The 80,908-nt window shown below is 56.1% G+C and carries 69 protein-coding genes, 4 tRNA genes and 3 pseudogenes (1 of these 76 only partly in view); 32 read left to right on the top strand and 44 right to left on the bottom strand.

Going from position 1 to position 80,908, the window contains the following annotated elements; all coding sequences use genetic code 11:
• Positions 1-105 precede the first annotated feature (105 nt).
• A tRNA-Asn gene (locus ACOTXC_RS06430) sits at positions 106-181 on the bottom strand.
• Between the two features lie 161 nt (positions 182-342).
• Between ACOTXC_RS06430 and emmdR the strand changes: the two are divergent.
• Positions 343-1,826 (top strand): annotated as a pseudogene (gene emmdR, locus ACOTXC_RS06425) (multidrug efflux MATE transporter EmmdR).
• A 103-nt stretch (positions 1,827-1,929) separates the two neighbouring features.
• Positions 1,930-2,005: transfer RNA gene (locus ACOTXC_RS06420), tRNA-Asn, on the top strand.
• Positions 2,006-2,148: 143 nt separating this feature from the next.
• Here the strand turns inward: ACOTXC_RS06420 and ACOTXC_RS06415 are convergent.
• From ACOTXC_RS06415 to shiA, 3 genes are all read right to left on the bottom strand, one after another.
• Positions 2,149-3,921, bottom strand: coding sequence for an aminopeptidase P family protein (locus ACOTXC_RS06415; protein ID WP_023300519.1), 1,773 nt, complete (start codon positions 3,919-3,921; stop codon positions 2,149-2,151).
• Positions 3,922-3,936: 15 nt separating this feature from the next.
• Positions 3,937-5,391 (bottom strand): AMP nucleosidase, encoded by a 1,455-nt coding sequence (locus ACOTXC_RS06410; RefSeq protein WP_421767505.1) that lies wholly within the window; start codon positions 5,389-5,391, stop codon positions 3,937-3,939.
• Between the two features lie 76 nt (positions 5,392-5,467).
• On the bottom strand, positions 5,468-6,784 hold the full coding sequence (gene shiA / locus ACOTXC_RS06405) for a shikimate transporter (RefSeq protein WP_022648594.1): 1,317 nt from the start codon (positions 6,782-6,784) through the stop codon (positions 5,468-5,470).
• 256 nt (positions 6,785-7,040) lie between these two features.
• Between shiA and pagP the strand changes: the two genes are divergently transcribed.
• A complete protein-coding gene (gene pagP, locus ACOTXC_RS06400; RefSeq protein ID WP_421767504.1) occupies positions 7,041-7,616 on the top strand; it encodes a lipid IV(A) palmitoyltransferase PagP in 576 nt (191 codons plus the stop codon).
• Here the strand turns inward: pagP and ACOTXC_RS06395 are convergent.
• The 3 genes and pseudogenes from ACOTXC_RS06395 to ACOTXC_RS06385 form a co-directional block, all read right to left on the bottom strand.
• Entirely contained in the window at positions 7,613-8,536 is a 924-nt protein-coding gene (locus tag ACOTXC_RS06395; protein WP_160863192.1) for an acyltransferase, read from the bottom strand. The two genes, pagP and ACOTXC_RS06395, sit on opposite strands and share 4 nt — an antisense overlap.
• Positions 8,537-8,574: 38 nt before the next feature.
• A complete protein-coding gene (locus tag ACOTXC_RS06390) occupies positions 8,575-11,637 on the bottom strand; it encodes an efflux RND transporter permease subunit (protein ID WP_032676173.1) in 3,063 nt (1,020 codons plus the stop codon).
• Positions 11,637-12,722: pseudogene (locus ACOTXC_RS06385) on the bottom strand (efflux RND transporter periplasmic adaptor subunit). Before ACOTXC_RS06385 ends, ACOTXC_RS06390 begins: the two are co-directional and overlap by 1 nt.
• A gap of 472 nt (positions 12,723-13,194) precedes the next feature.
• On the opposite strand from ACOTXC_RS06385, the gene ACOTXC_RS06380 reads away from it, so the two are divergent.
• The 3 genes from ACOTXC_RS06380 (at position 13,195) to ldtA (ending at position 17,362) form a co-directional block, all read left to right on the top strand.
• The gene (locus tag ACOTXC_RS06380; RefSeq protein ID WP_421767503.1) at positions 13,195-13,626 is read left to right on the top strand and encodes a universal stress protein; all 432 of its coding nucleotides are present in this window, start codon (positions 13,195-13,197) and stop codon (positions 13,624-13,626) included.
• A gap of 47 nt (positions 13,627-13,673) precedes the next feature.
• A complete protein-coding gene (locus ACOTXC_RS06375; protein ID WP_421767502.1) occupies positions 13,674-16,367 on the top strand; it encodes a cation-transporting P-type ATPase in 2,694 nt (897 codons plus the stop codon).
• Between the two features lie 62 nt (positions 16,368-16,429).
• Positions 16,430-17,362: a L,D-transpeptidase gene (gene ldtA / locus ACOTXC_RS06370; RefSeq protein WP_421767501.1), complete on the top strand. Its 933-nt coding sequence runs from the start codon at positions 16,430-16,432 to the stop codon at positions 17,360-17,362.
• 83 nt (positions 17,363-17,445) lie between these two features.
• On the opposite strand, the gene ACOTXC_RS06365 is transcribed toward ldtA, so the two are convergent.
• Positions 17,446-17,521: transfer RNA gene (locus ACOTXC_RS06365), tRNA-Asn, on the bottom strand.
• 320 nt (positions 17,522-17,841) lie between these two features.
• Here ACOTXC_RS06365 and nac point away from each other — a divergent pair.
• From nac to ACOTXC_RS06345, 4 genes are all read left to right on the top strand, one after another.
• Complete coding sequence (nac, locus tag ACOTXC_RS06360; protein ID WP_022648585.1) at positions 17,842-18,759, top strand: nitrogen assimilation transcriptional regulator NAC; 918 nt, start codon at positions 17,842-17,844, stop codon at positions 18,757-18,759.
• A gap of 96 nt (positions 18,760-18,855) precedes the next feature.
• The gene (cbl, locus tag ACOTXC_RS06355) at positions 18,856-19,806 is read left to right on the top strand and encodes an HTH-type transcriptional regulator Cbl (protein WP_421767500.1); all 951 of its coding nucleotides are present in this window, start codon (positions 18,856-18,858) and stop codon (positions 19,804-19,806) included.
• Positions 19,807-19,991: 185 nt separating this feature from the next.
• The gene (locus ACOTXC_RS06350) at positions 19,992-20,345 is read left to right on the top strand and encodes a type II toxin-antitoxin system RelE/ParE family toxin (RefSeq protein WP_421767499.1); all 354 of its coding nucleotides are present in this window, start codon (positions 19,992-19,994) and stop codon (positions 20,343-20,345) included.
• Positions 20,346-20,349: 4 nt separating this feature from the next.
• A complete protein-coding gene (locus ACOTXC_RS06345) occupies positions 20,350-20,652 on the top strand; it encodes a helix-turn-helix domain-containing protein (RefSeq protein ID WP_017383313.1) in 303 nt (100 codons plus the stop codon).
• Positions 20,653-20,697: 45 nt separating this feature from the next.
• On the opposite strand, the gene ACOTXC_RS06340 is transcribed toward ACOTXC_RS06345, so the two are convergent.
• The 6 genes from ACOTXC_RS06340 to ACOTXC_RS06315 all read right to left on the bottom strand — a co-directional run bounded on the left by ACOTXC_RS06340 (position 20,698) and on the right by ACOTXC_RS06315 (position 28,907).
• A tRNA-Asn gene (locus tag ACOTXC_RS06340) sits at positions 20,698-20,773 on the bottom strand.
• Positions 20,774-20,940: 167 nt separating this feature from the next.
• Positions 20,941-23,130 (bottom strand): TonB-dependent siderophore receptor, encoded by a 2,190-nt coding sequence (locus ACOTXC_RS06335; protein ID WP_038416341.1) that lies wholly within the window; start codon positions 23,128-23,130, stop codon positions 20,941-20,943.
• A gap of 26 nt (positions 23,131-23,156) precedes the next feature.
• The gene (locus ACOTXC_RS06330) at positions 23,157-24,482 is read right to left on the bottom strand and encodes a lysine N(6)-hydroxylase/L-ornithine N(5)-oxygenase family protein (protein WP_023306541.1); all 1,326 of its coding nucleotides are present in this window, start codon (positions 24,480-24,482) and stop codon (positions 23,157-23,159) included.
• Positions 24,479-26,221: an aerobactin synthase IucC gene (gene iucC / locus ACOTXC_RS06325; protein ID WP_421767498.1), complete on the bottom strand. Its 1,743-nt coding sequence runs from the start codon at positions 26,219-26,221 to the stop codon at positions 24,479-24,481. Before iucC ends, ACOTXC_RS06330 begins: the two co-directional genes overlap by 4 nt.
• Entirely contained in the window at positions 26,218-27,165 is a 948-nt protein-coding gene (locus ACOTXC_RS06320; protein WP_171932829.1) for a GNAT family N-acetyltransferase, read from the bottom strand. The genes iucC and ACOTXC_RS06320 overlap by 4 nt, the downstream gene beginning before the upstream one ends.
• Positions 27,165-28,907, bottom strand: a complete 1,743-nt coding sequence (locus ACOTXC_RS06315; RefSeq protein WP_421767497.1) for an IucA/IucC family protein — start codon at positions 28,905-28,907, stop codon at positions 27,165-27,167. The genes ACOTXC_RS06320 and ACOTXC_RS06315 overlap by 1 nt, the downstream gene beginning before the upstream one ends.
• Positions 28,908-29,045: 138 nt before the next feature.
• Here ACOTXC_RS06315 and ACOTXC_RS06310 point away from each other — a divergent pair, with 138 nt between their 5' ends.
• Positions 29,046-30,254 (top strand): MFS transporter, encoded by a 1,209-nt coding sequence (locus ACOTXC_RS06310; RefSeq protein WP_022648579.1) that lies wholly within the window; start codon positions 29,046-29,048, stop codon positions 30,252-30,254.
• Here ACOTXC_RS06310 and mtfA read toward each other — a convergent pair.
• On the bottom strand, positions 30,251-31,048 hold the full coding sequence (mtfA, locus tag ACOTXC_RS06305; RefSeq protein WP_022648578.1) for a DgsA anti-repressor MtfA: 798 nt from the start codon (positions 31,046-31,048) through the stop codon (positions 30,251-30,253). The two genes, ACOTXC_RS06310 and mtfA, sit on opposite strands and share 4 nt — an antisense overlap.
• A 266-nt stretch (positions 31,049-31,314) precedes the next feature.
• Here mtfA and ACOTXC_RS06300 point away from each other — a divergent pair, with 266 nt between their 5' ends.
• Positions 31,315-32,217 (top strand): LysR family transcriptional regulator, encoded by a 903-nt coding sequence (locus ACOTXC_RS06300; protein ID WP_045308605.1) that lies wholly within the window; start codon positions 31,315-31,317, stop codon positions 32,215-32,217.
• Here the strand turns inward: ACOTXC_RS06300 and ACOTXC_RS06295 are convergent.
• The 3 genes from ACOTXC_RS06295 to ACOTXC_RS06285 all read right to left on the bottom strand — a co-directional run bounded on the left by ACOTXC_RS06295 (position 32,189) and on the right by ACOTXC_RS06285 (position 35,841).
• Positions 32,189-32,977 carry a substrate-binding domain-containing protein gene (locus ACOTXC_RS06295; protein WP_155025896.1) on the bottom strand — a complete coding sequence of 263 codons (789 nt, stop codon included), beginning with the start codon at positions 32,975-32,977 and terminating at the stop codon, positions 32,189-32,191. The genes ACOTXC_RS06300 and ACOTXC_RS06295 overlap by 29 nt on opposite strands.
• Before the next feature lie 6 nt (positions 32,978-32,983).
• A complete protein-coding gene (locus tag ACOTXC_RS06290) occupies positions 32,984-34,285 on the bottom strand; it encodes an MFS transporter (protein WP_421767496.1) in 1,302 nt (433 codons plus the stop codon).
• A 260-nt stretch (positions 34,286-34,545) separates the two neighbouring features.
• Positions 34,546-35,841 (bottom strand): serine hydrolase domain-containing protein, encoded by a 1,296-nt coding sequence (locus ACOTXC_RS06285; protein WP_421767495.1) that lies wholly within the window; start codon positions 35,839-35,841, stop codon positions 34,546-34,548.
• 95 nt (positions 35,842-35,936) lie between these two features.
• Between ACOTXC_RS06285 and ACOTXC_RS06280 the strand changes: the two genes are divergently transcribed.
• On the top strand, positions 35,937-36,842 hold the full coding sequence (locus ACOTXC_RS06280) for a LysR family transcriptional regulator (protein ID WP_193543696.1): 906 nt from the start codon (positions 35,937-35,939) through the stop codon (positions 36,840-36,842).
• On the opposite strand, the gene fumA is transcribed toward ACOTXC_RS06280, so the two are convergent.
• Complete coding sequence (gene fumA, locus ACOTXC_RS06275; protein ID WP_022648572.1) at positions 36,831-38,480, bottom strand: class I fumarate hydratase FumA; 1,650 nt, start codon at positions 38,478-38,480, stop codon at positions 36,831-36,833. The two genes, ACOTXC_RS06280 and fumA, sit on opposite strands and share 12 nt — an antisense overlap.
• Before the next feature lie 52 nt (positions 38,481-38,532).
• Complete coding sequence (locus tag ACOTXC_RS06270; protein ID WP_022648571.1) at positions 38,533-40,041, bottom strand: anion permease; 1,509 nt, start codon at positions 40,039-40,041, stop codon at positions 38,533-38,535.
• Positions 40,042-40,649: 608 nt separating this feature from the next.
• On the opposite strand from ACOTXC_RS06270, the gene ACOTXC_RS06265 reads away from it, so the two are divergent.
• Positions 40,650-43,430, top strand: coding sequence for a flavocytochrome c (locus tag ACOTXC_RS06265; RefSeq protein WP_421767494.1), 2,781 nt, complete (start codon positions 40,650-40,652; stop codon positions 43,428-43,430).
• Positions 43,431-43,488: 58 nt separating this feature from the next.
• Entirely contained in the window at positions 43,489-44,451 is a 963-nt protein-coding gene (locus ACOTXC_RS06260; RefSeq protein ID WP_421767493.1) for an FAD:protein FMN transferase, read from the top strand.
• On the opposite strand, the gene dcuR is transcribed toward ACOTXC_RS06260, so the two are convergent.
• Positions 44,432-45,151: a two-component system response regulator DcuR gene (gene dcuR, locus ACOTXC_RS06255; RefSeq protein WP_023300497.1), complete on the bottom strand. Its 720-nt coding sequence runs from the start codon at positions 45,149-45,151 to the stop codon at positions 44,432-44,434. The genes ACOTXC_RS06260 and dcuR overlap by 20 nt on opposite strands.
• Entirely contained in the window at positions 45,148-46,764 is a 1,617-nt protein-coding gene (locus ACOTXC_RS06250; RefSeq protein ID WP_045308599.1) for a sensor histidine kinase, read from the bottom strand. Before ACOTXC_RS06250 ends, dcuR begins: the two co-directional genes overlap by 4 nt.
• A gap of 153 nt (positions 46,765-46,917) precedes the next feature.
• Between ACOTXC_RS06250 and ACOTXC_RS06245 the strand changes: the two genes are divergently transcribed.
• Positions 46,918-47,781 carry an N-acetylmuramic acid 6-phosphate etherase gene (locus ACOTXC_RS06245; RefSeq protein ID WP_023300495.1) on the top strand — a complete coding sequence of 288 codons (864 nt, stop codon included), beginning with the start codon at positions 46,918-46,920 and terminating at the stop codon, positions 47,779-47,781.
• 55 nt (positions 47,782-47,836) lie between these two features.
• On the opposite strand, the gene ompC is transcribed toward ACOTXC_RS06245, so the two are convergent.
• On the bottom strand, positions 47,837-49,003 hold the full coding sequence (gene ompC / locus ACOTXC_RS06240) for a porin OmpC (RefSeq protein ID WP_421767492.1): 1,167 nt from the start codon (positions 49,001-49,003) through the stop codon (positions 47,837-47,839).
• A gap of 284 nt (positions 49,004-49,287) precedes the next feature.
• On the opposite strand from ompC, the gene ACOTXC_RS06235 reads away from it, so the two are divergent.
• Genes ACOTXC_RS06235 through ACOTXC_RS06225 form a run of 3 tightly spaced genes read left to right on the top strand, consistent with a single transcriptional unit; the run spans position 49,288 to position 51,938 of the window.
• Positions 49,288-49,989 (top strand): phosphohydrolase, encoded by a 702-nt coding sequence (locus tag ACOTXC_RS06235; protein ID WP_421767514.1) that lies wholly within the window; start codon positions 49,288-49,290, stop codon positions 49,987-49,989.
• Positions 49,990-50,032: 43 nt separating this feature from the next.
• Complete coding sequence (locus ACOTXC_RS06230; protein WP_113787992.1) at positions 50,033-51,466, top strand: DNA cytosine methyltransferase; 1,434 nt, start codon at positions 50,033-50,035, stop codon at positions 51,464-51,466.
• Complete coding sequence (locus tag ACOTXC_RS06225) at positions 51,447-51,938, top strand: very short patch repair endonuclease (protein WP_022648562.1); 492 nt, start codon at positions 51,447-51,449, stop codon at positions 51,936-51,938. Before ACOTXC_RS06230 ends, ACOTXC_RS06225 begins: the two co-directional genes overlap by 20 nt.
• Here ACOTXC_RS06225 and yedA read toward each other — a convergent pair.
• Entirely contained in the window at positions 51,910-52,824 is a 915-nt protein-coding gene (gene yedA / locus ACOTXC_RS06220) for a drug/metabolite exporter YedA (RefSeq protein WP_058646935.1), read from the bottom strand. The genes ACOTXC_RS06225 and yedA overlap by 29 nt on opposite strands.
• A 175-nt stretch (positions 52,825-52,999) precedes the next feature.
• Between yedA and ACOTXC_RS06215 the strand changes: the two genes are divergently transcribed.
• From ACOTXC_RS06215 to dgcQ, 3 genes are all read left to right on the top strand, one after another.
• Positions 53,000-53,914 (top strand): DUF808 family protein, encoded by a 915-nt coding sequence (locus ACOTXC_RS06215; RefSeq protein WP_421767513.1) that lies wholly within the window; start codon positions 53,000-53,002, stop codon positions 53,912-53,914.
• A 77-nt stretch (positions 53,915-53,991) separates the two neighbouring features.
• Positions 53,992-54,174, top strand: coding sequence for a YodC family protein (locus ACOTXC_RS06210; RefSeq protein WP_022648559.1), 183 nt, complete (start codon positions 53,992-53,994; stop codon positions 54,172-54,174).
• Between the two features lie 84 nt (positions 54,175-54,258).
• Positions 54,259-55,959 (top strand): cellulose biosynthesis regulator diguanylate cyclase DgcQ, encoded by a 1,701-nt coding sequence (dgcQ, locus tag ACOTXC_RS06205; protein ID WP_421767491.1) that lies wholly within the window; start codon positions 54,259-54,261, stop codon positions 55,957-55,959.
• On the opposite strand, the gene ACOTXC_RS06200 is transcribed toward dgcQ, so the two are convergent.
• The gene (locus ACOTXC_RS06200) at positions 55,944-56,744 is read right to left on the bottom strand and encodes a mannosyl-3-phosphoglycerate phosphatase-related protein (RefSeq protein ID WP_154849167.1); all 801 of its coding nucleotides are present in this window, start codon (positions 56,742-56,744) and stop codon (positions 55,944-55,946) included. The two genes, dgcQ and ACOTXC_RS06200, sit on opposite strands and share 16 nt — an antisense overlap.
• 296 nt (positions 56,745-57,040) lie before the next feature.
• Positions 57,041-57,268: a YodD family peroxide/acid resistance protein gene (yodD, locus tag ACOTXC_RS06195; protein WP_017383339.1), complete on the bottom strand. Its 228-nt coding sequence runs from the start codon at positions 57,266-57,268 to the stop codon at positions 57,041-57,043.
• 128 nt (positions 57,269-57,396) lie between these two features.
• Between yodD and dsrB the strand changes: the two genes are divergently transcribed.
• A complete protein-coding gene (gene dsrB / locus ACOTXC_RS06190; RefSeq protein ID WP_003859583.1) occupies positions 57,397-57,585 on the top strand; it encodes a protein DsrB in 189 nt (62 codons plus the stop codon).
• Positions 57,586-57,683: 98 nt separating this feature from the next.
• On the opposite strand, the gene rcsA is transcribed toward dsrB, so the two are convergent.
• The 14 genes and pseudogenes from rcsA to fliF form a co-directional block, all read right to left on the bottom strand.
• The gene (gene rcsA / locus ACOTXC_RS06185) at positions 57,684-58,307 is read right to left on the bottom strand and encodes a transcriptional regulator RcsA (RefSeq protein WP_022648556.1); all 624 of its coding nucleotides are present in this window, start codon (positions 58,305-58,307) and stop codon (positions 57,684-57,686) included.
• Between the two features lie 290 nt (positions 58,308-58,597).
• Positions 58,598-59,390, bottom strand: a pseudogene (gene fliR, locus ACOTXC_RS06180) (flagellar biosynthetic protein FliR); the annotation flags it as partial.
• Between the two features lie 6 nt (positions 59,391-59,396).
• Positions 59,397-59,666 carry a flagellar biosynthesis protein FliQ gene (gene fliQ / locus ACOTXC_RS06175; protein ID WP_003859587.1) on the bottom strand — a complete coding sequence of 90 codons (270 nt, stop codon included), beginning with the start codon at positions 59,664-59,666 and terminating at the stop codon, positions 59,397-59,399.
• 10 nt (positions 59,667-59,676) lie between these two features.
• Complete coding sequence (gene fliP, locus ACOTXC_RS06170) at positions 59,677-60,414, bottom strand: flagellar type III secretion system pore protein FliP (RefSeq protein ID WP_022648554.1); 738 nt, start codon at positions 60,412-60,414, stop codon at positions 59,677-59,679.
• The gene (gene fliO, locus ACOTXC_RS06165) at positions 60,414-60,788 is read right to left on the bottom strand and encodes a flagellar biosynthetic protein FliO (RefSeq protein WP_058646934.1); all 375 of its coding nucleotides are present in this window, start codon (positions 60,786-60,788) and stop codon (positions 60,414-60,416) included. Before fliO ends, fliP begins: the two co-directional genes overlap by 1 nt.
• Positions 60,789-60,790: 2 nt before the next feature.
• Positions 60,791-61,204, bottom strand: coding sequence for a flagellar motor switch protein FliN (fliN, locus tag ACOTXC_RS06160; protein WP_003859592.1), 414 nt, complete (start codon positions 61,202-61,204; stop codon positions 60,791-60,793).
• The gene (gene fliM, locus ACOTXC_RS06155; protein ID WP_006811158.1) at positions 61,201-62,205 is read right to left on the bottom strand and encodes a flagellar motor switch protein FliM; all 1,005 of its coding nucleotides are present in this window, start codon (positions 62,203-62,205) and stop codon (positions 61,201-61,203) included. Before fliM ends, fliN begins: the two co-directional genes overlap by 4 nt.
• A gap of 4 nt (positions 62,206-62,209) precedes the next feature.
• Positions 62,210-62,680 (bottom strand): flagellar basal body-associated protein FliL, encoded by a 471-nt coding sequence (gene fliL / locus ACOTXC_RS06150; protein WP_003859598.1) that lies wholly within the window; start codon positions 62,678-62,680, stop codon positions 62,210-62,212.
• Between the two features lie 106 nt (positions 62,681-62,786).
• The gene (gene fliK, locus ACOTXC_RS06145; protein ID WP_421767490.1) at positions 62,787-64,001 is read right to left on the bottom strand and encodes a flagellar hook length control protein FliK; all 1,215 of its coding nucleotides are present in this window, start codon (positions 63,999-64,001) and stop codon (positions 62,787-62,789) included.
• A complete protein-coding gene (gene fliJ, locus ACOTXC_RS06140) occupies positions 63,998-64,441 on the bottom strand; it encodes a flagellar export protein FliJ (RefSeq protein WP_006811155.1) in 444 nt (147 codons plus the stop codon). The genes fliK and fliJ overlap by 4 nt, the downstream gene beginning before the upstream one ends.
• Positions 64,442-64,462: 21 nt before the next feature.
• On the bottom strand, positions 64,463-65,833 hold the full coding sequence (gene fliI / locus ACOTXC_RS06135) for a flagellar protein export ATPase FliI (RefSeq protein WP_032624018.1): 1,371 nt from the start codon (positions 65,831-65,833) through the stop codon (positions 64,463-64,465).
• A complete protein-coding gene (gene fliH, locus ACOTXC_RS06130) occupies positions 65,833-66,540 on the bottom strand; it encodes a flagellar assembly protein FliH (RefSeq protein ID WP_022648550.1) in 708 nt (235 codons plus the stop codon). Before fliH ends, fliI begins: the two co-directional genes overlap by 1 nt.
• Positions 66,533-67,531 (bottom strand): flagellar motor switch protein FliG, encoded by a 999-nt coding sequence (fliG, locus tag ACOTXC_RS06125; protein ID WP_003859608.1) that lies wholly within the window; start codon positions 67,529-67,531, stop codon positions 66,533-66,535. Before fliG ends, fliH begins: the two co-directional genes overlap by 8 nt.
• The gene (gene fliF / locus ACOTXC_RS06120) at positions 67,524-69,206 is read right to left on the bottom strand and encodes a flagellar basal-body MS-ring/collar protein FliF (RefSeq protein WP_421767489.1); all 1,683 of its coding nucleotides are present in this window, start codon (positions 69,204-69,206) and stop codon (positions 67,524-67,526) included. The genes fliG and fliF overlap by 8 nt, the downstream gene beginning before the upstream one ends.
• A gap of 228 nt (positions 69,207-69,434) precedes the next feature.
• Here fliF and fliE point away from each other — a divergent pair, with 228 nt between their 5' ends.
• Positions 69,435-69,749 (top strand): flagellar hook-basal body complex protein FliE, encoded by a 315-nt coding sequence (gene fliE / locus ACOTXC_RS06115; protein ID WP_023300486.1) that lies wholly within the window; start codon positions 69,435-69,437, stop codon positions 69,747-69,749.
• Positions 69,750-69,824: 75 nt separating this feature from the next.
• Positions 69,825-70,238: a lipoprotein YedD gene (gene yedD / locus ACOTXC_RS06110; protein WP_022648547.1), complete on the top strand. Its 414-nt coding sequence runs from the start codon at positions 69,825-69,827 to the stop codon at positions 70,236-70,238.
• Positions 70,239-70,744: 506 nt separating this feature from the next.
• Here the strand turns inward: yedD and amyA are convergent.
• From amyA to fliD, 4 genes are all read right to left on the bottom strand, one after another.
• Complete coding sequence (gene amyA, locus ACOTXC_RS06105) at positions 70,745-72,232, bottom strand: alpha-amylase (protein ID WP_421767488.1); 1,488 nt, start codon at positions 72,230-72,232, stop codon at positions 70,745-70,747.
• A gap of 98 nt (positions 72,233-72,330) precedes the next feature.
• Positions 72,331-72,702 carry a flagella biosynthesis regulatory protein FliT gene (fliT, locus tag ACOTXC_RS06100; RefSeq protein WP_006811148.1) on the bottom strand — a complete coding sequence of 124 codons (372 nt, stop codon included), beginning with the start codon at positions 72,700-72,702 and terminating at the stop codon, positions 72,331-72,333.
• Positions 72,702-73,112: a flagellar export chaperone FliS gene (gene fliS / locus ACOTXC_RS06095; RefSeq protein WP_003859616.1), complete on the bottom strand. Its 411-nt coding sequence runs from the start codon at positions 73,110-73,112 to the stop codon at positions 72,702-72,704. Before fliS ends, fliT begins: the two co-directional genes overlap by 1 nt.
• A gap of 30 nt (positions 73,113-73,142) precedes the next feature.
• Positions 73,143-74,555: a flagellar filament capping protein FliD gene (gene fliD, locus ACOTXC_RS06090; protein ID WP_063853253.1), complete on the bottom strand. Its 1,413-nt coding sequence runs from the start codon at positions 74,553-74,555 to the stop codon at positions 73,143-73,145.
• Between the two features lie 268 nt (positions 74,556-74,823).
• On the opposite strand from fliD, the gene ACOTXC_RS06085 reads away from it, so the two are divergent.
• The 7 genes from ACOTXC_RS06085 to tcyN form a co-directional block, all read left to right on the top strand.
• The gene (locus tag ACOTXC_RS06085; protein WP_045346616.1) at positions 74,824-76,533 is read left to right on the top strand and encodes a FliC/FljB family flagellin; all 1,710 of its coding nucleotides are present in this window, start codon (positions 74,824-74,826) and stop codon (positions 76,531-76,533) included.
• Positions 76,534-76,696: 163 nt separating this feature from the next.
• On the top strand, positions 76,697-77,416 hold the full coding sequence (locus ACOTXC_RS06080; RefSeq protein ID WP_003859623.1) for an RNA polymerase sigma factor FliA: 720 nt from the start codon (positions 76,697-76,699) through the stop codon (positions 77,414-77,416).
• Positions 77,417-77,470: 54 nt separating this feature from the next.
• Complete coding sequence (gene fliZ, locus ACOTXC_RS06075) at positions 77,471-78,022, top strand: flagella biosynthesis regulatory protein FliZ (protein WP_015570235.1); 552 nt, start codon at positions 77,471-77,473, stop codon at positions 78,020-78,022.
• Positions 78,023-78,108: 86 nt separating this feature from the next.
• Positions 78,109-78,909, top strand: a complete 801-nt coding sequence (gene tcyJ, locus ACOTXC_RS06070; protein ID WP_421767487.1) for a cystine ABC transporter substrate-binding protein — start codon at positions 78,109-78,111, stop codon at positions 78,907-78,909.
• Between the two features lie 103 nt (positions 78,910-79,012).
• Positions 79,013-79,999 (top strand): D-cysteine desulfhydrase, encoded by a 987-nt coding sequence (dcyD, locus tag ACOTXC_RS06065; protein WP_180242554.1) that lies wholly within the window; start codon positions 79,013-79,015, stop codon positions 79,997-79,999.
• Between the two features lie 21 nt (positions 80,000-80,020).
• Entirely contained in the window at positions 80,021-80,689 is a 669-nt protein-coding gene (tcyL, locus tag ACOTXC_RS06060; RefSeq protein ID WP_022648540.1) for a cystine ABC transporter permease, read from the top strand.
• On the top strand, positions 80,686-80,908 hold the start of the coding sequence (gene tcyN / locus ACOTXC_RS06055) for an L-cystine ABC transporter ATP-binding protein TcyN (RefSeq protein ID WP_023306513.1). Its footprint extends 530 nt past the window's final position; 223 of the gene's 753 nt are visible here — the first part of the coding sequence; its start codon is at positions 80,686-80,688; its stop codon lies beyond the right edge, outside the window. Before tcyL ends, tcyN begins: the two co-directional genes overlap by 4 nt.

Below are 80,908 nucleotides of genomic sequence, written 5' to 3'. Positions count from 1 at the left end.
TTACCGGGCCTACAGGACCCTAGGTCGGGTAAGCGCAGCGCCACCCGACAATTTTACTGAACGCAGAAAAGCAAAAAGCCTGCTTAAAAGCAGGCTTTTTTAATTTGGCTCCTCTGACTGGACTCGAACCAGTGACATACGGATTAACAGTCCGCCGTTCTACCGACTGAACTACAGAGGAATCGTTGTGGAGGCTTATCTTAGCGGCGAAAAAACTTTTGTCAAACCTGATCTCAGGCAAAAGTGATTGTTTGATGATTCTGTCGTCATTTTGTTGTAAATCCAAACATAATTTTATGGAAAATACTTTGCAGGATACGCATTTCTGCCCCATCATTTGAAATGGAGTTTCAACTTTCTCGTTAAGGCCCATTTTGAACGTCACCGCACCCCTGCGCCAGGCGATTATGCGCACGCCCTGGTATGCAAAACGTAAGAGTTATCGAGTTCTGTTCTGGCGTGAAATCACCCCCCTTGCTGTGCCTATTTTCCTGGAGAATACCTGCGTCCTGTTGATGGGGGTGTTAAGCACCTTCCTGGTGAGCTGGCTCGGTAAAGAAGCCATGGCCGGGGTAGGGCTGGCGGACAGTTTCAACATGGTTGTGATGTCCTTCTTTGCCGCTATCGATCTCGGTACAACGGTAGTGGTGGCGTTTAGTCTTGGGAAACTTGATCCAAAACGCGCCCGGGAGGCGGCCAGACAGTCGCTGATGATCATGACCCTCTTTTCGATCATCCTTGCGGCGGTTATCCATTATTACGGCAAAGAAATTATCGACATCGTCGCGGGTGAAGCGACAGGTGAAGTGAAGGATCTGGCGCTCACCTATCTGGAAATGACGGTGCTGAGCTATCCGGCGGCTGCCATCGCGCTGATTGGTAGCGGTGCGCTTCGTGGCGCAGGGAATACCAAAATTCCGCTGTTAATAAACGGCGGCATGAACATCCTGAACATCATTATCAGCAGCGTTTTGATTTACGGTGTCTTTTCCTGGGAGGGGCTGGGCTTTGTCGGCGCGGGATTAGGGCTGACCATTTCCCGCTATATTGGTGCGGCGGCGATAATCGGCGTGCTGATGGCGGGAATTACGCCATCGCTGCGCCTGACGCTTAAAAGCTATTTCCGTCCGCTTAACTTCGCCATTATCTGGGAAGTGATGGGGATCGGGATTCCGGCCAGCATCGAATCCGTGTTGTTTAATGGTGGGAAACTGCTGACGCAGATGTTTGTTGCCGGGATGGGAACAGACGTCATCGCCGGCAACTTTATTGCCTTCTCCATCGCCTCGCTCATTAACCTGCCCGGAAACGCACTGGGATCGGCGTCGACGATCATCACCGGCAGACGCCTCGGAAAGGGGCAGATAGGGCAGGCGGAACGGCAGCTTCGGCATGTCTTCTGGCTTTCAACCATTGGACTGACGGCGATTGCGTGGGGAACTGCACCTTTTGCCGGGCTGATGGCCTCGTTCTATACGCATGAAAATGACGTGAAAGAGGTCGTGAAGGTGCTGATTTGGCTCAACGCGGGGTTTATGCCAATTTGGGCCGCGTCCTGGGTACTTCCTGCCGGGCTGAAAGGGGCGCGCGATGCCCGGTTTGCGATGTGGGTCTCCATGCTCGGCATGTGGGGCTGCCGCGTCGTGGCGGGCTACACGCTGGGGGTAATGTTAGGTATGGGCGTTGTCGGCGTCTGGCTGGGGATGTTCCTTGACTGGGCCGTGCGCGGGGCGCTGTTCTACTGGCGCATGGTGAGCGGACGCTGGCTGTGGAAATATCCGCGAAAAAAACCGGAGCAGGAGGTTTCGGAAACGGCAAGTGCCTGACAAATGTGCGAAGTGGAGAATAAATCGGCAAACGATTGAAAATCTGCATTCACCCTTTGACATCCTCAGGGCGCATCGATAATATGCGCCCCGTTCACACGATTCCTCTGTAGTTCAGTCGGTAGAACGGCGGACTGTTAATCCGTATGTCACTGGTTCGAGTCCAGTCAGAGGAGCCAAATTAAAAAAGCCTGCTTTTAAAGCAGGCTTTTTGCTTTGCTGCGTTCAGTAAAATTGTCGGGTGGCGCTCCGCTTACCCGACCTACAAAAACATCGAATCGTAGGCCGGGTAAGGCGAAGCCACCACCCGGCAAAAGCCGCACTACCGGTTCACACGTATTGGCGCCGTTGCCTCCACCAGCCACGGCCGCGCATCGCTGTCCACCCGGGGTGAAAGCGCCTCTCGTACCTGCTGGTGGTACTCATCCAGCCACTGTTTTTCTGACTCGCTCAACAGATGCAGCTCCACCTGGCTTAAATCGATTGGGATCAGCGTCAGCGAGGCAAACTTACAAAATCCCGGACGGCTTTCGACAATCTCCACCTGGTTTTCAATGCGAATACCGTGGCTATCGCCCAGGTAGTAACCCGGCTCAATGGTCATAATATTGCCCGCCACCAGCGGCCACGGGTTGACCTTTTGCGCAAAACGGTGCGGGTTCTCGTGGATCAGAAGCTGATGCCCTACGCCATGCCCGGTGCCGTGGTCGTAATCCAGTCCCAACTCCCACAGCGGACGGCGCGCAAAGGCATCCAGCTGGTGCCCCTGAGTGCCGGACGGGAACTGAAGGGTAATCAGCGACAGGAAGCCTTTAAGCACTGCGGTGTAGTGCAAACGCTGCTGTGGATCGACCTTTCCCCAGGCCAGGGTACGCGTCGCGTCCGTGGTGCCGTTTCGGTACTGCCCCCCGGAATCATTCAGGTAAAAGTGGTCGTGGCCGATGGGCTTGTTGCTGGCCTCGCTTGAGTGGTAATGGCACATCGCCGCGTTACTCGCGGAAGCGGAAATAGTGGCGAAACTCGGCTCGACAAAGCCAGGCTGTTGCAGGCGGAACGCAAGCTGTTTCGCCTGCACGTCAAGCTCGGTCAGCGGCATTCCCGACGCGGCCCGCTGAGGAACTTCCCGGCTCAGCCAGGCCAGGAAATTCACCCATGCCGCACCGTCCTGGTGATGGCATTCACGATAGCCCGCCAGCTCCACCGGGTTTTTCGTAGCTTTCATCAGGGTGATCGGGTCGGTCTGCCAGATAATTTCCCCCTGAGGTTCAACCGCAAAGCGTAACGCCACCGGTGCGGAATCGGGATCGATCATGACCCGCTTACCCTGCGCAAGCTGCCTACAGCGCGGGATAAAGGCCTCCTGAGGCGCAATCGTGAAGGCGTTCCGCACGGCATCCGGCAGCGCATTCAGCTTGCTATCATCCACAAACCATTCCACCGCACCCTCGCGGTTCAGCAGGGCAAACGACAGAGGCACCGGGCAAAAGGGGATATCTGAGCCCCGCACGTTCAGCAGCCAGGCGATATTGTCCGGCAGGGTAACGGCCAGATAATCCGCGCGGTGCTCTGCCAGCACGGCGGCGGCGCGCTGGCGTTTGGCGGCGCTGCTTTCGCCGCTGATGTCTACAGGCATCTCGCGGATAAGCCCTGCGGGGGCGGCAGGGCGGTCAACCCAGAGGGTATCGAACGGAGAGCGCGCGAGCGGTACCAGTTCGCACGGCGTGGCCGAGAGCCGCGTAAACTCTGCATTGGTCATCAGCAGCGTATCAAAGCCGATGCGCGTGCCGGCCGCAACGTTTTTCGCCAGCCACTCGGCCAGCGGCTCGTTGTGCAGATGGTGGATCTCCACCTCGTGGAGATTGACCTGTACGCGGGCCTGAACCTGATAGCGTCCGTCAACAAAAAGCAGCGCTCTGTCTTTCAGTACCAGCGCCAGCCCCGCCGAGCCGTCAAAGCCCGTCAGCCAGGCCAGCTTTGCATCATACGGTGCGCAAGATTCGCTCTGCCAGGCATCGGCGCGCGGCACAATCATCCCGTCGAGCTGATTGTCCTGTAGCCACTGGCGCAGGGCCGTAAGCGGTGATGTGGTGTGCATATTGTGTCCTTAGTATCACCTAAACGGTGGCTCATTGAAGGTGCGCAGCTTACGGGAATGCAGTTTGTCGCCCTCTGCACGCAGTAAATCGATGGTGCGAATACCAATCTGAAGGTGCTCTGAGATCGCCCCTTCGTAGAAACGGTTCGCCTGACCCGGCAGTTTGATCTCGCCGTGCAGCGGTTTATCGGACACGCACAGCAGCGTGCCGTACGGGACGCGGAAGCGGTAGCCCTGCGCAGCAATGGTGGCGCTTTCCATATCGATCGCGACCGCACGGCTGAGATTGAAACGCAGGGCGGAGGCGGAATAGCGAAGCTCCCAGTTACGATCGTCGGTGGTGACGACCGTACCGGTACGCAGGCGCTGCTTCACCTCTTCACCCGGCATGCCGCTCACCTCTTTGGTGGCGTCGTACAGGGCGCGCTGTACTTCAGCGATACTCGGGATAGGAATGTCCGGCGGCAGAACCGCGTCAAGAACATGGTCGTCACGCAGATAAGCGTGGGCGAGGACATAATCACCAATCAGCTGGCTTTCACGCAGGCCGCCGCAGTGGCCGATCATCAGCCAGACGTCCGGGCGCAGAACCGCCAGATGGTCGCAGATGGTTTTCGCATTCGACGGGCCAACGCCGATGTTAATCAACGTAATGCCCTGACCGTCGGTGGTAACCAGGTGCCAGGCGGGCATCTGGTGCTTTTTCCACGCCAGGTCGGAGATGGCCTCTTCCGGTGCTTCGGTTTCGGCGGTGATCCAGATCCCGCCCGCGCAGGAGAGAGCGATGTAAGGGCTGTCCGGGTCAAGGATCTGGCTACAGCCCCAGCGGACAAATTCGTCTACATAGCGGGTGTAGTTGGTAAACAGTACGAACGGCTGGAAATGTTCGGCTGGGGTGCCGGTGTAGTGGCGCAGGCGTGCCAGCGAAAAATCGACACGGCGGGCATCAAAGTGCGACAGCGGTGAAAACTCTGCCGGGTGATAGATCCCGTCCGCCGTCTCATCGCCAATCTGCGACAGCTCAGTGGTCGGGAAATGGCGGGTCAGTCCCGCGCTCATGGAGCGATCCAGCGTCAGCGCTGAGCCGTCTATCACGTACGGGTAGGGGATCTCGTGCAGGGACGGTTCAACGCTGATATGCGCGCCGTAATCCTGATACAGCAGGGTAAGCTGCTCTTCCAGGTAGGGGCGGAACAGCGCAGGACGCGTGATGGTCGTGCTGTAACAGCCGGAGTGGGTGAAACGCGCATAGGCGCGGGTTTTCGGATTGCTGCTGGCGCTGCCGTCCCAGGTGACAGAGAGCGATGGATAAACAAAAAGGCCCTGGGTTCTGGCCTTTTCATCGGGAAACTTCCCTGTTTCGATATAGTCACTGATGGCGCTGCGCAGTGCATTGACGGACTGTTCATACAGCGCGTCGAGTTTTTCCAGCGCCTGAGCCGGGGTCAGGCTGGAGCCCTTATTATTCATGTCTGTCTCCTTGTTCCACAGGTGTGCGGCTATACCCGATAGTATGTCACACGCCTGTGAAACAAAAGTGAGGAGATCAGCTGTGCGCGGTTTCCTTCATCAACAGGGCGGTGGCAGCAGAAAGCAGGCAACCTGCCAGCAGATAAATCGCCACGCTATGCCAGTTCCCGCCGGAGAACGTCACCAGCGCGGCGGCGATAAACGGCGTAAACCCGCCGCCGACCACGCTCGCCACCTGATATCCCACGCCCGCGCCGCTGTAGCGGTAGCTTGCGCCAAACAGCTCGGTAAACATCGGCTGCTGCACGCAGACCACCATATCGTGAGCGATGTTCGCGAGCATGATCGCGAAGAAGACAATCCAGAAGACCGACTGGGCCTCCAGCGCCATAAAGAACGGCCAGGCGCTGAGTGTGCCGATAAGCGCCCCGGTGATATACACCCGTCGACGGCCAAAGCGATCCGCCAGCCAGGCGAAGCAGGGGATGGTCAGGCAGCTGATCCCGCCCACCACCAGGCCAATGTTCAGGAACAATTCCCGCGGCAGGCCGAGGTTTTGCGTGGAGTAGTTGAGGGCGAAGGCGGTGACGATATACATCGTCAGCAGTTCGCACAGGCGCAGGGCGATAATTTTCAGAAAAGCGCCAGGGTGCTGCACCAGCGCTTCCATCACCGGCAGCCGTTTTTTCGCGACCGGTTTTTCGCGTTGCTGCTGCTCAAACTCAGCCGACTCTTCCATGCCGTTACGGATCCACAGGGCCACCACGACCAGCACAATGCTGAAGATAAACGGAATACGCCAGCCCCAGCTCAGGAACTGCTCGTCTGTCGTGAGCTGGCTTATGAGCGACACCAGGCCCGTGGAGAGCAGCAGACCCACGCCATAGCCTACCTGCACGCCGCTGCTGTAGAACGCTTTCTTGTTCTTCGGCGCGCTTTCCACGGACAGCAGTGCCGCGCCGCCCCATTCGCCGCCGACGGCAAAGCCCTGAATGGCGCGCAGCGTCACCAGCAACACCGGGGCCCACCAGCCAATCGATGCAAAGGAGGGCAAAATACCGATCAGCGCGGTGGCAATGCCCATCATCCAGACGGTGAGCATCAGCATGCGCTTACGGCCAAGGCGATCGCCGAAGTGGCCGAAAATTATCCCGCCCAGCGGACGAAACAGAAAACCGACGCCGAAGGTGGCAAACGCAGCAAGCGTGCCCATGGCGGGGCTGATCTGAGGAAAGAATTCACGGTTAAATACCAGCGCAGCGGTAATACCGTAGAGCAGAAAGTCATACCAGTCGACGACGGCGCCTGCGAAGCTACCTAAAGCGGCGCGGCGGGCGCGGTTAAGCGAAGGTGTCTCCTCGTTGCGGCGAGCGGAGATGAGGGTGGAGTCCATAGTTGTCCTGTCTGTACTGATTTTTAATTATTGGTATAAGAAAAGGTCACTCACGTTGCAGCCGTCATATTGACGGAACGTATGAGACTACCGCGACAGACGGCCTGAGAAAACGTTTTTATCTTTCCTGAAAGCGCAGAATCAATAAATTTCATCTTATCGGGTTCCAATATAAATCAGCCTGTTTGGCTCCGGTTAGGGCTGAATGGTTTACAGTAATAATGATCGCTGTGTGACGTAAGCTGAGGGAATAACGATGCAACGCCTCTTTCCTGCACTCTGGGTAGTCCTGTTTTTGGTGGCTTCGCCGCTGCATGCGGAGCCAAAAGTCTACGGCGAACAGCGCATCCACCGCTGGTGGGATGCGGTAACAGACGATATTTCCCAGACCTGGGAGCAGCCAGATCGTTACGATCTCTACCTGCCGTTTCTGAGCTGGCATGCCCGCTTTATGTATGACAAAGAGAAAACGGATAACTACAACGAAATGCCGTGGGGCGGCGGACTGGGCGTTTCTCGCTACAACGACGAGGGCAACTGGAGCGCACTCTTTGCCATGATGTTTAAAGATTCACATAACGAGTGGCAGCCCGCGATGGGCTACGGCTGGGAAAAGGGCTGGTATCTGGATAACGCAAAAGATTTCCGTCTGGGTCTGGGAGCCGCCGCGGGGATCACCGCGCGCGACGACTTTGCTAACTATGTCCCGCTGCCGTTTATCTTCCCGCTTTTCTCTGCCAGATATAAGCGCGTCACCGTCCAGTTCACCTATATCCCCGGAACCTACAACAACGGCAACGTGCTGTTTGCCTGGCTGCGCCTGGGCTTTTAGAGGGTGATCACTTTTTTGGCCACTGCGTTGGACAGGATCAGCAGCGAAAACAGGACCGACGTAACAAAGGTGAGCACAATCAGAGCAAGTTTGGTGCTCAGGGACGTTACCGGAATGAGCGCCGTCAACAGGTGAAACACCGAGTAGTGCATGATATAGACCCCGGTCATCGTTTTGCTAATGGCGGCCAGCACGGACTCTTTAAACTCCGCATTGCGGCGAAAACGTACGCCGTTGGCCGCAATCACCAGGGCAATAATCAGGATGTAGATTTGCGATCCGGTGAGGATAAAGGCGTTTCTGTCCGCTTTAAATAGCGCAAAAAAGAAATGCCGTTCGTAAAACCACGTGAAGAGATAGATAAACGGTATGGCAATCACCGCTGCCCTGACCACATTTTTGCGGCCGATCCACGCCGCAATCTGCGGATCGCAAAAGAGCTGCCCCGTCAGATAAAACAGCAGCCACGTCCACAGGCGATACTGCGGCGACAATGAAAGCACGTGGACATCAGGATAGAGGGCTGACAGCAAATCGTACCCGTATGAGAAAAGCAGCAGGGTGACAATCACCCCGCAAAACAGCGTTCGCCGCTGGCTGAGCCACTCCACCGCCGGATGAAAAGTGTAAATCACGACAAATGCGAACACGAACCAGGGCTGGATCAGATATCCGCGCTGATAGGGCTCCCACAGGTAGTAAATGGTTACCCAGAACAGAAAGACGATCACCAGGCTTTTGATCTTATCCAGCTGCCAGCGCGTGCCGTGTCGGGATTGCCCATCCAGATACCCTGCAACCACAAAAAACAACGGCGTGGCGATGGTCGAAATGAAGGTTAAAAAACCGAGGATCCAGTGATAGTCATAATCGTAATGGTCCCAGGTGTTGTAGATGGTGAAGAAGGTGACCGCCGTCATACAGCCCAGCGTCTTGATGATGTTCAGCCCTGTCGCATTCATTGTTGTTCAGCTTCGTCCTTACGATGAAAACACGCGTAAATTACGGGGAGTACCAGCAGCGTCAGGATTGTAGCAAACCCAAGCCCAAACATAATCACAACGGCCATGCTCTGGAAGAACACATCCAGCAGCAGGGGGGCGAGGCCAAGCACGGTCGTAAAGGCGGTGAGCAGGATGGGACGCAGGCGCGACGTGGCGGCGTAAACGATCGCACTGTGCTGATCCTGCTGCGCTTTCTGCTGCTCTATCTCTTCCACCAGCACAATGCCGTTGCGGATCAGCATCCCGCTCAGGCTCAGCAGGCCAATCAGTGCCATAAAGCCAAAGGGGATCCCGGTAAGTAAAAAACCGGGCGTAACGCCGATCAACGCCAGCGGCACGGTCAGCCAGATAGCGACGGCGTTTTTTACCGAACTGAACATCAGCACCGTGATCACAAACATCACCAGATACCCGAGCGGCAGCGTGGTAAATAGCCCCTGCTGCGCTTCGCTGGAGTTCTCCGCGTCCCCGCCCCATTCAATGCTGTAGCCGTGAGGCAGAGGCAGGGCATCTATTTGCGGCTTCACGCGGGCGAGAATATCGCCGGACGTTTGCTGGCTTAGCGGGTCAGGGTCGGTCTGCACGGTCAGCACGCGCGAGCGGTCGCGACGCAGGATCAGCGGATCTTCCCACTCCAGCGCGAAGCCGCTGACGACGTTGCTCAGCGGAATATACTGCTGCCGGGTCTGGCTCCAGACCAGGACGTTATTCAGGTGATTGGCGTCCAGCCGCTCACTTTCCGGCGGGCGCACCACCACGGGTAACAAGTCGCTTCCTTCTCTGTACAGTCCCGCCCGGCTGCCGGAGAAATTCATCTCCAGGGCGTTATCGACGTCTTGCTTATCCACGCCAAGCTCACGTCCCAGCGCGGTGACGTACTGCGGGCGGATCACTTTGCTGCGGTTTTGCCAGTCGTTCCTGACGCTGTCCGTCGCCGGATCGCGCGTAAGAATACTGTCTACATGGCTGGCGATCAGACGCAGCCTGTCCGGATCGGGGCCCTTAATACGTATTTCAATGGCGCTGTCACCGGAGGGGCCAAACATCACCCGTTTCGTGCTGGCATTAACCTGCGGGTAGTTCCGTGCGATGTACTCATCAACGTGGCGGGTCAGGGCGGGGATGTTACGCTGGTCGTCCATTCTCACCATGATTTGTGCATAGTTGCTGTACTGCCGCTGTCCGCTGTAGGTCAAAATAAATCGCATACTTCCCTGACCAATCGTCGAGACCGTAGTTTCCACACCAGGCTGGCCGTTAATGGTTTTCTCGATATCGCCAGTCATCTTCTCGGTCCAGTTAATGTCGGTCCCGTAAGGGAGCCAGAGATCGACAAAGAAAATTGGCGTACTGGATGAGGGGAAGAAGTTCTGCCGCACCGAGCCAAAGCCCCAGATGGCGGCAGCCAGCAGTGCGGCCATCACCATCAGCGTTGGCGCTTTACGCCGTAACAGTGCATTGAGCAAACCCCGGTAGATCCGATAGATGCGTTTGTCGTAGGGATCCGTTTCGTCGGCGTCTGGCGGTGCAGCGTCATGTTTAAACAGCCACCATTTAATCAGCACCGGCGTAATGGTGAGGGCTGAGAACCAGCTCAGCATCAGCGAAATCAACAGCACCTGAAACAGCGACTTACAGTATTCGCCGGTGGAATCCTGTGACAGCCCGACGGGCGCAAAAGCCAGGATGGCGATGACCGTCGCACCCAGCAGCGGCAGCGCAGAGCGGCGAATTATAGCGTTAATGGCGTTAAGCAGGGGCGAGCCCTGCTGCCGGGCTATCAGTACCCCTTCGACAACCACGATGGCGTTATCGACCAGCATACTGAGGGCGATGATCAGCGCCCCCAGTGAAATACGCTGTAGTTCTATGCCCCAGAGATACATGATCAGCAGCGTGCCCAGCACGTTGAGCGCGAGGGAAAAGGCGATAATGAGCCCGCTGCGTAAGCCCATAAAGATCAGCAACACACCGACGACAATCGCCAGCGCCATCAGGAAATTAATGATAAATCCGTTGACGGAATGCCCGACCTCCGCCGCCTGATCGTAAAACAGGTCGATATGGATACCTGCCGGTTTCTCGGCTGACATCTGCTCAAGCTTCGCCTCCAGGGCATGTCCCACGTCGATCACGTTAACGCCGGGGATAAAGGAGACGCCCATGGTGACGGCTTTTCTGCCGTTGGCATGGTAGATGCTGGCAGGGGACGCATCCAGCCCACGTGACAGGGTGGCAATATCCCGTAAGCGGGTAGCCGCCCCAACGCCGGGCGGGGTCACTATGAGATCGGCTAGCTCGTCAATACTTTCGAATTCTCCGGTAGGATGCAGACGAATTGACTCAGTACCGGAGGGGATCTCTCCCGCGCTGGAAACCACGTTCAGCCTGCTGAGCTGGGCAGAAAGCTGGTTAAGCGTAATCCCGCGCGCGGCCATTTTGCTCAGAGAAATGTCCACGTTAATCTGCTGGGTGAGGGCTCCGCCGATGGCCACTTTGCCCACGCCCGGCACGAGGACCAACTCCCGGCGCAGCTGCTCGGCATACCGCACCAATTCCGGATTGCTGAATTCATCGCCGGAAATGGCAAAGAAAAAGCCGAACACATCGCCAAAATCGTCATTCACAAACGGGGTCACTACCCCCGGTGGAAACTGTCGGGCGGCATCTCCCACCCGGCGACGCAGTTCATCCCAGATTTGCGGCAGCGCATTTGAGTGGTAGCGCGAGGCTATATTGACCGTGATCTGCGACAGGCCGCTGGAGGAGATGGAGCTGACGTTATCCAGGTAAGGTAACTGCTGAAGCGCGTTTTCCAGCGGCAGGGTGACCTCTTCCTCAACCTGCTGCGCCGACGCGCCCGGATAATGAGTGATTACCACCGCCGTTTTGATGGTAAACGCCGGATCTTCCAGTCTGCCGATGTTCAACAGGGCAATAATGCCACCTACGCCCAGCAGCAGAATAGTCAGCCAGACGCGAACCGGGTTGCTGATAAACTGACGAGAGATATCCATTACAGTCCCCGTTCACGCGTCCAGATACGTACCGGCTGGTTGGGATGTAACTCCCCAACGCCTGCGGCCACCACGCGTTCACCGGCCTTAAGCCCACCGACGATGACGACCCCCTCAGCGCTGACTTGCCCGACGCTGACCTTACGATCTTCCAGGTGCAACGTATCGCCTTCGCCCGTCACCACCCAGACGTGTGGCTCATTGCGCGGGCGGTTATCCGGGTTAAAGACCGCTTCAACCGGCACCACCAGCGCCTCACTGCCCACGCCCGCCGGTAGGTTGGTTAAATTGATGGTGACCGTTCCGCTGACGCCGCCCACGACGGGAAAATCATCCGGGCGGGGCATGGTTAAAATCACCTGCCAGGTCAATGTGTTGCTGTCGCTACTGCCTGAGTGCTCTTTGTACACAGCGGTAAACTCGCGACCGGGCAGGGCGTTGATCCTCACTACCGGTTTGTACTGCGCATTGCGGATATCGAAGGTGTTAAACAGGTTCTCTGGAAGGCTGAACACCACGTCCAGCAGGTCGGTACGGGTCAGGGTGACGACGGGCTGGCCGGCTGAGACGACCTGATGATTTCGCACATGTACGCTGGCCGCTGTCCCGCTAAAGGGGGCGACGAGCGTCATCTGGCTTCATTCCTCGCGAGCAATCTGTAGCGCGGCGTTTGCAGAATCGCGGTTTGCGCGCTGGACATCCATCTCGGCCTTCGACACGGCCTGGCGTCCTGCCAGGGTCTGGAAGCGGTCGAATTGCCGCTGAGCCAGGGTCGCCGCCGTTTGTCTGTCGTTCAGACGCTGCCGGGCTTCGCGATCGTTAAGACTGGCGAGCCGTTGCCCCTGTTTGACAACGGCACCCTGGCGAATGTCCAGAGTCTCAATCTGCCCGGCACGTTTGAACGCGAGATCGGTGGCGTCGCCGGATTCGATACGCGCGGGAAATACGCGCTGCTGCGCGTTGCCGGCCTTGACCACCTCTGTGACTTTTACCATTTTTGGCAGGGGTGCGGCGCGGTCGGGTTTGGGGTCGCACGCCGTCAGCAGCAATAAAACAGCAGGCAGAAGAGAGAGGTAGCGCTTCACAGTATTCCCCTGATAATAATTGTTTTATTTATTTCGTCATCAATGCTGGGGTGGCGCTATTCCGCCAGGGCCGAGACGACCACATAGGTAAATAAACCGATTGCTGTGCTGGCGATAATGGCAAGCGCAATAAACAAACCAAGGCGAATCAGGCTCAAACCGTACATGCATTCCTCCATGAGGTTGAAGGTGGCGCGGGATAATGAGAATGAACATGTTGCATGTCTGACTATGAGCATAGTCGGTGAATAAATAAATGTTAAATAACCATTATTAGTGGCGTGACATACTCAGGCGAAACAAGCGATACGATAGCGTATCCCCTTTGAATAACATCCTGATATTCCTGTGCTACGTTTAATAGCATCCATTCCTTTTTTCCGTAAAAGGCATTCACGCCTGTACCCATGGGTTTGATGCGATCTCTCCTGATTCACTCACTGTTGTGTTGGTTATAAAAAGGATGCTTGATATGTATAAAACGATTCTGGTGCCGGTGGATGTATACGAAACAGCGTTGTCTGATAAAGCGCTACAGCATGCCCAATTCCTGGCGCAAAGCGCATCGGGTAATGTCCATCTGCTGTACGTTATGCCAAAGTTCGCGGCGGAATTGACCCGCGGTTTTATTGCAGACGCGAGAAAGATGGATGAATATATGATTAATAATGCTAAAGAAAAACTGGCCGCGCTGGTAAAAAAAATCAGCCTGCCGGAAGCAAATGTCCATCTACATGTTCGGAGCGGGAATATACGTGATGAGGTAATCAAACTGGCGGATGAACTTAACGTCGGCGCGATTATTGTGGGGTCGCGCAATCCAAATATTCAAACCCATTTATTAGGGTCAGAGGCGGCGAGTATCGTTCGTTATGCACATGTTCCTGTTTTCGTTATTCGTTAATGACATGAAAGCAAGGTGATTTCTGAAAAGAACCCGAGGAAGGAACGATGATAACAGAAAAGCCTCACCATCCGTATTATCAACAGACCGTTGATGAAACCCTGACAAATATCCAATCCAGCCTGGACGGACTTACCAGTGCAGAAGCCACCGCCAGACTGGAAAAATACGGTGAAAATGCCTTACCGCAAAAACCGGGTAAACCTGGCTGGCTGCGCTTTCTGGCCCATTTCAACGATGTCCTTATTTACGTCCTTCTGGCGGCGGCGCTGCTGAAGCTGATAATGGGACACTGGGTGGATATGTTTGTCATTCTTGGGGTGGCCATCATCAACGCCCTGATTGGACATATTCAGGAGAGTAATGCGGAGAAATCGCTGCAAAGCATTCGTAATATGCTCTCCAGCGAGGCTGTGGTCATCCGGCAGGGCAACCATGAAACTATCCCGACGACAGCGCTAGTGCCGGGAGATATCGTGGTGATACGCGCCGGGGATCGCATTCCTGCCGACCTTCGCGTAATAGAGGCGCACAACCTGCGGGTGGAAGAAGCTATTCTTACCGGCGAATCCACGGTAGTGGAGAAAAGCAGCGATGCGCTCCACGGGGAGTTGCCGTTAGGCGACCGTTACAACCTGCTTTATTCTGGCACCACCGTCAGCTCCGGCGGGGGAAAAGGGCTGGTGGTGGCGACCGGTGGGGAGACCGAACTCGGCCATATCAACCAGATGATGTCGGACATTGAAAAACACCGTACCCCGTTGATGGTGCAAATGGACAAGCTCGGCAAGACCTTTTTTATCACCATTCTGGTGATGATGCTGGCGCTGTTCGTTTTCAGTCTTATCTTCCGCGATATGCCCGTTTCAGAGCTGGTGCTGTCGCTGATTAGCCTTGCGGTGGCGGCGGTGCCGGAAGGTTTACCGGCCATTATCTCTATCATCCTCTCGCTGGGCGTGCAGGCGATGGCGCGTCGCAAGGCGATTATTCGCAAGCTGCCTACCGTGGAAACGCTGGGGGCGATGACGGTGATCTGCTCGGATAAAACCGGCACCCTGACCATGAATGAGATGACGGTAAAAGCGGTGATTACCGCGGACACCACCTACCGCGTGGAGGGAGACAGCTACGAGCCGGTGGGCAATATTCACCCTGTTGACGATCCAACACCGGTAACCGTGACCCAGGGGTCTGTGCTGGAGCGCTATCTGCGCACCGTCGATCTCTGTAATGACAGCCAGCTGATCAAAGATGAGCAGGGGCTGTGGAAAATCACCGGCGGGCCTACCGAAGGCGCGCTGAAGGTGCTGGCGGCAAAAATCCCGCTTCCGCCAATTGACGCCGAATTGCGCAGTAAAATCCCATTCGATTCGCAATATAAATACATGTCCACCCTGTATCGCCTGGGCGACGAAGAGGTGATGTTAATCACCGGTGCGCCGGACGTCCTTTTCCGTCTTTGCCAGCACCAGCAGACTCAAAACGGGCTGGAGCCGTTGAACCTGCACTATTGGGAAGAGAAGATTGAAGAGTATGCGCGCGAAGGATTGCGCATGGTGGCTGCGGCCTGGAAACCGGCCGCCAGCGGGCAGCGCGAGCTGACGCATGCGGATCTGCAAGAGGGGGTCATACTGCTCGGCATTGCGGGCATGATGGATCCCCCGCGCCCGGAAGCCATTTCGGCCATTGCCGACTGCTTGCAGGCGGGCATTCGCGTGAAAATGATTACCGGGGATCATCCACAAACGGCGATGAGCATTGGTCAGATGCTGGGTATTGGCAACGCGGCGAGCGCCATTACCGGGCGCGAACTGGAGGCGATGGACGACCACCAGCTGAGCGAGGCGGCGCAAAAATACGATATCTTTGCCCGAACCAGCCCGGAAGATAAATTCCGTCTGGTGCAGGCGCTGCAAAGTAAGCAGGAAGTGGTCGGGATGACCGGGGACGGCGTGAACGATGCGCCTGCGCTGAAGCGGGCGGATGTCGGCATCGCGATGGGGATCAAAGGTACTGAAGTCACCAAAGAAGCCGCCGATATGGTGTTAACGGATGATAACTTTGCCACCATTGCCCGGGCGGTCCATGAAGGGCGTCGGGTCTACGACAACCTGAAAAAGACCATTCTGTTCGTTATCCCGAGCAACATCGCCCAGGCCCTGCTGATCATTATTGCCCTGCTGGCGGGGAACCTGATCCCGTTAACACCGGTACTGATCCTGTGGATGAACATGGCAACCTCGGCAACGCTGTCGTTTGGTCTGGCGTTTGAAGCGGGTGAGAAGGACATCATGAACCGGCCGCCGCGTAAGTCTAACCTGCACGTGATGGACGGTTACGCCATCTGGCGCGTGGTGTTTGTCGGCCTGATGATTGCCATCAGCGCCTTTGTGCTGGAGGCCTGGCTGCAACCGCGCGGTTACTCGGCGGAGTTCATCCGCACCGTGTTGCTGCAAACGCTGGTCACTGCCCAGTGGTTTTACATGCTCAACTGCCGCGTCACCGACGGCTTCTCCCTGAGTAAAGGTCTGCTGGCTAACAAGGGCATATGGATCGTGAGCGGCGTACTTCTGGCCCTTCAGCTTCTGATCGTCTATGCGCCGTTTATGCAGATGTTGTTCGGTACCGAAGCGCTGCCGTTCCGCTACTGGATCATTACCTTCCTGATCGGGTTCGCAATGTTCATGATTGTTGAAGCGGAAAAAGTCCTTACCCGGAGATGGCGCACGACGAAAGGATAACTGAATGAGTAGGCTAAGCCTGCCCACCGGCAGGCTTTCTCTTTGACCGAGTACAGAACACTATGATTCGATTTGCCGCGTTCGTTTTTACGCTTTGTATACTGGTTCCCGCTGCATCTGCTGTAACCTACCCACTCCCTCCCGAGGGGAGCCGCCTGGTGGGAGCGCCGATAACTGTCACCGTTCCTGAAGGCAATACCCTGCCGCTCGAAGCGTTTGCAGCGCAGCACGGGCAAGGGTTAAGCAATATGCTGGAAGCTAACCCGGGGGTAGATCCGTTTTTACCACGTGCCGGTACAGCGCTGGTGGTGCCGCAGCAGCTTATTCTGCCGCCAATCGTGCGTGAAGGGATTGTGGTGAACGTCGCGGAAATGCGTCTTTACTATTATCCACCCGGCAGCAACACGGTTGAGGTGCTGCCTATTGGCATTGGTCAGGCCGGGCGCGAAACGCCGCGTAACTGGGTAACCGCCGTTGAGCGCAAACAGGAAGGCCCAACCTGGTCACCCACGCCAAATACGCGACGTGCTTACGCGAAGGAGGGGAAAACGTTGCCCGCGTTCGTGCCCGCCGGGCCGGATAACCCGATGGGGCTGTATGCCCTTTATATCGGCAGGCTGTACGCGATCCACGGTACCAACTCAAATTTCGGCATTGGCCTGCGCGTCAGCCAGGGCTGCATTCGCCTGCGTAATAACGATATCAAATACCTGTTCGATAACGTTTCGGTGGGGACGCGGGTACAGCTTATCGATCAGCCCGTAAAAATGACCACCGAGCCGGATGGTAGCCGCTGGGTAGAGGTTCACGAGCCGCTTTCACGCAATCGCGCGGAATTTGAATCAACCCGAAAAGTGCCGCTGCCCATTTCGGCCGCGCAAAGGACGCAGCTGATAAGTGAAGGGGCGGGCGCTGAGCTGGAACGGCGGTCGGGGATGCCGGTGAGGCTTGCAATGCCCGGTGGCGTTGCGCTTACCGGGCCTACAGGACCGTAGGTCGGGTAAGCAGAGCGCCACCCGACAAACTTACCAAACGCAGAAAAGCAAAAAGCCTGCTTTAAAAGCAGGCTTTTCAAATTTGGCTCCTCTGACTGGACTCGAACCAGTGACATACGGATTAACAGTCCGCCGTTCTACCGACTGAACTACAGAGGAATCGTGTGAACGGGGCGCATATTATCGACCTGCGTACGCCTTGTCAAAGGATGGATCGCCGACTTTAGACTGTTTGCTGACAAAAACAGCAAACTGACGTTTTTGCCAACGGAATGCACCATTATTGTGCAGATATACCCCGAATGGGGCAGATCGGAATCCGTTGTCACTGTCTGAAAACAGGCACCAGCGATTGGCTTTCCTTATTTTCAGCCGCTTAGCAAAGATATTTATTCGCTGCCAAAACCTGGCATCCATATTGCAAAACCTGTTTAACAACACAGCCGTTACCGGCACGCTATTTTCGAACAGGGGGCAACATGAACTTAAGACGACTGAAATACTTCGTAAAAATCGTCGATATCGGCAGCCTGACCCAGGCGGCTGAAGTGCTGCATATCGCGCAGCCTGCGCTGAGCCAGCAGGTCGCGACTCTGGAAGGCGAAATGGACCAGCAACTGTTGATCCGCACCAAGCGCGGCGTAACGCCTACCGAAGCGGGAAAAATTTTATATACCCATGCCCGTACGATCCTGCGTCAGTGCGAACAGGCGCAGCTGGCCGTGCACAACGTAGGTCAGACCCTGAGCGGGAATGTCTCCATCGGCCTGGCGCCGGGAACGGCCGCATCGTCGGTAACCATGCCGCTGCTTCAGGCGGTGCGCGCGGAGCTACCGGAAGTGCTGGTTTATCTGCATGAGAACAGTGGTTCCGTGCTCAATGACAAACTGCTCAACGGTCAGCTGGATATGGCGGTGCTGTACGATCGCTCACCGGTTGCCGGGATCACCAGCCAGCCGCTGCTGAAGGAAGATCTTTATCTGGTCGGGACCCGTGATTGCCCCGGCCAGAGCATTGATTTAACCGCCGTGGCAGAGATGAACCTGTTCCTGCCGCGCGACTACAGCGCCGTGCGTGTTCGCGTTGACGAAGCGTTCTCGCTGCGCCGTCTGACGGCGAAGATTATCGGGGAGATTGATTCCATCTCCACGCTGACTGCCGCCATTGCCAGCGGCATGGGGGTAACGGTACTGCCCGAGTCTGCCGCACGTTCACTGTGCAGCGCGGCGAATGGCTGGATGGCCCGCATCACCACGCCATCCATGAGCTTACCGCTGTCGTTGAATATGTCCGCGCGCGGCTCCCTGTCACCGCAGGCGCAGGCGGTGAAAGAGATCCTGATGTCTCTGGTCAGTAAGCCGTCGCTGGAAAATCGCGAGCTGCAACTGGTCAGCTGATATTCCAAATAAGCATAAGATGCTGGTTTTTATTATTTGTTCTCCAGCCCGGCTGACTCTAACAATAGCCTTATGTCAGATGCGCCGGAGTGAATTGTGAATTTCCAGCAACTTAAAATTATTCGTGAGGCGGCCAGGCGGGATTACAACCTGACCGAGGTCGCCAACATGCTTTACACCTCCCAGTCAGGCGTCAGCCGACATATCCGCGAGCTTGAGGAGGAGTTAGGCATTGAGATTTTTATCCGTCGCGGCAAGCGCCTGCTGGGCATGACGGAGCCAGGCAAGGCATTGCTGACCATCGCTGAGCGCATTCTCAACGAGGCCAGCAACGTTCGTCGGCTGGCAGATCTCTTTACCAACGACGCGTCAGGTGTGCTGGCAATCGCCACCACCCATACGCAGGCGCGCTACAGTCTTCCGACCGTTATCAAAGCATTTCGTGAGATCTTCCCGGACGTACGTCTGGAACTGATCCAGGGCACGCCGCAGGAAATCGAAGTGCTGCTGCATAACGGTGGGGCAGATATTGGTATCGCCAGTGAACGGCTGAGCAACGACCCGCTGCTGGTGGCGTTCCCGTGGTTCCGCTGGCATCACAGCCTGCTGTTACCCGCCGATCACCCCCTGAATCAGGTTTCGCCGTTGACGCTGGAAGAGATCGTCAAATGGCCGCTGATTACCTACCGGCAGGGCATTACCGGACGCTCGCGCATTGATGAAGCGTTCAAGCGTAAAGGTCTCACACCGGACGTGGTGCTGAGCGCGCAGGATTCCGACGTGATCAAAACCTACGTCGAGTTAGGGCTGGGGATTGGCCTGGTGGCCGAGCAGTCTGGCGGAGAATATGAAGCCGGAAATCTGGTGCGCCTGGATACGCGTCATCTTTTCGACGCGAATACCGTCTGGCTGGGGCTAAAGCGCGGGCAGCTTCAGCGCAACTACGTGTGGCGGTTTATCGAGTTGTGCAATGCAGGGCTGTCCGTGGATGAGATCAAACGCCAGGTGATGGAGCCGGAAGAGGTGGCGATTGATTATCAGATTTAACTACGCGTCTGCCCGGTTGCGCTTTCCGGGCTTGTATTCCCCCTTCACCCTGTTTCTCCTTTATTTCTGAAGACGGCTTCCATATTTTGCATCCTTAACCTGCATACCAGCCAATCTGTCTGCATAATCGGCACTATAGTTTTGCATCTATATAGTTTTTGATCTATGTTGCACAAGGAGGTCCCGTGTGGGCGATTAAAACTACGGACAGGTTTGACAACGGGTTCACCTCATTAAACGATAGCGAGAGAGCCAGTGTACTGGCTGCGCTACTTGTTTTGCGGGAGAAGGGACCGGGTCTGTCCAGACCGTATTCCGATACGCTGAAAGGCTCCCGCCACAGCAACATGAAAGAGTTGCGTATCCAGAGTAAGGGTGATCCGCTGAGGGCATTTTTCGCTTTCGATCCGAACCGTACGGGTATTGTACTGTGTGCGGGCAATAAGGTCGGTAATGAAAGGCGATTTTACGATGAGATGCTCCTCGTTGCGGATCGGGAATACACTCGCTGGCTGAACACATTAAAAGAGAGGAATTAACGCGATGGGCAGAACCCTGGAGCAGCTTATTGCAGATGAAAAACCTGAGGTTGTTGCCAGCGCACAGGCAATGGCAACGGATATTTTGCTCAATATCCATCTGGCCGAGTTACGTGAAAAAGTGCAAAAAACGCAGGTAGATATGGCCAGGGCGTTGGGTATTAAACAACCTACTGTCGCCGTCATGGAAAAGGCAGGACGCGATATTAAGCTTTCTTCTTTGAAACGCTACGTTGAGGCCGCCGGAGGGAAGCTACGGCTGGATGTAGAACTGCCCGATGGTTCTCATTACGAGTTTGTGTTGTAACCCACAAAAGCAAAAAGCCTGCTTTAAAAGCAGGCTTTTCAAATTTGGCTCCTCTGACTGGACTCGAACCAGTGACATACGGATTAACAGTCCGCCGTTCTACCGACTGAACTACAGAGGAATCGTGTGAACGAGGCGCATATTATCGACCTGCGTGCGCCTTGTCAAAGGGGAAAACACCGTTTTTGTTCGTTTGCCGACAATTTCAGCAAACCGATGATTTAATAGCAAATTTGCTTTCAAATTGCACAGCAAATCGCGCCGCCCGCAGACAGGCGGCGCGCAGGATCAGAACAGAACGGAGTAGTTCAGACCAAACGTACGTCCACGGCCTTTATAAGTATAAAGACCCGGTGCACCGTAGGTTGGACTATACAGCCCCGGTGCGCGCTGGCCCCAGGCGGTGGTGTAGTCTTTGTCCAGCAGGTTCTCCACGCTGAAGCTGACTTTGCCCACCGGCAGGGCGTAGCTACCCAGGAAATCAACGGTGTTATAGCCATCAATCTTCTTACCGTCGGCGTCAGACACGTCGAAGGTTTGTGTGCTCTGCACGCGCAGGGCCCAGTCGCCCGGCGCCCAGTTCACCCATGCGCTGGCTTTCGACGGGCTGGCGCTGTCGACCGTCAGCTTCTCCCATTTCCCGTTTTCACGCGTTTCGGACTTGATGGCGTTAAAGTTCGCCCCGGTGCTCCAGTCGCTGTCGGTGAAGAAATAATCCACCTGGCCTTCAATCCCATAGATACGACGTTTGTCGTCTTCCAGGTTGATGGTCATGTCGCTCTTGTTGATGGTGATGGTTTTATCCGAGAGCGAGTAGTAGGCCGCCACCTGGGTACGCAGGTTATCGCCGGTGAAGCGCCAGCCCAGCTCGTAAGCATTGACCTTAATACCGTCCAGCGTTGAGTCGTTCACGTTCACGCTGTTTTGCAGGCGATAGTGACCATCGACCAGCTGATAGGTGCCGGAGCCGTAGTACTTCGCCAGGTCCGGAATTTCGAAGCCCTGGGAGAAGTTAAACCACAGCTGTTGCTGTTCGGTCAGACGTCCAAGGATCCCGGCGTTAAACAGGAAGTTGTTGTAGTCGGTTTTCCCGCCCGGCACCGCGTCAGCGGAGGTGGCTTTGCCCGTGGCGATTGCCTGCTGCTGGGCGTAACCGACAAAATCGTCCACCTTGTTTTCGGTGTACTGGTAGCGCACGCCGCCGCTCAGGGTGATAGCGTCAATGTCATAGCTGGCTTGCAGGAACGGCGCGAGGTTGGTAATGCTGTATCCCGGGTAACGGCCCACGTTGTAGGCGTTGTCCAGCTCCATGCCGCCGCTCGCCGCCGCTTTGCTTAAGTCGAAGAACTGCTGGTTGGCGTCGAACGTTTCGTGATCGGCATCCACACCCCAGGTGAGGGTCAGGTCATCCATCGGCTTGCTGTTCAGCGTCAGCTTGCCGCCGTAAAAATCGGTTTTCTGCTGGGACGCGCCAATGCTGGTCACCGCGCCTTTGCTCAGCGTCGGGAACGGGTAGTAGGTCAGGCTCTCATCACGGTAGTAAATCTGCGCAACCAGATCCTGCCCCCAGAAGTCGGTGTTCGAGTACTGCAGGTTGATCAGGTGACGCTCTGTGCCCGGGATACGGTCAGAGTTCAGGTTGTCTTTGTTATAGGCTTTGGCATCGCCCGTGACCGCAGCGAAATTCTCTCCGAGGAACAGGCCGTGCTTGCCGTCGGATTCGCTCTTGTAGTACTGGGTGGTTAACTGGAGCTGCTGATGATCGTCGATGTTAATGGTGCCCGTTCCCATCACGTCGATACGGTCGGAATACTGTAAGCCGGTCTGGGTGTTATCGATAATCACCTCGTCGCCGTTGCCGTCATACCAGCCGCCGTAGCGCTGATAGGAGACCGACAGACGTCCAGAGGCGTTGTCGTTGCCGCCGCTCACGGCTGCTGAGACGTTCTCATCATGGTCGTTATGGCTGTTAAACCCGCTTTTTGCCCCGGTCTGGAACTCCACTTCGGTCTCCGGCTGGCCTTTTTTGGTGACGATGTTCACCAGACCGCCGGTACTGCCGCCGCCGTACAGCGAGGTGGCGCCGGAAATGACTTCGATACGGTCAATGTTGAACGGATCGATAGAGTCGAGCTGGCGGCTGTCGCTGCGGGACGAGTTCAGACGCACGCCGTCCACCATCACCATCATCGAGCGACCGCGCAGGTTCATGCCGTAGTTGGTACGTCCCTGGCTGCTGACGTCCATGCCGGGGATCAGCTGGGCCAGCACCTCTTTAATCTCTTTCCCGCCCTGAACCTGCTGCTCAATTTCCGCCCGCTCTATAACCCAGGTGGTTTGCGCCATCTCTGCCACGCTGCGATGTGCCCGGCTGGCAGAAACCACAATATCTTCTTCCTTTTGTTCTTCCGCCCACGCAGAGGTAGAAAGCATGGCAAGCAAGCACGGATTTAAAACCCAAAGATGAGAACGTTTCATTGTTATGTTGATCCTGAATGTGTGTGTCAGTACTCGGTGGTCTTCATTAATGATTTAAAAACCTGGCTGCTCTCCGGGCTGGTGGTGCTCCGCCAGTGGATCACGCCGGGGGTGGTTGCCAGTTCAAACGGCTCGTCATCGTGAGCGCGATTCAGAATTCGCGCCGCGCGCCAGGCCATCAGGCTGAGCTGGGGTTCGGCAATACCGAGACGGTGCATCCCGGCATTGACGGCAAACAGGCGGTTGCTCTGCGGGCCGTCCCATTCAAGGGTAAAATCGTTGTTGATGCAGAAGGCTTCATCCTCATCCAGACGCAGTCGGGAAGAGAGCGGGGCGAGAAACGCGGGCTGCACGGCGCGGTAGCCGGTGGCGAAAATCACCACATCGCTCTCCAGCTGTTCGCGCCCGCCGTCCAGGTGATGCTGGATGCTGAGGCGCTGCCCGTTCTCCTGGCGCGTCAGCGCCGTCACCGAGCGGGACGGCATCAGGTGCGCCCAGGGTTTTTCCCGCAGCACTTCGAAGCGGTGATACATGGCACGATAGATGGCCAGCAGCGACTCCGTGGTGATCCCGTCGGAGGTCATCTTCTGCTCCTGCAACATCTGGCGACGGGCGTCGTCACCGAGGGTGGAGAAGCTGTCCACATACTCCGGCGTGAAATACTCGTTAGCAAACGCGGCTTCATCCAGCGCGTTGTAGTTGTTGCGACGCGAGATCCAGTTGAGGCTCAGCGGCTGGCCCCATTCCCCACGGAAGATATTCAAAAACAGATCCGCACCGCTCTGGCCGCCGCCGACGACGGTGACGCGCTTGCCTGCTAAATCCGGCGTGCGCAGCATCATTTCGCTGGCATGGAAGCAGGTGTCGTCCTGCGCGGTGACGCAGTCTGGCAGATTGATCTGCTTCCCAATCCCCACGCAGACGTGGCGCGCCAGGAAGCGATCCCGCTGGGTCACGACCTCAAACAGACCGTTTTGCTCATCAAAGCTGACCTGCTGCACCTGCTGGCTGAAGGCCAGATTAGTCAGGTTATCCGCCGCCCAGCACAGGTAGTCGGCAAACTCCTCGCGCGAGACGGTGCGCTGCTCGGTAGTGAGGAAACGGTAGAACTTTTTGCGCTGTACCAGGTAGTTCAGGAAGCTGTGGCGGTTGGTTGGCTCCACGGCGCTGACCAGATCCTTCAGGAAGCTGGTCTGCATATGGCAGTCCGGTACCATCATTCCCGGGTGCCAGGAGAAGTGCGGCTTGCGTTCAAGAAACAGCGAGCTAAAACCGTCCAGCCCCTCTGCCAGCGCGGCAATACTGAGGTTGAACGGACCGATACCAATGCCGATGAAATCATAGGTTTTCATTGCGCTGACTCCTGGGAGACCAGAAAAAGAGGGTTATCAAGATCGCAGACGTAGTTCGGCAGCATGCGGTTGCCGCCATCGTGTTCAGAGAAGGTCAGTTTGACCGGGTTGAGGATCACGCGAATAATCTGCGGCTTAAACAGGTCGAACTTCGCGAAGCGCGCCGCAAGATCCGGATGGGCGGCCATATAGCGACGTAATACCTGCGCCAGGATCTGATAGAAGCGGGTTTCGCTCACGCCAGTTTGCAGGGTGAGACGGGAAATAAAGCGCAGCACCGTGACAAAGTTGCCGGTTTGCAGGTCGTGGATGATGTAATCCGCACTGAGGCGTGCGGTGACGGCTTTTACCTGCTCCGGCAGGCTCTGCGCCTGCGGGAAATCCTCGTCCACCAGGCGCATGTCGCCCTGGAAATCCTTCAGCAGAATGCGCTGTGGGACGTAATCTTTCATCACCAGCGTGACGTTCTGGCCGTGGGCGATGAGCGCCACCCCGTAGCGGCAGAGCAGGTGATAGAAGGGGATCACCGTCGCCTCAAACAGCTTTTCCAGCCATGCGTCAGCGGTTAACCCCGAGCGTTTGATCCATGCGTCAATCAGCGGGCGCCCGTCGTTATCGGTTTCCATCAGCGCGGCCATCAGCACCGCCTGTTCGCCATCCTGTAAATAGCAGGATGGGTTCTCGCGCCAGATCACCCCCAGCATCTCCTGATAGCGGTACGGCGCCTCAGGCAATGCGGCATAACCCGGATGCGACAGATATCCGGCTGCGGGTTCGCCAAGCACCTGCGCCCCGGAGTGAATCAGCGTGGCATCGCTGGCGAACTGCTGCTGTAGCCAGCGCGAGGCCAGCGGACCGGCGGCAATATACTTGCCCGGAATACCGCGGTAGCAGGAAGTGTTGTAGATGGTCAGCGGCAGCTTGATGTCATACGGCGCGCGACGGCTGGCGTTGGTCAGCGTGCGCAGGGACTGCTGCGCCAGATACTCATCGCCGAACTCTCCCAGCTCCACCATCTCACCGCGCGCGAGCTGTGCCAGGAAATGAATGGCAATTTTTTGCTGCCACTGCCACGGATGCAGCGGCACCGGCAGCCAGCTGTCGTCCAGATCCAGTTCCTGCCATCGGGCGTCGAATCGGTTGCGCTCGGCATCATCCATGGCGCTGGCGAGCAGGGTGTTGATATCGCAATCGGCGTCACTGCTCCAGACCAGACGATCGCGTTGCACGGCGACCCAGTGCAGACGAAAACGCCCGCGATATTCCGGCGCGTAAAGGCGCAGGGCATCCAGCCCCCAGCCGCGGCGTCCCTTGTTAAAAATAAACTTCGGGTGACCGCGCATCAGGCACTGTAGTTCGTCCGGGTCGAGGTGGATCAGCGCATCGGCATCCAGCGTGTCACGCGCCTGCAACAGCTGCATGTCGCCCCGCAGCGTGGCGTAGAGATCTTCCATGTGCTCCGCCGTTTGCGCGTCGCTCATCTCCAGCACGGTGGCCAGTTGCAGCAGCGCGTTTTCCGCTTCGACCGCCGCGCCGCTGGCGGTGGTCAGGGTATCAGGATCAATATGCAGCCAGCCCCAGATCCCACGCGTGGCGCTAAACTGCCAGGTCGCGTTGCCCATACTGATGCGCCAGTAGTCCGCCGAAACCGGCTCGGCGCGCAGGGTGCGTTCATATTCCAGTTCAGCGAGGATCTTCGCCACCATCTCGCGGTTCACTTTCTGCCAGAGCGCGTTCACAGTTCCACCTCATGGAAGAAGCGGTGACGCTCGCTCATGATGAGACGGGAGCGTTTGTGCGGGAAGTCGAACTCTTTCACCGTGTCGAAACCGGCAGACGCCAGATGGCGGAACAGACGCTGGTTGTCGAAGCGCGGTTCCGCCACAATGCGCGCCGTACGCGGTTCATCGAGATACAGATAGTGGCTGAGGCCACGCAGCCAGCTGCGGATATACTGCGCCCCGCGCCAGTTCTCTTCGCCCACCAGCATATGTAGCCCGCGGTCAAACGGCTGCCAGCGGTAGTGGCGGCCAATGCGGTCTTCCGCCGCCCAGTAGAGTTCAAAATAGCCGAACGGCTGGTCGTCAAAACAGCCGATCACCGGGTAACAATAGGTCGAGTCGAGCTGACGGCGCAGGTAGTTTTCCTGCTCGGCCTGCGGGCCCGCCATCTCCCAGAAGGCGTTCACGCGTGGGGTGTTCATCCAGCGGGTAAAACGCTCGCCGTCCAGCGCCACGTCCGCCACGCGAAAGCTCAGGGTGCGCTTAATCTGCGGATCGTAACGGCGATACACTTCGCCCTGCGGACGATGAGGGCGCAGCGGGAAGTACAGCTGACGGCTTTCATCAAACTGCATTCCGCCGCTCGCCTGCGGACGTTCGCCTTTCAGCCACAGCGGCAGCTGCCAGAAAATTTCGCGCGCCAGATAATCCCCGTTTGCGAGGCTAAACAGCGCCTGCGCCTGAGGTTCATCCTGCCAGGCGGCCCACGGCAGGGTAATGCCGGTCAGGGCGGGGGAGGCTACAAACAGCTGGTCGAGGGCGTCCACCAGCCAGCCGTCCGGGAGCCCGGCCAGACGCGCAAGGACCGCGCTGCCGTCAAGACCCAGCGTCAGCGGCAGGTTTTGTTCCATGGCCGTACAGCGAAAGCCGTAGCCGGAATGGACGATGTTCGCGTTTGCCATCACGCCTTCTCCTTATAAAACGGGTTGCTAAAGTCGAAATAGATCACCGCCGGATCGACGATGGTGTTTTCGTTGCGATCGTGCAGGTAGCAGAAGAAGTTGCCTTTGCAGTTCCAGGTCGGGCTGTCGAGCACATAATCAAGGCAGCGGGTCTGCTTCGCCGTCATGCGCAGTTTGGCCAGCGCGTCACGCACGCGGGGCATCAGGTTCTCTTCGCTGTCGAAGCCGGCAGCGGCGAGCGCGGCGGTGACGGCAAGGGTAGAGTTCAGCAGCAGGTAATAAGGGAAGTAGCGCAGCAGCTGGCTCTCACCGAAGCGGTTTTCCACCTCGGTTTCGCCTGCCTCTTTCAGCCACGCGTCGGCCCCTTCGGTCCAGGCGCTGCCCTGACAATCGCGGTAGATCAGCCCAACGGGGAAATCCTGCTGCATCTCAACGAGGATATTTTGCTGGTGGGCCAGCAGGACCAGACCGTAGTCCGCCTCGGCGCTGAACAGCGGAAGCAATACACGGTCGCAGTAGGCGTCCAGCCAGCAGCGGGCGGCCTGGGCGAGCGGGAGATCCAGACGCTGGCTCAGACGGCGCACCGCTGCCGCCAGCAGGCTGTCGCCGCCGTCCGGTGCCGCCTGGGTCAGGCTCACCAGCACGTTGGTTTGGGTATCTGGCGTATCAAACAGCAGGTTGACGCGCAGGGCCATCAGGCTCTCTTCCTGAATGACGCCGCTTTCATCGCGCAGCCCGGCCCAGCCGTCTTCCTGCATCACGCGCATGGTCGGGTAGCGCGCCTGGAGTTCCTGCCAGCGTGCCGTTTTCGCCAGCCGCGCCAGGCGCATGCCGCGCTTAACTTCTTTGACCGACAGCGTGCGCACGGAGTTGGTCAGCCGCACGCTGAGGGAAAACTTAATCATGTCGCTATTGGTTTCGCTGTACAGCGAGCGGGAAGAGCTGGTAGGCAGCCACTGTGCGCCCGCCTCGCCAAGATCCCGCAGGGTGCCTTTTTCAACCAGACGCTGGCACCACGGCTGCTCCAGCAAATAGGCAGCCTGCCACGGATGCATCGGCAGCAGCCAGCGGGTGTCGGTGAAGTGGCCGAGAAGATCCGGCGCACTCTGGGCCGCGAAGCGCAGCAGACGTTCACGCAGGGAGACGTTCAGACTGTCCCCGGCAATCAGTTCATGCTCAACCGCAAACCAGCGCAGCGGGAAGCGCGAGGCGAAATCCGGCAGATAGCGGCGCGCCTCGGCCTCGTTAAACGGCTCGTGCGATTTTGGGGCAGGATGAAAAGCATGGCCGACCAGCAGCGCCTGTTCCGCTTCGGCAAAGGTCAGCGGCTTATCGCGCAGGTTTGCCCAGTTGTGGCGTAAATCAATGGCCTGCCAGGTGTGCGTATGGCTCTCCAGGACGCGCTGCTTAAAGCGGGCCAGCGTATCGGCGTCCAGAGCGCCTTTTACTGTCTCTTTTTCAAGAATGAAATCAATCAGTTGATGGAATGTGACCGTGTCACCGCCGTCGCTGTCAGCCTGAATCAGCGTGGCCGGGAAACAATACTGGTGATGCTGCGTGGGGGAGAAATAGCGTACCGGAACCCGGATGGCCTGGGTTGGGGAGAGCGGGATATGTATCTGCGATAACTCATCCGCACGGGTTGCGGGAAGATAGTGCCAGTCCTTCGTTTCGCGCAGCAGCGCGTTCAAAAAACACTGGGCCGCAACATCTGTACCGGCGGAGCGGGGCAGAGCACGCATAGATGTACCTCATTCCATGACTGATAATAATTCTCGTTATGATATTCATTCTGTTTACAGCCGCAACTATTTTTGCAATATTTGTTTTCATAAACTTCATAATTTCCACACATTTATTGACATTATCTTCACAATTCTATGCGCACCTGTACTGAGAACATCACAGACAATATGGCCCCGAAGGCAAACTGGCCCCTTGCACTGGGCGCCGGTTTATTGGGTATCGGACAAAACGGTTTGCTGGTCATGCTGCCGCAGCTGGTCTCCCTGACCGGACTGTCGCTCTCCGTCTGGGCCGGGCTGCTGATGTTCGGCTCGATGCTCTTTTTACCCGCATCGCCCTGGTGGGGACGCCAGAGCGAGCGGCACGGCTGTAAGGTCGTGATGCTGGCCTCGTTAGGCGGCTATCTGGCGAGCTTCGTCCTGATGGCGCTGGTGGTCTGGGCGATGGCCAACGGCGCGCTGAATGCCCTCTGGGGAATGGCGGGCCTGGTTCTGTCGCGCATGCTGTACGGCCTGACGGTATCGGGGCTGGTGCCTGCGGCCCAGACGTGGGCCATTCAACGCGCGGGGCTGGATAAAAGGATGGCGGCGCTGGCAACGATAAGCTCTGGCCTTAGCTGCGGGCGTCTGCTGGGACCGCCTCTGGCCGCGCTGATGCTCAGCGTCAGCCCGGTCGCACCGCTCTGGCTGATGGCGCTGGCGCCGTTTATCGCGCTGCTTCTGGTGCTGCGCGAAGCCGCCGATCCCCCGCTGCCGCCGGTGGCGCACCAGTCGACGCGGTTACAGGCCTCTATGATGCCTTTCCTGCTGCTGGCGCTGCTGCTGGCGGCGCTGGTCAGCCTGATGCAGCTTGGTTTATCGCCGCATCTTCATCCGTTATTTAATGGCGATGCCGTGCAAATCAGCCATCATGTCGCCCTGCTGCTGAGCCTGGCCGCGCTGGCGACCCTGGCGGCGCAGTTTCTGGTGGTACGCCCGCAGCATTTTAGCCCGAGGGTTTTACTCTTAATTGCCGCGGTCTTGATGGTGGCGGGGCTTGGGCTGATGTGTCTCGCCAGTTTAGCCCTGTTCTACGTGGGCATTGTCATCACCTCGCTGGGTGCCGCCATGGCCACGCCGGGATACCAGCTTTTGCTCAACGATCGGCTGACGACGGGCAAAGGGGCAGGGGTGATCGCCACCAGCCATACGCTGGGGTACGGGGCCAGTGCGCTGCTGGTACCCGTGGTGACGCGCTTTTACGGTGAGCAGTTTTTGATTACTGCCGCATGGGGAATGGCGCTGCTGTTTCTCGCGGTGAGCGTGTGGGTACGATCGACCGATCGTACCCCTGCTGAACATTAGTGGAACGGATGAGAGGAGGTGCTGGCTGCGTCCTCACTTTGCCGCAGACGCTGGAGCGGATCCTGCTGGTAAAACTGGCAGAAACGCTGCCACAGCGCCGGGAAGCGTGGGGCGAAAAGCTCAGGTGCGCTAAAGAAATACTCGGACAGCACCGCGAAGCACTCGGCGGGATCGGTCGCGGCATAGGCATCAATGCTGGCCGCGCTTTCACCCACCAGGTCTATCTCATCCTGAATGTTTTCCATCGCCGCGTGCAGGTCGTGCTCCCATCCCGCGACTTCACGCAGCGGGATCAGCGGCACGCCGCTGGCGCGATCGCCGTTGCGGGTATCCAGCTTATGCGCTACTTCGTGAATGATCAGGTTGAAGCCCGAGGCATCGAACGAGTCCTGAATATCCAGCCAGTTGAGGATGATCGGCCCTTGCTGCCAGCTCTGCCCGGACTGCACCATACGCTGGTTGTGCACCAGCCCGATGTCATCCTCCCACTCATCATCGACGATAAACGGCGCCGGGTAGATCAGCACTTCGTGGAAGCCATCCAGCCATTCGATACCCAGCTCCAGTACCGGCAAGCAGAAGAGCAGGGCGATGCGCGAATTTTTAAGCGGATCCAGTTCGAAGCCCTGTAGCGGCACAAGCCGTTTTTGCTGTAAGAAACGCTCGGCCAGCTGAATCAGCTTTGATTGCTCTTCAGGCAAGAGATTAGCCAGCACGGGGATCGCCAGAGCCTCATCCCAGGGCAGCGCCATATTTCGACCAGCTTCGTTCGTTTTCCAGGGCCACTTAATCATCGCTTTGCTCGTTACTCGCACGTGAACAAAATGGAAAGGTCAGGGGCTGTTAGCATGCCAACATACTCTGTTAAGCAGTATGACACTCCTCTTCGGCGGCATGCAGACTGGCAGCCTGTTTAAGAGGAATCCAGCCCGCATAAACTATCACTATGTGCCGTAAGGTTGATAGCGCTTTAGGGGTATCCCCTTCATTTTGTGAAGTATGTCGTACGCGGCTATGATAAATCTCTTCTTACCCTACCGTGCTTAAGGATCCCGTCAGTATGCCCGTCAATTTTGACCTCAACGATCTCTATGCCTTCCGCGCTTTACTGGAATACGGCAATTTCCGTCTTGCGGCGGAGTCTATTTGCCTTTCCCAGTCGGCGTTGAGTCGCAGAATTGAAAAGCTGGAGGCGGCACTGGGGACAAAACTGTTCGACAGAACCACCCGGCGCGTCACGCTGACCCTGTATGGACAGACCTTTGCCGACCGGTGCGGGCAACTGCTTGTCGACGTGGAGTCCATGCTTTCGGATATCGATAAGGCCAGCGAGGAGCGCACGGGATTAATCACCGTGGCGACAGTGCCGTCAGCCGCCTGTTACTTTATGCCGGATGTGATCCGCCGCTTTCAGTCTCGTTACCCCCGCGTGCGCATTAAACTTATCGACAGCAGCGCCGGAAATGTTATCGAGGCCGTCACCCGCGGACAGGCGGATTTTGGTATCAGCTTTGCCCGGAGTTTACAGCCCGATATCGAGTTTGTCCCGCTGGTGGAGGACGTCTACGTGGCCGCCTGCCGACGAGACAGCCCGCTTGCAAAAAGAAAAAGCCTGACGTGGCAGGCTTTTTATCAGCAGGATTATATCGGTCTGGATAAGACCTCCGGCAACCGCAATCTTCTCGACCAGCGGGTCGGACATATTCGGCCTGAGCGCCCCAGCATCTGCGAAACGCGGCACGTGACGACTATGCTCGGGATGGTTGAAGCCGGGATCGGCATTGCGGCCGTTCCCGCCATGTCAATGCCCCGCGCAGAGCATTCGCTGCTGACGTCGGTGCCTTTAACAGAGCCAGAGGTCAGGCGAACCGTGGGGTTGATTCGCCGCCGCGGGCGGATCCAGTCCTACATTGCTGCCGAACTCGAAACGCTGATCACCGAGCAGTATCGCGAGGTGCACTGACGGGCGTTAAGCCCGTTGCCGTAATGACGCTGGCCGCCTGTGGCGAGGAGAGAAAGGCCAGCAGCGCTTTTCCCTGTTCGGGATGGTCGGCCTTCTGCGTTACGGCTCCGGCGAAACGGGTAATGTACTGCATGTCGTCAGGCAACTTACCCACAAACGTCACGCCCGGGACCGGCAGAAGCTCGCTCACCTGCTGAAAGCCGAGATCGTATTTCCCTTTTGCCACTTCAGACGCCACCGGGATGCGCTCAACCCGGTGCGCTTTATTTTGGACCTGGCCGTCGATGCCCAGCTTACGGAACAACTGGCTCTCAACATACCGGCCGCTGGCGCTGTCGGAATAAGCCATGGAATGCGCCTTCAGCAGCGTTTGCCGCAGGGCGGGTACCGTACTGATATCCGGCACCGGCGCGCCCGCTTTGACGACCATCCCGACGGGCGAATCCGCCAGCTCGACGCGGGAGCCCGCCGCCGTCCTGCGATCCTGTTCCAGTTTCGCCAGCGCATCTCCAACCATAATCACCACGTCCGCTTTTTCGCCCCGGGCGAGCCGGGCCGGAATGGCCTGCGGTGTTTTGCCCATCGACGGGCCGGAGACCACAATGAGCCTGTCGCCGCTTTGCGCTTCGTACTGCGGCGTCAGCTTTTCCAGCGCCGCTTTGAAGCCGCCAGAAATCATCACCGTTACATCCTGCGCAAGCGTGCCCGCGCTGAGGGTGGCGAAGGTCAGGGCGGCAATCACCGTTCTGAATGTAAGCATGAGGGATCACTCCTTAACGGCGGTTTGCAGGATTAACGTGCGACGACGATAGAGATAAAGCGTTGCCAGCAGGGCGCAAATGGCGGCAAAGCTCATCCAGTAGCCCGGGGAGGCTTTGTCGCCGGTGTACTCAATTAAGGCGGTAGAAATCACCGGCGTGAAACCGCCAAAGACCGCCGTTGCCAGGCTATAAGCCAGCGAGAAGCCCACCACGCGCACCTCTGCTGGCATGATCTCCGTCAGGGCCGGGATCATCGCGCCGTTATACAGGCCGTAGAGGAAAGAGAGCCACAGCAGCACGGTCAGCATCATGGAGAAACTCGGGGCTGCCGCCAGCATCGTCAGTGCCGGATAGCTGGTCGCCAGCGCCAGCAGCGTCATGGCGATCAGCACCGGTTTGCGTCCGAAGCGGTCCGACAACGCACCGCCTATCGGTAGCCAGATGAAGTTAGAAATGGCTACCAGCAGCGTGACCAAAAGACTGTCCGAGGCGCTGAGCATCAGGACTTTTTTACCGAAGGTCGGCGCGTAAACGGTGATCAGGTAAAACGCGGTGGTGGTCATCGCCACCATCAGCATGCCCGCGATGACTACTGGCCAGTTGGCGAGCAGCGTTGTGAAGACCTGACGCATCGCCAGATGGTGGCGACGGGCGCTGAATTCCTCGGTCTCTTCGAGCTTGCGGCGCAGGAAAAAGATGAACGGCACAATCAGACAGCCAAACAGGAACGGAATACGCCACCCCCATTCGCGAATGGCACTCTCTTCCAGCACCATATTCAGCGCAAAGCCCATCGCCGCCGCGATCATAATGGCGACCTGCTGGCTACCCGACTGCCAGCTGGTGTAGAAACCCTTGCGGCCCGGCGTGGCGATCTCCGCCAGATAAACCGAAACCCCGCCCAGCTCGGCGCCTGCCGAAAAGCCCTGCAACAGGCGGCCGGTCAGCACCAGTAGCGGCGCCCACAGGCCAATGCTCTGATAAGAAGGGATCAGCACAATCAGAAAGGTTCCGGCGGCCATGATCGACAGGGTGACGATCAGCCCTTTACGGCGGCCCACTTTATCAATGTAAGCCCCCAGCACAATGGCCCCGATCGGACGCATCAGAAAGCCCGCGCCAAAGACGGCGAAGGTCATCATCAGCGACGCAAATTCACTGCTTGCCGGGAAGAACGTGTGGGCGATGTAGGTGGCATAAAAGCCGAACAGAAAGAAGTCGAATTGCTCAAGAAAGTTGCCCGACGTGACGCGGAAAATCGCGCCCGCTTTCGAACGAACCGTTGCAGGTGAGGTTGAGGAAACCATAATTATCTCCAGTTTTATAGTGACGTTATGCTCGTCTGTTTCTGAAAACTGGATCAGGAAGTGGAAATTGATAAGCGCAAATCGCGCATGGACTGATGCGTGTGGTGCATTAATGACAAAGCGTTGACCAGTATTTACATATTCAACAATAACTTAACATTTCAGTAATCTGTTATTTACCACATTTCGCTAAGTTGCTGATATATCAGTTTTGTGACACCGCGCAGGTGAGAAGCCAGGCGGGGCCTGGCTTGGGATTATCAGCGCAGCGCGTTCGCAATCGCGCTAAACATCAGCGACGCTTCCAGCGGCTGGGCGCTGAATGACGGCTCTGCCTGCGGCCAGGTGGACCACTGGACGATAACCAGATTTTCTTTCTGATTAACCACGATCATCTGACCAAAAATACCCAGCGCCCACAGGGAATCCTTCAGCGAATTTTCGACTTTCGGCTCCACGTTTGTGGCGGTGGCCGGCACTTCGTTGTTCCACCACTGGTAGCCGTACAAGCCCTTCGGATGCGCGGCGGACACCGATCCTTTGGCCTGTGTCCAGGCTGAGGAATGTTTCACCCAGCCCTCGGGGAGGATCTGCTTTCCGTCCGGCAGTGTACCGTTATGCAGGATAAACTCCCCGAAACGCCCCCAGTCTTCCAGCGTGGCGTTAAATCCATGCGCACCCACGTCGTGCTGGCCTTTGCTGTAGGCATGCCACACGCCGTCGCTCGCCATACCGTACGGCTGCCAGATGCTTTTCTCCAGATACGCCGCGAGCGTCATGCCGGTGGCGCGCTCAAGCACATCGCCTAACAGCCAGGCGCCACCCGAGGAATAGGACCAGTTTTCACCCGCCGGGTGTTCACGGTGTAATCCTTTCACCAGGGTGCGCACGCAGTCGTAGGTGCCCGGTTTCGCTTCGCATTCGGTAAGCCGGGCGAAGTCTGACTGCGGGTTAGTGTAATCTTCGTTCCACGCCACGCCCGAGGTGTGGGTGATGAGCTGTTTTAGCGTTACGCCCTCCCAGGCGGTGCCTTTTAAATCCGGTTCGTACTGGGTGATGAGGTCGTCCAGGGAGTGGATTTTACCCTCTTTTATCGCAACGCCCACCAGCGCGGAAACCACCGATTTGCCCACGGAACGCGACGTCCAGAGCGTTGAGTTGGTATTGCCTTCTCCCAGGTATTTATAGGCCACTTTGCCATTTTTCAGCACCAGCATGCCGCTGACGTTCTGGCGTTTCAGGTAATCCTGAAGATTGTAAATCTTACCCTTCACCTGATAGCGGGCATCGGTGAGCGGTTTTTCTGCGGGCAGCAGCGGCGTTGCGTTGCCGTGGCGGAACACATCGCCCGCGTAGTTGCGGTAGTCATTGCGAAAGCCCACCACGCGATCGGCCTGGCTCCAGGTGAGCATGGTATGTGCGTCCGGGAGTCTGGCATCGAAAGGCGCCGGACAGGTCGTGAGGTCGGTACCGTTGCAGGCCGCCATGACGGCGGGCGAGAGCAGGCTGCTGACAACCAGCGCCGCGAGCAGCGTGCGGTTTGTTTTGATTTTCATATTTATCTCGTTTGGCTCAGGAAGGACTTCAGTTTAAGAACCTGCGGCCTATAATAAAAAACGCGTTATGGGGGAAAATCCCCCGGAAAAATCGCGTGGAGAATGACGTGGCATCACTGATCTATTCCTTTGCCCAACTTGAAGCGTTCACCGCCGTCGCTGAGCACGGCAGCCTGATGAAGGCGGCCAGTAAACTCGGCAAAGATCGTACAACCTTGCGGGATCTGATCGATTTTCTTGAGGATGGGCTGGGCTACGCTCTGTTCCTGCGGGAGGGGCGCAGCCTGCGCCTGACGCCGGAGGGGGAGCAGCTTCAGCGGCAGGCGCACCTGCTGATGCGGCAGGTCAAAGCATTTGAGGCGTTTGCCCGATCGGTGCCGGACAGCGCCACGCAGGACATTGCACTCGTTTACGATCCGTTCACCCCCAGAGCTTTTTTACAGGCGCTGATTGCCACACTGGCGGCGAAAAAGATCCGCCTGAGCCTGACCAGCGCATCGCGCGATGAGGCGGAAGCCATGCTGGCGAACGGTCAGGCCGATCTGGGGATCTGCCAGGCGCGCAACCGCAGCGTGGGCAATGAGATGGAGTGGCGGGCGCTGGGGGCGATCGAAATGGATTTTTACGCCGCAACGGCGCTTTTTGCGGAGGTTGCGTCGCCGGTGTCGCTGCTCGATCTCTCTCTGGTTCCGCAGGTGATTATGCATGCCGCGTCAGATGAGCCGGTTGCCCGTCGCCTGCAAATTTCAGGGCACACGCTTTTCACTAACGAACTGGAGATGCTGCGCGGCCTGCTGGAGAAAGAGTGCGGCTGGGGATTTTTGCCGACGCATCTTCAGGCGGCGCGATGGCAAAACGTAAAAAGGCTGCACACCGAAGTGGGCAGCCAGGGGATCGGTCAAACGATGGTGACGATCTGGAAACCGGGCAGCGACAAGCGCGGGTTAATTAATGAAACGCTGTCGCTGCTGCCATCATTGTGGAAAGACTCAGCGCTGTGAACAGCCTTTGCACTGCTTGTTCTGGATCTGCTGGAAGAAATCGTTGCCTTTGTCATCCACCAGGATAAACGCCGGGAAGTTCTCCACTTCAATTTTCCAGATCGCTTCCATTCCCAGTTCCGGATACGCCACGCACTCCAGACTCTTGATGCTGTTTTGCGCCAGCACCGCCGCCGGGCCGCCGATGCTGCCGAGGTAGAAGCCGCCGTGTTTATGGCAGGCGTCCGTCACCTGCTGGCTGCGGTTACCTTTCGCCAGCATGATCATGCTCGCGCCGTGGGATTGCAGTAAGTCCACATAGGAGTCCATACGTCCCGCAGTGGTCGGGCCGAGTGAGCCAGACGCGTAACCTTCTGGCGTTTTGGCTGGGCCTGCATAGTAAATCGGGTGATCTTTGACGTACTGCGGCAGGGCTTCGCCGTTATCGAGCAGTTCTTTCAGCTTCGCATGGGCGATGTCGCGCGCCACAATAATGGTGCCATTCAGCGACAGGCGGGTGGAGACCGGGTGCGCGGAAAGCTGCGCCAGAATGTCGGGCATCGGCTTGTTCAGATCAATGCTTACCACGTCGCCTTCTCCCTGCTGGCGCAGGGATTCAGGAATATACTGGCCCGGATTGTGCTCCAGCTTCTCAATCCAGATCCCCTCGCGGTTAATCTTCGCCTTGATGTTGCGGTCGGCGGAGCACGAAACACCCATGCCGATCGGGCAGGAGGCACCGTGGCGCGGCAGACGGATCACGCGAATATCGTGCGCGAAGTATTTCCCGCCAAACTGCGCGCCAAGGCCGAGGTTTTGCGCTTCCTGAAGCAGTTCCTGCTCGAGCTGGACGTCGCGGAACGCCTGGCCGTGCGCATTGCCTTCGGTTGGCAGGCCATCATAGTAGCGCGCAGAGGCGAGCTTGACGGTTTTCAGCGTGGCTTCCGCTGAGGTGCCGCCGATAACGAAGGCGATATGGTAAGGCGGGCAGGCCGCGGTGCCGAGGGTCCGCATCTTCTCAACCAGATAATTTTTCAGCTTCGCCGGGGTGATCAGCGCTTTGGTTTCCTGATACAGATAAGTTTTGTTGGCGGAACCGCCGCCTTTCGCCATGCAGAGGAATTTGTACTCGTCACCATCCACGCTGTAGAGGTCGATCTGCGCGGGCAGGTTGGTGCCAGTATTCACCTCTTTATACATATCCAGCGCCGCATTCTGCGAGTAGCGCAGGTTGTCTTCAATATAGGTGTTATACACGCCCTGGCTCAGCGCGGCTTCGTCACCGCCGCCGGTCCAGACGCGTTGGCCTTTCTTACCCATAATGATTGCCGTGCCGGTATCCTGACAGGTGGGCAGCACGCCTTTCGCCGCAATCTCGGAGTTGCGCAGGAATTGCAGGGCGACGTACTTATCGTTCTCGCTGGCTTCCGGGTCGCTCAGAATAGCCGCAACCTGCTTCTGGTGAGAGGTGCGCAGCATAAACGCTGCGTCGTGGAAGGCCTGCTGGGCCAGCAGGGTCAACGCCTCTGGCTCGACTTTCAGCACTTCCTGACCGTCGAACTCGGCAACGGAAACGTGCTCTTTGGTCAGCAGATAATATTCGGTGTCGTCATGCGCGAGTGGGAAGGGGTTCTGGTAGATAAAGGGTTTGTTTGACATAGCTTGCTCCACAAAAATTTAACCGCCGGAGGAAATGTCCGGCGGTCAGAAATCAGAACATCATGGACATCCACGGGTAACCAATCAGCAGCAGAGCTGCCAGGAAAATGGCACCGAAAATGGTGCCGAGGCGCCAGTAGTCTTTGGTTGGCAGGTAGCCGCTACCGTAGTAAATCGGGCTTGGGCCAGTACCGTACGGGGTGATGATCCCCATCACGCCCAGCGAGGTCACCATCAGCAGGACGAACACTTCCATATTCATGCCCGGAATGGTGGAGGCGATGGTCAGCATCGCAGGCAGCAGCGCGGTAGTGTGCGCGGTGGTGCTGGCGAACAGGTAGTGCAGCAGGTAGAACGCCAGCAGCAGGACGATGGTGGCGACACCCGGCGAGATACCGCTCATTAGCAGGCCGCCTTCTTTACCCAGCCAGCTGATAAAGCCGGTGGAGGAGAGACCATCCGCCAGCGCCACCAGGGTGGCGAACCAGACGAAGGTATTCCACGCGGCTTTGTTGCCGGTGATGTCGTTCCACTCCAGCACGCCGGTCCACAGCATCAGGCCAACGATCAGCAGGGCAGCCATGGCCGGTTCAATCCACGCCGCGGCGAAGATCCACATCAGCAGCGCGCAGCACACGAACACCAGCAGCAGGATCTCATTGCGCGACAGTTTGCCCAGTTTTTCCAGTTCGCGGGTCGCCCACAGTGGTACTTCATTGTTTACCTTCACTTCTGGCGGGTAGAACCAGTAGGCCAGCAGCGGCATGGTCAGGATCAGCAGGATACCCAGCGGCAGGAAGGCGAGGAACCAGGTCCCCCAGGAGATATCAATTCCAACGGTGCTTTTCACCAGCGCCAGTGCCAGCAGGTTAGGTGCCAGAGCGGAAAGGAACATCGAGCTGGTGATACAAGCCGCGGTGATTGCCACCCACATCAGATAGGAACCGATTTTGCGCGCGCTTGGGTCGTTGGGTTTTGAACCGTACAACGGCGGCAGGTTAGCGATAATCGGGTAGATGGTCCCGCCGCTGCGCGCGGTGTTGGACGGGGTGAACGGGGCCAGCAGCAGGTCCGCAAACGTAATGGCGTAACCGAGCGTCAGGCTGCGACGGCCCAGGTACTTCACCAGAATCAGCGCCAGACGGCGGCCGAAGCGGGTTTTGTCGTAGCCTGCGGCAAACATAAAGGCACCGAAGATCAGCCACACGGTGGAGTTACCAAACCCGCTCACCGCCCATTTAAAGGAGGCGCCCGCCAGCTTGAATTTCGGGTCAGCCAGCTGTTCGGGGCTAAAGAGCACCCACTGGCTGCACAGCGCAATCGCCACCACGCCGGTGAGGCCGATTACGGCGCCCGGCAGAGGTTCGAAAATCAACCCGACGATGACGCCAACAAAGATGGCGAAGTAGTGCCACGCATAAGGCGGCAGACCTTCCGGAACGGGGACAAACAACAGCAGGACGGCGACAATGACGGGCAGGGCCATCATCAGCAGGCGTTTTGCTGTTCCATTTGATGCCAGATTCGCCGCAGGAGGCGTTACAGCAGTTTTTGTTTTCATAGTTTCACGTCTTAAGTTGTCAAAAATTCGTCGTACAGCGAAAACACAAATTCGATTGCTTTATTCGTTTTGCTTTTTTTAGTTATTTAAGGTGCGTTTTTGTGTTTTCAGTAATAGCGATTTAACGCATTTTTGTTTGCGCTAAATAAAAAATGATGATGTTTTTATATTGCGCCTTTGGATGCCATTACTATTGATCGCGATCAAAAAAACAGAATTGAGGACGTAATTTTATACTTTTTATAATAACCACTCTGAGTAGTGTGGTTATTCGCTATTTTTAAGCATTTTATTTATCAATTTTATAACATTATTAGTTTGGGCTGTGTTTTACCTTTTGATTTTAAAGGGTTTTTGGTGTGTGTGGTGTATTGGCTTTACCATTGTTGATTTAACTTTTTTTAAATTAATGTGAACGTATAAAACATTCGCGCTAACACCAATGTGTTATTAATGTTATCGCAGGGATTAAATAGTTTATTAACTAACGTAATGACTTTAGAAACTAAAAAAAGCTTTATATTAATGTCATGACATCGGCAAAAACACGAAATAAAAAATCCATACCGATAACGAATTCTTAATTTTTAAAGTTTGGAGTTTCTATTATGAGCACTAACGAACGTATTTTAAGCCCCTTCACATTACCGAATGGTACTGAACTGAAAAACCGTTTGTTAATGGCCCCGATGACAACCTGTACGGGGTATTACGATGGCACCGTGACCAGCGAGCTGGTGGAGTACTACCGTGCCCGCGCTGGCAGCATCGGCACCATTATCGTTGAATGCTGTTTTGTTGACGATCTCGGCCTTGCGTTCCCGGGCGCAATTGGTATTGATAACGACGAAAAAATCGCCGGACTGGCAAAAATCGCTGACGCCATTAAGTCCAAAGGTTCCAAAGCCCTTCTGCAAATTTACCACGGCGGCCGTATGGTCGACCCAAAACTGATCGGCGGCCGGACGCCGGTTGGCCCAAGCGCGGTTGCCGCGCCGCGTGACGGTGCCGCGACGCCGGTTGCTCTGACTTCAGAAGAAGTGGAAGGCATGATCGGCAAGTTCGGCGAAGCCGTACGCCGCGCAATTCAGGCCGGCTTCGATGGCGTCGAAATCCACGGGGCGAATACCTATCTGATCCAGCAGTTCTACTCCCCGAACTCTAATCAGCGCGACGACGAGTGGGGTGGCAGCCGCGATAACCGTGCGAAATTCCCGCTGGCGGTGCTGGACATTACCCATAAGATGGTGCGCCAGTACGCGGACGACGCGTTTATCATTGGCTACCGTTTCTCACCGGAAGAGCTGGAAGTCCCCGGCATTCGCTTCGAAGACACCCTGTATCTGCTGGAAAAACTGGCCGCTCGTGGGGTGGATTATCTGCACTTCTCCCTTGGCGCCGCCCTGCGTCCTTCTATCGTCGATACTCAGGACCCGACGCCACTTATCGAAAAATACTGCGCCATGCGCTCTGACACGCTGGCGCAGGTACCGGTGATGGGCGTTGGCGGCGTGGTGAATGCCACGGATGTGAATGAAGCGCTGGATCACGGTTACGACCTGATTGCCGTTGGCCGCGCCACCATCGCCTATCCGGACTGGACCGATCGCATCGCGGCGGGCGAAAGCCTGGAGCTGTTTATGGACAGTACCCGACGCGAAGAACTGAGCATCCCGGAACCGCTGTGGCGCTTCTCGCTGGTGGAAGCGATGATCCGCGACATGAGCATGGGCGAATCTAAATTCAAACCGGGCACCTTTATTGAAAAAGTGCAGGACGATGCTAACGAACTGGTGATTAACGTCAGCCTCGAAACCGACCGCATCGCCGATATCGAACTGGCCTCCGGCCCGAGTGAAGACGTCGAGTTTGTCACCAGCTTCGAAGAGATCCGTACCCGTATTCTGGATGCCAATACCCCGCACGTGGATGCTATCACCGGCGCAACCAGCCAGAGCGAGGCGGTGAAAAAAGCGGTCTCGAAGGCGATGCTGAAATCCAGCAAAGCGCTGGCGGCAGAAGAGGGCGCTGACCCGAATGAGACTAAAAGCGTGGACGTGGTGGTGGTCGGCAGCGGCGGTGCCGGTCTGGCGGCGGCGATTCAGGCTCACGACGAAGGCGCGAGCGTGCTGATCGTTGAGAAAATGCCGACTATTGGCGGGAACACCATTAAAGCCTCTGCCGGTATGAACGCGGCGGAGACCCGCTTCCAGCGCGTGAAGGGCATTCAGGACAGCAAAGAGCTGTTCTACCAGGAAAGCCTGAAAGGCGGTGGCAATAAGAACAACCCTGAACTGCTGCGTCGCTTTGTCGAGAACGCGCCGGAGGCCATCGAATGGCTGGCAACGCGCGGCATTATGCTCAACGACATCACCACCACCGGCGGGATGAGCATCGACCGTACGCACCGTCCGAAAGATGGTTCCGCGGTGGGCGGATATCTGATTAGCGGCCTGGTGCGCAATGTCAACAAACGCAACATCGAGGTGATGCTGGATACCTCCGTGAGCGACATCATCTTCGAAAACGGCGAAGTGACCGGCGTGCGTCTGACCACCGAAGAGAACGAAACCCTCACCGTGGCAACTAAAAGCGTAATTGTCGCGACGGGCGGCTTCAGCGCCAACAGCCAGATGGTGGTGAAATACCGTCCGGACCTGGAAGGGTTCGTGACGACTAACCACAAAGGCGCAACCGGCGGCGGTATCGCACTGCTGGAGCGTATTGGCGCAGGCACCGTCGATATGGGCGAAATCCAGATCCACCCAACCGTTGAGCAGAAAACGTCGTACCTGATTTCCGAATCCATCCGCGGCGGCGGGGCGATTCTGGTAAACCAGCAGGGCAACCGCTTCTATAACGAAATGTCGACCCGCGACAAAGTTTCGGCGCAAATCATCGCGCTGCCGGAGAAATACGCTTACATCGTCTTTGACGAGCATGTTCGCGCCAAAAACAAAGCCGCGGATGAGTACATCGCGAAAGGATTTGTCACCAGCGCCAGTTCGCCAAAAGCCCTGGCGGAAGCGCTGGGGATGGATCACCACCAGTTCCTGGCAACGCTGGAACGCTACAACGGCTTTGTGGAAAAACAGCATGACGATGATTTTGGCCGCACCACCGCGCTGCGTGCGCCTATCAACGAAGGGCCGTTCTATGCCATTCAGATTGCGCCGGGCGTGCACCACACCATGGGCGGTGTGACCATCAATACAGAAACCTGCGTGCTGGACAGCAACCACAACGTATTGCCGGGAGCGTTTGCTGCGGGTGAGGTTGTCGGGGGTATCCACGGCGGTAACCGCATCGGTGGTAATGCGGTGGCAGATATCATTATTTTTGGTACGCTTGCCGGACATCAGGCGGCTAAGCGTTCGAAAACACGGTAAGGCTCCTGTTTCCCCGGCGGCGCGGTGCTTGCCGGGGCTACATCTGAGGACTTATGTAATGCCTGATAGCCATCGCGTTTACAGCTACAACGCCGTTCTGATGGGCTCGCCCATCCTTCTGAAACTCTTTTCCCATGACGAAGCCCTCGCGTCCCGCGTGTTTCGCCTGATCAAACAGTACGAAGATCTCCTCACCGTCAACCGTGCGGATTCGCAGGTGATGGATGTCAACCATGCTGCCGGTCAGCATCCGGTTGTCGTCAGTCGCCCGGTGTTTGACCTGATCCGCTGCGCGAAAGCGGCCAGCCTGCCTACAGACAGTGCGTTCAACCTGGCGATAGGTCCGCTGGTCAAACGCTGGAAAATTGGCTTTAAGGGGGACGCTGTACCGCCCGCGGACGAGATCGCCGCCTTGCTGAGTATCACGGATCCTGCGAACGTGGTACTGGATGACGCCAACAGCAGCGTGTTTCTTACACGCCAGGGAATGGAGATCGATCTGGGGGCTATCGCCAAAGGTTATATCGCCGACAGGGTGCGGGATTACTTGCATAAAGAGGGCACCGAACTCGGGTTGATCAACCTTGGCGGCAACGTCCAGACGTTAGGCTCGCCGGAGGGTGGCTGGCGCGTCGGGCTGAAAAAACCGTTCGCTGGTGACGCGCTGATTAGCGCCATAACGGTAGAAAACCGATCGGTTGTGACGTCAGGCACCTATGAGCGCTACTTCGAGCAGAACGGCAAACGTTATCATCACATACTTGACCCGCGTACCGGCTACCCGCTGGATAACGAACTGGACAGCGTGACGATTATTTCGCAAGACTCCCTCGACGGCGATATCTGGACCACGCTGATCTACGGCATGGGCGTGGAGCAGGGCTGCGCCGCGCTGCGTTCGCGCCCCGATATTGAAGCCATTTTTGTTACCAAAACAAAAGAAGTGGTGATCTCCTCGATGCACCACTTCCGTTTTACCCTTCTGGACGACAGCTACCGAATTACTGGCAGTACTGTTTGAGCAGGCCGACCTGTTCCGGCTGCAAACGGTAGCGATATACCGGTCGACCGGTGGCACCGTAGTGAATGCTGGTGAACAGGATATTGATTTGCGCCAGCCAGATCAGGTATTTGCGGCAGGAGACGCGGGAAATGTTGACCGCATTCGCCAGATCGTCGGTGGAAAATTCTATCTCCGGATGGCTGTCGATCCACTGGCAAATGGTGCGCAGCGTCTGCGGCGTTAAGCCTTTCGGTAATTTTTTGCTGTCGGCCAGCTCCGGCGCGCCGCCGTGGATCAGCCTGTCGACGTCGGCCTGTTCATAATACTGATGCGAGCCCATCAGACTGCGCTTTGCCTTCCAGCCGTTCAGCGCCTCTTCAAAACGCGGGAACTGGAACGGTTTAATCAGGTAATCCACCACGCCATAGTGCATCGACGTCTGGATCGTTGCGGCGTCGGAGGCTGACGAAATCATGATAACGTCAATCGGGCGGCCCGATGCGCGGATGATGGGCAATAGATCCAGCCCGTTATCCTGCTGCATATAGACATCCAGCAGCACCAGATCGATCGGCTGGCCTGGGTTTGCGATCAATGCTTCGGCCTGGTTGAGCGTAGAAGCGACGCCGCAGCAGTTAAAACCCTCAACGCGGTTAACATACAGACGGTTGAGGTCGGCTACCATGGCGTCATCATCGACAATTAATACATTTATCACGCGATATTCCTCTCGCTATCCCAGGGGATCTGAACAAAAAATTGGGTAAATACGCCAGGCTCCGACTCGACGGTAATATCTCCGCCCAGGTTCTGGATCTGCTGACGTGCAAGGAACAGCCCAACGCCACGGTTTTCACCTTTTGTTGAGTAGCCCTTTGTAAAAATAGCCTCCAGCCGCTCGGGATCAATGCCGGGACCGTCATCGCTGACCTCACCGCTCAGCCAGCCGTTCTGATAATGCAGCAGCAGGCCGATCTCGCCTTCCGGCTGACCTTCCATCGCATCCAGGGCATTTTCGATTAAATTGCCCAGCACGGTGATCAGAACCGCAACCTGCTCTTCATTGCTGGTGTCAGGAAGCTGACTCTCCTCGGCCAGCGTCAGGGTCACTCCCGCCTCTTTGGCGCGGTTGATTTTACCCAGCAGGAAACCCGCAATGACCGGCGATTTAACCTTGCGCTGTATCGCGCCGATATCCGTCTGATAATTCTGTGCGGTCTGGATGATGTACTCTTCCAGCTTATCGTAGCGCTTCATGTGCAGCAGGCCGAGGATCACGTGTAGCTTGTTCATAAACTCATGCGTATGTGAGCGCAGGGCATCAACATAGTTGACCATACCATCGATACGCTGCATTAACTGGCTGATTTCGGTCTTATCGCGGAAGGTGCTGATTGCCCCGATGACCTGATTCTGGCTTTTCACGGGGACCATGTTGCACAGCAGTAGCCGTCCGTTACAGCCGATCTCCTGATCCTGGCGAGCAATGCCGGTTTTCGCCACTTCCCGCAGGCTAGCCAGCAGTGGTTCGCCGCTGCTCTCGGAGTGCTCACCCGAGCTCAGGAGCAAAATTTCTCTGGCGGTGTGGTTAATCATCGTCACGCGCCCGTGCATATCAACAGCCATCACGCCTTCGCGCAGGGACTGCAACATGGCTTGGCGCTGCTCAAAGAGGGCAGAGATCTCGTAAGGCTCCAGCCCGAAGAGAATACGTTTCAGAACCCGGACCAGACCCCATATCGCCACTGAGCTCATCAGAACGCTGAATAGGATAGTCCACACGGCATTGAGCCGACCGCGGGCAATCTGATCTTCAACTTTATTCAGCGAAATACCCACCACGACCACGCCGATCTGGTCGTGCCGATCGTCATAAACGGGCGTAAAGACGCGCAGTGCTTCCGCGAGTGCGCCGCGGTTCACGGAGACATTCTCTTTCCCTTCGAGGGCGGGCGTCAGATCGTCGCCAATAAAATGCAAACCTAACAGCGCTTCGTTTGGATGGGAATAGCGGATCCCACGCAGGTCGGTAACCACGGTAAACAGCAGGTCGTTGCGCTTCGTCACCGCCTGGGCAATCGGCTGGATGATGCCAGCCTGCGGCGATTCCATCAGGCCACGCTTGATCTCCGGGCTGTCGGCCAGCGTTCGGGCGATACCCAGCGCGGTATCTTTCACGTCATCGCGCGTGGCACGGGTGATCTGCACAGAGTACAGCGCGAAGACCACCAGCAGCACAGAACCGATAATGGCGCACACCATCAGCGTAACCAGCGTATTCAGCTTCATAGGGCGCTTGCGCGTCGGGGGGAAGGGCTGCAAATCGCTCATTAACACTCCGCGATGAAAAAGAAAGGGCTAATTATCGCTGATGACGGGCATTTCATAAAGCCATGTAAAGAGAGGCGTTTCGTGAGCCTTCTCTCATGTGACCTGTATAAAACACTTTATAGTGTGGGGGTACTCATAATAAGGAGGCAGTTTATGAGCATTATGCTTACCGGTACGGCCAGGGAAAGACGGCACGCCAGCACGATGAACATCGACAGATTATCTACGCTGGATATGCTTAATGTCATACACCAGGATGACGCACAAATCTCTTCTGCACTTACCCCTCACTTAAGTATGCTGGCTCGCGTGGTGGATAACGCGGCGGCGACGCTTAGTCACGGCGGACGTCTGGTGCTGATCGGCGCAGGCGCGTCCGGAGGCGTGGCGAAGCAGGCGGCAGAAGCGTTCGCGCCGGGAAAACATCCGGTCATTGCGATGACAGCAGGCGATAACGCCGGAAGCTACGCGCGCGGCGTTGCAGACCTTCAGACGATAAAATTCGGCGAGCACGACATGATGCTGGCGCTGTCCGTCAGCGGCAAAACGCCATGGGTTTGGGGCGCGATGCGTCATGCGTGGTCTCTGGGCTCAACGGTCGCGCTCATTACGGAGGATGCGCAAAGTGAAGCGGCGCAGCTGGCGAGCATGGTTATTGCCCCCGATCTGGGCGCGGATGTGGTTGCCGGGTATACCAACGCCAAAGCGGGCATTGCGCAAAGCATGATAATGCATATGGTTACCACCGGTCTGGCGATACGGACAGGACGGGTGTACAGCAACCTGCGTGTTGATCTGGAGGCAAGCAATACCAGATGGGCCGAGCGACAAATTGCCATTGTAATGGAAGCGGGGGGATGCTCCCGGGCGCAGGCGAAGGCGGCGCTGGAAAGCTGTAACCATCAGTGTAAAACGGCGGTGCTTATGGTGCTGACGGGTATGGATGCCTGGAAAGCACATGAATTACTGGCGCAGAATAACGGGTTTGTTCGCCTGGCCTTGCAGGAAGCGCCGTAATATTTCAGCGTCAAATAAAAAAAGCCCGCGTTGCGGGCTTTGCTATTTATGGGGATCAGAACTGGTAGATCATACCGATGCCAACGATGTCATCGGTTGCAATACCGTTGTCATTGTAGAAGGCATCATCTTCGTCCAGCAGGTTGATTTTATAATCAACGTAGGTGGAGAAGTTCTTGTTGAAGCTGTAGGTCATGCCCAGGTCGATGTAGTTAACCAGATCCTGGTCTACATAGTCATAACCATTGCCTGGATGATAATCGTTACCACCCAAATCGATGCCTTTTGAATAGACCCACGCCAGGGATGGACGCAGACCGAAGTCAAACTGGTACTGCGCTACGGCTTCAAAGTTCTGAGTTTTGTTGGCGATGCCATCGTTGCCGTACGGAGTCATGTTGCGGGTTTCCGCATACATCATTGCCAGGTAGACATCATTCGCATCGTATTTTGCACCGATTGTCCACGCTTCCGCACGTTCACCGCCGGCATATTTGCTGAAGCGATTATAGGTACCTGCGCCGTAAGCAACCTGGTCGTTGGTACGGTCAGACGATGAATAAGCGGCACCCAGCGACAGACCGAAATCGAAGTCATAGGTAGTTGACATACCGAAGCCGTCGCCGTTCTGGAAACGAACATCATCATGGCCGTTTTTGGTGCCTTCCTGATTTTCGTTTGCGTTAGCACCTTCATTAGCACCCTGATATTGCAGTGCAAAGTTCAGGCCGTTAACCAGACCGAAGAAGTCATTATTACGATAGGTCGCCACACCGTTAGTACGGCCAACCATATAGTTGTCGGTCCAGGTATAGGAGTCGCCACCAAATACTGGCAGCATATCGGTCCAGGCTTCAACGTCATACACGACGCCGTAATTACGGCCGTAATCGAATGAGCCATATTCGCCGTATTTCAGGCCAGCAAAGGCCAGACGGTTAAAAGAGGTGTCGCCTGCGCCTTCGGTATCGTTAGCGTAGGTTTTATATTCCCACTGGCCGTAACCAATAAGATCGTTATTAATTTGTGTTTCGCCTTTGAAACCAATCTGGACATAGGTTTCATCGCCGTCGTCGCCTGGGTTGTCGGAGAAGGTATGACGTGCATCAACTTTACCGTACAGGTCAACTTTGTTGCCGTCTTTGTTATACATTTCCGCCGCATTTGCTGCGCCAGCCATTAATAACGCGGGTACGAGAATTGCCAGAACTTTTCTTTTCATTATATATTCCCTTTAAATATAAATTGTCTGAATATATGTAATTACCCTCCGTAACTACATGGCTGATACTATTCTATGGATTATTATTTAGGTTCAAAAATAAATGTAATTAAACTGGTAAAAATATTACAAAATATTTCTTTTTATCTCTTTATTTTTCGCGTGAATTAATTCATTGAAAATATAGCGGGTAATTATTATTAAGTATTTCGAAATTCTATTTATTAAGGATTTTGATTCGGGTGTATTATAATTCACTCTCTTTTGAGCAACAGGATGGAATGATGGAACTTGCGCAGTGGCAGCACCGTTTTGAGCGCTGGCTCGCCGAAAATCATTTTACTGATGATGCGGCGCACGATATCGCCCATTTTCGCCGCGTCTGGATGACGGCGCAGGCCATTATGGCTGACGGGGATTGCGATCCGCTGGTTGTGCTGACCGCATGCTACTTCCATGACATTGTCAGCCTGCCGAAAAATCACCCGCAGCGTAGTCACTCCTCGCGGCTGGCAGCGCGAGAAACGCGCCAGATCCTGAGCCGTGATTTTCCTGATTTTCCGCCCGATCGGTATGCGGCCGTTGAGCATGCCATTGAAGCGCACAGCTTCAGTGCCGGTATCGCGCCGCAAAGCCCGGAGGCCAAAACGGTCCAGGATGCCGACCGGCTGGAGGCGTTAGGCGCCATCGGCCTTGCGCGCGTCTTTGCCGTGTCCGGTGCGCTGGGCACCGCGTTGTTTGATGCCGACGACCCGTTTGCCGGGGCGCGTGCGCTGGATGATAAAGCTTTCGCGCTCGATCACTTTCAGACCAAACTCCTGCGCCTGCCGGACACCATGCAAACCGCACGGGGACGCGAACTTGCGCGTCACAATGCCGATTTTCTGATCCAGTTTATGGCGAAGCTGAGTGCCGAATTACAGGGCGATTACCTCGGAACCGACAGCCAGATATTGACCCATTTCCGTCGCAGTGTGCGATCCTGAACTGTGGTACTCTGTTTTCTGTCTTTATTGTCCGGTTAAGAGAATGCAGGAAAATCGATCAGTGACTGTGCCCGCGCCTGAGCGGGTTGAGAAATCAACGGCAGCCGTGCAGGCACTCCTGCGTCAGCTGCTGGAAATGTATGATGCTAAAACGCTGGCAAACCAGCTGGTGGCACATGGCGAGAGCCACTGGAGCCCGGCAATACTCAAGCGGCTGCTGATAAGCGACAGGGCAGGGCACCGCCTGAGCGACGGCGAGTTCCGTTATCTGCGCAACCTGCTGCCGCGCCCGCCTGCTGCGCATCCGAATTATGCCTTTCGCTTTATCGATCTCTTTGCCGGTATTGGCGGCATTCGCCATGGCTTTGAAGCTATTGGCGGGCAGTGCGTGTTCACCAGTGAATGGAACAAACATGCCGTCCGCACCTATAAGGCGAACTGGTACTGCGACCCCGACGAGCACCAGTTTAATGCCGACATCCGCGACGTCACCCTGAGCCACAAAACCGGCGTCAGCGACGAAGAAGCCGCTGAGCACATTCGCAACACCATTCCGGCGCACGATGTGCTGCTGGCAGGCTTCCCGTGTCAGCCGTTCTCACTGGCTGGCGTGTCGAAAAAGAACGCGCTGGGACGTGCGCACGGCTTTGCCTGTGATACGCAGGGCACACTGTTCTTTGATGTTGCCCGGATTATTGATGCCCGCCGCCCGGCAATTTTTGTGCTGGAGAACGTCAAGAATTTAAAGAGTCATGACGGCGGCAAAACCTTCCGCATTATCATGCAAACGCTGGATGAACTGGGTTACGACGTGGCGGATGCAGAGGACATGGGGCCGGACGATCCGAAAATTATCGACGGCAAACACTTCCTGCCACAGCACCGCGAACGCATCGTGCTGGTGGGATTCCGCCGCGATCTCAATCTGAAAGGCGATTTTACGCTGCGCGATTTGCCCTCGCTGTATCCGGCGCGCCGTCCGACAGTGGCCGATCTGCTGGAGCCCGCCGTCGATGCGAAATTCATTCTGACGCCAGTGCTGTGGAAATACCTCTATCGCTATGCCAAAAAGCATCAGGCCAAAGGCAATGGCTTTGGGTTTGGCATGGTCAATCCGCTTAATCCTGACAGCGTGACGCGTACGCTGTCGGCGCGCTATTACAAAGATGGCGCGGAAATTCTTATCGATCGGGGCTGGGATAAGGCGCTGGGCGAAAAAGATTTCGACGACCCTCAGAATCAACAGCACCGACCGCGGCGCTTAACGCCGCGCGAGTGCGCCCGCTTAATGGGCTTTGAGGCGCCGCAGGGCTACAGTTTTCGCATTCCGGTGTCGGATACACAAGCCTATCGTCAGTTTGGCAACTCGGTGGTGGTGCCAGCCTTTGCCGCCGTCGCAAAACTGCTGGCCTCACGCATCAGCAAGGCCGTTCAGCTGCGTCAGAGTGAGGCCGTCAATGGCGGACGTTCACAATAAGGCCACGCGGAGTAAAAACATGCGTGCCATCGGCACGCGTGATACCGCGATCGAAAAACGGATCGCTGGCCTCCTGACCTCCATCGGGTTTGAATTCAGGGTTCAGGATGCCACGCTTGCCGGGCGTCCTGATTTCGTGATCGATGCGTATCAATGCATCATCTTTACCCACGGCTGTTTCTGGCATCATCACGACTGCTATCTGTTTAAAGTCCCGGCGACACGCACCGACTTCTGGCTGGAGAAGATTGGCAGGAACGTCGAGCGTGATAAACGCGATGTTTCGCAGCTTTACGCCCAGGGCTGGCGGGTGCTGATTGTCTGGGAGTGCGCACTGCGCGGAAGAATGAAGCTGAATGACGTGGAACTGACGGAGCGGCTGGAAGAGTGGATCTGCGGCGGCGGTCAGGCCGCGCAGATCGATACCCAGGGCATTCACCCGATCACGGTTTCTCCACCTCACACGCCGTGACAATGGGTTTCGCGGGCAGTAAATATTTACCCAGCGTGACCAGCACCACGGCAAAGACAATCACGCCCAGCGCCAGCCATTCAATCGTCGACAGCACTTCGCCCGCAAAACCGGTACCCAGAAGCACGGCAACCACCGGGTTAACGTAGGCGTAGCTGGTGGCAACCGCCGGTGAGACGTTGCGGATCAGGTACATATAGGCGTTGATGGCAATAATCGAGCCAAACAGCGCCAGATACCCGACGGCCAGGAAACCTGAGAGATCTGGCATTGCCGTCAGTTTTTCACCCGTCAACGCCGAGGCAATCAGCAGCACGATGCCTGCCGCGAGCATTTCAATGGCACCCGCCATCATCCCGGAGGGCAGCTCAATGCGGGAGCCGTAGACCGAGCCGAAGGCCCAGCTCATCGAGCCGATCATGATCATAACGGCAGCCCAGGGGTTTCCGCTCAGGTTTCCGCCGCTGTTCAGCATGATAATACCTACAAGCCCAATCGCGATGCCCAGCCATTCGAGCTTACGGGTGCGGATCCCGAACAGACGACTAAAGCAGAGCGTAAACAGCGGCACGGTCGCGACGACCACGGCGGCGATGCCCGACGGCACGTTCTGGTGTTCGGCGACGGTTACTGCACCATTGCCCACCGCCAGCAGCAGCAGGCCGATCAGGGCGGCGTTAAGCAAGGGACGCAGCGGCGGTAGCCTGTGGCCGCGCAGCAATAAAAACGCCATCAGCAGCACGCCAGCCATAAGGAAACGAATACCGGCCATCATCAGCGGGGGCCAGCTTTCCACGCCAATACGAATGACAAAGTAGGTGGATCCCCAGATGATATACAGGGAAAAAAGTGCTCCAATGAGCGGTAATAAATGCCGAAAACGCATAGTCCCTCACGACGAAATAAAAAGTTCGCTCATAGTTAACGCCAAAACTATCGGGCTGGCGAGTGCTTTAATTGTGTTGTTAATGTGAAATTTTTGTTGACGTGAGGTGCCTGTTTCCGGGCGCTGAGTTTTGTTCCATACTATTCACTTAATTAGCAAAAAAAGAAGGATAGAGATTTTGGCAGGAAGTAGCTTATTAACATTACTGGACGATATCGCCACCTTGCTGGATGACATTTCAGTCATGGGGAAACTGGCGGCGAAAAAAACCGCCGGGGTACTGGGGGATGACTTGTCACTTAACGCGCAGCAGGTCAGCGGCGTGCGGGCGAACCGTGAGCTGCCGGTGGTGTGGGGCGTAGCGAAAGGGTCCTTTATTAACAAGGTGATCCTTGTTCCGCTGGCGCTTCTGATTAGCGCCTTTATACCCTGGGCCATTACGCCATTGCTGATGATTGGCGGGGCGTTCCTGTGCTTCGAGGGTGCCGAAAAAGTGTTGCATATGTTTGCCGCACGCAAAGAGAAAGACACCCCGGAAATGCGCCAGCAGCGTCTGGAAGCGCTGGCCGCGCAGGATCCAAAAACGTTCGAGCGCGATAAGGTCAAAGGTGCGATCCGTACTGACTTCATCCTTTCGGCCGAGATTGTGGCGATTACGCTTGGGATCGTATCCGAAGCACCGCTGATGAATCAGGTCATGGTGCTTTCGTTGATTGCCATTCTTGTAACGGTTGGGGTGTATGGGCTGGTCGGTCTGATCGTCAAGCTGGATGATATCGGCTTCTGGCTGGAAAAAAAATCCAGCGCCATTGCCCGCATTATCGGCAAAAGCCTGCTGGTGCTGGCACCGTGGCTGATGAAAAGTTTGTCGATAGTGGGAACTCTGGCGATGTTCCTGGTCGGCGGCGGTATTATCGTGCACGGCGTTGCTTCGCTGCATCATGCAATTGAACATCTGGCGTCGGGACATGGTTCGGTGATCGCCGCCATTCTGCCGACGCTGCTTAACCTTGTGTTGGGCTTTATCGTAGGTGTCATTGTGGTGGCAGTGGTCAAGCTGGTAGAAAAAGTACGCGGAAAATCGCATTAATTTTTGCTGACCCCGGATGCAAAAAGACCATTCCTCGTCTAAATTGAAAACGTTTCACCCTGATACAGGAGGCAGGTATGGTCTTTTTGGTCAGTGATGAAGTTAAGCCAAAGAATGGTGGTCCATGCATGATTGTCACCGGTTATTCCAGTGGAATGGTGGAGTGCCGGTGGCATGACGGATACGGCATTAAGCGGGAGGCTTTTCGTGAAGATGAGCTTCAGCCTGGTGATAAAAGGCAAAAACGCGATAAGGCTTAATCACACAACGCCCGGCCTTGCCGGGCGTTTTTACTGGCAGAAGACTTATCATATCGGATGGTGAGCGACACTCAGGGAGTGCGTGTGCAGCACAATACCTTTGTTGTAAAACAATCTTTTTTGCAGTGGCTGCATAAGCGTAGCAATCCCCGTTTGGTTGTTAACCTCTGTTTTATCGTTGTCCTGATCTTTTCCACCCTCCTGACCTGGCGCGAAGTTGTGGTACTGGAAGATGCCTATATCTCCAGTCAGCGTAACCATCTGGAAACGGTTGCCAGTGCGCTGGACAGACAACTCCAGTTCAGCGTCGATAAAATGCTGTTTTTTCGCCACAGCATGCGTGATGCGCTGGAAACGCCGCTGGCGTTTGGCGTGCTGCATGATGCGGTAAAGCGTTTTGCCCGTTTGCGCGCATCCCCCACCTGGCAAATTGAGGTTGATAAACAGCGCACATTGCCGATCAACGGTGTGTCTGATGCCTTCGTTGAAAAGACCACCCTTCTGAATCGCGATGATGAGTTTCTTGATAATGAACTGTCCGCCGCGCTTGAAGTGGGGTATTTATTGCGTCTGGCATCCAGTTCTTCCGGCAACGAAGAGCGCGTGATTTATGTCTCTCGCGCCGGATTCTTTCTGGAAACGGATACGCCGGAAAATGCCAGCGATATCGTGCAGCGTTACTACTATCTGGTCACTCAGCCCTGGTTTACCCAACAGTCCGAGCGTGAGAACCGTGCGCGTGCCGTGCGCTGGTTTATCTCGCCTCCTTCCTCCTTTGTGGGCAAAAAGCCGCTGATCACCGCCAGTGTGCCTGTTTATTACAATCACGTCTGGTATGGTGTGGTGGCGATGGATTTCACCTTTGCCACCCTGCGTCGTCTGCTGGTGGAGGCCGTAGGCGATAACCCGGAAGGGGAATACCAGCTGTATGACAGTCGTCTCACCCTGCTTGCGACGTCTGGATCATCTGCTGCGGACGTTAATTATTTTGACGCGCCCGAACTAGCGCAGATAGCGCACGCAATAGAATCGGATTCCGAAGGCGGCATTCGCCTGGGGAGTCGTTTTGTCAGCTGGGAGCGTCTCGACCACTTTGATGGCATCGTCCTGCGCGTGCACACTCTGGAAGAAGGGGTGCGCGGCGATTTCGGCAGCATCAGTATTGTGCTGGCATTGCTTTGGGCGCTGTTCACCGCGATGCTGCTCATCTCATGGCTGGTGATCCGGCGCATGGTCAGTAATATGTATTCGTTGCAGAATTCGCTGCAATGGCAGGCCTGGCACGACCCTCTGACCCGGTTGAATAATCGTGGGGCGCTGTTTGAGCGGGCGAAAATACTGGCGAAGCAGTGTGAACAGCAGGCGCTGCCTTTCTCTGTCATCCAGATCGATCTTGACTGCTTTAAGAGCATTAATGACCGGTTCGGGCACCAGGCGGGTGATAAGGTGTTGTCCCATGCTGCGGGGCTGATTGCCAGTACCCTGCGCACTAAAGATATTGCCGGGCGCGTCGGCGGCGAAGAGTTCTGTGTGGTACTGCCCGGCATGACGCTTGAAGAGGCGGCGGAAGTTGCAGAGCAGATCCGTGAGCGTATCGACAGCAAAGAGATCCTGATTAAGAAAAGTACTACCCTGCGCGTGAGCGCGTCGTTTGGCGTCTCTGGCGCGCAGGAGAAGGGCAATTATCACTTCGAAAATCTGCAATCCACCGCCGATGCGCGTCTGTATGAGGCGAAACAGCGCGGGCGTAACCGGGTCATCTGGCAGGATCACGTTAAAAAGTAATCAAGCCCCTCGCGCCAGCCGGCCGGTCCGGTGTGCTGAGTGCGATAAACCCGTGTGGGATCGTTGTTCTTAAGGCTGACCCCCTCCCGGTTGAAGCCTTTCACCACCACGGCGAAGGCTACGCTGTCCAGCAGAGGGGCATCATTGGGGCCGTCGCCCAGGCCCAGCGTTGTCGGGTCAAATCCGTCGTGCAGGCGATACTGTTCCACAAGCCAGTGCACCGCCACGTCTTTGCCACAGCTCGTGTCCAGAATATGCCAGAAGCGAGCACCCGGGACGATCTTCAGCCCCTGCCGGGCCAGTTCGGCTGCGAAGCGTTTCATTTGTTCATCACTGTCACGCCAGATCAGCGTCACGGAAGCCTCGTGTTTACGTGCAAGCGCCGCACGGGGACGGCTTAGCCCGGTCCATTCGGCGACCACGCGCTCATCCACATCGTCGAAGGTGGTGAATTTCAGATGCATCTCGTGGCGTACCCGGGCAATAAACTGCCAGATATCGTCATGCTTCTTTTCTGAGATGAACCGTACGGCGTTTTCCCACCGTACGTCAGGCTGGATCACCGCGCCGTTTTCCGCAATGTAGGGCAGCCCGCCAAGGCCAAGTTCCTGCTGGATGTCACGCATTTCGGACGCGGTTTTGCTGCTGCACAGAATGACTGGTACCTGTTCATCCTGTAATCTCTTCAGCCAGGAAGCGGCAGGCTGCCAGTCGAGAGTGTGAAAATCCAGCAGCGTACCGTCGAGATCGGTAAAGACGAGCAGAGTCTCCTTTAGCGAAGGCATAACGTCTCCTGAATAATGATGTTCATCTAAGAAAAGTCTTAAAAAAACTCAGCATTGATGTCCCGTTGAAGTGGAAACGATCCCGATAAACCCACACGCGGCGCATGTTTATACTCATAACCAAAATTCACATGTATAAAATATAATATTCGCTAAGAGAATATATGCTTGTAAGACAAATCTGTTGGGGATAATGTCTTACCTGCATCAGATTTCCTGGTGTAACGAATTTATAAGTGCTTCTTGCATAAGCAAGTTTGATCCCGGTCATCCCCATGACCGGGATTTTTTTCGCCTTAGCGGTTCGTTTCCGAGACGCTAAAGTCATGGATATCCAGCTCGAATGCTTCAGCCAGTTCACGGTAGGTATGGTAATCACGACCATTGACCACGACACGGTCTGAATTATCCTCCGCGCGATGAACTTCGGACTCACTGATTTCATTAATGGCGGCAAGCAGGGCATCGACATCCACTTCCACCTCACGCTTAATGGTGTCGCTGTACTCTTTGTCAGTCTTCATGGCGGGCTCCTCATTTAACCGTCTCAACAGCTAAGTATAGACCGCACACAAAAACGCCATTCGCGTCAGGCGGCGATGCCAGCCAGGGTAATTTGTTCTACACTGGCTCAAAACCACAGGAGGAATGTATGAAGGTCAACGATCGGGTAACCGTCAAAACGGACGGTGGGCCGCGCCGCCCGGGCGTGGTGCTGGCAATAGAAGAGTTTAATGAAGGCACAATGTATCTGGTGTCGCTGGAAGATTACCCGCTCGGCATCTGGTTCTTCAACGAACTGGGGCACCCGGATGGGATCTTTGTGGAAACGGCGGAATAGGTCGGCGTCGGGGGCGTCTTCTCCCCGGCCCGGCTGCTGAAAAGCAAAATCTCTGGCCAGGCCAGAGATCAAGGTAGGGTACAACATGGCCGTGCAAATTAGCGCATATTAACGAAAATCCCATTCGTCACATTATCTGTCAGGCGTACGACATGGTATATCACTTGCTTATTATGCGTTTTAATTTTCCTTTTAATATTTCCTTTGTGTGACGATACTGTTTTTGCCTTGATATTCATCTGGTCTGAGATCTGAATTGTCCCTTGTCCAGCCATCCACATTCTTAGCATACTTGATTCAGTTCTGCTTAATGATAGGGTGGGTAAGTTAACCGCCCCTACATTCTTAACTTCTTTATTCAAATAATCGCCCAGAATGTCATCAAGCGACTCTGGTTTAATCGATTTCGAACTGATTAATAAGTTTTTACGCACCAACAAATACTCATCGAAATGAATATTGGCGATCGCCATAAAAACAATAAACAGGGTTCTGGGATGCTGATTAATGATCTGCTTAATGTGCTGACTGTTAGCGGGGTCGTGAATGAAACAGTCCTCATTAATAAACACCACGCCGGGCTTGTGAGTCTCACAAGCGGCTGCGAGTTCTTCAACGGTGTGTGCATCGTTGATGTCTCTCTTTCTAACCCCTCTGCTTGCTAAGTACCCGGTTAACCCTAGCCGGGTGTAGCTGCATAAATCCATAATGATCGTTGACATGGCATACCCTCACTCAATGCGTAACGATAATTCACCACCTGCCTGAGAGCTCATAAACAGCCATACGGGATGGAAAAAATCTAATAAAACCTGTGAGCATGACAAAGACTTTCAGGCGAACTCACTATCCCGTAAAGTTACGTATAATTTGCCAGGAATCATCTTAAAGTAAAGTAAATATTAAGTATTGTGAGGTGGTTAGAAACATTTAAACCGCGTCAGATATATCCTGGTAGATGTTTTTCAAGATTATTTTTAGGAATATCCTCAGAAAGACATTGCAAACACTGCGGGTTATTATTTGCGTGGAAGTTCGCTGACAATATCCGCTAAGAGATTGAATATCTCGCTGAATAAATGCTCGCAGAAGGGGGCGATAAGTGGCATCAATAATGACATTAATAAAAGGCCAACCGTCAACGTCACCGGAAAGCCGATGACGAATACCGACAGCTGCGGGGCCATTCGGTTGAGTAAACCCAATGCGAGGTTAACGGTGAGCAACAGGGTTATGACAGGCAGCGCCAGCATCAGCCCGTTGAGGAAGATCAGCCCGGCAGCCCGCACCAGCGCCAGAAAAGCGTTACTGTTCACCGGGTTGTCGCCAATCGGCAGCGTGTGGAAGGTGTCCACCAGCATAGAGATGAGCCACAGGTGGCCGTTGAACGAGAGAAACAACAGCATCGCCAGCAGGTCGATAATACGCGCCAGCACGGGCATATTCAGATGGCTGCCCGGGTCAACGAACGTCGCGAAAGACAGACCCATCTGCAAACCGATCAGTTCGCCCGCCGTTCGTACCGCGGCGAAGGCGAGCTGCATCGTAAACCCGACCGCCACGCCAATCATCACCTGTTGCAGGGCAATCCATATCGCATTCGGGGAAAAAATCGGAATATCCACCGCCGGCAGGGAAGGGGCAACGATAATGGTGATAACCATGCCCAACCCAATTTTGATGCGTTTAGGCACCGACTTTTCACTGAGTATGGGGGCGGTGGAGATCAGCGCCATGATGCGCAGCATCGGCCAGAAATAGATCCCGAGCCACTGAACAAACTGATCGCTGGTGAATTGCAGCATCGTCCGTCAGCCGATGATGTAAGGCAGATTGGTGAACAGGTTGCGCATGTAGTCCAGCAGCAAATTGAGCATCCAGGGCCCGGCAACGATAATCGCCACGAAGACGGCGATGATCTTCGGGATGAACGACAGGGTCATTTCGTTAATCTGCGTGGCGGCCTGAAGAATACTGATAATCAGACCGGTTACCAGCGCAACCAGAAGCAGGGGCGCGGCGACGGCAATCGCGACTTTCATCGCTTCCGTGCCCATCATCATGACCGACTCAGGCGTCATTGCGCGCTCCTCAACTGTAGAAACTCTGCGCCAGCGAGCTGACCAGCAGCTGCCAGCCGTCGACCAGCACGAACAGCATGATCTTAAAGGGCAGGGCAATGGTTGCGGGCGGGACCATCATCATCCCGAGCGCCATCAGGACGCTGGCGATCACCAGGTCAATAATCAGGAACGGAATGAAAATGGTGAAGCCAATCTGGAACGCCGTTTTCAGCTCACTGGTCACATACGCTGGCAGCAGAATGCGCATCGGCACCGCTTCCGGTCCCTGTAACTCGCCCGTGTTAGCGAGACGGGCAAACAGGGCCAAATCCGCTTCGCGCGTCTGGCGAAGCATAAATTCACGTAATGGCTGAGCCCCCTTTTCCAGGGCAACCTGCATGGAAATTTTATCTTCGCTGAACGGCTGGTACGCCTCGGTGTAAATCTTGTCGATAACCGGCGACATAATGAAAAAGGTCAGGAACAGGGCTAAACCCAGCAGCACCTGATTGGGCGGCGCGGACGGCGTGCCGAGCGCATTTCGCAGCAGACCAAACACAATGATGATGCGGGTGAAACTGGTCATCATCAGCAGGATCGCCGGGATAAAGGTCAGTGAGGTGATGAACACCAGCGTCTGCACGGAGAGGGACCAGCTTTGTCCCCCGTTCGCCAGCGGCGTAGAAACCAGCCCCGGCAGCTGCGCATACACAGAAGGCGCGAACAGGCCCAGACCTGCCAGCGTAAGCAATAACAAACGGCGCATCAGGATCTCCCGGAACGCTTGAGCAAACTCTTCATAACGGACTGAAAATCCGCAGGGGCCGGGGCGTTAGCCTCCACCGTGACAGGCGAAGGGGGCAGCGTGTGAAGAACATTAATGCTGGAGGCAGTCACGCCCAGCACCAGTCGCGCATCTTCCACTTCCACAATGACCACGCGCTCGCGTGGGCCGAGTGTGGTGCTGGCGCTGACCTTCAGTCCGCGCGTGCCGGCCGTTTTCCCCGCCAGCCCGAAACGCTTTGCCAGCCAGGCGGCGATAAGGATAAAGGCAATAATACCGAACAGCGCGCCGCTCACCTGAAGCAGCGGGGAGCCGGGTACGGCGGAGGGCGCGGACAGTGTTGCCTGGGTTTTCATACTTAACGGCTCAGGCGACGCATACGTTCGGAAGGGGTAATGATGTCGGTGATACGTACGCCGTATTTATCGGCCACCACCACAACTTCGCCCTGTGCAATCAGGTAGCCGTTGATCAGAATATCCAGTGGCTCACCCGCTAAACCGTCCAAGGCTACAACGGAACCCTGCGTCAGGCGCAGCAGCTCTTTAATAGTCATGCGGGTGCGGCCCAGCTCAACGGTCAGCTTGACCGGAATGTCCATAATCAGGTCGATGTCCTGTAACGTCCCGCTGACGTCGCCGCCGCCTAACTGCTGGAAGACCGCGTCTGCCGCGCTTTTCGTCGGCGTCGTTTTTTGCTCGTTTAACGCGTCAGCCCACAGATCGTCCAGTGCTCCGCTGTTTTCATCGGACGGATTGTTCATGTCACTCATTTGGGCTGTTCCTCATTCAGCGAATTCAAAATCGGGTTGATCAAGTGCTCAACGCGTAACGCATACTGGCCGTTAATTGTGCCGTACTGGCTTGTCAGCACGGGTACGCCATCCACATGGGCAATAATGCGGTCGGGTTTATCTATCGGCAAAACGTCGCCGGGTTGTAATTTCAGGATCTGCGATAACCGCATGGAGATGTCGGCAAAGTTAGCCACCAGCTCCAGCTGCGAGTGCTGAACCTGGCGCACCAGGTTCTCACGCCAGTTCTGATCTTCATGGCGTGAGTTCTCCAGCGGCGGGTTCACCAGCAGTTCGCGCAGCGGTTCAATCATGCTGAACGGCAGGCAGATGTTGAACTCGCCCGTCAGGTTGCCGATCTCGACGTGGAACGGGGTGTTCACCACGATGTCATTCGGTGAGGTGGTGATGTTGGTAAACTTCACCTGCATCTCGGAACGCACGTACTCCACTTCCAGCGGGTTAATCGCTTTCCACGCGTCGCTGTAGGATTCCAGCGCCAGCTTCAGCATGCGGTTAATCACGCGCTGTTCGGTATGGGTAAACTCGCGGCCTTCCACTTTGGTCGGGAAACGGCCATCGCCACCGAACAGGTTATCCACCGCGATGAACACCAGGCTTGGCGAGAACACCACCAGGCCGGTACCGCGCAGCGGTTTCAGATGGATCAGGTTAAGGTTGGTTGGCACCGGCAGATTGCGGGCAAACTCATGATACGGCTGAATGCGGATCGCACCGACGGTGATATCCGGGCTACGACGCAGCAGGTTAAACAGCCCCATTCGGAACTGACGTGCGAAACGTTCGTTGATGATCTCCAGCGCCTGTAAACGCTCGCGCACCACGCGACGCTGGGTATTGGGATCGTAGGGACGAATATTATCGTCGCCGGTCAGACCCGGCTTCGGATCGTCACTCTTATCGCTGTCGCCATTGAGCAGCGCATCGATTTCTGCCTGAGAAAGAATACTGTCGCCCATGTCGTTACCGCAGAATGAAGGCTGTATACAGAACGTCAGTGACTTCCTGCTTAGGTTGGCCGTTGACCAGCGGGGTCGCCAGCGTCTGTTTGATCGCATCGACCAGCTTTTGCTTGCCCACATCGGTGGCGAGCGCGGAGGCATCCTGACGAGAAAACAGCAACAGCAGACGGCTACGCACTTCTGGCAGGTAGTCGTTCAGACGTGCACGGGTCGCTTCATCTTTCAGACGCAGCGTAATGCCCACGTAAAGCACGCGATCCGCATCGCCGAGGTTCACGGTGAACGTATCCAGCGGGTAGAAGACCGGCGCCGGTGGAGGCGGCGCTTCAGCTTTGGCGGCTGCGCTGGAGGGTTCCTGCTGCATACGCCAGTAACTGTAGCCTGCGGTGGCGCAGGCCGCGAGGGTAATCAACACCAGCAGCGGGATCCAGATGGAACGCTTGCTTTTTTTGGTGATAGCGGAGTCTGTCATCTGATACGAGCTTCCTGTTTCGGTACAGCTTAATACGGTGATTATCCCGTGTCCGGCTTAGGTCAAAGCGTGGAAAAGACGGGGATAATCACGTTACCTCTGGCGTTTAGGCAAAGATGTCTACGGCACGGCTGCCGCGCGCGGCGGATTGCAGGGCGGCAGGGGTTGGCAATAACTCTTCGCTCTCCTCGTTAAACCCGCCATGCTGGCCTGAACGCGAAGCGTGCTGTTGTTGCCCGGATGAAGATTGCTGCTGCCCGGCAAAGCCTTCGCTGCTGACGCTGCTTTGGGAAAGCTGTATGCCGTTTTCCGCAAGCTGCGTGCGCAGGATCGGCAGGGCCGCTTCCAGCGCCGCACGAACGTGGCTGTGGGGCGAAACCATCTGCAACTGCGCCTGGTTGTCATCCAGCTTAAGCGAAATTTGCACCTGACCCAGATCTTCCGGGTGCAGGCGTAGCTCTGCGGTCTGTTGGCCCTGTCTGGTGAACAGGGTGATGTGCTGGCTTAGATTCTGCTGCCATTCGTGCGTGCCCAGCGGCTGGCTTAACACCGGCGCGGTCGCAACGGTAGCGGCAGGCTGGGGGGTTGCCAGGTGACTGATGATCGGTGCCAGCGTCGCGGTTGGGCTGGCGGCAGACGACGCCGTGCTCACTACGTCCTGCTTCTCCGCGACGGCGGCAACAGCTGGCGTAACGGCTGCAGTGGCGGGCAGCGACGTGTCGCTGTCCTGAACCGACGTTTTTTCCTGACCCGTTAACGCATGGCTAAGCGGCTGATGCTGGCCGTTGTCCGTCTGGGCTAGCGCAGAGGGGAGGGCGGCACGGGGGGCGACCTCCCCGGTGCTTGCTGGCTGCGTCGCCATTGGGGTGGTAGTCTGCTGGTGCGGTAACATCGCCATCAGCGCGCTTAACCCGGCCAGCTCCTCTTCTTCAGTCGTGGTCTCGCTGTTTGCTTTCGCGTCCGTCCGGGTCAGCGCCTTCAGCGCATCCGTATTCGCTGCGGGTTTCAGGCCGGAGACGAGGCTTTGCAGGGAGACGGCGGTATCTTCATCAGTCAGGGTCTCCTGGCGGGAGAGCAGCTCGGCGATTTTGGCCTGGAGCGTGGTATCACCGTTTTTTTCCTGTGCCGCTGTCGACAGCTTGCTTCCCGCCGCTTTCAGATCGGCCAGCGTCAGCGGAGCATCTTTGCCTTTGCCGGTGGTCTCGGTCAGCGCGCCCGCCAGCAGAGAGAGAAAATCTTGCGCGCCCTCAGCGCCTTTTCCGGTCAGCGTGCCGCCGGACGGGTCGCTGTCGGTCATCAGCAGTTGTTGCAGTGTGATCATTCTGGTTTCCTCATTGATGCGCGCTGGGCAAACTCATCCATTTTTTTCTGATCCAGACGGTTTTCCGCCAGGGTCGAGGCTGCAATCTGCCGGTCCTGTAAGGTTTGCCAGGCCTGCAACCGCTGTTTTTTCTCGCGCCAGAAATTCAGCGCGGTATCGACTTTTTGCGTCCACTGGTTAAGCTGCTGGCGATGCTGCTCAATCGCCTTTTCCAGCGTCTGGATAAACTGCTGATAGTTAATCCAGCGCTGGCTACCAATGCCCTGCGTCATGTCGGTGTTAAGATTGGTGCGATATTCATGCTGATAGTCGATTAACATCTTCAACTGTTCTTCAGCCTGTTGGCACCCGCGTCGCATTGCGCCAAGTTGCAATGCGGCATCATCAACTTCTTTTTCAGCCAGATCTTTCAGCGTTGATAACGCGCTGTTCTGCGCCATGACCTTCGCCCTCCACCTGTGTTACACCTGCGGGAAAATCAGCTCCAGTGCCTGGAGGGAATCTTCCCAGTCGGCGCGTTCAAAAATACCCTGTTGCAGAAATGCCTCCAGCTGCGGCCAGAGGGCAATCGCTTTATCGAGCATCGGGTCGCTGCCTTTAGCGTACGCCCCGACGCTTACCAGATCGCGGTTGCGCTGGAAGCTGGAGAGCAGTTGTTTGAAGTTACGCACGCGGGCGTAGTGTTGCTCAGTGATCAGGGCCGTCATCGCACGGCTGATCGAGGCTTCAATATCAATCGCCGGGTAGTGCCCGGCTTCGGCCAGACGGCGCGACAGCACGATATGGCCGTCGAGGATCGCGCGCGCGGAGTCGGCAATCGGGTCCTGCTGGTCATCGCCTTCGGTCAGTACCGTATAGAACGCGGTGATGGAGCCTCCGCCGCTGATGCCGTTCCCCGCGCGCTCAACCAACGCCGGGAGCTTGGCGAAGACCGACGGCGGGTAACCTTTGGTGGCGGGCGGCTCGCCGATGGCCAGCGCAATCTCACGCTGCGCCATCGCGTAGCGGGTCAGGGAGTCCATAATCAGCAGCACGTGTTGGCCCCGGTCGCGGAAATCTTCCGCGATACGCGTGGCGTAGGCGGCACCCTGCATACGCAGCAGCGGCGACACGTCCGCCGGGGCGGCGATCACCACCGAGCGGGCGCGACCCTCCGCACCAAGAATGTTTTCGATGAAATCTTTGACTTCGCGACCACGCTCACCAATCAGGCCGACGACGATAACGTCCGCCTGGGTATAACGCGCCATCATGCCGAGCAGGACCGATTTACCCACGCCGGAGCCGGCAAACAGCCCCATACGCTGGCCGCGTCCCACGGTGAGCAGGGCGTTAATCGGCCGCACGCCGGTATCCAGTACGTGCTCGATTGGCGTGCGTTGCAGCGGGTTAAAGGGTTGGGTGATCAGCGCGCCGGTTTCGGTGGTATCAGGGGAGGGCAGGCCATCGAGCGGTTTGCCGCTCCCGTCCAGCACGCGGCCCAGCAGCGCCGGACCGAGCGGGAGCTGTTTGCCGCTTTGCAGGCCGTCACCGCTGATGTTTTTTGCGTAGACGCGGGCGCCGGGCAAAATCCCTTCCACTTCCTCAAGGGGCATCAGAAACAGTCGCTGGCCGTTAAACCCGACCACTTCACTTTCCACTTCACGCGTCTCACTCCCGTCCTGACGCTCAATCACGCAGGTGGCGCCGAGCGGAAGTTGCAGACCCGTGGCTTCCAGGACCAGACCGGTGGCACGCGTCAGGCGTCCATAACGACGAACGGATGGCAGCTGCGCCATCTTCGTTTCAAAATTATCGAGCGTGTTAAGCCAGCGCGTAAGGCGAGCGGTCATCAGACGACTCCCGGTGCCGCCAGGCGGCACAGTTCCTGCCAGCGGGTCGCGACGCTGGCATCCAGATCGCCCTCATCCGCCGAGACCTTACAGCCTCCGTGATGGAGCGACGGATCGCCGCGCAGCCGCCAGCCGTGCAGGCTCAGCGTCGCGCCGAGGCTCTCTTCCACGCGCTGCAAATCATCAGGATGCACGCGCAGCTGCGGTTTGCCGCTGAACAGCGGCTCCTGCTGGAGCAGCCCCTGGATTTGCTTAATCAGCGCGGCGTTATCCACGACCGGCGTCTGGCCGATCACCTGACGGGCCGCCTCCAGCGCCATCTGCATCAGGCGCGAAGCAATCACGCTGTCGAGCGCATCCAGCGTGTGCTGAAACTCGCTCACCAGCTGCTGCATGCGGGCATGCAGCGGCGCCTGCTGCTGGCGCGCCTGCTCAATGCCCTGCTCTAAACCTTTCGCCAGCCCTTCCTGATAACCCTGTGCGTGCCCGGTCTGACGGCCTTCGTTCATCCCGGCGTTGAAGCCCTGCTCGTGCGCCTGCATTTGCATCTGGGCCAGCATCTGGGCGCGCTGTTCCTCTTCACTCAGCTCGGGCACGCCCGCCCCGGCGTCGCCCTCATCGGACGACACTATGGCAGGGGTGAACTCTGCGGTGGGAGGGGAGAGGTCGTCAGGCGTCCAGCGCTTCCACGACAGTTCATCAGACATAGGTGTCGTCTCCGCTGCCAATCACCATCTCGCCGGTTTCTGCCAGACGACGAACAATAAGCAGGATCGCTTTCTGTTCGTTCTCCACCTGAGACAAACGCACCGGGCCACGGTTGGCCAGGTCGTCGCGCAGGATATCGGCCGCACGCTGGGACATGTTGCGCAGGAACTTCTCGCGCAGCGGCTGCTCGGCGCCTTTGAGGGCGATAAGCAGGGACTCCGAATCCACTTCCTGAAGCAGGCGCTGGATGCTGCGATCGTCCACTTCGACCAGGTTTTCGAACAGGAACATCTCGTCGATAATTTTCTGTGCCAGTTCGCCGTCGAACTCGCGCACCGCCGTAATAACCGCCTCTTCCTGCTGCGTTTTCATCAGGTTGATGATTTCCGCTGCCGTTCTCACGCCGCCCATTTTGCTGCGCTTGAGGTTCTGGCCGTCGAGCAGGTTGTTCAGCACTTCGGTCAGCTCCGCCAGCGCGGCTGGCTGGACGCCGCCGAAGGTGGCGATACGCAGCATCACGTCGTGGCGCAGGCGCTCGTCGAACAGCGCCAGAATATCGGCCGCCTGGCCCCGTTTGAGGTGGACCAGAATGGTGGCGATAATCTGCGGGTGCTCGTCGCGAATAAGATCGGCGGCGCTTTGCGGCTCCATAAAGTTGAGCGTTTCGATCCCGCTGGCGGTGTCGCGCGTTTCGAGAATATCTTCCAGCAGGCTGGCGGCGCGCTCTTCGCCCAGCGCCTTAACCAGCACGGAGCGCAGGTATTCGTTGGCGTTGACGTTGAGCGCAGCAAACTGCTCGGCTTCCTGCTCAAACTCCGCCAGCACTTCGGTCAGCTGCTTGTTGGAGATCTGGCGCACGTTGGCCATCGCCGCGCTGAGGATCTGCACTTCTCGCTGAGAGAGGTGTTTAAACACCTCCGCCGCGCGATCTTCGCCAATGGTCATCAGCAGGATGACGCTCTTATCGGTGCCTGTAAGCGTATTACTCATGTTCGTTACCCATCCAACCGCGGATGACCAGCGCGACGACGCGCGGATCGTTATCTGACATTTCGCGAATGCGCTGGCTCATCACCTCTGCGCCCATACGCTGGTTAGCACGGCGCTGCTGCATCTGTTCATCTTTGCTGAGACGAACTTCAACCGCTTCTTCCTCGTCCGGACGCGCGTTCTTCTGTTCCAGCGCGGCTTTTTCGGCTTCAGCGCGACGCTGAAGCTGAGGACGGACACCCTTACGCCACAGCAGCCACGCGACAATCAGCACCAGCAGCCAGCGGCCTGCGGACATCAGCTGATCGAAGAACGCCTGCTGTTGCCAGAACGGCAGTTCGCCACCGGTCTCATCCACCGGGTTGAACGGTGAGTTCACAACGTTGAGGGTATCGCCACGTTTTTCAGAGAAGCCCATCGCTTCGCGGGTCAAATCTTCGATCTGCTTCATCTGCTCTGCCGTGAGCGGCAGCGGTTTACCGTCCGGCAGCGTTTTGTAGTTCACCACCACGGCAACAGAGAGACGCTGAATATCGCCCGTGTTCAGTTTGGTATGGCGGATAGTCCGGTCGACTTCGTAGTTGGTCGTTTCGTTACGGCTGCTGTTACGCGGGCCGGCACTGTTCGCGGTCGAGGTCGTCTGCTGATTCGTTTGCTGACCGTTCTGCGGGTTGGCCGGCGGCGTGGAGATTGGCGCGGTGTTGGCAGGCGCAGGCTGGTTAGAGAGCGCACCCGGCACACCGCCAGGATACTGGCCACCGACCTGTTCCGTCTCATTGATCTGACGCGAGCGTAACACGGCGCGAGAAGCATCCCCGTTCGGGGCGTACTGCTCTTCGGTCTGTTCTTTATTCGAGAAATCAATCTGCGCGGTGACCTGAGCATGCACGTTGCTGTTGCCCACCACCGGGCCCAGAATCGCTTCGATGCGACGCTGGAGACGGCCTTCCACGTCGGCGGCGTATTTCAGCTGGGCGTCGTTGAGATCGCGCCCGGCGGTGTTGGACTGCGTCAGCAGGTGACCGCTCTGATCCACCAGCGTAACGTTACCCGGCGGCAGACCGGCTACCGCACTGGAGACCAGGTGCGTGACGGCGCTGATCTGCCCTTCATCCAGCGCACGGCCAGGTTCGAGGTTAACCGTCACAGAGGCAGAAGGGGACTTTTGTTCGCGGACAAACAGGGACGGCTTAGGCATCGCCAGGTGCACGCGGGCACTTTTCACCGGGCCTAAGGTTTCAATCGTACGGGCCAGCTCACCTTCCAGCGCGCGCTGGTAGTTAACCTGCTCGCTGAACTGGCTGATGCCGAATTTTTCCTGATCCAGCAGTTCAAACCCAACCGCGCCGCCTTTCGGCAGCCCCTGCTGGGCGAGACGCAGGCGAAGCTCGTGCACTTTATCTGCCGGCACTTCAAGCGCACCGCCGTTATCGGCAAAGCGATACGGGATGTTCATCTGGGTCAGCTGGGTGACGATGGCACCGCCATCCTGGTCGGAAAGGTTGCTGTAGAGCGTGCGGTAATCCGGGCTTTTTGCCCATAAGACCATCGCGACAACGATCGCAATGGCGGCAGCGCCTGCCACAATCAACGGGATCTTAGGGTTGGCGCGAAGGCGGTTCATCCACTCGAGTGATTTATTCTGCGGCGCTGTCGATGCTGCTGTCGCACTCATTGCGCACCTCTTAAATCCTGGTGGTTTACGTTATTCGTGTAGAGAAACAAAACTGACTCCCGGGTCGGCAAACACGACAAAAGTTCCATACTGATGGCCCTGCCATTATTTGATGAATCGGGATTTTCTATGCGTCAAATAACCTGGTTTTTTAACGCTATTTACCGCCATTATCTTATTGACAAGCTGTTAGTCTTGACCTCGTAAAAAACCATCCAGGGGAGAGTCATGGCTATACAGGGCATTGAAGGGGTACTCAGTCAGTTACAGGCAACGGCGATGACCGCCCGTAATCAGAGCGTGGCTGACCAGCCGCAGGGCATTAGCTTCGCGGGTCAACTGCATGCGGCGCTGGACCGGATCAGCGATAAGCAAAACGCGGCCCGTACCCAGGCTGAGAGATTTACCCTCGGTGAACCCGGCGTGGCGCTCAACGATGTGATGGCCGATCTGCAAAAAGCGTCGGTGTCATTGCAGATGGGGTTGCAGGTGCGTAACAAGCTGGTGTCGGCGTATCAGGACGTGATGTCCATGCAGGTGTGAAACCTTCCAATCTTACGCTGGCAGCCTGATGGCTTTAATGCCACAATATTTTTTTCTTCGCATGCAGGAAAGATGATGAAAAAAGTAGCAATTGTGGCTGCAATGCTGACGTTAGCGGGATGCGTTCAGGTCGAAAACTATCAGGAAGTGGTTAAGCATCCGGCACCTTCGCATCTGGCAGGTTACTGGCAGTCGAAAGGGCCGCAGAGCGCGATGGTGAGCCCGGAGGCGATTGCCACGCTGGTGGTGACGCCAGAGGGTGATACCCTGGACTGCCGTCAGTGGCAGCGCGTTATCGCGGTGCCGGGTAAGATCATGCTGCGTTCAGATGATTATTATAACGTGACCGAAAAACGAGACGTCTATCCGCTCGATCGTGATGGGGCGGCGCTGGAGTATGACGGCATGGAACTGTACAAGGTTGACCGCCCAACGGTGGAATGCGCAGATTACCTGAGCAAGAATCCGCTGGAGAGTAAGCTTCCGTAACCGTTTTGGAGTTTGCGCCCTCTACCCGTGGTCTGAGGGATCTCCACAAAATAATGCCTTCACCGTCGGCCCCCTCTCCCTGGAGGGAGAGGGCTGGGGTGAGGGGGAACATACGGCTCTGGTGGTCATTCCGTTCACTTTATGTTCCTTGCTACTCTGTAGCGACATGAGCGGTGAACGTGCCAGGGTGGCTCAGTCGCCACCACCCTGGCGACCCGGGCTCCCGGCGGAAAATCGCCGCTTCGCGGTACCCTCAGCTTTTTCCTTCAGGCTATCGGGTCGGGCATGAGCCTGCATCCATGCAGGCCACGCCCTCTCGGCGCTTCCCTGCGCCTCGCCCCGGCCTTACGGAAACGCTTCGGCGATTTACAGCCGGACCAGGGCATCGCTGAAAGTCCTCAGTTATTATGAAGGCAACGTTATTGCTTCTGCTTTCAAATTACTGGAGATATCTCTCCCTGTGGGAAAGGGTCGGGGTGAGGGCATCAGGCCGCACCTTTCCCGTACTACAGCGCGTCTTCAATCACCCAGACGCTGACGCTTCCCCCGTTACAGAAGAACGTCCCTTCGCCATCCGCCGCCGTGGTCACGGTTTCCTCGCGGTTGCCTAAAAAATCCCGCCAGGTCTTATTGCCGTAATTCTCGCCGAGGCAGATCGTCTTCTCACCGTTATCACCATTCGACAGCACCACCACACAGCCCGGGTGCTCCTCTGTCCCGCTGCGGCTAAACGCAATGCAGTTTGGATGATCGAAAAAGAGGGTTTGCACGCCGTGGGCAAAACGCTGCCGGGCGAGGATCAGCTCGTGGAGCTGTTCAATCACCGGCATATCAATGTGATACGTCTCACCATCCCCGCCAGTGTCGTCATAGCTGGCGCCAAAAAGATCCGGGTAGAACACGCTCGGCACGCCGTTTTCACGCAGCAGGATGAGCGCGTAGGCCAGCGGTTTGAACCAGGCTTCAACCGGGGCTTCCAGCGCCTGCAAGGGCTGGGTGTCATGGTTGGCCACCAGCGTTACGGCATGGAACGGATCGGCTTCCACCAGCGTACCGGTGAAAATCTGGCTCATATCGTAGTCGCGTCCCTGGCGTGACGCTTCGTGAAATTTCATTTGCAGCGGCGCGTCAAACAACATGGTTTTGCCGTCCACCTGATTGATGTATTGCTGCAATTTATCCACTTCGTGAGACCAGTATTCCGCCACAATAAATAGCGGCTGCGGGGCCACCTCTTGGACATGTTCAATCCACTCTTTATAGAACCAGGCCGGAATGTGTTTTACCGCGTCCAGGCGGAAGCCGTCGCAGTGGGTTTGCTCCATCACCCAGCGCGCCCAGTATTTGATCTCCTCCGTCACCGCGTGGTTGCGAAAATCAATATTTTCACCCATCAGGTAATCGAAATTGCCCATCTCGTCGTCGACCTGATCGTTCCAGCCTTCGCCGGTGTAGTCGTTAACGATTTTGAAGATACCGTCCTCACTGGGATTTTCAATGTGGTCGATACCGCTAAAGCATTTGTAATCCCAGATGAACTGCGAATACTGCCCGGCCCGAACGGGGAAGGTGTAGCGCGTCCAGGCTTCACATTCGATGATCTCATCGCTGATTTGGGTGCGATCCTGAGCATCCACGCGTTGCACGCGGACGGGTTCCTTTTCATCGGCCCCCATTTTATGGTTGACCACCACGTCCAGAAGCACCGCAATCTGGTTGCTTTTTAAGGCGTTGATGGCCTCCAGCAGCTGGGCTTTATCGCCGTATTTGGTGGCGACGCTGCCTTTCTGGTCAAACTCACCGAGGTCGAAAAGGTCATAAGAGTCATACCCGACGGAATAGCCGCCGGATGCGCCTTTGTAGGCCGGGGGTAACCAGACCATATTGATGCCGATTTCGTTCAGGTTGGGTACTAATGCCGTGACTTCTCGCCACAATTCACCGCCGGTGGGGTAGTACCAGTGAAAACATTGTAAAAGTGTTGGGTTGCGCATGCACCATCTCCATGAGGTCGCGAAACTCAAGTATGGAGCAGGTTTGGCAGAAATGCCTGGCGAACGAAACGGTTAACGCTTGCCCGCCAGTTAAATGGCTAATTAATATCGCTATTACTTTGCGGAACAAGGACATGACCGCCCTGGTTACCGTAGGTGGAGAGAACGGTTTTCTGGATGGAGGATTGCCCAACCAGCTTCGCCAGCTCATCCATTCTGGCTTGCAGCAATGTTTTTACCTGGCCTTCGTTGTCCAGGATCACCCGCAGCGTCGGGCGAAGCTGCTCCTGAATCTGCATCGAAGGTTCACTTTCCTGAGTGAGACGAGCCAGTGAGTGCACCGCATTAACATAGTCGGTTTCACAGATGATTAGATCATCCCATAGTCCCTGCCGCGCCAGTCGCAACATCAACTGGCTCTGCTCAAGGAGTTGCTGATAAAGGGCATAAAGTTGCGGTGCGTTACTCATTAGACGGCGTCCTGCATCAGTTGTGGCGTACCGGCAACCTCCTTCCACCCGTCAGCGATATTGCGCAGCAGGTTTTCCACCTCTTCGATGGCGCTGGCGTCGTTATTCACGTTGGCGTGCAGGAGGCGACGTACCATATAGGCATAAAGGGCAATCAGGTTTTGCGTAAGCTCATCACCGTTATTTTCCACCAGGCCAACCTTCAGCCCGTTTTCGATAATGTTGATGGCTTTTGAGAGCGCCAGCCCTTTAGCAGGAATATTACCGTCTGCCAGGAACAGACGCGCGCGTACCAGCGCGCTGAGGGCTCCATCAAATAGCATGATTACCAGCTGCTGCTGGCTGGCGCTCATCACCGCGCTTTCAACTTCTATCTTTGCGTAGGCCTGCGTGCCTTTTGCGCCGTACATGTTATCCCCCTCGGGTCTGATTAGCGTTTACTACTTGTTGCTGGACGTATTTTCGAACTGCTGCGTCAGGTAGCTGCTGGTAGAGTTCAGCGAGTTCATCATGACGTCTAATTGCGTAAACTGTTCTTTATAACGCGCTACCATGGTGTCGATACGCTCGCTGGCCGCGTTATATTGCTTAGTTAAATTGTTCAGGGTTTTACTGACACCATCTTTGGCAGCCTGAATGATGCCGGTGCTGGAGAGCCAACCTGTGAGGTTTGTTCCAACGGTGGTGGTGATACCGGATGTTTTCCCGTCACCGATCAGCAGGTCTTTGATACCAGCCGCGCTGTTTTTCATTGCCGCGCTAAGCTTGTCATCATCCACTTCCAGTTTACCGGTGCTTGGGTCGGTAGTGATGCCAGCTTGAGCCAGGGTCTTGATATTGGAACTGGTGTGAGGATTATTCAGCACGCTTCTCAACTGAGTCTGAATAGTGCGTAGCGTACTGTCGCCTAATAACGCGCCGTTACTGGTATTCTGAGCGTCTGAACCCGCATCCACAGCAGTATATTTTGTGAGGCTGCTGAAAGTATCTTGCAGGGAGTTATACGCCGTCACCCAGTCGTTTATCGCTTTGGTCGCTTTAGTGTTATCGGTAGTGATCGTTAAGGTCTGATTACCGGTTGTCACGTCGTTCAGGTTGAGAGTGATATCTTCCAGCGCATCACTGATTGTATTGCTGCTGTTTTCAATATCAACGTTATTAACTTTCAATAGCGCATTTTGGGCCGTAACGCTTTCCATCATGCCGTTAGTGGTATCTGCGCTATTACCGTTGTAGCCCATGAAGGACTGAAGTGCCGTATCGCCGCTGACACTAATAGTCATGGCATTGTCTTTACCGGTATCTTTTGACGTAATGGACAGACGATACTCACCATTACCGACGTTAATAATACTGGCACTTACGCCAGCATCAGCTTTGTTGATCGCATCTCGGATACCACTCAGAGATGAGTTTTCCGCACTGATATCAATAGTGACAGGTTTCTTGTCACCACCTTGCTGAATGGTGATGGTGCTGTCCGCCGTCGCAATCGCCGTTTTATTATCACTTTGCGTTTTAGCTGTTGTCAGGGTTTGCGCCTGCGCAAGCTGCGATACGTTAATGGTGTATTTACCCGCAATCGCGCTGCCGGTGGTTGTGGCACTGAAGGCTGTGCTGCTGCTGGCGGTGGTAGTCGCTGTAAACAGATCGGCTTTGCTAAGTGCAGTATTTGCCGTCTGGAAGGATTCCAATGCACTTTTCAGCGTGCCGTAGGCACTAAGTTTTGCTGTATAGGAAGTCTGCTGCTTAGAGATCGGCGTCAGTTGTGCTTTTTGTGCAGCGGTCAGACTGTCCAAAATGTCGCCTAACTGCAAACCTGATCCGACTCCCAACGTAGAAATACTTGCCATATTTATTCCTTAATGTAACGACACGTAGAACGAATAGTGGGGTTATCGGCCTCAACTCAGGAAAGTTTACGGTTAGGTTCAAATTTTTAATGGCGAGAATAACGCTATTGGAGAAGAGTATTTCTGTGGCTAAAAAAAATGATGCGATCCTGAAAAAAAATCTAAAGGTTGGTTTGGACCAGACGATAACACCATTGACGGCGATGAAGCCGAAGGGTGGAAACCCAAATCTAACCCACAGATTTGATGAACAACAGGAAACGTAATCATGGCACAAGTCATTAATACCAACAGCCTCTCGCTGATCACTCAGAACAACATCAACAAGAACCAGTCTTCAATGTCTACCGCCATTGAGCGTCTGTCATCTGGTCTGCGTATCAACAGCGCAAAAGATGATGCTGCTGGCCAGGCGATTGCTAACCGCTTCACCTCCAACATCAAAGGTCTGACTCAGGCTGCACGTAACGCTAACGACGGCATCTCTGTTGCACAGACTACTGAAGGCGCACTGTCTGAAATCAACAACAACTTACAGCGTATTCGTGAGCTGACCGTTCAGTCTTCTACCGGTACTAACTCCCAGTCTGACCTGGACTCAATTCAGGATGAAATCAAATCCCGTCTGGACGAAATTGACCGCGTATCTGGTCAGACCCAGTTCAACGGCGTGAACGTGCTGGCAAAAGACGGCTCCATGAAAATTCAGGTTGGCGCGAACGATGGCCAGACCATCACCATCGACCTGAAAAAAATCGACTCTGATACTCTGGGTCTGAACGGCTTCAATGTAAATGGTAAGGGTACTATTGCTAATAAGGCAGCAACTGTTAGTGATTTGACTTCCGCTGGGGCAAAACTGAATGCCACTACCGGGAATTATGATCTGACCACCACAAATAAAGATCTTACTACTGATGTTGCTTTCAGTAAGTTGAAAACAGGCGATACCGTTACAACTAACGGTGCTACTTATACTTATGACGCGAAAGCAGGTAACTTCACTACTACTAAGTCAACCGCTGGTGCTGACGAAGCAGCTAAAACTGCAAACCGTGATGCATTAGCTGCTACCTTAAAAGCGGATCCTGGTCAGACAGTAAGCGGTACTTATACCACTAAAGACGGTACCGTCAACTTTGATACCGACTCTGCCGGTAATATTACTATTGGCGGTAAAGCAGCTTACGTTGATGCTTCAGGTAACCTGACCACCAACAATGCTGGCGGCGCAGCAGACGCTACGATGAAAGCACTGCTTAAGACAGCTAGTGAAAATACTGACGGTGCGACCTTAAACTTCAAAGGTACTGAGTATACTGTTGCGCCAGGTGTTGATGCCACCGATACTGGAGTTGTGAGCTACAAAGCTACCGTTAGCTCCGATGTAGTTTTAGCTGAAACTAAAGCTAATGCTACCAATATCTCCATGAACTCAGGTGTTCTGACTAAAAACTTAGCCTTCGACGCGACAGGTGCTTCCACTGATAATACTTTTGTCGATGACGCAGGCAATATCACTAGCGTTGAAGACTACACAGTGTCTTATGCAGTTAATAAAGACAATGGAAATGTTACTGTTGCAGCTTATTCATCAGCGACAGATACGAACAAAACCTATTCTCCAACAATTGGAGCAGCAGTAAATGTTACCTCAACCGGTAAAATCACTACGGAAGCAACTAGCGTAGGTACTGCTACAACTGATCCTCTGGCATCACTGGACGACGCCATCAGTTCAATCGATAAATTCCGTTCTTCACTGGGTGCGGTACAGAACCGTCTGAGCTCTGCGGTAACCAACCTGAACAACACCACCACCAACCTGTCTGAAGCGCAGTCCCGTATTCAGGACGCCGACTATGCGACCGAAGTGTCAAATATGTCTAAAGCGCAGATCATCCAGCAGGCCGGTAACTCCGTGTTGGCCAAGGCTAACCAGGTTCCTCAGCAGGTTCTGTCTCTGCTGCAAGGCTAATTACCTGATTAGGCTCAAACCCCGCTTCGGCGGGGTTTTTTCTATCCATGCACAAGCGTAACCCCCCAAATAACCCCTCATTTCACCCACTATTCACCCGATTAAAACCCCTCCAGAATCGGATAATCATGCCGATAACTCAACTAACGCAGGGCTGTTTATCGTGAATTCACTCTATACCGCTGAAGGTGTAATGGATAAACACTCGCTGTGGCAGCGTTATGTTCCGCTGGTGCGTCACGAAGCATTGCGCCTCCAGGTGCGTTTGCCGGCGAGCGTGGAACTGGACGATCTGCTACAGGCGGGCGGTATCGGGTTATTGAATGCAGTTGACCGGTACGATGCTCTGCAAGGAACGGCATTTACGACTTACGCAGTGCAGCGTATTCGTGGTGCGATGCTGGACGAGCTGCGCAGCCGCGACTGGGTGCCGCGCAGCGTTCGCCGCAACGCGCGCGAAGTGGCGCATGCGATGGGGCAGCTGGAACAGGAGCTGGGGCGCAACGCGACGGAAACCGAAGTGGCGGAACGTCTGGGCATTCCTGTTGAAGAATATCGTCAGATGTTGCTCGATACCAATAACAGCCAACTCTTCTCTTATGATGAGTGGCGCGAAGAGCATGGCGATAGCATCGAGCTGGTGACGGATGAACATCAGCAAGAAAACCCGTTACACCACTTACTGGAAGGGAATTTACGCCAGCGCGTGATGGAAGCGATTGAAGCTTTACCGGAACGTGAGCAACTGGTGTTAACCCTCTATTACCAGGAAGAGCTCAATCTCAAAGAGATTGGCGCTGTGCTGGAGGTGGGCGAGTCACGGGTGAGCCAGCTGCACAGCCAGGCCATTAAACGCCTGCGCACAAAACTGGGTAAGTTATAGGTGAGTTATTCGCCTTGGAAATGCCGCACAACGTATTGACAACCAGGAGTTATCATGACGGTGCAGCAATCTAAAAGACGGCCTTTAAGCCGCTACCTGAAAGACTTTAAACACAGCCAGACGCATTGCGCCCACTGTAAAAAATTACTCGACCGCATCACGTTGGTTCGTCGCGGTGAAATCGTGAATAAGATTGCGATTTCCCGCCTCGACACGCTGATGGACGAAGCCGCCTGGCTTGAAGAGCAAAAAGAGTGGGTAGCGCTTTGCCGTTTCTGTGGCGATCTCCATTGCAAAGAGCAAAGCGACTTCTTCGATATTATCGGCTTCAAGCAATTCCTGTTTGAACAAACGGAGATGAGTCACGGCACCGTGCGTGAATACGTGGTTCGCCTGCGCCGCCTGGGTCAGCATTTGACCATGCAAAATATCTCCCGCGATCTGCTGACGACCGGATACCTGGATGAAAATCTGGAACCCTGGTTGCCCGCCACCAGTACCAATAATTACCGCATCGCGCTGCGAAAGTACGCGCAATATAAAGTCCAGATGCCGGGCGTCATAAAGCAGAAAGTCCGCGCCGGAACAACTTCTGATATATATTAAAAAAGAATAAGATGTAGCGCAGCCGCCTTTGACGTTGCAGGCGATTTCTCTACACTACTCAAAAATTCCACTGTATCGGGGTACTTATGAAATTAGCACTTCTGGGTCGTCAGGCGCTGATGGGGATGATGGCCGTTGCGCTGGTCGCGGGGATGAGCGTGAAAACGTTCGCGGCAGAGAATCTGCTCAACAAAGTTAAAGAGCGCGGCACGCTGCTGGTTGGGCTGGAAGGAACCTATCCTCCGTTCAGCTTCCAGGGCGACGACGGTAAACTGACCGGTTTTGAAGTGGAGTTTGCGCAGGAGCTGGCGAAACACCTCGGCGTTAAAGCCTCCCTGAAACCCACCAAATGGGACGGGATGCTGGCGTCACTGGATTCCAAACGTATTGACGTGGTGATTAACCAGGTAACCATTTCTGACGAGCGTAAGAAGAAGTATGACTTCTCCACGCCGTACACCGTGTCCGGTATTCAGGCGCTGGTGAAGAAAGGTAACGAAGGCAGTATCAAATCCGCATCGGATCTGAAAGGTAAGAAAGTCGGCGTCGGTCTGGGCACCAACTACGAAGAGTGGCTGCGCCAGAACGTGCAGGGCGTGGACATCCGTACCTACGATGATGACCCGACGAAATACCAGGATCTACGCGTAGGCCGTATTGACGCCATTCTGGTTGACCGCCTGGCAGCGCTGGATCTGGTGAAGAAAACCAACAATACCCTGGCTGTCGCGGGTGATGCGTTCTCCCGTCAGGAGTCCGGCGTGGCGGTGCGTAAAGGTAACGAGGATCTGCTGAAAGCCATTGATGCTGCCATTGCTGAAATGCAGAAAGACGGCAGCCTGAAGGCGCTTTCTGAGAAGTGGTTCGGCGCAGACGTGACGAAATAAGTCTCTGACTGACAAAAAAAGGCGCTTTTAAAAGCGCCTTTTTTATTTCTCGCGCGTCTGCGTGCATAATGAAATAACAATTGTTTGCGTGACCGGAGGAACCATGTCACTACAGAATTTAACGCGCTTTCCCCGTCTGGAATTTATCGGCGCACCCACGCCGCTGGAGTATCTGCCGCGATTTTCTGACTACCTGGGGCGCGATATTTTCATTAAGCGTGACGATGTGACGCCCATGGCGATGGGCGGAAATAAGCTGCGCAAGCTGGAATTTCTCGCCGCCGATGCCCTGCGCGAAGGCGCGGACACGCTGATCACCGCCGGGGCAATTCAGTCTAACCACGTTCGCCAGACGGCGGCAGTGGCGGCGAAGCTGGGACTCCACTGCGTTGCCCTGCTGGAGAACCCGATCGGGACGCAGGCAGAGAATTACCTGACTAACGGTAACCGTTTGCTGCTGGATCTGTTCAACGTGCAGGTTGAAATGGTCGACGAGTTGACCGACCCGGCTGCACAGCTCGACGAGCTGGCGACGCGTCTGGAAGCGCAGGGTTTTCGTCCGTACGTCATCCCGGTTGGCGGCTCGAATGCGCTGGGTGCCCTCGGCTATGTTGAGAGCGCGCTGGAAATCGCTCAGCAGTGCGAAGGCGCGGTGAGTTTATCCTCGGTGGTGGTGGCGTCCGGCAGTGCGGGGACCCATGCTGGTTTAGCGGTCGGGCTTGAGCAACTGATGCCGGAGGTCGAGCTGATTGGCGTGACGGTTTCCAGAAGCGTTGCGGACCAGAAGCCGAAAGTCGTCACCCTGCAACAGGCGGTGGCTGAACAGCTTGCGCTTCAGGCGAAGGCGGAGATACTGCTGTGGGATGACTATTTCGCGCCGGGCTATGGCACCCCCAATGATGAAGGGATGGAGGCCGTTAAGCTGCTGGCCCGTCTCGAAGGTATTCTGCTCGACCCGGTCTATACCGGCAAGGCAATGGCGGGCCTGATCGACGGCATCGCCCGCAAGCGCTTTAAGGATGAAGGACCCATTTTGTTTGTTCATACTGGCGGGGCGCCTGCGCTGTTTGCCTATCATCCTCATGTCTAAAAATCAGGTAGAAAAATAATAATGCAAGAAAGTATTCAACTGGTTATTGATTCGCTGCCGTTCTTGCTTAAGGGCGCGGTGTTTACTTTACAGCTCAGTATCGGCGGGATGTTCTTCGGGCTGGTGCTCGGGTTTGTGCTGGCACTGATGCGCATGTCGAACGTCTGGCCGGTGCGGTGGCTGGCGCGGTTTTACATCTCCGTGTTTCGCGGAACGCCGCTTATCGCCCAGCTGTTTATGATTTACTACGGGCTGCCCCAGTTCGGTATCGAGCTGGATCCGATCCCGGCGGCGATGATTGGCCTGTCGCTGAATACGGCGGCGTACACCTCTGAAACGCTGCGTGCGGCGATCTCGTCCATCGATAAAGGACAGTGGGAAGCGGCGGCCAGTATCGGGATGACCCCGTGGCAGACGCTGCGCCGGGCGATCCTGCCCCAGGCGGCGCGCGTGGCGCTACCTCCGCTGAGCAACAGCTTTATCAGCCTGGTGAAAGACACCTCGCTTGCGGCGACCATTCAGGTGCCGGAGCTGTTCCGTCAGGCGCAGCTGATCACCTCGCGCACGCTGGAAGTGTTTACCATGTATCTGGCGGCCTCGCTGATTTACTGGGTGATGGCGACGGTGCTGTCCGCCCTGCAAAACTATTTTGAAAACCAGCTTAACCGCCAGGAGCGAGATCCAAAATGAGTGCAATTGACGTCAAAAACCTGGTGAAAAAATTCCACGGGCAAACGGTGCTGCACGGCATCGACCTTGAGGTTGAGCAGGGCGAAGTGGTGGCAATTATCGGCCCGAGTGGGTCAGGGAAAACCACGCTGTTGCGCAGCATTAATTTGCTTGAGCAGCCCGAAGGTGGGACGATCCGCGTGGGCGATATCACCATTGATACCGGGAAACCCATCAGCC

Source organism: Enterobacter cloacae complex sp. IR5428 (assembly GCF_049238585.1).
GTDB classification, from domain to species: domain Bacteria; phylum Pseudomonadota; class Gammaproteobacteria; order Enterobacterales; family Enterobacteriaceae; genus Enterobacter; species Enterobacter intestinihominis.
This window is presented reverse-complemented; position numbering and strand designations above follow the sequence as displayed.

What these genes read in the sequence shown, in the direction of transcription:
- fliK (WP_421767490.1), bottom strand. Translation starts at nt 64,001, where the DNA reads ATGATCACACTGCAACAACTGCTGATGACCGACAGCGACCCGTCCGGC.
- ACOTXC_RS06345 (WP_017383313.1), top strand. Translation starts at nt 20,350, where the DNA reads ATGGGCAGAACCCTGGAGCAGCTTATTGCAGATGAAAAACCTGAGGTT.
- mtfA (WP_022648578.1), bottom strand. Translation starts at nt 31,048, where the DNA reads ATGATTAAGTGGCCCTGGAAAACGAACGAAGCTGGTCGAAATATGGCG.
- ACOTXC_RS06310 (WP_022648579.1), top strand. Translation starts at nt 29,046, where the DNA reads ATGCGCACCTGTACTGAGAACATCACAGACAATATGGCCCCGAAGGCA.
- ACOTXC_RS06290 (WP_421767496.1), bottom strand. Translation starts at nt 34,285, where the DNA reads ATGGTTTCCTCAACCTCACCTGCAACGGTTCGTTCGAAAGCGGGCGCG.
- fliE (WP_023300486.1), top strand. Translation starts at nt 69,435, where the DNA reads ATGGCTATACAGGGCATTGAAGGGGTACTCAGTCAGTTACAGGCAACG.
- fliQ (WP_003859587.1), bottom strand. Translation starts at nt 59,666, where the DNA reads ATGACGCCTGAGTCGGTCATGATGATGGGCACGGAAGCGATGAAAGTC.
- fliN (WP_003859592.1), bottom strand. Translation starts at nt 61,204, where the DNA reads ATGAGTGACATGAACAATCCGTCCGATGAAAACAGCGGAGCACTGGAC.
- ACOTXC_RS06250 (WP_045308599.1), bottom strand. Translation starts at nt 46,764, where the DNA reads ATGAGCGATTTGCAGCCCTTCCCCCCGACGCGCAAGCGCCCTATGAAG.
- pagP (WP_421767504.1), top strand. Translation starts at nt 7,041, where the DNA reads ATGCAACGCCTCTTTCCTGCACTCTGGGTAGTCCTGTTTTTGGTGGCT.
- ACOTXC_RS06335 (WP_038416341.1), bottom strand. Translation starts at nt 23,130, where the DNA reads ATGAAACGTTCTCATCTTTGGGTTTTAAATCCGTGCTTGCTTGCCATG.
- ACOTXC_RS06395 (WP_160863192.1), bottom strand. Translation starts at nt 8,536, where the DNA reads ATGACGGCGGTCACCTTCTTCACCATCTACAACACCTGGGACCATTAC.
- ACOTXC_RS06315 (WP_421767497.1), bottom strand. Translation starts at nt 28,907, where the DNA reads ATGCGTGCTCTGCCCCGCTCCGCCGGTACAGATGTTGCGGCCCAGTGT.
- fliP (WP_022648554.1), bottom strand. Translation starts at nt 60,414, where the DNA reads ATGCGCCGTTTGTTATTGCTTACGCTGGCAGGTCTGGGCCTGTTCGCG.
- fliS (WP_003859616.1), bottom strand. Translation starts at nt 73,112, where the DNA reads ATGTACGGCGCAAAAGGCACGCAGGCCTACGCAAAGATAGAAGTTGAA.
- yedA (WP_058646935.1), bottom strand. Translation starts at nt 52,824, where the DNA reads ATGCGTTTTCGGCATTTATTACCGCTCATTGGAGCACTTTTTTCCCTG.
- fliO (WP_058646934.1), bottom strand. Translation starts at nt 60,788, where the DNA reads ATGAAAACCCAGGCAACACTGTCCGCGCCCTCCGCCGTACCCGGCTCC.
- ACOTXC_RS06390 (WP_032676173.1), bottom strand. Translation starts at nt 11,637, where the DNA reads ATGGATATCTCTCGTCAGTTTATCAGCAACCCGGTTCGCGTCTGGCTG.
- fliF (WP_421767489.1), bottom strand. Translation starts at nt 69,206, where the DNA reads ATGAGTGCGACAGCAGCATCGACAGCGCCGCAGAATAAATCACTCGAG.
- fliT (WP_006811148.1), bottom strand. Translation starts at nt 72,702, where the DNA reads ATGAGTAACGCACCGCAACTTTATGCCCTTTATCAGCAACTCCTTGAG.
- ACOTXC_RS06265 (WP_421767494.1), top strand. Translation starts at nt 40,650, where the DNA reads ATGAGCACTAACGAACGTATTTTAAGCCCCTTCACATTACCGAATGGT.
- ACOTXC_RS06330 (WP_023306541.1), bottom strand. Translation starts at nt 24,482, where the DNA reads ATGAAAACCTATGATTTCATCGGCATTGGTATCGGTCCGTTCAACCTC.
- ACOTXC_RS06230 (WP_113787992.1), top strand. Translation starts at nt 50,033, where the DNA reads ATGCAGGAAAATCGATCAGTGACTGTGCCCGCGCCTGAGCGGGTTGAG.
- yedD (WP_022648547.1), top strand. Translation starts at nt 69,825, where the DNA reads ATGAAAAAAGTAGCAATTGTGGCTGCAATGCTGACGTTAGCGGGATGC.
- fliH (WP_022648550.1), bottom strand. Translation starts at nt 66,540, where the DNA reads ATGTCTGATGAACTGTCGTGGAAGCGCTGGACGCCTGACGACCTCTCC.
- fliZ (WP_015570235.1), top strand. Translation starts at nt 77,471, where the DNA reads ATGACGGTGCAGCAATCTAAAAGACGGCCTTTAAGCCGCTACCTGAAA.
- ACOTXC_RS06300 (WP_045308605.1), top strand. Translation starts at nt 31,315, where the DNA reads ATGCCCGTCAATTTTGACCTCAACGATCTCTATGCCTTCCGCGCTTTA.
- fliL (WP_003859598.1), bottom strand. Translation starts at nt 62,680, where the DNA reads ATGACAGACTCCGCTATCACCAAAAAAAGCAAGCGTTCCATCTGGATC.
- ACOTXC_RS06410 (WP_421767505.1), bottom strand. Translation starts at nt 5,391, where the DNA reads ATGAATAATAAGGGCTCCAGCCTGACCCCGGCTCAGGCGCTGGAAAAA.
- ompC (WP_421767492.1), bottom strand. Translation starts at nt 49,003, where the DNA reads ATGAAAAGAAAAGTTCTGGCAATTCTCGTACCCGCGTTATTAATGGCT.
- ACOTXC_RS06200 (WP_154849167.1), bottom strand. Translation starts at nt 56,744, where the DNA reads ATGCCTTCGCTAAAGGAGACTCTGCTCGTCTTTACCGATCTCGACGGT.
- tcyL (WP_022648540.1), top strand. Translation starts at nt 80,021, where the DNA reads ATGCAAGAAAGTATTCAACTGGTTATTGATTCGCTGCCGTTCTTGCTT.
- ACOTXC_RS06235 (WP_421767514.1), top strand. Translation starts at nt 49,288, where the DNA reads ATGGAACTTGCGCAGTGGCAGCACCGTTTTGAGCGCTGGCTCGCCGAA.
- fumA (WP_022648572.1), bottom strand. Translation starts at nt 38,480, where the DNA reads ATGTCAAACAAACCCTTTATCTACCAGAACCCCTTCCCACTCGCGCAT.
- amyA (WP_421767488.1), bottom strand. Translation starts at nt 72,232, where the DNA reads ATGCGCAACCCAACACTTTTACAATGTTTTCACTGGTACTACCCCACC.
- ACOTXC_RS06270 (WP_022648571.1), bottom strand. Translation starts at nt 40,041, where the DNA reads ATGAAAACAAAAACTGCTGTAACGCCTCCTGCGGCGAATCTGGCATCA.
- ACOTXC_RS06245 (WP_023300495.1), top strand. Translation starts at nt 46,918, where the DNA reads ATGAGCATTATGCTTACCGGTACGGCCAGGGAAAGACGGCACGCCAGC.
- nac (WP_022648585.1), top strand. Translation starts at nt 17,842, where the DNA reads ATGAACTTAAGACGACTGAAATACTTCGTAAAAATCGTCGATATCGGC.
- ACOTXC_RS06285 (WP_421767495.1), bottom strand. Translation starts at nt 35,841, where the DNA reads ATGAAAATCAAAACAAACCGCACGCTGCTCGCGGCGCTGGTTGTCAGC.
- ACOTXC_RS06415 (WP_023300519.1), bottom strand. Translation starts at nt 3,921, where the DNA reads ATGCACACCACATCACCGCTTACGGCCCTGCGCCAGTGGCTACAGGAC.
- ACOTXC_RS06085 (WP_045346616.1), top strand. Translation starts at nt 74,824, where the DNA reads ATGGCACAAGTCATTAATACCAACAGCCTCTCGCTGATCACTCAGAAC.
- rcsA (WP_022648556.1), bottom strand. Translation starts at nt 58,307, where the DNA reads ATGTCAACGATCATTATGGATTTATGCAGCTACACCCGGCTAGGGTTA.
- ACOTXC_RS06320 (WP_171932829.1), bottom strand. Translation starts at nt 27,165, where the DNA reads ATGGCAAACGCGAACATCGTCCATTCCGGCTACGGCTTTCGCTGTACG.
- fliG (WP_003859608.1), bottom strand. Translation starts at nt 67,531, where the DNA reads ATGAGTAATACGCTTACAGGCACCGATAAGAGCGTCATCCTGCTGATG.
- tcyJ (WP_421767487.1), top strand. Translation starts at nt 78,109, where the DNA reads ATGAAATTAGCACTTCTGGGTCGTCAGGCGCTGATGGGGATGATGGCC.
- ldtA (WP_421767501.1), top strand. Translation starts at nt 16,430, where the DNA reads ATGATTCGATTTGCCGCGTTCGTTTTTACGCTTTGTATACTGGTTCCC.
- ACOTXC_RS06210 (WP_022648559.1), top strand. Translation starts at nt 53,992, where the DNA reads ATGGTCTTTTTGGTCAGTGATGAAGTTAAGCCAAAGAATGGTGGTCCA.
- ACOTXC_RS06295 (WP_155025896.1), bottom strand. Translation starts at nt 32,977, where the DNA reads ATGCTTACATTCAGAACGGTGATTGCCGCCCTGACCTTCGCCACCCTC.
- fliM (WP_006811158.1), bottom strand. Translation starts at nt 62,205, where the DNA reads ATGGGCGACAGTATTCTTTCTCAGGCAGAAATCGATGCGCTGCTCAAT.
- yodD (WP_017383339.1), bottom strand. Translation starts at nt 57,268, where the DNA reads ATGAAGACTGACAAAGAGTACAGCGACACCATTAAGCGTGAGGTGGAA.
- shiA (WP_022648594.1), bottom strand. Translation starts at nt 6,784, where the DNA reads ATGGACTCCACCCTCATCTCCGCTCGCCGCAACGAGGAGACACCTTCG.
- ACOTXC_RS06225 (WP_022648562.1), top strand. Translation starts at nt 51,447, where the DNA reads ATGGCGGACGTTCACAATAAGGCCACGCGGAGTAAAAACATGCGTGCC.
- fliD (WP_063853253.1), bottom strand. Translation starts at nt 74,555, where the DNA reads ATGGCAAGTATTTCTACGTTGGGAGTCGGATCAGGTTTGCAGTTAGGC.
- fliJ (WP_006811155.1), bottom strand. Translation starts at nt 64,441, where the DNA reads ATGGCGCAGAACAGCGCGTTATCAACGCTGAAAGATCTGGCTGAAAAA.
- dsrB (WP_003859583.1), top strand. Translation starts at nt 57,397, where the DNA reads ATGAAGGTCAACGATCGGGTAACCGTCAAAACGGACGGTGGGCCGCGC.
- ACOTXC_RS06380 (WP_421767503.1), top strand. Translation starts at nt 13,195, where the DNA reads ATGTATAAAACGATTCTGGTGCCGGTGGATGTATACGAAACAGCGTTG.
- dcyD (WP_180242554.1), top strand. Translation starts at nt 79,013, where the DNA reads ATGTCACTACAGAATTTAACGCGCTTTCCCCGTCTGGAATTTATCGGC.
- fliI (WP_032624018.1), bottom strand. Translation starts at nt 65,833, where the DNA reads ATGACCGCTCGCCTTACGCGCTGGCTTAACACGCTCGATAATTTTGAA.
- ACOTXC_RS06375 (WP_421767502.1), top strand. Translation starts at nt 13,674, where the DNA reads ATGATAACAGAAAAGCCTCACCATCCGTATTATCAACAGACCGTTGAT.
- ACOTXC_RS06260 (WP_421767493.1), top strand. Translation starts at nt 43,489, where the DNA reads ATGCCTGATAGCCATCGCGTTTACAGCTACAACGCCGTTCTGATGGGC.